The following is a 92712-nucleotide window of genomic DNA, read 5'->3' on the forward strand; positions in this document are numbered from 1 at the left end:
GAGAACTCTATGAGATTTTGACCTTTAAAAATTTCCATTATTTCTATGTTTTTCAATACTTTAAAGATATGAATTTAACTGCTTACCTCAAAAAAGTTATTTTCATTTCAATTTGAATTACAATTGGTTATTAATACATTACGAATGTACACGCAACCATACTTATTAAAATAAGAAATCTGATTACAAAAACTTAACAACAAGTAATTTTAACTTAAAAAAATATTAACTTACTATTATTTAAAAAATAAGAAACAAAATAACTAAAATACTACATATCAAATACTTAACAAATAAAAATAATAATAAATTATTATTTTTATTATTATTGTTTTTTTGTTATTAGTAATATTAATAAACCTTACATGCCTTAATGCACAGCAATTTAAAAGTTATACAGCAGAAGGATTAGTTAGTTATCAATCGAATCCAAAAAAAGCAATTAATTTACTAAAAAAGAAACATAAGGAGGCACTAGCAAAAAAAGATACCGCTCAAATTATCAAAGTATTAATTTCTTTGAGTGCAGCTGATCGTGCTGCACTCGCCTACAGAGATTCTTTTGTCAATTCTGGTGAAGCATTGTTTATAGCCCAGGAATTTAAAAATCCTTTATTAATTGCAAAAGCACATGAAGAATTTGGAACCCTCCACTTTCTTTTTAAACAAGATGATGAGGCTGGTGAACACTTTAAACAAGCACATGCTTATTATTCTAAAGTTAGCTTGCAAGGTGCTGCTAGTTACGCTCAATTGTATCGATCTCATTACAACTTAGCGATGTATTATCAGCGAATAAAAAATGTATCGCAACTAAATGAACAGGTAGCTTTTTGTGAATCTCTTGCTGAAAAATTTAAAATTGATCCTATTTACAAATTATACTTAGATGAAAAAGTAGTTTCTGAACATGAATTTGATTCACAATTTAAAGAAGCGCTGGATTTATTATTGAATCTCTGCAACCGCATGGAAAATTTGGAAGCCAACGGAAACCTAAGTGTTACAGACAATAGCTTTTTTATGATTTTGTATTGTAGAACGGCTAATTAATTATGAGCGCCAAAACAACTATTCGGCAGCAAAAAGTTATTTCGAAAAAGCATTACACATTAAAGACAGCAATGGTGAGAATACCTTTTACCGCTCTTTTGTTTTTTTACGTTATGCTGATTTGTTATCTAAAATCAACGATTATAAAAATGCTTATCTTAATTTACACGAATCCAAATTGATTAATGACACTTATCTTAATCCTCGAAATGAAGACACCCAAGGTTTTTTGACTATTAAAAACAGGTATAAAGATCAGTTACAAAATAAAAATAACCAACTGCGCGACCAAAGTTTAAAAATTGAAAAACAAAATCAGGCTTTGTTTCGTTTCCGATTTTTCTTTTTTGGAATTGTTTTGATTGCTATCATTTTAGGATTGATCTTTCGTAGCAAAATGAAAACTATAAAACATGAAAAAGAGGAGGAAATCACCAAAAAGCAAATAGAGCTAAAAAACAAGGAACTGACTGCTAACATGCTTAAATTAATTGAAAAGGAAGAAATCATTCAGACCTTAAAATCGCACCTTGAAAATGCAAACACTGACCACAACACAAAAAAAGTAATTCAGCAGCTCGAAAAAAAATCGGTGAGTTTGTGGGATTCTTTCAATAATCAGTTCATGGAACTAAACGAACATTTCTACGATCGGCTTCAAGAAAAATCTCCAGATTTAAGCGCTGCAGACTTAAAAGTATGCGCTTTGATTAAACTAAACTTTTCAGGCAAAGAGATGGCACATTTATTAGGAATTTCTCTAGGTAGTGTACATGTTGCTCGCCACCGATTACGCAAAAAAATGAACTTGGAGCGGGATATTAATTTGACTAATTTCATTAATTCCATTTAGAACTTTTCACCGCAAAGATGCTAAGGCGCAAGGTTTTAAAATAGTAAGTTTCCTAGCAGGCTTTTTGGAACACGGATTAGAGAAATTGTAGCAATTTTAATCCAAATAAAATTTACTATTAAAACTATACTCAAAACACTTTTTGGCACACGTCAATGGTAGTGGTTTTGTCTTCTAATGCGATAGCTTTTGGAGATAAAGGTATATCAAGAACTTTAGTGAAATAATACGACTTCTCGATACATTTTTATTCCGTTTAACTACATAAAAAGACTACCATTGACTTTTTACATTAAATAATTAATTTACAAATACTTAAAAACACACACCCCAAACCACTCTCAATAAAGGAACTAGAAGTACAAAAATTCAAATAACTTCATTTTATATTACGTTTTTTTAAAAAAAATTATACCTCGAAGTGACGAACTCGTTATTCATAATTTCAATTTATAAGCTAATCTTTAGTTCCTTTGAATGCGGTACACTATCTTTTTTCGTGAGGGATAGAAATGAAAAGCCCGCAAACAAGTGTAGCGATAGCGGAACTTGTTGAGGACTTGCAATGTATAGCCCGAGCCGTAGTTTTTACGGAGGGTCACGCCCAAAATAGTATAAGCCTATGCAAAAAAAACGTTGACAGTATTGCTACTATCAACGTTTTAAAAGTTAAACCAACTTTAAAAAATTTTATTTCCAAATAATTGGTAAGAAAACTGTCATTTCAGAATCACCTCTGTTTGACCATGCGTAATACGGTACAAGTTGTACTTTGGCAGATTCCAAAACTGGTTTTGCAACGGCTTGATACATTGCATCTGTTTTTTTGTCTTTACGAATCATCATATCTGTAGAAATTGCTGTAACACCACCTAAGAAATCAGGACGGTATTTTACGTCAAATTTAGAATCACCAGAAAGGTAAACATCAAGAATACTAGCTCCTTTTGGTAAATCTGAAGATTCAGCACAGTATACAACTGGACCTCTTTTTACAGCTACTTGGTTGCGTACTTCTTCGATACGTCCGTTTCCTTCCATGTATTTTACTTCCATTGGCATTTCAAGAGTTACGATATCTCCTTTTTTCCATTTTCTGTTAACCACCGCAAACTCACCTGCCACAATAGTAACTCCAGCATCAGCTCCGTTTACCATTAATGTACTTCCTTTGGCCCAGTTTGGAATTCTGAACATCATATCGAATGCCTCTTTTTTACATTCGTTAATAGTTACTTTTACGTTTCCATCCCAAGGGTAATTTGATACTTGCTCTAGTTTTAATTTAGAACCATCTACCAATTTAGTATCCAAAATGTTTCCACCATATAGATTCACAGAAACACCGTTATTAGACAAGCTATACGCCCATCCAGAAACTGATGCAATGGTACGCACTAAGTTTGGAGGACAACAGAAACACTCTAAGTACGATTGACGAGTTGGGTATTCTGTATTCATTTTCGAATAATCTCTAGATCCGTGAATCTTACGTAATGGATTCGAATAATAGTATTTATCTCCTTCTAAGTTGATTCCAGAAAGTGCACTATTGAACAATACATTTTCGATAACATCTGCATACTTTGATTTTCCGTTCAATCCCATCATGCGGTAGCTGAACATTGAGTTACAAATATTAGCACAAGTTTCGTTGTATGCCGTCATGTTTGGCATCATGTATTCATCGATAAATCCTTCTTCAATCATTTGTCTGTTTGTAGAAGCTCCGTAGTGTGTTTGCCCTACAGCTCCAGTAACATACATTTTCTTCTCGGTTACATTTTCCCAAAGTCTGTCTAATGCATCAACAAGTGCTTTCTCTCCTGTTTCGGCAGCTACATCAGCAGCACCAGCATAGTAGTACAAAGCCAAAACAGCATGTCCTACAGCCTCATTAGACTCGCGCAAAGGTGTAAACTCTTGCACCATATCTCCTACTGGATATCCTTTGGTAGTTGAATTTTCTTCGATACCATTATGTCCTCTGCGGTCAATGAATTTCTCTGCTAATTCTAAGTACTTTTTATCTTTTGTAGTTCGGTACAATTCTACTAAACCCATAATTTGAGTTTGGTTGAATCCAAAACGAGCGTATTGCTTTGTGTCTTGAAAAAATACCGAATACAAGTTATCTGCATGTTTGATAGCGATATCCAAAAAGTTTCTTTTTCCTGTAACGCGGTTATGAATACAAGCACTCGTATACAAGTGACCACTATTGTACATCTCGTGATACTTTCTGTTTTCGAAAGGATCAATTTTGTTATCGCTTAACTGAATTGTAGTTTGCAAATAACCGTTTGGCAATTGTGCTTTTGCAATAATAGCGATGATGTCATCTAATTGTTTTAAGATTTTTGGATCTTTATTTTGTGCATACACATAAGAAGATGCCTCCATCCACTTGTAAAAATCTCCATCATGCCATGCAAAACCTTTGTGCTTTCCTTTTTCAAGACCTGCAGTATATTTGAAGTTATTCAAACCATGACCTACATCTCCCATTAAAACCTCGCCCATATAAGGCAACATTTTTTCTTCACAGATTTTAAATTTATCTGCCCAAAATCCATGAGTCCAATGACAATCACCAATATTTATGCTCTTTAATTTTACGTTTGGACTATTTGTATTATCAACGATTCCTTTGTTTTGAGCAAAAGAAATCGATGTCAACAAAATCGCACCAAATGCTATAGCTGTTTTTTTCATTTTCATATTGATTATTTTCTACCAAACAATTGGCATAAATACGGTCATTTCTGCCTGTCCTCTGTTGCTCCACGCATAATAAGGCACTAACTGTGTTTTAAACGATTCAAATTGTGGTTTAGTAATCGCTTGATACATATCGTCATTTTTACCAGATCTCAATAAAAGTTCTGCTTCAACAACGGTAACACCTCCTAAAAAGTCAGCTTTATGTACGGCTTGAAGTGGTGTATTTCCATTCAAATATACATCCAAGATAGACACTTCTTTTGGTAAATCTGGAGTTTCTATGCAATAAACAATAGGTCCTCTTTTTACAGCTACTTGATTTCTTACTTCCTCAATTCTATTATGACCTTCCATTAAAGTTACCTCCATTGGCATATCCAAAACAATGGTATCCCCTGCTTTCCAAGTTCTGTTTATAACAGCAAAATTACCTGGGTTTACTTCAACATTGGCAGACTCTCCATTTACTTTCAAAGTACTTCCAACAGCCCATTTTGGAATTCTAACTTTAATCTCGAAAGCAGCATCCTTACACTCGTCAACTGTGATTTTCACCAGACCTTTCCAAGGATAATCAGTATCTTGAGATAATTTCAAAGGTGAACCGTCTAACATATTTGTGATTAGATTATTTCCTCCAAATAAAACCACTGCAACTCCATTTTCAGACAAGTTATACGCCCATCCTGAACTTTTACAAATAGTTCTTACCAAGTTGGGAGGACAACAAAAACATTCTAAATAAGGTTGTCTTACAGGACTTTCAGTAACATCGGAATGAGAATCATAATTTCTTGAATTGTTCACCATTCGCAAAGGATTCGAATAAAAATAGTCTTTTCCTTCGATGCTAATTCCTGATAAACCACTGTTATATAAAACCAATTCAATAATATCTGCATATCTTGATTCGTCCTTGATGGCCATCATTCTGCTGCTAAACATAGCGTTACACAAGTTGGCACAAGTTTCATTGTAGGCTGTCATGTTTGGCATCATGTACGCATCTATGAACCCTTCTTCAATCATGTCCAAATTAGTCGAAGCTCCATAATGCGCTTGACCAACAGCACCTGTTACATACATTTTTTTACCAGTAACATTTTCCCAAAGTGCATCTAATGCATCAAGTAGTGCTTTTTCACCTGTTTCGGCATATACATCTGCAGCTCCTGCGTAATAGTATAATGCTAAAACGGCATGACCAACTGCTTCTTTAGATTCTCTAAAAGGAGTTCTTTCTTGAACCATATCTCCAATTGGATAACCTAACGTAGTCGAATCGTGTTTAATTTCGTAAGTCCCTCTACGGTTGATAAACTTTTCGGCAAGCTTTAAGTACTTTTCATTTCTGGTAGTTCTGTACAATTCAACCAATCCCATGATTTGTGTTTGATTGAAACCGAAACGTTGATAATGCTTGGTGTCTGGCATAAAATAAGCACATAGTAAATCGGCCATTTTTACGGCAATATCCAAGAAATTTTTTTGTCCTGTAATTCTATAGTGAACAGAACCCGCTATAAAAAGGTGACCGAAATTATACATTTCATGGTACTTTCTATTTTCAAAACGATCTACACCTTCTGTAATTTGAACATGGGTATGAATGTATCCGTCTTCTTCTTGAGCGCGTCCGATAACACCAATATACTCATCTAATTCTTTTAATAAAGACTCATTTTTAGTTAGGCCATAAACGTACATTTTGGCTTCCATAAACTTATAGAAATCTCCATCATGCCAGTAAAAACCTTTGTGCACACCTTCTTTTTCTCCGGCAGCAATTTTAAAGTTGTTAAGTCCATGACCAATATCTCCACACAATAAATCTCCCATGTAAGGAAGCATTTTTTCCTCGGCATTTTTTACTTTGTCAGCCCAAAATCCGGTATTCCATTTACAGTCTCCAAAATTGATGCTTTTTAACTTTACAAAAGGACTCTCGGAAGTGTTCGTTATTGCTTTGCTATGAATGTTTGAAATAGTACTCATAATATATATTTTATAGTGTAATCTGATTTATTTTTTTACTTTTTTGTTTTTTTTATCGTGATGTCATCAATAAAAATCCTAGGTGCTTTATCTTTAGGAAGATCTTCTTTTCTTAATTCAATTTTAAGTTGATCATTTTTTGCTGATGCAGTTGGTTTCGAAATAGTAGCTTCAACAGTAACCCACTGACGACGGGCTAATTTTGCCAAATCTTTGAATTCAATTTCTAACTTAGGATTTTGAAAACTCACATGAATTTTATCTGCAATTTTACCTTGATCTAACCATACTTTCATCGAAAAAGTATAATCACCTGCTGGCAAATTGATGGATCCCTCAGGAGTTATCGCTGACACCTTTGGCACTTCTAGTTTTTCGTTTTTACCATATCCTGCAAATCGAAGACTGTTTACACCTGAAGCATAATCACCTTCTACAATTTCTAAATATTTAGCAGAAGCTTCATCAATTAACCAAAATTTTTGATAGTCATTTGGTGTGGAATCTTCAGGAACCATGGTTAAAGGTCTTGGGATTTCTTCGAATAAAATAGGGCCTTCAAAACCGTAAAAAGCTTTGTCTTTTGCCAATAAATTATCCGATGGTTTTTGCCAAACACGCATGTATTCAATTTCGAAATCTACTGGAAGTTCCTCTTTATGTGGCATTCCTAACCAAAAGAATATTTCCGAATCCAACCAGATTTCCATTGGGTTATTCAGTACCCAATCCAAACCAACATCGTTTTGGGTAAAGTGATGTACTAATTTTCCGTCGATGAATAAGTTTAGAAAATCTTCACCCCATTCTGCTCCGAAAACATGAAAGTCATCTGCCGTTCTATACGGTAAATTTTCGGTATGTTGGAATACATTTGTAGGTCTTTTTGCTGGTGGACTCCAATCGTGCGCTGTTGCCAAATAAGAGTTTTCCTTAATGTTTCCTGTTTTTACTTTAGGATTTCCCATCAGTTCATAAACATCCAACTCTTGTTCGTAACCAATTCCCCAGAAAGCTGCTGTTATAGCTGCATTACCAACTTTAGATTTCACTTCCATATACCCGTTCAAAAAACGTTTTTTGGAAATTACACCTGCTGTAGTTATAGGCATTGGTTTTCCTTCATACTCTCCATATTTTGATGTTCCCATGTTGCCATCGGTGTAACTTTCTTTAAAAAATGGATAATCTGGTTCCCAAGCTGTTCTCAATTTTAATTTTCCGTTTTCTACTCTCACATTGTGTGGCACAAATTGAGAAGGAGCACGACCTTTCCAGATATAATAATCTTCATTTTGACCTTCTACAAACCACTTAGTAGTATCTATAGTAGTCCCTTCAAATTCATCACTTATTTCTTTATTAAGAACCCAACCGCCTACATTTTTTTGATCAGAAAATGGAAGTACCGTTGCAGCTTTAGATGAATTTTGGACAGCTGATTTATTTTGCTTCGTTTGCGCACAGCCTACGTTCAAAAAACCTACCACACTTAAAGAAGCAAGTGCATAAATTCGAATATATTTCATAATTTTTATTTTTTATTGGCAATAGAATGAAATTTTCAATCTAATGTGTAGCCTAAAATTATTTGCTTTGAAGCTTTAGTTGAATTTCTTCAATAGTCATATTTTTTGTTTCTACTAAATAACGGTAAAGTATCACCAAACCTATTGCAACAGTGATGGCATAAAAAAGTAACGTATAACTTATTCCCATTGTAGCCAACTGTTTGGGGAAAAATACTTGAACTAACATACTGACTACACTGGTAATCAAAGTAAAAAATGGAATTGCTATCCCTCGAATAGAATTTGGAAAAATTTCCGAAAACAAAACCCACATTACCGGACCAACCGAAAAATGGAAAGCTGCAATAAAACTAAGAATCCCCACTAAAATTAAAATAGAATTAATAGCAGCGGCTTTTTGTATCAAAACACTTTCGTAGTTTCTCGCATCTACCTCTCCTAAATTATCTTCCAGCGCTTTTTTGAAGGCAATATCACTACCATATTCTACACCAGCAATAGGTGTTAATCGTTCTACATTTTTAATAGTTGACAACTCTGTAATTGCTTTTTCAGTTAATGTATATCTAGCTGTTTGAAAGCCGTAAAAACAAATACCTAAACTAATAATAATCCAGGCCATTCCCCAAATAATTAAGGGTCTACGTCCTAATCTATCTACTAATACTAAACCTAAAATAGTAAACACAACACTGGTCAAACCCACCCAAATTGATTGCATAAATGCCGCATCAGAACCACCTCCTAATTGTTCGAAAACAGTTGGAGCATAAAATAAAATTGCATTGATTCCTGTTGATTGTTGCGCTATTGCAATGGTAGTGGCAATAATTAAAATCACACGCATTTTTTTACTGAAAATTTCTTTCAATTGAGCAACTAGTGAACGATCTTGCGTTTCTGAACTCATACTAGTTTGCATTTCATCATAAATAACACCAACTTCTTCCTTAGGGTATATTTTACTAAGCGTTCTTTTAGCTTCTTCCGTTTTTCCATTATATAACAACCATGCTGGACTTCTTGGAATAAAGAAAAGAGCAACTAACCATGCTACAGCAGGTACAATCTCAGAACCCAACATCCATCTCCATACATTTTGTTTTAAACCTAAATCATTTACCCAAGCAGCATCTGAATTCGCATACGAAAGAATTAGATAATTTACAAAATAAGCAGCAGATAAACCCAGTACAATATTTATTTGAGTCATAGAAACTAGTTTTCCTCTCCATTTGGGCGGTGCAATTTCTCCAATATACATCGAAGCTACAGAGATAGAACTAAAGGCTAAACCTCCTAAAAATCGTGTAGCGACTAAGGACCAATATGATGGTGAAAAGGTTGCCCCTACTGCTGAAATAACATAAAGAAATGCAATAATTTTCAATGTTTGTCTTCGTCCAAATTTATCACAAGCACTACCAGCAAAAAACAAAGCCAACAATACACCAATACTTGGAGATCCTACTACAATACCTAATTGCATTGGGTTTAGAGAAAATTCTTCGGTTATAAATTTTACAGTACCTGAAATTACAGCAGCATCCAAGCCGAAAACAAAACCACCAAAGGCTACAATTGTGGCATAGGTAAATGCATTTCTTTTATATGAATTCATGGTTAATAGTGTATTAAATTGTATTTATTGGTTAGTTTTTGGTTCCTATTAAAATGTAACTTTTTTATAAATTTAAAATATTGCTCAGTTGATTCATAACTGATTTTTTACCACTGTTGTAAAAATGCAACCCTATTAAAATCTACTAAATAATTTAACGATAAAGAATCACCCAGTTGGATGAAATTACTAAGATTAACTAAAAAAAGCGTTGATTTTCTAAACTAAAAGTCATTTATAACTAAAATGTCAGTCTGAATGTAGATTGTCCTGAGCTTTTGCCGAAATATAAGATATATTTCGACAAGCTCAATGTGACAATAGGCATAAAACTAATTATTCTTTTAATTTCACCCAAAAGGTGTAAAGAACTTTATATATATTAGACTATTAAAATTTTCCAGGTACTCTAAAAGCAGTTGCTCTCTTAATTACAAAACATCTACTTAAATTAAATAGTAATTCTTTTTGAAATTTCTGCTAAATAATGACTGGATAATTTATTTTAAGGAAAGCTCTTTTAAAATTTTATCCATTCAATGTTCCAGAATACCCTGTAATGATTACAGCGATGATCAATACAAATACCCCAAATAATAGGATTTTGAAAGGTTTCTTAGCACCTTCCCATTCTTTGTTGGTATACGCCCAAACGTTACCCACAATAAGTGATAACCCCAACATGATAGGCCAAGCAATAATTTTACCTATATCTCCCATCAAAGTGGCTCCTTGACCATATATTCCAAGTGCACCGAACCAAAGTACTGCAGCTCCAATTGACCATAAATAGGCTTTTCCAGCATTAGGTGTTGAATAAGAACTCCATGTATTGTTCTTAGCTAATAAAAATAAAGAATACCCTGCATTAACTACAAAACCACCCCATAAAACTACTACCCAGATAGCCAAACTACCATTTCGAGCAATAGCACCAGATGCTTCAGCCAATTTACCAATTGATTCTCCTTTACCAAAACCAATAGCCAATGCAGCAGATAATAAACCACTTAAAACTGCGATTACCAAACCTGCTGTAAGATTTACTTTCTCCGTACTTTCGTCTGCATGTGTCAATTTATCTTTTTGAATCCCGGCATAAGCGGTAATAGCAATTGCTACCAACATAATTAGTACTCCCACCATGATATATGGAAAAGAAGGCTTGTCAGTTTCACCAGCATTCATAAACAAAGGAATTAAAGCTCCGGCTGCAGAACAAACACCCATCACAATCCCATAAGTCAAAGAAATACCAATATATGGCACACTTTTACCAAAAAGGATTCCACCAATTCCCCATAATCCGCCATAAATCATAGCTTCAATAATTACGTCTGAAGGTGCGCTTGTCACCACTTCGAACAAATCTGGCACTACTAAGTAGGCCCATGCAGTTGGTAGAATAATTAAAGCAAAAGTAGAGTGTACAAGCCACCAAGCTTCCCATTTAAGGGGAGCCATAAACTTCATTCCTAGTCCAAAAGAACCTTGAAAGATACTTGCAAAAATGACAAGTAAAAAAGATAACGTTAATGTATCCATTATATTTTGGTTAGTTAAAACTTAAATTTAATTAAAGTGCGGTTGACACTCTCTTTTTTACTAAATAGTCATCCAAGGCTAAGTGCGAACAATCATGACCAATTCCACTATTTTTTATTCCACCGTGAGGCAAGTAGATTGCATATTTTACCCCATTGATTTGAATTTCTCCGAAATCTAAATCCTCTGTAAAACGTTGAATTCTTTTATGGTTATTTGTAAAAATGTAAGATGCTAATCCATACTCGGTGTCATTTGCCATTTCTAGTACTTCGTCATCCGATTCAAAACTCATTATTCCAGCTACTGGTCCAAAAGTTTCTTCTTTAAACAAACGAGAATCGGTTGTGATTCCTGACACTACAGTTGGTTCCATCCAGTTTCCATTTTCTGGGAAGCCCTCAGGAATTTTTCCACCATACTCTAATTTCGCTCCTTTACTTACAGCATCGGCAACTAAATCAAACATTCTGTTTCTAGCTCTTCTATCTACTACAGGACCCATATCAACGGTTTCATTAGGATCAATACTAAACCCTAATTTAATTTTAGATGCTCTTTCGATATAAGCCGTTAAGAATTTATCATAAATATTTTTGTGAACAAAAATTCTGTTGGCAGCCACACATATTTGCCCTGAGTTACCAAACTTCAATCCAATCGCTAAGTTTAGCGCAGTATCGAAATCAGCATCTTCAAAAACAATAAAAGGCGCATTTCCACCCAATTCCATTCCTAATTTTTTGATTGATGTAGTACTATCTGCAATGATTTTCTTCCCAGTTGCTGTAGAACCAATCATGGTCAAAACAGCAGGAATTGTACTCGTTGTCATAGTAGTAGCTACCTCGGCAGATGGACCCGCCAAAATATTTACAACACCAGCAGGGAAATCTATACTATGTAATATTTCACCAATAATATAACTTGATAATGGTGACATTTCAGATGGTTTGATAATCAAAGAACATCCGGCTGCCAATGCGGGTCCAATTTTGAAACCAACATTCAATAATGGAAAATTCCAAGCCAAGTAAGCCACGGCTACACCTGCCGCCTGCTCGACCATCTTATGTGTATGCGTGTGCTCGTAATCCGGTATTTGCTCTTCTCTGCGGTTTTTCATTGCTGCAGGATACCACTCTAATGCGTTGGTAATTGCCTCAATATCTTCTGCAGATCCAGCATAGGTTTTCCCCATTTCGTGAACCATAGCCGAACGCAATTCTGCTTCTCTTTCGAAAATAGCCGTTCTTAATTTGGTCATCCAAGCCGTTCTTTCAGCCAAAGATAATTTCGACCAAAATTTAAATCCTTTTTGAGCGGCGATCAATGCTTTTTCAGCATCTGCTTTTCCAGCCAATGCAATTTCTGCTATAGATTCACCAGTTGCAGGACAAATAACATCTGTTTTTAGACCGCTTTCAGCATCAACCAATTGACCGTCTATATATAATTTTTTATATCCGAAATTTTGTGTATTCATGGTATTTCAATTTGGTAATTATACCGTTAATTTAACTCTATCTTTTGTAATTGCGTATTCTCTTAAAACATCCTCGTTCACATCAATCCCTAAACCTGGACGATTAGGAACCTCAATATAACCATCTTTCATGACTATTGAAGGAAAAGTCAACTTTTCTCTAAGTCCATTTTCTGTTTGATCATATTCCATCAAGAAATTAGGTCGGTACATTCTACCTGGTATACATTCTAAATTAGCTATAAAATGCATAGCAACGTGAATACCTATTGCTGTCCCCCAAGTATGTGGAACAATATCCACTCCGTTGGCACTAGCCAAGGCCGAGATACGTTTCGCCTCAGTAAGTCCCCCACTAGAACAAATATCCGGCTGTAAAATATCAACCGATTTATTTTGTATCAATTGTTGGAAACCAAAACGCAAATATTCACATTCTCCTCCTGAAATTGGAATAGAAGTTTTTTGTCTCAATTCATTGTATTGACTGTAGAATTCTGGTGAAATAGGTTCTTCAAACCAGGCAATATCATACGGCTCAATCAAACGACATAATTCTATTGCTTCTCTTAAAGTATAAGCATGATTAGAATCGACCATCAGTTGAATATCTGGACCAATGATTTCACGCATCTTTTTAACGTTAGCAACATCTGCTTTGATACCAAGACCTACCTTCATTTTCATAGCCTTAAAACCTTGAGACATATACAACCTAGCTTCCTCTTCAAAATCCTTAGAGGGATCTTCATGACAGGTAAAATACAAACCTGTTGCGTACGGTTGAATTTTAGTTCTGTGTGCTCCACCCAATAAAGTAGAAACAGATTGTCCTAAAATTTTACCTTTTAAATCCCAGATCGCAATATCAATAGCGCTCATCGAGGCTACTAGTATACCTCTTCGAGCATAATCTAATGTTCTACGGTACATCCCATTCCAAATCACTTCATTTTCCAAAGGATTTTGACCAATAACCATTGGCTTCAAAAACTCAATCCCAGCTTCCAAAATAGTTGCAGGACCGTAACCTTCTCCCCAACCATAAGTTCCATCAGAACAAGTTATTTTTACTACACAAATACTCCTTTCAGAATATTCCCATTGTGAGAAGAAAAAGCTTTGCGAAAGCACATCTTTCAATACATACGTTTCAATTTTTTCAATTACCATTTTATATCTTTAATTTAGAAAAAGTAGTGAAAAACTACTTTTATATCATTATTTTATTTGTATATTCTCTGTCTAATAGGTAAAATTAAATTAATACTTCTTATTTATTAGTCCTAATTTACCCAATCACAGACAATTGTTATCTAATTGCAATAACTTTATCACAAATCGCCTTAAAGTGCTCATATAAAGCATCATAATTCTTAGCTTCGATAAGTTTTTTATCAAAAAGTGATCCACCCATACCCACTCCTATTGCTCCTGCTTGGAAAAAAGATTGAATATTATGAACATCAACTCCACCAGTAGGCAATAATTTAATCGTATTTAATGGCCCTAAAATATCTTTTACATATCCTGGTCCCAATTGTGTTGCTGGAAAAATCTTCACAGCCGTAGCTCCCAATTTATTTGCATTAAATATTTCCAAAGGTGTAAATGCACCCGGAAAAATTGGAATATTGCGTTCTTCACAATAATTCATTACTTCAACATCCATAATTGGAGTTACAATGAATGTTGCTCCTGCATCCAAAGCCATCATTAAGTCGGCCATAGTACACACTGTACCTGCTCCTACGTTTATCTCAGGATGATTGGCAGCAACAGCCTTGATAATCTCACAAGCATTGTCTGAGTTCATCGTAATTTCAAGTGTCGTTAATCCTGCTTTTTTATAATGCGGCAATATTTCTTCGATCACTTCCAATGAAATATTTCTTATTATACAAACAATTGGCATTTTATCAAACAATTCTTCTTTATAATTTGTTCCCATAATTTAGTTTTTTTATAGTTGATTTTTTATAATATTCCATTGTCCTTTTACCACTGATAAATCCACAACACTACTATTAATGATTTTAGTTTTAGACTCTAACCCTATAATCGTAATTGCTTTGTGGTACAATTCAAAAAGTTTACCACCAGCACATAATTTAATGTAATCACAATCCAAATGGCGCAATGTTTGTAATTCTTCTCCAATCATAAGTCCACTCAAATAGTAATAATTTTCTATGTTAGTTTTCTCTTTGAATAAGTTATTGGTTCTCACTTTAAAAAGTGTATTAAGCAACGATTTTCCCTCCATAGCTTTTTGAACCCCTTCTTCAAAAGCATTCAAAACAGTTTCGTCAAATTCGGTTTTTTCAATCGAAGCTTTCAAAATAGTATACTCAGAGATTACGCTAAAAACTTCCCCAGTCATGTAAGTAAAGAAATTGGTAATTACTCCTTTTTCGCACAACACATGTTTACTATGCGTTCCCGGAGTAATAAAAACAATGGACTGATTCTCATCTTCTTTATTTACCAAACCAATAATCTCAACTTCCTCACCGCGAATCACATCAGAATCTGATTTTACACCAGAGATTAACTGAATTGAATTCGGAATAATATCAGATTTAATTTTTTCAATGTACAATGATTTACCGTCCGTTTTAAAAGGTAAACCAGCATAAGGAAGCTCTCTCATTCCAATACTAGAGGACGCCATTCCCGAAATTACAATGGTAACATCACAACCAATAGTGGTTGTAAAAAGTGCCAATTGTTGTTTTAAAAAATTTAAAAAATAGGCTTCTTTATCTCCTCCAACTTCCAACCATTCATTATAAATAGTTTTTATCCCCTTTGGCGATACCACTTCCTCAACAATACTAAGGCCTGGAACCATTACTAGTCTCAAACGTAGATTCGTAGTTCCCCAATCCACACTCACAAAAGTTTTAATACTTGTCATTTTTAATCCGATTAATAGATTCTTACAAAGTTAAATCGAGTTGTTGTTTTTTTGTATTCAAAATTTACCGATTACTAAATCATTCTTACCCCAAACAAACATATTGAACTAAATCTAAGATAAAATAAACTTGAAAATTTAAATTTAAAACACAAAAAAACTTTTTTTTTAGGGCGTGCCCCGCAAAAAAAAGCGGGTCAGGCTGTTCGTTCCCGCTTTTTTTAACTTGCAAAAAAAAGCAAGATAAAAAAGAGCTTCACTGCCATCCTTCACGCATTACACCAGTAAGTTACAACATTACACAATACAAAAAAAAATCCACCCCAATTAAGGAGTGGATTTTGACAATCTCAAAACTAAAAACAATAATCTCTAACAACTATTTTCTTACTGAACTCAAAAAGAATTCAAAATTATACTTACCTGATTTCAAATCATACTCTGGTAATCTATTCGATAAAGTACCCCCTAAAGACATTTGAATCAAATCCAAATTCAAAGTATAAAATCCTTGTGGTTTCAAATCATAAGGATGCTTTGCTTTGTCTATATTATCTGCCGCATACTTCCAAATAGAGAAACCAAACAATGGACTACCTGTTATTTGTAATCCTGATTTTCCTTTATTATCAGACAACTTTAACCATCTTGTATCTGTATGATTTCCATTTTCCTGAGGAAAAATGTAATTATAAAAAACAGTATCTGTTTTCAAACTAAACTCATCTACCTCTGCAGAACGTTTGCGATCGCTATAATTTTCCCAAGGTCCATTTCCATAGTAATTGGTGTTTTTATAAGTATCTGAAACCCCCATTGTTACTCCAAAACGAATTAAATTTGGCAAAGACTCATCCGCATCCATCTCTACATTTATAGCAATGGTACCATCATTATTCACAGAATAAATCTTATTTAAATTCAACTTTTTATCCATAGCCATTTTAACAACTACTTTTACAGACTGAGATTCATTGCTTACTACAACTGATGTAACTTTCAACCCATTATTTACAGTAGACCAAAATGCTTTAGATTTCGCAAATGATTTTGAATTCGCACCTCTAATATCATTATCAATTACTGGTCTAGTAAAATTCAGTCGCAAAGGTGCTGCTAATTGTTCTTCCCCTTTTATCTTGAAAGAAATCAAATTACCTGTTTCTTTTGCTACAATTACAACTACATCTTTCCCTGTAACTACAACTTCGGAAGCTGTTTCAATAAAAGAAACTTTATCTTTTGAAGCTGCAACAAAAGTCGATGATGATTTCTTAGCTTGTAATTCAATTTGGTTTTTCGCCAATTCAAAACCTTTATCAGCCCACAAACGTTTTGTTTTTTCATGCAAACTCATGCGAATCCAATATTCAGAATGTTCATCAAACCTAATGCTTTTAACTGGCAACTTAACTGTTGTTGAAGCTCCAGCTTCCAACTCTAAAGTTGGTAAAACCCCAGATTGAAGTACTTTTCCGTCTTCTGAAACTTCCCAACGAATTTCATACTGATCTAAATTAGAAAATGAAAAACGATTAGTAATACGCATTTCAGAATTTTTTGCATCGACGGCTTCAAAAACTACAGGTTGAAAAACATATCTAGCTTCAAAAGCATGAGGATTCGGACTTAAATCTGGTGCAAAAACACCATTGATACAGAAATTCCCATCATTAGGTATATCACCAAAATCACCACCGTATGCATAAAACTCGACTCCTTTATCATCTTTCTTTAAGATCCCTTGATCCTTCATATCCCAAACAAAACCACCAATTAAGTTGGGTCTTTTTCGTATTTGATCCCACATATCTGCAATTCCCCCCATAGAGTTCCCCATAGCATGCATGTACTCACACATAATTATTGGACGAGTGATATGAGCATTCTCAGACATATTAACCAATTGCGACAAATCTGGATACATTCTACTCAATACGTCAACATAATTTTTATCATCTGGGTTAGCATAGGTATCCCATTTGTTAATTTCATTCGCTACTCCTTCTACGTACTGTGGGTCTTCAGGGTCCCCTTGTGCTCCTTCATAATGTATAAAACGAGAGGGGTCAAAATCTTTCACCCAACCTGCGGCTGCAGCAAAAGCTGGTCCTGTACCACTTTCATTCCCTAATGACCATGAAATTATCGAAGGATTATTTTTATCTCTTTCGACCATACGTATTATTCTTGTCAAAATGGGAGCAGCCCAAGTAGGTTGCTGCGGAATATAGCTTCCTAGATGGTGTGCTTCGATATTGGCTTCATCCATTACATACAAACCGTATTCATTGCACAATTCATAAAAATATGGATCGTTTGGATAATGTGATGTGCGCACAGCATTAAAGTTAAAACGTTTTAAGGTTTCAATATCTTTACGCAAATCTTCATGACTTAAGGCTTTCCCTTTTATTGGATCATGGTCGTGACGATTCACTCCCATAATTTTTACGACTTTACCATTGATTAGTAATTCATTATTTTTACTGAATTCTACTTTTCTAAAACCTATTTTCTGGCTACGAGATTCTACTACCTCACCATTGGCATTAATTACATTAAAAACCAAAATGTACAAATAAGGATCTTCCGCAGACCATTTTCGTGGTGATTTAATAGTTGCTTCCATAAAAGCAAATTTGGTAATATCTCTAGCAGGCCATCTTTCTTTATATATTTTTTCCACATCAACAGAGAGTGGTTTTGGCAATACTTTTTTATTATCAGCATCAAATAATTCAGCAGATATTTTATACCCTTTTAATTTTGCTTCATCTTCTTGCATCCATAATAATGGACGGATTTCTAATTTTGCATCTTGATAATTTACGTCCAATTTAGTTTTTACAAAAAAATCATTCAATGCTATTTTAGGCTGTGCCATTATGTATACTTCACGATGAATACCACTCAGACGCCACATATCTTGGTCTTCTAAATAACTCCCATCACTGTAACGAAAAACCTGAACTGCAACACGATTCTTCCCTGCTTTTAAATACTTAGTAATATCAAACTCTGCCGCCAAACAACTTCCTTGACTATACCCTACCTCTTGACCATTGATCCATACATAAAAAGCCGAAGTCACTCCGCCAAAATGCAAAATAACGGATTCTTCTTTCCAATCTGCTGGAACTTCAAAATCTCTATAATAGCTCCCTACTGGATTATCTCTATATATTTTGGGTGGTAAAGGAGGTTGCGGCCCTCTCCAATCATATTTTAAACTAGGATCCAAAATATTTGGTGTAAATGGGTACACAATATTAGTATAAATAGCCTGACCAAACCCTTTCATTTCCCAATTAGAAGGCACATCAATCTCCTTCCAATTAGAATCCCCATTGTAATCGGCTCCCATAAAATCTAGTGGACGCTTTTCTGATTTATCTACAAAATTGAATTTCCAAGTACCGTTTAAAAACTTTAAACGCGACTTATCCCTGTTACCTTCCAAAGCATCTTTTTCATTTTTATATGAATATGATGGGACTCGAGACTGCATTTTGTTTTTTTCAAAAACTATTTCGTTCTCCCAATCATTTTGCGAAACAACTGATTGTGAAAGCAACATTAAAAAACTGAGAAAAAGAAAACTTCTTTTCATATCAACAAAATTAAATAAAAATTAAAAAAACAATACTAACCATTTTTTATCAAAAACCAATGTAATCCATCTAGAAAAAAACTGTACAAAACTGCTAGCAGAAGTATAAAACAGCCTATTTACATTATTTAAACAGATTTTAATAATAAACCCTCAAAATTCCAACACTACTAATTATATAAAAAACAATCTTTAACAAAATAACTAAGGGTAGCTAACAAAAATATAGCAAATAAAAATAAACCTTGTTTTATTTATTATCCAGCACATACACTATATTACCCTCAACGTACTGTTTTCTAAATTAATTTTTAAATATCTAATACTATCAAAACACAAAAAAATTCAACAATAAGAATTCTAGAGATTGAAAAATTACTACTACTCTTTTTTTATAAATAAGAATGCAAAGAACTCGTTTAAAAAGTAAAGATCATTATTAACTAAAATGATACTAAAAGCATCTTTGGATTTAAAATAAAATCACTCTATTTCTTACTTATGAGACATTTACTTCTACCCCATAAAAAAAACCAGTATCATCATAACAACGATACTGGTTTTTAACAAATAAAATAAAAATCTCTAAATAGAAACCTTATTAAATACTACTTAATTCATTACGCATCTTTTCAAAAAACGGTTTTAGTTCAGCTCCAGATTTTCCAGTAATTTTAGAAAACTCAGCATTAAAAGCACTATTCACTTCATTCATTTTTTCTTTCTTATCATCTTTAGAAATTTCTCCGCTTTTAGCTTTACTAAATACTTCCATGTAATTTGTAACGTAAGTATTTCTCGCTTTCAAAAGTTCTTTGGATTTTGCATCATCCAATTTAAATTCAGTTGTTGCTGAATCTACAAAATATTTTATCTTCTTTTCTTGTGACTTGTTTTGAGCAATAGCTCCTACAAACGAAATCATCATTACGAATACTAATACAATTTTTTTCATCTTTTTTAATTTTAAAGTTAGTTATTATAGTTAATTATTTATTCTTCCTAATTATTTAAAGTTCTTTCATTTCTTCACGAACTCTATCATTAAACTGTTTCAATTCATCCCAAGTTTTACCTGTTAACTCATTGAAGTATTTATTAAACTTATTATTTACTTCGTTTACTTGTGTCTTTTTTTCACTTTGAGAAATTTCACCATTTTTTGCAGCACTAAAAACTTTTTGATAATCATTGAAATAAGCGGTACGATTATCCAAAAGTTCTTTAGTCTGGTTTTTATTCAAATTAAATTCTTTTTGAGCTGCATCAACAAAATAGTTGATTTTTTTCATTTGATATTTATCCTGAGCAAATGCCATTGACATTGTAAAGAATACTAATAAAGTTATAGTAATCTGTTTCATAATTTATCTTTTTTATAGTTACTAATTCTTTCTCGTTTACTTATTTTTTTTTTGCCAAACACGAACATATTCAATCTCAAAATCTACTACGCCATCGTCTTTTTTACCTTCGGGACTATTTAACTCTAAATCTTCTTTAGAATCCGGAACTCCATGCCATGGAAAAGTTTCTTGGTCTAACCAAATTGAGAGTGGTTTTGTAGCTACATATCCTTTTTCGAATCCTTTTTCCTTTGCCCATGCATCAATTTTTTCTTTTGAAGCTTCTGTAAAAAGTTTTCCGTCAATAAAATATTTAATACCGTTTTCATCCCATTCGACACCATATGTATGGAAAGCATCTGCTACTCTAAAATCTAAAATATGATGCTCTGTGTATACACTATTATTCCCTTTTAAAGTCCAATCATGAATAGACCACCACAATTCTTTATCTAACTTTAACTTATTAGGTTGTCTATGGTCACCAAAATGCTCAAACATATCTAACTCCAAACCTTTACCCATTGCCCAAAAAGCACTTGTAATTTCAGCATCAGCAGCTTTACTCTTAATTTCCATATAACCATATTGGAAAAATTTACGTCCAATCAAGCAAGCTGTCGTCAAATTTTCAAATTTACTTCTTGTATTGTCCTTTCCCCAAGGCTTATCTGGCACATCACTAAACGGAAACTCAGGTTCCCATTTTGTTTCCAAAATTAGTTTACCATCCTCCAATCTGTAATTATTTCCTGAAAATTGAGAAGGCGCACGACCAATCCATACTTTTTTGTTAGGAAAATCTGGATGTTTATAAACTGGTTTTCCGTTCTCAAATTTCCCTACGACATACCATCTATCTTCATTTAAAGTTGGTGCATCAAATTCATCACTTACTTCTGTATTCAAAACCCAGTTACCTGCATTTGTTGGATCAGAAAGTGGCATCACAGCCGTTGACGATATTCCTTTTTTATCATTCTTACTACTAGCAGTATTCGTTTGTGCTTCCAGAGAAACAAAAGATAGTAATGCTAAACTTATACCTATATATTTTTTTTTCATATTTATTCTTTTACTTCCATAAATTCAACTGGAGAACCATTATGCACAATAAACGCAACACGAACTCCTTCAGCAGGAGAAAAAATCTCTACTAACATTTCTTTACCTTCAAGTGCTTCCTCCATATTATCTACCGAATAAGCTACGTGCGGTACCGTACGCATCATTTCTGGCATTGGACTATCAGCGTCAAACTTAACCCATTCTACTCCGTATTCATCTTTAGAAAAATCAGTAAAATGAATTTTCCCTGGTTCATAAAAACCATCCCAATTTTTTTCTTCTGTTGTTGGAATTCCGATGTGACTAAATGCGTATTTCATATTTTTTTAGTTTAGTTTGGTTAATTAATTGTCTAATTTAAAAGCTTTGTCATAATTTGGCATGTTAGTATCTTTCCACATTTCTTCCACTTTTTTATTATCATACCAAAGCGGAGTTATATGAGACTCACTCCATTTTTGAGTACGATGTACCATATCTTTCAAAACATCCGGGTATTGTGAGCTCAAATCTTTAGTTTCTGAAGGGTCTTTACGAACATCGAATAACTTCCATTTGTTTTGACCCGCTTTTACAATTTTGAAATCTTCATTTCGAGCACCAACATCTGAGAAGCCACTTCTGTAACGTACTGCATAAATTAAATCATCTTTATGAGTATCCTTACCCGCTAAGAAATTCGACCAAATATCTTTACCATCCAGACTTTTTCCTTTTGGAATTACACCACCTGCTAGATTAGCAAAAGTGGGGTAAAAATCAAGTGCCGACACTACATAATCAAATCGTTTTCCAGCTGGTACAACTTTAGGCCAATGAAAAAACATTGGTACTCTATAACCACCTTCATACGTATCGCCTTTAGTACCTCTTAATGGGAAGTTGTTGGCCCCATGTTGAATATTTCCACCATTATCACTTAAGAAAATGATTAAGGTATTCTCAAACTGCTTGTTTTCTTTCAGTGTTTTCACAATTTCTCCAACTCCTCTATCAACAGCGTAGACCATGGCAGCATAAGTCCTTCTGTCTTTGTCTTTAATATTTGGGAAAATTTTCAAGTCTTCTTCTTTAGCCTCAAGAGGTACATGAGGTGCATTGTATGCAAGGTACATAAAGAAAGGTTTTTGCTTTTCTTTTGCTTCTTTTACCACACGAACTGCTTCTCTTGAAAGCGCATCAGTCATGTATTCTGTTTCCTCAACTTCTGTATTATTATGTAACAAAGGAGTTAAATAAGCATGAATATGTTTATTCCCATTTTTAACTTGCATTTCATATTGAGCTTTATAATCTTCAGGGAAATATTTATGACCTCCACCAAGAAAACCATAAAAATCATCAAACCCTCTATTATTAGGCTGAAATTCTGAACCATAACCCAAATGCCATTTTCCTATTGCACTTGTGTAATATCCTGCATCGTGCATTACATTACTGATAAATGTTTCTTTGACCGGAATACCATCTTGCAAATTCATTCCTACATCAGGTAAATTATAAGGGGCACCTATTTCATGCGGATATCGACCAGTCATTAATGCAGTTCTAGAAGGCCCACAAAAAGGATGTGCAACATATGCAGAAGAAAATATAGTTCCTGCTTTGGCTAATTTATCCAATTCGGGAGTGATAATATCTTTCGATCCATTAAAACCTACGTCTGCATATCCTAAATCGTCAGCAAGTATCACCAAAATATTAGGTTTGTTAATTTGAGCGATTGTTGGTAAAGCCGAAAGTAACAATAGTCCAGCCATTGCTATTTTTGAACAAATAATTCCTTTTTTCATTTTTTTATCTTGTTTAATAATTGGTTTCTTCTGTATTTTAACACTAAAAATTAATTTATCACAAACCTCTAGTACAAACTAAATAAAATACCAAAGATATAAGTAGTTCAATTTTACCTCAAGCAAACGTTATTTTAACCTTAACAAATCATCAATAAGGTAAAATATGTTTACTTTACTTATTCCTTTTTCTGCCATAATCTAAAATATTCTATTTCGAAATCGACTTTTCCCGTAACACCAACTTCTTCTTTGGAATCAGGAACACCATGCCAGGGAAAAGTTTCTTGATCAAACCATATCCTGATTGGTTTTGTTACCACAAAATTTTCGTTGACACCATTTCCTCCATTATGCTTCAATATATCATCATAGGCATTGATTGTAGTTCGAGAAATTTCTCTGAATAATTTACCGTCAATATAAATGGTAAGACCATCTTTACTCCATTCGAATCCATACACATGAAAAGAAGCTGCAACTCTAAATCCTAAATCATGGCTCTCTGTATAGGTAGTATTTCCTTTTCCGGCAGAAGTCCAGTCGTGAATAGACCACCACAATTCTCTTTCTTTACCTGCCGCCTCTTTGTTTGGTTGTTTATGATCTCCAAACATTTCAAAAAAATCAAATTCAGTATTGCCACCAATTGCCCAAAATGAACTAGTGACTTCGCAATCTGCTGCTTTAGACTTTACTTCCATATAACCATAAGTAAACTCTTTTTTGGAGATAACAGCAGCTGTAGTAATATTTTCAAATTTCGTGCCATTATCTACTTTTGACGAAAAAACAAACGAAGTATCCCATCGTGTTTCGAGTTTCAACTTACCCTCTTCTAGTCGAACATTCTTGGTGGAAAACTGAGAAGGAGCACGACCAATAAAATTAGATTGGTAAACACCTCCTGTTCCTTGAATAAACCATTTGTCTTGATTTAAAGTAGAAGCTTCAAACTCATCACTTAAATCTTCATTCAAAACCCATTTACCTACATTGGATTGATCAGACAAAGGCAATTGTGGATTAACAACGTCTGGAACAGATGTTACAGGTGGAATAACTACTGATTGCGCATCCTCTTTTGAAGGACTACATCCCAGGGTATTTACTATGATTACACACGGTAACAATAAGGAAATTGACTTTCTTATAATATATAACATATTTGGTATAATTAAAATTAAACAAAAATTATCTCAAGCACCATTTATTATTAGTAATACTACACTAATAAAGTATATAAAATAGTGAGCTATTTCAAAAATTAACATCTGAATACTTTAACAAAAAACCCCTATAACCAAAAAAGTGAATTGATTTTAGGAGTTTTGGTATTTTAGATAATAATATTACACTTTTATTACCTTCTCAAATGATGTCTTTCCATCTGCTTTTATTCTCAAAATATAGTTTCCAATCGGTAAACTTGAGACATCGATACGAGGTTTATTAGTACTAGTTCCTTTAATTTTTTTCACTACACTACCAGTCATCGTCAAGATTTCAAGTTCTAAAGTAGTAATCGTTTGATTGAAATTTAAATTCAGGTAATCCATTGTAGGATTAGGATATAATTTGTAATTCGTTTTCTGAATACTATTTAAACCTAATTTTAAATCTTCACTTTCAAACAATGTATCATACCCTGGTAACGTACCATCATCCCACAAAGCTTGATGAGGATGTCCAACGGGTCCATTAGGTCCATCTTCACCGTCATTATCATACCAAGCAGGTTTTACATTTTTAAATTCCTTCAACCAAGCCACTGCTTGATCCAATAATTTTTGAATTACAATTTCTGCAGTAGGCTCTATTCTTCTCACATCATTTGTCTCTCCAGGATCATTTACAATATTGAATAATTTCCATTTTCCTTTACCTCCAGTTTTAACAATTTTCCAAGGGTAAGACATTACTGCACCATTATGAAATCCATTTTGTGGTCGCATAATGTAGAGAGCCTGTCCTTCTGGCCTTACATCTTGACCAGCTATTAACTGGTTCATAATGTCTTTTCCGTCAATTATTTTTGTATTTGGAACCGTACCTCCTGCCAAATTCACAATAGTTGGATATAAATCCAACGAACTTACTTGATAATTATACACTGAGGGAGTAGTAATTTTATTTGGCCAGTGTACAAACATGGGAACTTTATGACCTCCTTCAAGGACACTACCTTTTAATGCATCAAGCGGAAAGTTAACAGCTCCTTTGCTATAGGTATAACCACCATTATCGCTCAAAAATATTATGACAGTATTATTATACACATTCATATCTTTCTTCAACTCTGCTACTAATTTACCTATATTAGTATCCAAATTACTTACCATTGTTGCATAGGTAATACGATCTTGTACAAACTCTTCAATCTTTGCTTCACGAGCAGTAGGATCTGATATTCTCTTTATTGGATTGGACTCTGATATGTAGGTACTATTTCGTACTAAGTTTTCAAAATCAGGATTATTTTGTTTAAACAAAGTAATTTCATCCGCAGGTGCCTCAAGTGGTGTATGTGGAGCATTATATGCTAAATACATAAAAAAGGGATCTTGTTTATGAGCATTTGTACCAATATAATTAATTGCATCATTGGTCAGTACATCGGTCAAATAATCTTCATTTTCTGCATTGCTAAATTCATTTCTATCAACGTAACTTCTATTTCTTTGCAAGGGGTCTTGGTATTCATTTGTAGTCGGGTTATTCCCTCCAAGCCTTCTATAAAAAAGATCTTCATAACCATTTTCGAAATATCCTTTTCCACCTCCCAAAAATCCAAAGAAATAATCAAAACCTCTATCCAATGGCTGGTAAGATCCCTCGGAAAATCCTAAGTGCCATTTACCAAAAGCAGCTGTATTGTAATTTTCATCTTTCACTAACTTAGAAAAAAAAGTTTCATTGGTTGGGATTCCTAGCGTTGATGTTATATCATTTGGTAAATTGTACTGTGCTCCTATTCTATGAGGATACATACCTGTTAATAATGCCGCTCTACTAGGACCACAAAATGGATGTGCAACGTGCGCATTTTTACAAATAATACCACTATTTGCCAAAGCATCAATATTAGGTGTTGGTATAATCCCCCTATCTGCAGGAAATGGCTCACTATTGGTCGCACGATTAAAACCTACATCTCCATATCCCAAATCATCTGCAAGAATCAAAATAATATTAGGTTTCGTAGTATTAGTCAGTTTTTTTTGGACTGTTTGAGCCTCACTAGTATAACTAATTAAGAGTATTAGTAGTACTTTAAAAATGTTTTGTAAATTTTGGTTCATTATTTTAGTTTTGGTTAATAGTATATAGTTAAATAAGAATTTCTATTGAAATAAAAAATCTATAAATTATAAAAAGTGAAGTTGTAATCTATATTAAAACTGAATCAAAATTTGGTTCAATTAAAACAAATATATTCATCAAAAAAAAGGAATAGTTTTAAAGTGAATCCCTAATGAATAAACCACAAATTTTTAAAAAATATTGTTAAAAAAAACAAAGTGAAATTCATAAACCTCATTTAATTAATCTTACTTGTTTTACAAATTAAAACAAAAAAAACAAAAAACCAACTATCAATATTACCCTTAACTAACACAATTATAACCAACTGACCTAAAATTTGCTTAATCTAAACGAATTGTTAAATTTCATGTATTATAAACAAAAAAAAAGAGGCTAGTGAATAGCCTCAAAAACTGTTAAAGAATTACAAATAATTTTACAAACTATATTTATAATTTTTTGGAGTACTACCCATAATGTGTTTGAATTGCTTATTAAAGTTGGTAATCGATTTATAACCTACCATATGGCTTACCTCTGAAACAGGCAAATTTTCTTGCACTAATAATCGGGAGGCATTTCGAATACGAACTTCATTTAAAAATTCAGTAAATGATTTATTTGTCATTTTTTTAAAAAAACGACAGAAAGAGTTTGTTGTCATACAAGCGATATCCGCAACATGAGCCAAGCTAATATAATCGGCATAATTATCTGAAATAAATTTTATAACAGTATCCAATCTTCCTGAATCATCTGTAGCCAACTGACTCATGTCTGAAGATGAAAGTACTAGTCTCTCTGAAGAAAGTGACAATCTACGCAATAAATCTAATAATTTAATAGACTGTTCTGCTGGTGATAATTCAACAATTTCAATCAACTCTGAATGTAATAAATCACTCACGTTTTTACTAAAGGAAACTCCATATTTTGATTGCTCTAATAAGTGATTAATACTAGAAAATTCTGGGTTACTAAAAGTTCCCTCTCCTAAAAAATTTTTGGTAAACTTTAATATTATTGTCTTTACATGAGCATCTTCGTCAGCATCAGAATAGGAAGGATCATTTCTCCAAAGATGTGGCAAGAAGGGACCAACTAATACTAAATCACCTGGAAGAAAATGAGATACATTGTCACCCACAAAACGAACTCCACTACTCTCTGATATATAAATTAGTTCGTACTGTGAATGATAGTGCCAAAACGAATCTTTACACGCTATCAATGCTGCTCTGATATTTAATCGAGCATTCACAAAACTTTCTGTATTTTTTAAAACTAATTTCATACAAGCAGGCTAATATCTATTATTTAACTAATAATCCTAATCTAAAATTCTTACCACAAAAGCACGGTCAATAAATAAGTTGAAGCACGTTCCTTAATGTAAAGCCAGAAATTCAAAGTTAAGCAATTAAGTTCTTTAATACATTATAAAATATTTTTTTTGATTGCAGTTTTACTTTATATATATGTTAAAAAAAACATATATCATAATTATAAACAAAAATAAGAAAGATTTAGACAATTCTAAAATTATTTTTTACTATAAAATGACTATAAAAAATTAAGGCTACCCCAAATAAATGGAATAGCCTTAAAAAACTAACTACAAAAAATCTTTATTTAAATACTAAGGTACAATAGTAGTAACCACTTGTATTTGGAATACTTGCTCAAAAACCCAAACACCATCTATCAAAACTGCATCAACCGGTACAGAACCATTATAAGTTACTTTTTCTTTAAATGTATCTCTTAAAGTTACAGTATAATTTCCAACAGTAGGAAATAAAATAAAAACAGTATTATCTGTAGTTGATAAACCTTTTGAAGGATCAATAAAAGGAGTTAAATCATTTACAGTTCCTACAGGACTAGCATTTTTAAATCCTGGCAACAAAAAACTTGCACCATCACTAATTTTCCACTCATGAGTTAAAGCACCTTGTGAAAGATCATAAATCGATAATGCCTTACCTGCTGCGATTTGAGTTGGTGGCGGTGTAAATGTTGGCGTAGTAACTTTTAATCCGGTACTAGCATACCAAGTAACATCAGAATACGTTGGAGACCCTGTGATTGATTCTTTCTCACAACTTGTGAAAAAGAAACCAATTACTCCTATTACTATTATTATTAATTTTTTCATCTTAATTTAATTTATATTATTTAAGTATATTCGGATTTCTATTCAATTCACTATTCGGTATTGGCAAGTAATCATTTTTACCATTTGCAATATTATAATTACGTGAAGGAAAATCAAATTCATTCGGGATTAAAGTAGCACCAGTTGCTGGAGCATTCAAAACTGATGCGTTATTTTTTGTTGCTGTTCCACCTGTAGATTTTGTATAGGTGAAGTTTTTAACATAATAATTAGTAGCAGCAAGTTCTTCAAAACGAGATTTCAATTTACCCCATCTTCTTAAATCTGAAAAACGTGAAGAACAACCTTCTGCAGAGAGCTCTAATGGCTTATCAACATACATCAATTGATCCATCAAAACATTCGCATTCAAGTAATCTTTTGAAGTATCATATGTTTTTCCAGCAAACTCTCCCGAACCTGCAGGCCCTAACAATACCAACCCCCAACGCTCACGGATTTTATTCATTAATTTTAATGCTCCTGGAACATCTCCTGTTTTAATTAAACATTCAGCTTGCATCAAATAAACTTCCGATAATCTATTAACAACAACATTTTTAGAAGATTTCTGACTTCCTAATGGTAAAGAATTCTCTCCATTAAAACCAGTTTGATCTGTATTTAAATATTTTTTGTACAAACTTATATTTCCAAAGAAACCACCTGTCGCTGTTGTATTAAATCCAAGATTTAAACCTGGTGAGGCTGTATTTGGAGCTGCCGCTTCAATTCCATTTGCAAATTTATAAACTGGCGTTTGTAAATCTTCAGGAAGAATAACCATTGCCGACGCTCTTAAAGAAACACCACGTAGGTTTGCAGGAAGAATCACACCACCTTTGTAATTTCTACTATCAAGCGGATCCATTTTCTCTGTTTTATAAGCATAAGCTACCCAAGCAGGAGGAGAAAACATATTATTAGTACTTATTGACAAGAATGCTAACCTGTTCGTAGTTGATTCTTCATCAAATAAGCCTAAATCAGGTCTAATACTGATATCATAAATCACTTCAAAAAGAGATTCTTTGTTAAACTCGCCCGCTGTTGTAAACATTTTAGACATATCTCTCTCTAAACTGTAGTTTGGATTTGAGATAACTTTATTAAATTGAATTTTAGCATTAGGAAAATCACCTTCATACAAATAACTAGTTCCCAAAATTGTAGCAGCAGTCGCTTGATTTACATGTCCTTTTTCTGCATTGATATCTGGCAATAAATTATCAACTGCAAATTGTAAATCTTTTCTAAAGAATTCAATAACCTTTGCAGATGGTGATACAGATCCAAATAAATCTTCTTTGGTAACCGGAGTATGATCTACAATAAGAACATTTCCATTGTTAAAAGCATTGTGTAAATAAAAATGAAATAAACCTCTAAAGAAACGTGCTTCACCCATTTGTTGCTTCCAACGAACAGGATCAGATTTAGATTGAATCCTTGTCAGTGCTTCAATTACTTGATTTGCTCTGTAAATACCTTTGTAACATCCATCCCATTTTTGAAATACCGCTTTTACATCTCCATTAAACGTTTGTGTAAAAAAGGTAACCGATTGATCTCCTACAGAAGCATTTGCATACGGGCGAGTTGCTGCATAATACCCCATATCAGATCGTACCGTCTCTTCTCTAACATTAAAGATTGTTGTATTCAACAAGGTTGTATACAATGCTGTAATTCCTTGATTGGTTTCATCTAGATTATTCCAATAAGAAGCTGTTGTGGAATAATTAGGATTTATCTCTGTCAAGTCTGGATTACATGAACTTAAGGAAAGTCCAGCAACTAAGACTAATGATATATATTTATAAAAATTTTTTTTCATCACTAAATAATTTAAAAATTAAAATTCAAACCTAATAAATACGATTTTACAAAAGGGTAATTCCCTTTATCCAAACCTCTTCTACTAACATTACCACCTACCTCAGGATCATAACCTGTATACTTTGTAAATGTGAATAAATTTTGTCCTGTTAAATAGATTCTAAATTTATCAACTCCAATTGATTTGAGTGTTTTCTTAGACAAACTATACCCTAAAGTAATATTTCTAATTCTTAAGTAAGAACCGTCTTCAATGAACAAATCAGATATTGGTAAGTAATTATCATGTGTCAAGAATGTACCTCTATAAGCTGGCAATTTCCCAGTTGGATTTGCATCAGAATAAGAATTCAATATCTCTTCACTTCTTCCTAGAGCTATAGCAGTTGCTCTAGAACCATTAACAATCTCCTGACCAACTGCAGCATAAGCATTAACATAAAGATCGAAATTATTATAATCTAAACTCAAATTATAACCAATTTCAAATTTAGGCAAACCACTACCACCATAAACCCTGTCTTGATCATCAATTTTCTTATCGTTATTTTGATCGATATAAATCAAATCACCCATTTTAGCTCCTGGTACAATAAGTTGGTAAGCAGCTAATTTTTCTGGAGTATCTACAAGTCCATTTGTTTTTCTGATAAAGAAAGCACCAGCTTCATACCCTTTTGCAATTGCAGTAATACTTGTTAGAGTTGAATTTGCACCTGCTCCAGGAACAATTCCTGAATCTGTTGTCAAGCTATAAGGTGTATCCGTTGCAGTGTTTGTAACGACATTTTTATTAGTTGTAAATGTACCGTTCATTCTGTATTTCAATTTTCCGATTTTATCACGGAAACCTACTGCTAACTCAAAACCTTTGTTTGTCATATTACCAACATTCAAAACAACTTGGTTATTATTTGAAAGTGGTCTTACTGAAAAACCAGCACCGTTTGAAGTATCATTCAACCCTGTTGAACCAGGTAGAGACAATTGAAACAACATATCATTTTTGTTCGTTTCATAGTACTCTGCACTAATTGTCAATTTATTTTTAAAAAGACCTAAATCAATACCGAAGTTTTTTTGTACAGAAGTCTCCCATTTTACATCTGGATTTCCTAATGAGTTTTGAATAGAAGCTGTCGAATTGGTAGCAAAAGGATACACAAGATCTCTATAAATTGTATTTGTATATGAGTAATCATCAAAAGATTGATTCCCTACAGTACCATTACTCAACCTAATTTTGAAGTTGTTGATTACATTGCTCAAAGGTTTGAAAAATGGTTCATCAGATACATTCCAAGCAGCAGAAACAGATGGAAATAAACCCCAACGGTTTTGAGCAGCAAAACGAGATGATCCATCTCTACGAATACTTGAACTAATCAAATATTTCCCCTTGTAATCGTATTGCATTCTACCAATATAACCAGCCAATCTAGTAACATAATCGGGTCCTGAAGTAATATTTGCAACTCCTGTAGCACCATTAAAAACCTGAATATCATTATCAACAACTGTTCTTTTGTTTGCTGTAAATTGATTGTTTTGGTAATGTTCTCTTGAAGTAGCCGCTGTCAATGTCAAATGGTGATCTTTATTAAATCTAGTTTCATAATTTAAAGAGGCATCCCAATTGATTGAAGTACGTCTTTGATCTTGGTTTTCAACATAACTTGAAATAGGATTATTTACCGCAACCCCTGTTTGTGCATTAACAAAACTTTGAAATGGAATGAACCTTGAACGATTAGAGTAAAAATCATTAAATCCCGCTCTAGTAGTGAAATGTAAACCTTTCAACAACTCATAACCTAAACTAATATTTCCAAAAGATCGTGTAGATTTTGTTATATCACTAATATTCAAACTGTTTACAATACTTGTATTTGTGTTTTGATCAGCACCTCCAAAAGTATCTACTTGATCTGCATTTGGATCTAATAAAGGCTGAGTTGGTTGGTAACGGATTAATTGCTGAATTGTATTAGCAGCTCCTCTATTATTAGATTCTTTAGTAATACCAATCCCTAAATCAATTGTCAATTTATTTTTTTTATAATTTACATTCGATCTTGTATTAAAACGATTAAAATTAGACTTTAGAATAACTCCATTTCTATCATAAAAACCAGCTACCATCGAATATTTAAGATCTTTAGATCCTCCGCTAACATTTACATTATAATTTTGAGTAGATGCATTATCAACAAATAGTAATCTCGACACATTATTATCATATTGAAATCTATCTGGACTGTTTACAAAATTAGAAATACCAATAGCATCATCTTTTGTTCCGTCATTTCTTTGAAGCAACACGTCGGTATATGTTTGATTCCTAGCATTAAGTAATGGTATCGCAGAACCTAAACGATCAAAACTACGACTAGCGTCAACTCTTACACTCATAGAACCAGCTTTACCTTTTTTGGTAGTAATCAAAATTACCCCTGCAGCTCCACGTGTACCATAGATTGCTGCAGATGCCGCATCTTTTAATACATCAATAGTTTCTACTTCACTAGGTGCAATCCCTGGGTCACCTTCTTGAGGAATACCATCTACAACATACAAAGGGGTATTTCCTCCAATGATTGAAGTCACACCTCTAATTAAAATTTCAGAAGGCGTTCCAGGTTCTCCAGAACTTACTACGTTTACCCCTGAAATCTGTCCTTGTAAAGCGTTTCCTAAATCAGAAGTTACGATATTTGAAATATCCTCTGCTTTAATACTTGCTACCGCTCCAGTAATTTCTTTCTTTTTTTGAGTACCATAACCAATTACCACAACCTCTGAAAGATCCTGCGCTACTGATTTCATTTTTACAGTCATCCCTTTAACGGCCTTCACATTGACAGTTCGTAATCCAATGTAAGTGAAGGTTAGCAAATCACCATCATTAGCTTTAATGGTAAATTTACCATCAAAATCAGTTGCGGTTCCCTTAGCAGAACCTTTTACAACGATTGAAACCCCTGGAATAGGAAAACCGTCTTCGTCTCCAACTACTTTTCCTTGAACAACACCTACTTGGGCATGTGCTGCAACATTAAAGAATAATGCTAGTAGGGTAAGAAACAAAAAACGACCTAATGCATTTTTTTGTTTAATAATTTCTCTAATTTTCATTTGGTTAATTTTAGTTTATTTTTTATTCTTCCTTCATATTCGAGTCCAATACTGCTTTTAATACATTACCCTATTTTTTTCTCATAAAAATCGTTACTCTTTATTATAAAAAAACGTATTAGATTAAAACTAGCATTAGGCTTTTGCTTTTACCAAACAGTCCTTCGTACTGTTGAGTGATTTTTGTTAGTCTGATTTGTTTTCATTCTTTCGCTTATTAATGAGTTAATAATTATCCATATTAATAAAAAATTATTTAGTTAAAATACTGTCAAAATTAATCTCCATCTCCCTTTCTTTAATAACACTAATATACTACAATAAACATTGAATAACTCAAGTAAAGACCAGTTTTAGTATCAATATAAAAAAAAATATAAACATTTTTTACGATGTACACAATTATACAAAAGTAGGTTGTACAAATTAAGCCAAATAACTAAGATAATATTTTGTTAAAATTACCCTGTATTAACACTTTCTTACCTTTTAATTACCAAATCATTACCATTTAAGTCTAAAACAAAAAAAAAGCTATAACTCTGATTAGAGTTATAGCTTTTAAAGCTTATCTGTTATTGTTATTTAGTTCTTGTAACTAATTTGAAAACTACCTTTTGAAACTTTTCCATCTTTATATTTTACTTGATACCCAAAAGCAGGAATTTCAAGACCTTCTTTAGTTTTTTGTTTTACAGGTCCTAAATTAGCTATCACTTCTGTTCCTGATGAAAATTTTGATTTTTGAAGATTAAAATCAGGGCTTAAATATTCGTGTGATACTAACTCAGCAAAAAATGTCTCTTTATTTACTGGACTTACCACTTCGTTAGCCATTTTTATCATCACTTTCATTCCATCAAACTCATAAGGCGAAAAGAAAATCGTACTTCCTATTCCAAATAACATGTTACGTAATGATTTCACTGCAAAATCACCATTTTCTGAGATTTGATTGTCTGGATCTTGAATTTTACCAAAAACACCAATTGCATCATGAAACACTAAGTTAAACAAGGGTGCTCTATGAGTAAAAAGTGCCAAATTAGAGTTCAAATAGGTCATTCCTTCAAACATATCAAAATAAGGTATATATTGCTGCTGACCGTGCTCTGTACCATTTACTAAATTTTTGGAATCCAGGTATTTTGCTAAATTAAAATATCCTGTATTGTCTTCGTCTGCAAAATAAGAAAATGAAATATCTGTAATATCTGCTTCAAGACCTAAAGCTGCAATTTCTTTGTCAAGACTTTTTTGAGCTAAACCTAATTGTTTGTTTTGGTCAATATTCGCCCAGCGGCTTCCCGTATTTTTCAAAGATCCTTTGTCATTCTTAGCAAACAAACCAGTATCAAACTTTGGATCATTCTCCAAGGTTGCTGAATAAGCATGATAAGATGAATACAAATAACCGTACTTTTTGGTTAAATCAACCGCTTCTTTTAAACCAGAAACACCTCCTAAATTTTCATTAATAGGCCAACAATTTGGAACAAAATTTGAGAATACTCCCCAAGCATGAAAAAAAGCATTATCTACCTTGAGCTCATCATGAGTTGTTTTGATCATCTCTGACAATTCTTTGAATGTAAAAGTCATTCCCGGCATCTCTACATAATGTGGGTATGCACCATACACTCCCATATACACAGCTCCTGCCAATTTCTTTACATCGGGATCTCTTTTAGCTTTTTCTTCCAAGGACACAAAATAACCCCTTTTAATCGCTTCCTTACGATACACTTTACACATGTCTACATAGTTTCCTTTTGGAATAAATTGGTAGCTAATTATTTTCGGCTGGTTTTCTTTCTTTAAGTTCCAAATAGGATCCAAATAAACAATACGTTTGTTTGGAGACATTTTACCTTCAGGATTAAATAAATATTGTCCATTGTTATTAAGATTATAAAACATTTTAGGCCTAGAAGCTTCATCAACTATACCTATAACTGCAGATTTCTCATTGTAAGTTCCCCACCATGGCATAGTTAATCCTGATGCATTAAATAAATCTAATGTCCCTATTGTTTTAGCAGTATAAGTTGCATCATCCCACATACAAAAAGAACCTCCATTCATAGGGAATATATACGACGGACAAATTACGCCTTGTTTTTGAGGGATTACTGCTGCTCCTCTATCAACATCTGTCTCTAAACTAAATGCTCTTGTCGGGTAATTTAAATCAGTCAACTTATATTTACCTCCTTTATAAGAAAGAACTTCAATGTCTAATTTTGCTGTTACAGGATCAAGGCGTAATTCTGTCTCAATACTTATTCCTTCAAGAGTTTCATCATCCAAAATTGGATTCATAAATGAAATAGAAATAACATTTTTTGATTTTATTGAGACGGTAATACTCTTACTTTTCGAAATATTTACCGTTTGTGATTTCCCATTTACCATCACAGACAAGGTTCCTGCTGCTTGGTCCCAGGGGTCAGAATTCCATAATTGTCCTGATGTTTTCTCTAACACAGAAAAACAACCATTTTTTTCGTCTACTGAAACTTTAACTAACTTGTTTTCGATAACTACATCTTTATCTTTTTCATTTGGATTTTTTTCTATTGATGTAAAACTACTCAATAGTAGAAAACTCAATACTACTTGTAATCCAATAAAAAACTTTGTCCTACTAACTTTCTTTTTTATTTTTTTCATTTTAATGTATAATTTTAATTTTTCAGTTAAAAACATTTAGGTTGACTAACAAAAATAATATATATCATCACAAATTATAGCCTTAATTTTACCTATATAAGACACAAAATTACCCGTTAAAGCAAGAGGTTTATAAATCTATGCTTTACATATTTTAGTTCAATAATAAAAAATACTACGTACTTTCGCTATATGAATTCAAAAAATACTCAACTACTCATTTTAGCTTTCTCTAAAAATATGGGGGCCCTTTTTCTATTATTGATCGTTACGTTGTTTTTTGACAGTAATTACATGGCTAACAAAATCATCTCTACACAGCATATAGCTACTGCAGTTATGCTAGTTGCATTTGCCATCATATTTTTCAAGGCAACCTTACGAATACGAAAACTAATGTTATATGCAGTAATCATTGGTATTGTGGGCGAGCATTTGTTTTCTATAGGTCTTAACATGTACACTTATAGGTTGAAAAACGTACCTCTATATGTACCTCCTGGACATGCAATTGTATATATTACTGCTGTCTATTTCTGTAAAGAGCCCATTGTAAGAAAGTATAGAAAGTCACTCGAAAAGTATTTTACAATTTTCATCCTGATCTATTCCACTCTTTTTCTACTATTGACACAAGATATTTTCGGCTTCATAATGTCCATTTTAGTACTAGTACTATTGAGAAAGCACCCTAGAGAACGTCTCTTCTTTTATAGTATGTATATTATAGTAGCTTTTCTAGAAATTATAGGAACTAATTATGGCTGTTGGTCATGGCCACCTACTGCTTATGACTTTTTTCCATTTTTAAAGAGCGCAAATCCTCCTAGTGGTATTAGCTTATTTTATTTTACATTAGACTTAGGTTGCTTATTATTTTATAAATATCAAAATATAAAAGCTTGGAAACGAATGAAACATATTCGATTACTAAATAAAGAAGTTATTTAAGTACTTATTTCTAGTTTCTTAATGTCTAACAAAAAAAGCAGCAGCAAATAAATATTTGCTGCTGCTTTTTTTGTTGGAAAAAATAAATTTAAATCTTATTTTTTAGTTTTGATACACTGCTTTCCTTTTAAGTTTTCGCTAACTGCTTTAAAAGTAATTTTCCCATTTTTAGAACCAATTCTCACTAGAGCTGTGGCTATTCCTGCTTCGGCTTTTATATCTCCCACATTCATTACTTCTGCATCACCATTAATGGAAAAAATAACATTTTTATCGAAAGTTGGGATAACAGTTCCATTATTATCTACTGCTGCGATGTATACAAAAACAACATCATTGACATTAGACTGTGGTTTCTTTCCGCTTTCGTCTACCCAAATTTTTAATTTTTGAGCAGTTTGTGGAGTTTCTACTGAAGTTTTTGCTACTTGTTTGTTATTAATATAACCAACGGCTTTCAATTCTCCTGCTTCAAAAGAGGGTATCTTGAAAGTAAAAGGAGCATGAGTAATTTTGGTGGTATTTTTATCTACATCGGGTTTTTGCAAACCGATACTTTTACCGTTTAAGAATAATTCCACTTGATCGCAATTGCTAAATACTTTTACATTCAAATCGGAATCAGAATTCCAATAGCTAGCTATTTTTAACTCAATTCCTTGGTTTGTATTTTTTTGACTGGCATAAAAATCATATCCAAATTTTGGCAATCTGAAGATATCCATAATTCCTGAAGCCTCAATTTCGTCATGGTATCCACGGTTATAATCATACATTACCCAATATCCATCACCCATCACTCCTTTTTCTAAATTGTCATTATGAGATTCTTGAAGGTTATAAGCTTGTTGTAATAATGCTTTCTCTCCTTCTGCTCTTAAGTGACGGCTAGATTTCTCAAGACGCAATCCTTTTGGCATCTTATCTTGATTCAATCCACCATTAGAAGAATAATATTCCCAATCACCATATTCAGACACAAAGTAAGGCTTATCAGCATGGTTTTCGTTTCCATGAATTATTCTATGTTGTCTTGATTGAAAGTAAATATCATAAACTTCTGGCATCCAACCACATGAAAACGCTTGGCTTCCAGGATATTCTTCATGTACTCTTCTGTCCAATTCTTTCATGAAAAAAATTGGCATTTTAGTTTCGTTTAATGAAACTTCCCAAGATACAACCGATGGATGATTACGATCTCTACGAATTAAATCTGTAGCTGAAGTATAACAGAAATTTCTAAAAGCATCTGTATCCGCATAATATTGCCATCCTAGAATAGCATCAACAACAAAAATCCCTAACTCATCACAAGCCGCTAAGAAGGCAGGTGACTGTGGGTAATGTGACAAACGGATGGAATTGAAACCAGCATCTTTAATTTTTTTTGCATCACGATATTGTGCATTGTCTGACAAAGCATAACCTATAAAAGGATATTCTTGATGACGATTGACACCTCTTAAAAAAGTTTTCACACCATTTACATAAAGCAAGTTATCCTTAAATTCTATAGAACGAATTCCGAAAGTAGTAGTTTCTATATCTTTCAATTGACCATTTACCATAACTTTTGTTTCTAATTGATATAGATTAGGCTCTGATGGCGACCATAATTTCGGGTTATTAATACGAATTAAAGCATTCGTTTCAACTGATTTATTTGAAGCTACCGAATTAATTATTTTATTTTCTGCAACTTTTTTTCCTTTATAAATAATAGTTTGAATACATTCGATATTTTGTGAAGTACTAGTTTCATTTACCAAATCAGTTTTTATAGCTACATCACTTATAGCATCTGACACTTTTGGAAAAGTAATAAATATACCACCTCCAGCAATTTTATTAGCTAATAAAGGATGTGAGATGTATACTTTTTCTTTATAAGTGATCCAAGTATCACGGTACAAACCACCATACATATTAAAGTCTAATATTTTTAATGGTTTGGGTCCTGAAACAACATTATCTGTATTGTCCAGTTTAACTGCAATTGTATTATTTTGACCCACTTTTACAAATGAAGTTGCATCAATAACCACTGGCATATATCCACCTAAATGATCTGCTGCCAATTTTCCATTAATCCAAACTTCAGCATGATTCATAGCCCCTTCCAACTCAATAATTACTTTTTTATCATTGTATTGTGCAGGAACTTCAAATTGTTTTCGATACCAACAAATGCCTTGCCATTGGTTGTTTACTACCAAAGGTTCAATATTTGCTGTATGTGGTAAACTCACGTTCGCCCATTGAGTATCATTAAAATCTACTTTGCTTAAAGCTTCATCGGAATTTGTAGTTGTATTGATCTTTGAAAATTTCCAATCGTGATTGAAATTTAATTTTACAATTGGAGATTTTTGGGCAAAAGCAATACTACTTATAAATAGGAAAGCAATCAAAACCGAATGTTTAATCATATTTTTAATAAACTTACTCATCTGACTTATTGGTTTTTTTTGTTTGTTTATTGGCAGCTCTATATTCTTTTGTTATCGTTTTTAAACCTATTTCTACCCCATTTTGCATTTGTTGGTATAACTCTGGTTTATCTTTTTTAACCCATTCTAAGACTTCAACAGCATCTGCTTCTACTGGTTCGTAAACATTACTTACTGGCTTCATTTTTTTATCATACCAAAGTGTTTTTTTACGTAACTTTTTAAGAATCTTAGTATATTTAGCATCAGTTGCAAGATTATGAATTTCTTCAGGATCCTTTTCTAAATCATATAATTCCTCAACAGGTTTTGTAGGAGCAAAGAATTGTTTTTGAACTTCATTCAATTTTCCTTCTTCGTTTAACTTACGCATGATATGAACTGCAGGTCTATAAAACTCCAGGTATGCTTGATGTGCATCATAAGGAATCTCTGGTTTATCATTACGTATGTACTTCCATTTATCAGAAGTTATCGCTCTTGATTTCTCTAGAATTTCGTCCCATAAATCACGGGCAGCATAAACATAATCATTTTTAAATCCTTTTTTCAAAATAGATTTACCCGTCATAAATGAGGGTACTTTTACACCTGCTAAATCTAAAATTGTTGCCGTAATATCTACAGATGAAACAATCTCTTTGTTCACATGCTCGCCTGTATAATTTTGAGGATAGTGAATAATAAAAGGAATACGCAAACCTGGATCTTCAAGATACCCTTTTCCTTTAATATTACATCTTCCATTATCACCAATAAAAATAACAATGGTATTCTCTGCCAATCCTTTCTCTTCCAGTTCTTTGAATATCATTCCAACTTCATTATCAAGAAATTCGATTTGATCCAAATATTTAGCCCAATCCAAACGTATTGTTGGATCATCTGCTAAATAGGACGGTAGTTTTACTTTGGCCGGATCTACTGGATGTTTTGATTTAGCACGTACATCATTCCACCAATCACCTCTATGACTAGCAAGCAACTGGATTTGAGCAAAAAAAGGTTTTCCATCATTCTCAAAGTTGTCATATTTATCAAATAAGCCAAACTGTGTTTTTCCGTCCCAAGGTCCTATTGGTTCCGATTTAAAATTCATGTCTGTTTTACGACCTAATCCCATTACTGCATGATTCCCTAAAACTGTCGTATATCCAGCCTCACGCAATAAAGCAGTGAAGGGCTTAAATCTTGAATCCAAAGGCACTTCCCTATTACTACGGTGGTGTTGCGCATTGATTTTGAGTTGGTGTGTACCTATCATCATCGAGGATCGACTTGGAGAACAAATAGGATTGGTTACAAAACAATTATCATAACGCACCCCTTCGGCTGCCATTTTATTTAAGTTTGGAGTTTTTACAGCTTCCATTCCGTAACATTCCAAATCTATACTCATGTCCTCGGCCATTAGCCAAATAATGTTTGGTCTTTTAATTTCTTTTTGAGCTATTGCCGAAACTGTCAATAATGACACTACAGCAAGAGTAACTTTTTTTTTAAAATTCATCATTTTTTGATTTATTTTTTATTGTAAGCAGGAACCGCTTTTTTCTCCCATTTTGCTATATCTTTTTTCAATCTAGCTGCTTGTTTTAATTCAAGATCAATCAAGTCATGTTGTTCTGCTTGATCTTTTTTGATATTAAATAAATGAAACAACCCACTATGGTATTTAATTAATTTCCAATCTCCTGCAATAACGGCAGCGTATTGATCCTCATAACTACGGAAAAAATATAAACTTCTATCTTCTTTAAATTTTTCTCCTTTAACAATTGGCAATAAACTTTTACCATTAACTTGTTTGTCTTTACACGCTTTTCCTCCTGCAATATCAACTAAAGTAGGAAATACATCTATTGTTTGAATTGGAATAGCAGTACTCGTATTTGCTTTTGTTACACCTGGATAATACATTAAAAATGGTACTCTTGCTCCACCTTCACCTAAAGTATTTCCACCAGTTTTTCCACCGCTCAAAGGAGCATTACTAAAAAAACCTCCTTGATCTGATGTAAAAATAATTACTGTATTGTCTGCAATACCTTTTTCAACTAATGCCTTTCTAACTCTTCCTACCGATTCATCAACTGCAGAAATCATCGCAGCATATTCTGCATCTTTTCCTTTTAAACCTTCTTTTTTGTACTGTTCTACCCAGTCTTTTCTACCAATTTGTGGACCGTGTACGTCATAGTGAAAGTAAGATAACATAAATGGTTTCTCTTGTTTATAGTTCGAAATAAAATCTACTGCTTTGTCTGCCAAAACAGTTTCTAAATATATATCACTTTTATCAAAACTAGCCAAAGGGTTCACATCTTTGAAAAATGGTGGGTAATACCCTTTGGGATGTCCATAATTACAAACTCCATAATCCTCATCAAATCCTTGTTTAGATGGATAATAACGTTCGTCACCTAAATGCCATTTCCCTAAGAAAAAGTTATAGTATCCTAACTCTTTCAATCGTTCAGCATAGGTAATTTCATCTAATGGTAACATATTTATCGATGGCATCTGTACAGGATCATTTGGCCATAAACTAAATTTATTTATTGAATTACCTTTATCATCAAAATCAATTCCGTTACCATCATCAATATGTCTCACCATTTGGAAACGAACAGGCTCTCTACCTGTTAAAATTGAAGCTCTACTAGGACTACAAGTTGGCGTAGCAATATAAGCACGGCTAAACTCCATTCCATCTTTACGCAATTGATCAATATTTGGTGTGTGGAATTTTTCATTGCGATATCCCAAATCTGCCCATCCTAAATCATCTACAAAAAAGAGGACTACATTAGGTTTCTTTTGTCCAAAACTGGTTTGTAGTGTCATCAAAAACACTAAAGCTAAGATTGATTTTTTCATTATATTATGTCTTAATTTAAACTATTTGATATTATTGTAATTTTAGTAATGCTTCACCAAAAGCAGTTCCTAATCGATATTGTCCTTCTGCATTATAATGCACATTATCAGAATGTTTAGGAAAATCATTAAAAGGTTTATCAGCTGTTGTTTTGATGACAATAACCTTTTTCAGAAGATTCGTACTATTCACTTCTGCAGCACGTACCGTTGCAGGCCCTGCAGGAAAGTCTCCGTAATGTGAATTAATTTGTCCTAAAACAAAAGGCATATCCATTACTTTTAAGTCTGAACGAACACGGTTAATCAAATTAACCAAATTAGCCTCGTAACTCATAGCTGAAACTTCTTTAGCCGCATCATTCTCGCCTTGCATCCACCCCATCCCAATAATTTTATAGGTATTGCCTTGACTTTCGATTCTCTTTATATTTTTATTAACATCATCAATAAAATTAGAGTACAACTTCAAATTTCTTTTAAATCCTTCCGCTTCAACTTGAGTTGTTTTTTCGGCAGTCCAATCAGGATTCCAAGCTCCGTACAAAGCAGTTCCTCCTTGAGCAGTTTTGATTAGTAAAAACTTCTCTTTTGGAAATTTTTCTGCTAAAACAATTCCAATCAATAATTCTGGTCCAAAAGCCTCTTCAAAACCATATTTCTTTTTATGCCCTTTAGACAAATAAAAAGACAATGGTATTGGTTCCTTTCCAGAATTACTTATTTGAACCCTATCTACAACTTTGGCCAAACGTTCTTTTACCGATGCATCCAAGGCAGTAAAATCTCCAGCACCAGCCATATTTGATTGTCCCGCTAGCAATACTACATTTATATTCTCTTTATTTGTTTGCGCAATAGCACTTCCAAAACTGAAAATAAAAATAAGGATTACAACCAATTTGTATGAACTCTTCATTTTCTTATTTTTTATCCATCATATCTAAGTCAATATCTGCCTTATTAATTCTGGCTTTTTTATACGGCTTACCACTCATGTAATTGTTATATAAATTTTGCACACCTTCTCCAAAATAAGGATAATGATCAAAAACATCTCCATTACCAAGAATTCTTGGATCATTTTCTTTGATTAATTTTTTAGTTAATTCTTTATTCATAGTCGCCATTAACTTAGAATAATGTGTATCCGAAGCTAAATTAGTAACGCAATAAGGATCTTTCTTTATGTTATATAATTCATTTTCTCCACGCTTACCGAAGTTCAATTCCCAATATTTCATGATTCCTTCTTTTCTTCTAGAATCTAAAACTGCTGTTTTTGTTGGACTCGAATCACAGTTTAAATATCCTAATTCAGGATTCCCAACTGGCCATCTATCAATTTTAAAATTGTGTAAGTATAAAAATCCGTCTTTGATAATTCCACGCACAGGATACCCTTCATCATTTGGTCTTCCTACATCATGACGCTCTTTCCCTACCAATTGGTAATCACGATCTTTACAAACAATACCTGATTTTTTCGAATACAAAATATCTGTTAAACTTCTTCCCGATAGTTTTTCCATACCAGACTTTTTTTCTGAGATCCCAGCTAACTCTAAATAAGTTGGAGCGAAATCAATAAAACTTACTAGATCATCAACTACACGACCTGGATTTTTAATTCCGTTTGGCCACATAATCGCTAGCGGCATGTGATTTGAATATTCATAAACTTGTCCTTTTACACGTGGAAAAGGCATTCCGTTATCAGAAGTCACAATTACAATCGTATTTTCTAATTCCCCAATTTCAGCCAATTTATTCAACATGTTTTGAAGGTGTTTATCAAAATATTCCACTTCAAAAGCATAATCCAACATGTCATTACGCACATCTTCATTATCAGGCCAAAAAGTTGGCACTTCGTTTATTTCGTCAATAGTTTTCCCTCCTACTTTTGCACCAGAGCGAAATTCATATCCACGGTGTGGTTCTTTACCTCCATACCAAAAACAGAATGGTTCCCCTTTTGGTCTAGCTTCCAAGAAAGCATCAAAGTTTTTAGTATAATCAATATTTGAAATACCTGTAGTAGGTGGATTTAATTTGAATTCGTTAAATTCAGGCCCAACCAATTCACGTTCTTTCCCATTAATTTCTCCAGGATTTCCTGGGCCCCAACCTTTTCCTGTAAATCCTACAAAAAAACCATTTTCACCTAAAACTTCGGCATATGTTTTAAATTTAGTAGGGAAATCTGGAGAATGGTTTGCTGCTGCTTCCAACTGCCAGCTGTTACGTCCCGTGATAATACAAGCACGAGAAGGTGCACATTTACCATTAGGGGTATAGGCATTATTGAATAAAACTCCATTTTTGGCTACTTGATCAAATGCTGGAGTTTTCACCCATTTACATCCGTAAGCGCTAAAATGTTTCCAACCTGCATCATCTGCAATAGCAAATAAAATATTAGGCTTTTTTGTGCTCTTTTTTTGTGCTGTAGAAACTTGTCCAAAAGTAAGAAATGAACCGATTGCAATTAATAATAATTTTTTCATTGTATAGTAAGTATAGTTGTCAATAATCAATTAACAAATTTTAAAAAAATTTCAGTTTTTAATGTCTCTACCCGTTTTTGAATAGTCTCTCTGAGTAAATTTTGAAACAATAGAGCCTATTTTTATAAAAATTAGTAGTTCTAAGACGTTAAAATCTTAGCCAATCCATTTCAAAAATGCTATGTTTTTTTCTAGTGCGAATGAAAATTAAACACATTCTGATATCTTAGATCTTAATTTATTGCTATTAGAATTAAATTACAATATAAATTCGCCCCTATTATTTAGTAGTTTTTCAACTGTACCAAGTTTAATTACAGTTCAATCCATCCCTATAATTGGACAATAGTATACTAATGTAATCAAAACATGACAATGATTTCTTTTTAAACCCTAAAATTTTAAATTTACATTTTCCTATGGAATCATTTTATTAGACTCCAACCAGGAGACCATTGTGTCAAACCAAGAAGATTTTGTTGTTTTATTTACTAATCCGAAACCATGACCTCCGGCTTGGTAGATATGCAGCTCCCCCTTTACCCCTTCCTCAATTAATTTCGAATAAAAAAACATACTATTTTGATAAGGTACCGCTTTGTCATCTGCTGCGTGTACAAGAAAAGTGATTGGTGTTTCTTTTGTTATTTGCAATTCATTTGAATACAATTCTGTTAACTCTTTTGAGGGATTTTCACCAATTAAATTCGTTCGGGTTCCTTTGTGCTGAAACTCTCCAAATGAAATTACCGGATAAACCAAGACCATAAAATCTGGGCGCAAATTAATGTTTTTAGGATTATCTATTACTACTTGATTAAAATGTGTTCCTGCTGTAGAAGCCAGATGTCCTCCTGCAGAGAAGCCCATAATCCCCACTTTGTTAGCATCTATATGATGTGTTGTAGCATTTTCACGAATTAATTTTATTGCCTGCTGTGCATCTTGTAAGGGGCCTATTGTTTTATCAATCATGATTTCATCTGATGGTAAACGGTATTTTAGTATAAAAGCAGTAATTCCACTTTCATTTAACTTTTTTGCGATAGAATATCCTTCATTCATCATTGACAAAAACTTATAACCCCCACCAGGACAAATCAAAACAGCTGTACCGTTAGCCTTATTTTTTTCAGGATAAAACACATGCATTTCAGGATCTGTAACTGTTCTTATCCAAATAGAACCGTCTGGTTTTTTTTCTGGAAACTCTTTATAATCAGGAGTAACTATGCTATTTGGGATTTTGTTTGAATATAGTTTAATCACTTTGTCTTGTGCAGTTGTACAAAAGGATGTAAGCAAAACTATAAAAGTTAAGAAAATATTTTTCATTTAATTGGAGTTCGATTATCAAAGAAACTACTTTCTTCAATAGATTAATAAACAGTTTTTATCTTTTATACCTATAATATTACCCACTACTAATTTAATTTGTTTTATCAGAATACTTATTAACCATTTCAGAAGCGTATTTCCCTGGTGTGACTTCGTATTTTTCTTTAAACAATTTACTGAAGTGCGTTCTACTCTTAAATCCAGTCATCATATAGACTTCATTGACTGATAATTTTCCTTCGACCAAAAATTCGGCAGCTTTTTTTAATCGGTAAATTTTCAAAAGTTCGAAAGGTGTGTAATTAGTCAGGGTTTTTACCTTTTGATAAAAATGTGTTCGATTTAAATACAAATCCTTAGCGAAATGATCTAAATCAAGTTCTTGGTTATCTAAATTTTCAGCCATCAAACTATATAGCTTTTCCAGAAATACATTATCATTGCTATTGTCTTTAGTAGTTAAAGTTAAAGGCAGCTCAATTTGAAAACGTTCCCGCAATTGTTTTCTATTACGTAAAATAGATTCGATGGTCGAAATCAAATATTGCATATTAAATGGTTTCTGAATATAAGCATCAGCTCCGTCAATCAACCCCTTAACTTGCTCATCGATAGTCGTGCAGGCTGTTAATAAAACTACAGGAATATGACTTGTCTTAATATCCGATTTGATACGTTTACACAAATCAAACCCGTTCAGTTCTGGCATCAATACATCACTTAATATCAAATCTGGCCAATTGTTATCTAATGCATCCAAACATTCTTTCCCATTGACAAAAACTTCAATATCCATAAAATTAGACAAAGTAGTGGATATATAATTTCTTAGATCTGAATTATCTTCAGCTATAAATATTTTAGATTCAGAGAAATTGGGATCAAATTTCAATGATTTATTATCAATATTACTAAAAGAGAAACTATGTTTTACCAATTTCTCTGCAGACAACACCTCATTTTCAATTTCTTCCTGGTCCTCTGTGTATTCGGTATGAATAATAGGTAACCTCACATGTATCGTAGTACCCTCGCCTACTTCACTCTCTGCACCAATGTATCCGTAATGCATTTCGACCAATTGTTTTGAAAATGCCAACCCAATACCTGAACCACCATGATAGATATTTTCTTTTTTCTTGGATTGATAAAATCGATCAAAAACATAAGGTAAATCTTCTTGATCGATTCCTTTTCCTTTATCTTTTACCAATATTATCAAATCATTTTCATCAGCATGATATTCAATTCTTATAGTATCATTTTGCTTGGTATATTTAAATGCATTTGTCAACAAATTATTGAAAATTTTCTCCAATTTATCTTTATCCGCATAGACATAAATATTGTCTCCTGCTCCTGAAGCTTCTAATATTTTGTAATCCATTTTCGCTAAAAATTGATATTCAGAAATCAATTCAGTAATGAAATCATCAAAGCTAAAATAAGAGTAATTCATCTTCAATAGGTTAGCATCTGCTTTTTGAAAGTCATGAACTTGATCAATTAATTTTGCGATTTTTCGAGATTGTTTCTGAACAATTTTAAGCATATTACCTACTTCATCATTACCTTTTAGTGTCTCATACAAGGTGTCAATGGGGCCAGATATTAATGTTAGAGGCGTTTTTATTTCATGCGAAATATTACTAAAAAACCTCAATTTAGCTGCATTAATTTCTTTTATATTATTTTTTTCCAATTCTTCAATTTGAATATTATGATTCAAACGTTGCATTCTCAAAATAAAATGTAAGAAAAAATATCCACCAACAATAATCAGCAAATAATAGAAAATATAAGCCCAAGATGTTTTCCAGAATGGAGGATTAATGGTTATTTTTATTTCTTTAGTTTTAGTCCAACGATTGAGAGTATTTGAGGCTTTGACTTTCAAAACATAATCTCCTGGAGGTAATCCGTTGAAATAAATGTTGCGCTGATCGGATGGAATTTCGATCCATTCTTTATTAATTGGTGATAATTGATATTTTATAAAATGATTACTTTGTGTAGAAAAATGCAATGAGGTTACCCCTATTGAAAATACATTTTCATTATAATCCAATTCTAATTCATTCAAATCACTTAAACGCTTATTCATTACTATCCTATCATTGAGTGTATCACCGGCTTTAATACTGCTATTAAAAACCTTTAATTCTCCAAATTCGAGTCGAGGTAATTTTTCTGTACTTGGTAAATCTTTGGGGTCAAAATAGCAAAAACCATCAAAGCCTCCCATAACAATTAAACCATTTCTTAACTTGGCAACACCATAATTAAAATCTTCAAAAGGTAAACCATCAGATACAGTAAATTTCAGAAACCTGTGTTCGTTAATATTAAACTTATTTAAACCAATATTCGTTGTAATCCATAATGAATTATTACCATCATAAATAATACTTTTTACCACATTATTTGAAAGTCCTTGTTTCTCAGAAAAAGAGACAAAGCTAGGTTCAGTAGTACTATTTATAACTTTACATATTCCCCCACGTTCTGTTCCTAACCATAGTTCTTTATTTGGCAGTCTTAAAATAGAAGTTATAAAACTGCTTGAAATGGATTTTTTATCACTTTTATCATTTGTATAACGGTCAATTTTAGCTTTCGTCAATAATTTGTTTTTCGAAAAGTCAATACGGAATAAGCCATCAGCATTAGTCCCTATCCAAAGAAGATTTTTATAGATTGGATCTGGATAAATATACCTGACTAAAGATATTTTATTTTCTTTAAAAAAAGGGTTATCATTGATTTTTTCGACACTGATTACATTCTGACTATTATCTAAATTAAACTTATAAAGATCATCTGTCCCACCAACTAGAATATTACCATTAGCATCCTCTACAATTAATTTAATTGCATCATTATTGAAAATATGATCCTTTGAATGATAGACTAGTTCGTATGTAGTAGCATTATGTCGCACACGAAATAACCCTTTTCCATCAATTTTAAACCATAAATTTTTTCTTGAATCTACATAAGATGCACCAATCAAATTTAAATCAGAAGTTGTGATTTTAAATGGCAGAGATTCAAATTGATTTGTTTTTGTATTAAATAAACTCAGTCCCCCTTGAATTGTGGATACATAAACCCTATTGTCATCAATGGGACTTATACTAAAAACCTCATTTGAGGTTAGGCCATGAGCTTGATTTTTACTTTTATTGTAGTGCTTAAAAGGATTTTCATTTAATTCAAACTTATAGATTCCTTTGTTAAAACTCCCAACCCAACAACTATTTTTCAAAGGAACAAAGCAACTCATTCTAAGCAGACTAGGTGATATATTAAAATCGGCAATTGTATATTTACTTTTATTAATGACTAAACTAGCATTATTAACACGAATAAAACCTTCTTTGGCCGTTCCTAACCATAGGTTATTGAAACGATCAAGCGCAGATGTTACAAACTCATAATTTTTTAAATCGAAATGCGAAATAGTAAATATGGAAGATTTTTTGCTCGTTTTATAATTCAGAATTGCAATCCCTTTGTTTAGTGTTACTAAAATTTTATTAGGTGTCAATTTTAGAATCGACTTACTGAAAGTAATCGAAGCCGGTACTACTTTTTTATACGTTTTTGTCGAAAGGTTAAAAGATATTAGTCCCACCGATGTCGAGAAAATATAATTATCTGTATCTAATGCAATACCATCAAAGAAGGAAACATTAGCATTCAATTCTTTAAATTTCGGAAAGTATTGATGATTGAAACTATAGTCTTCATTAAAAATTAAAATACCTTTGCGTTCCGTAATACAAAGGACAATTTTTTTGGCATCATTAAAAAGTACTTTTCTAATAATAGGTCCTGTTATTCCTTTTTTTAATAAACTATTAGAAAATAGGGTTGTAAACTTTTCTTTAGTATAATTATAAATAGAAATACCTTCATCAGTTCCTACCCAAAGATTTCCTTTTTTATCTTCTGCCAGTGTTCTAATTCTATTATTTATTAAAACCTCTTTGTCTACAGAATTTTTAAAAACAGAAAAATCATACCCATCGTAACGGTTCAATCCATCATAAGTTCCAAACCAAATATACCCTTTTGAATCTTCTATTATTGAGGTTACTCCGTTGTGAGCTAGTCCATTTGAAATAGAAATTTTCTTAGAATAGGTTAATTTATCATTTTGCGCCATTACGTTGGTCGCAAAAAAGAGTAGAAATAGAAATTTTATAATTTTATAAAACATATGATCTAATAGTGTGGTTAGTCTAATGGTAACGGTAAATATAATCAAAACCTACAGAACATTCTTCCTTCTATAGAAATACATTAATCAAGAAAAAAGTAAATTTTAGTATATAAAAAAACAACTCTCCTAAAGTTGACTACTTTTAGAGAGTTGTTTTGTATTCAATCTTTATTTTTAACTATTGTAATTTAAGTTCCTTCACATTTTGATAATCAGTACCTCTTAATTTCTCAAAAGTTTCTTTCATTTCTTTCAATTTATCTGGAAATTGTTTTGCAACATTATTTTGTTGACCAATATCTTTTTTGGTATTGTACAATTGATAATCATCATCCGGACCCATTTCGATATTTACTTCGGTATTCATTTTTGAAGCTCCTTTGTAAGGAGGAATCATAATCCAATCGCCTTTACGTAAAAGTGTTTTCGCATTAGCTTCTAAAACTAATGATTTGCGACCTACCGTACTTTTACCCAAGAATTCATTCATTAAGTTTTGACTATCGCTAAATTTAGTTTCTTTGCTTCCAACCATTGAAGCAAGAGAAGCTAGTAAATCCATTTGACAAACAACAGCATCAGAAACCCCAGGTTTAATATGATCTTTCCAATAAGTTACAAAAGGAACTCTTGTTCCACCATCCAACAAACTATATTTACCTCCTCTTAGCGGTCCTGCAGGTTTATGGTTCCCTAATTTCTCAACTGCATCATCATAATAACCATCATTCAAAACGGGACCATTATCGCTAGAGAATATTATTAATGTGTTATCTAATATTCCTTCTGACTCTAATTTTTTCATTAATTCTCCAACACACCAATCAGCTTCAATAATTACATCACCTCTTGGTCCTAAGCCCGAAGCACCAACAAATCTTGGACTTGGTGTACGTGGTACATGTGGCTGTTGAATGGCATAATACATAAAGAAAGGCTTGTTTTTGTGTGTTCCAACATAATTCTTAGCTTCTTCTAGAAAAGTATCTGCCATATCTTCATCATGCCATTTTGCAGTAGCTCCACCTTTCATGTATCCAATTCTAGGAATACCATTAACAATACTTTGATTGTGTCCATGATGCCATTTCATTTTTAGCATTTCAGGATGATCTATTGCAGTTGGTTCACCAGGGAAATTCTTTTTGTAACTTACTTCAATAGGATCTTTTGGATCTAATCCTACAACATTTCCATTACGAATAAAAACTGTAGGTACTCTATCTTGAGTAGCTGCCATGATAAAACTGTAGTCAAAACCAACTTCATTTGGACCTGGACTGATGTGCTTGTTCCAATCTACATCTCCTGACCCTAAACCTAAATGCCATTTCCCTACAATACCAGTATCATACCCCTCTTCTCTTAACATTTTGGGGATAGTCATTTGTTCTGTACCTATTAATAATGGAGCTGTTCCAGGAAGAATTTTAGCATCCGAATTACGCCAAGGATAAGTACCTGTTAATAATCCATATCTACTAGGAGTACAAGTTGCAGAAGTGGCATACCCATTGGTAAACATAAGTCCTCCCTTTGTTAATTTATCAATATTTGGGGTTTTAAGATCAATTCCTCCATATACTGACAAATCACCATATCCTAAATCATCGGCATAAATAATAATTATATTCGGTTTTGATTTCACAACACTTTCTGTGTGTTTTTTTTGGGCACTTCCGCATCCAATTAATGCAAGCATTGCTATACAAGCAACCGGAAACTTCATAGTGCTAATTTTATTAATCATCATTTTTCAATATTTAAATTTAGTTATCTAGTTTATTTAATAGTTTATAATATGATAGCAACATTTCAGATAAAGGTTTTACAAAAATGCTTTATTAGTCACATTTTATAAAATCCTGAATTTATTAAGTATCACATATGTTTCTTAATCAAAGTAATTTATAAAATCATCTTACAAAGCCCCTTCTAGGACTATATTTTATGTAGATGGTTTAATATAAAATTCTTATTTAAAATTATTTATTTTTTATTAGCTTAAAATTTATCTCTTCATCACCTCTTTTGGCTTTCAGAAAGTAAATCCCCGCAGGATATTTCTCTAAAGAAGCAGCAACATTTGAGGATGATTCAAAAACTTTTTCGAAAATCTTTTTTCCTGAAATCGTAAAGATTTCAAGTTCTAATTTATCAGTTACATCATCTTTAAAAGTGATGGTAAAGGGACCAGATGTTGGATTGGGATAAATTTCGACATTTGAATTTTCAATAGCAAATGTTTCTGATTCTAAATCACTTTCTTTAACCAATTTTAACAATCGAGTTTCTTCCGATTGTAATACAAATGTTTTAGAAGTTAACCTTTCTCCTGAAATCATATCAAAAACTGCTATGTCTGAAGTAACTCCACTAATCCCTAATGTAACTGTAGCATCTGTCTTACCAATATTTGACAAGGAAGCATATTTTTCCACTCCATCAGTATCTGAATATCCTCTCCAAGCAACCCCTTTTTTATCAGCTCCTAAACCGTTTACTTCTGAAACAGTTACAGGACAAAGTTTATTTTTAACACTTAAAATATTTAAACCTTTGTTTGTTATGTCTGCTAAACTAGAAGCTAAAATCAACGAACCCGAACCAGCGCTCAGAGAATTTTCTAAACTTTGAGAATATTCGTTTTGTTGTAAACTAAGATTGTCGATAATAACAGTTCCCCCATTATTTAAATAACCTTGCAATGCATTAAATTCAGCTATCGTAACTTGTTTTGTATTATACACCAAAATGACATCCCAGTTGGAACTAGGTTGAGATTGAATAATCTTTTGAGTAGCAAAACCCAATGGAATACCATTAAAATATAAAGATTCATAAAGACTGAAAACGTTGTCCATATAATTCACGTCATTTATTGCAGATGTTTCAGAATAAAAAATACGCAAGGACTTTCTAAGGTGTTGTAAAGCATCTATGATTTCCGAATGAGTATTCAAATCCATTACTGTAGCCGTTACTTCATTCAATACCTTTGGTAATTGCGTAGTAGACCCCGAATAACCGTTAGCTTTGCTCGCATTCACACTATCAAAAATACCTGTTGTTGGATTTTGATTTAATAAACGACTTTGATAAGAACCATCTTCGTTTCTAAACCATACCCAGTTTTGAGCCGCATTCATCCCATGTAATGTTGCTAACCAATGAGTAGTCCGAGTATAGTTTTGTGACAAATTCATATCTCTAAAATTAGTTCTAGATTGAAAATGAGATTCCGTATCATAAACAAGCTTATCCGGACTTACGGAGGTCATAAAATCCAATGGCATAGCAAAATCTCTCCAGTTAAAACCGTAACGATCTACCCAAGTTTGATTAGCTATATTACCAAAAACAATTGAACTCACACTTCCTGCATCGTTCCCTATAATCCCACTTAGATTTGTTAACGATTCAAAATCTAGGCCATGATCATGATTACCCGTACTCCATTCTGATGGAATTAATTTTAGATGATTTTTGGCTGTTGGATCTTGTTTTTTTACCTCAGTATCCAAAAATGTAAACCAATCTGTAACTCTGAATTGATTAAATGTCATCCAGTCATACCATTTGGCCGAACCTTGTAAATTTAAGGGTACCAGAAATGGAAAATCACTAACCGCTGCATCAATTGAAGTGTATGAAGAACCCCAAACTGAATTTAGAGTCGCAATGGTTTGGTGTTTATTTTGTAACCAATTGACAAATTTAGCTTTGGTATATTGGCTAATGGGCACCACATCAAAACTTCCTTCGGCGGTGAACCAGTGAGGTTCATTTGTCAACATTACACCTAACTTACTGTAATTTTTACCTACCATATACGGGATAGTTTTTGACAGTAATAAAGAATTCAAAGGTCTAGCCTGCGGATGATCAATGTCAAATTTTGTAAATAAGGGTCCAGTAGTTACCATTCCATAATAAGGAGAATTGCTATCTTTTGAAGCAGTTATTAACCAAGAAGGGTTTGCTGCTTGTGACAAGAATACGTGTCCAATATTACCCGTAGGCTGTGAACTTAATGAACTTATTAAACTAGGTTGAATATCTAAAACACCTGAAGAATTCGTAATACTAGATAAACTAATAAAAGCCCCACCTAGGTCACCATAAAATTCCGTGAGCTCATCAGCATCTGGTTTAAAACTATGATCTAATAGGAAAACAGGCTTGCCATTATTCATTAATTTATTACCAGAAATACTCACGTTGGCCCAATCCACAACTGGCGTTGCTGATGGGATAATAGCATCGGGCAGTAGCAATTTATTCATTTTATCAATGGATTCATCTAGAATAGTTATTACATCATTACGTATGATAGTCGGTAAATCATTGGCTAATTGAGTCGTAGTAGGTCGAATAGCGGGTGCATTTGGTGTTCCTGCTTCTGGAAAAGGGTACCGAGCATCAAAAAAGTCTTTGTTCATACTCACATGATTTTCATCGTAAGTGGCATATTTCGAAAAAATTTCAGCCGTTCGAACTGTCATTTTTTCCTTATAAGTATCAATTCCTTTTGACTCAGCTTGAGACATTAAATTTTGTAATTCGACTATTTTATCTTGTGCTGTTTGTGCCAAAACTGTAGTTGAAAAACCAATTAACAATAGTAAACGAGGTAAAATTTTATATTTCATATCCCTTATTTTAAATTGGTTAAAGTTAATTCAAATTCAGTTCTAAAATTCAACACAATCATTTTATTTTTTATCCCTCGTAATATTTTTCTATTTTATTAAACACCTCAAAAGCATGACTATTCCTGATATAAAGTGGTTTCCTTTTGCAAGAAATGAATATTTCATTTATTCAAAGATAAAATCATATTCTCCAATCACTTATAGAATAATCAATAGTATTTTTTCTTTTTATTTTTATTTATTGGATCATAAATCATTAATTCTGATTTGGTTGATTCTTCCAAACAGTCCTTTTGTACAATGGATATTCTTATCCAAATATCAACCTTAATTCAACTGATTAATGTGATAGTATTTAATTAAATGCTTTTTTTAAAATCACCTCATATATACCTAAATTACCATCAAGATACTTTTACCAAATAGACTTTTAAATATGGCTTCTTTCCATAATTCTTTTTACAAACATATCATTTTGACTGGTAGATACTATTTTGCCCATAAATATCATCAATAATCATTAAAGGATTTTATTTTCTTAAGGAAAACCAATATTATTATATATCAATAAGATAAAAGCTATAACTATCATCATCCTTTTGGTTAAATTTTTATGTTAGTTTCAAACTTCCAAAGTACTGAATAACTAAAAGAATGTTTGTCTTTATCCATTCAGCAATTGTCTTTATAGATAAATAAAATTCAACTTCTATCATACTTTTGAGAAATAGAACATGAACTACAACCCCATTTAAAAGTTTGTACACAAAATGGTTGATACAAAATAGTACTGCATCATTGAAGAATAAAAAAATACTAAGAAGACAAACCTATTTGGTGCCCTACTATTAAAATAGCCAAATTACATTACCAATAAAATACCGCTTATAAAATTTACTACTATCGCGAATTAATTAAAAGTATTAATTCTGCAGCAATGATTAACTTCACTATTTTAGCGCTACTTATTAGTTTTTATTATGCGAATGCCATTTCCTTCGATAGAAATTTTTTCACTATTTCAAAAACGATTTCTAGGCCATTTTTTTTAAAACATTTCACTAGTGATAATTCGTTAATTATAAGTGTTAAGTCATTATAAATGATTTTAAAATAGTAGACCAAAGTAATAGTAAAAGTAATTTCAATGGTCTATTTATAATAAGGAACCTTCAAATACAAAGTCTAAGTTCAATTTAAATAAATCCAAATTTACCCCATTGCATGCACCCTTTTAAAATATGAATTCGAGTCATTTATAAAATTAATAAGGCATTCAGAATCATTTTTAAAATTTTGAAATACTATTTTTATTAGAGACAATAAACCAAACTGATAATAGCACCGCAACTACAATTCCAGTGCAATATGACAAAGTGTAACCCAATTTGAATCCTTCGGGAGCTACCAAAATATAGGTTACCACAACTGCAGTCATAAAAGCTGCTGGAGCTAACACAAACCAAGCGGTCTTTCCTTCTTTTTTAATATAAACTGCGGCTGCCCAAAGTACGACCGTTGCCAGCACCTGATTGGACCAACCAAAATACCTCCAAATAATCGCAAAATCTATTTCGGTCAATGCAATAGCAATGGCAAAAATCGGAATCGAAACCATCAATCGTTGGCTTAATTTTTTTTGATCTAATTTTAATGAATCAGCAATGGTTAACCGAGCGCTTCTAAAAGCAGTATCACCCGATGTTATAGGTGCTGCCACTACACCAAAAATGGCTAGAATACCACCCACTTTTCCTAGCATGGTATTGCAAATAATATTCACTACCCAAGCAGCATTATGACCTTCCTCAGCCATAGTAGTTCCCAATTCTTTTACACCTCCAAAAAAAGCCATCGCCACAGCAGCCCAAATTAAGGCTACAATTCCCTCGGTAATCATGGCGCCGAAAAATACTTTTTTCCCGTGTGCCTCATTGGTGATGCAACGTGCCATCATAGGCGACTGCGTTGCATGAAAACCAGAAATCGCACCACATGCTATCGTAATAAACAATAATGGAAACAAGGGATAATCAACAGGGTTGTTATGCATGTTTCTGAAAGTATCAACTGTTATTTCGGGAATTGTGTAACCTTCGAATAATAAAGCACCAAACAAACCCACCGCCATGATTAATAATGATAAGCCAAACAAGGGATAAATTTTCCCGATTAATTTGTCGATTGGTAAGATGGTCGCAAGCAAATAATAAATAAAGATAATGACAATAAGAATTGAAGTATCTGTACCTGTTAACTCTTGTAAAATTGTGGCGGGTCCAACAACAAAAACAACTCCTACTAAAATCAATAAAAGTACTGCAAACACACGCATAAATTGCTTAACCGTCTTCCCTAAATACACGCCTACTATCTCGGGAATCGAATCGCCACCATGACGTACCGATAACATTCCAGACAAATAATCATGAACAGATCCCGCAAAAATGCAACCAAAAACGATCCATAAAAATGCAACAGGTCCCCATAATGCTCCTGCTATGGCTCCAAAAATAGGCCCCAATCCCGCAATATTCAAAAACTGAATCAAAAAGATTTTTCCCAACTGTAACGGAACAAAATCTACGCCGTCTTCCTTACTAATCGCTGGAGTTTCTCGACTAGAGTCAGCACCAAACTTTCTTTCGACATAATTGCCGTAGATAAAGTAGCCCGCCACCAAAATCAGAATACTAATTAGAAAACTTATCATATTATTATGTTATTAGAACTATTTTGATTTGCGACTACAAGTACGTATTTTTTTCTTTATTAGCATTAAGAATAACAACGAATCTCAAACATCTTCACGTTTTCAGCTCCATGGGTATCTGCTAATTTCAAACGAACTGCAGTCGTAGCAACCTCTGGGAAACTAGTTTTCACCAAACGGGTTTTGTTATTAGTTACTTTCGCTACTTCTACCCATTTTCCGCTCACACGAGCTTCAACGGAAAAGTTTTTAATTAACTCTGGCGGAACACCTGAAACCTGACCTAATTCTGTCGCTTTATCTGGATTTTTATGCATCATAATACGACGCTGCAAATTGGTATCAAACTTCATTTCGACTTTTGTTAATTTAATCGGATTATCCCATTCTAATTGCAATTCGGCATTCAATCCGTCAGACTGCCAATGGTGAATTTTTTCCACTTCGTCTCTACCCACACCGTCTAACAACAATTTGGCATCACCAGAAGTCGTCGAAGAGGCAAAAATCAAACTTGCTTTCTTTGCCCAATCGTTCAAATCATTCGCAGGACGATTTGGGAAATAAGAATCATCACGTAACAATTGTTCTTGTAATTCGTTAATATGATTGGTTGCTAATTTCCGAGGGGTTATTTCTTTATTGATACAAAGTACAGAAGCCGTTCCTACCGCCTGCCCCATCATAGCACAGGTACTAATGATACGAGTGGATGACAACGCCATATGACTGACACTTACATTACGACCTGCAAACAACAAATTGGAAATGTTTTTCGAATACAAACTTCTAAAAGGTACTTCATATATTTGTTTAAAATTCGAATGAAAGAAACTCGCTGGTTCATCCAAATTCTCAATTCCACCCGGACAATGTTCGTCCAAAGACCAACCTCCAAAAGCGACTGCGTCCAGAAAATGTTTGTACTCCTCCAAATCTTTTTGATTTAAGATATAGTCACCCATAAAACGACGTGATTCTCTACGCCCCGGTAAAGAACCTACCCAATCCAAAGCAATATTTTTGGATTCTGGAAAATCTCCCGAATTCTTGATATGATCCCAAACTCCATAAAAATACCCCATCAATTTATGACGATTATCTTCGCGAGTATCTATAATATCAATATTGCTACCAACCTCAATCCACCAATAGCCTTCTTTGACATTCTTTATTTTTCGATGTTTATCTTTGAAAGCCTTTTTGGAATCAAATGGCAACACATAAGATGGCGGATAAAAAGGCACTGGTTTTCCCATATCTTTTGTACTCATCATAATACAATCTCCCATCACCCAATTGTCTGGTTGGTCTGGTGCGAAAGATTCACCAAACTCCGCTTTTCCTTCGCGTCCCGTACGGAATTCTGCTCCAGCCATTGCCGCCATCAATCCGTCACCAGAGCAATCGCAAAACATTTTGCCTTCCAAGGTATATTCGGTTTCACTGGTTAATTGCCAACAAATTACTTTTTTTATTTCGTCACCACCCATTTCCACGTCTACCGCTTGGGTATTCAACATCAAAGTCAAATTGGGCTGACGCACTACAAAATCATACAAAACATGATCCCATACATGATAGGATTCTTGTGAGTTGTAATATAAATTTTCGATCATGATCTCCTCAATGATTCCCGTTTCTCGGTCTACTTTAAACTTATCTTGTAAGCCTTGAACCCCATTTACAGTCACACGAACTTCACTCGACGCATTTCCGCCCAAAACAGGTCTATCTTGTACCAATACTGTTTTCGCACCCGTTCTTGCAGCTGCCACCGCTGCCGATATTCCTGCCATTCCTGCACCAACCACCACGACATCGTAGCTCATGGCTTTTTTCTTTTTGTTAGGGCGTTTTATTTTTTTATTAGATTCATCCAAATCAAATAAATGTATGTCTTCTTCTTTAATAGGAGTCGCACTGACATCGCCAAATAATGGCAAAAAACTTGCTGCTATGGCTCCCTTAACTCCGGTTTGAAAAAACTTTCTGCGTTCCATAATTTCGTAATAGTTTTGGTTTTCGTACTCGTAAAGTTAATCGCTCACTCACCCATTTTTATAGTGAGGAGTAAATCAATTGTATTTAGAGGTTCGTATTTACTGCAATTTTCTTAAAAAATCACCGAAATACCAATAATACGACCTTACAAAAACATTACATTCAAAATAATTACGTTTTTCAGGGGTTTTTGGAGCTATTATTACAAATTGTTGGCAGGAGAATAATACTTTGGGCGTGTCCCTTCGTTATCCCGAAGTTTCGGGACTACGAGCCGGGCTTTTCGCTATATCTTTTTGGCCCCGAAAAAAATCGGGCCCAAAAAGGATTCCGCTACAATCCCTCACGCGAACTGTGGTGGGATTTATGATTTGATTTTTGAGATAAAAAGTATAATCACTATAATATTTAAAAAGAAATTGTATCTTTGTATGGAAACAAAAGGCATTATGAATGACTAAATTTAATGTGGTATTCTTAACTGAAGCAAGAGAGTTTTTGCTCGAAATAGATGAAAAAAGTCGAGACAAAATAATTTTCAACATTGACAAATCGAAAATTAAAAATGATAATGAACTTTTCAAAAAGCTAAAAGGAGAAATTTGGGAGTTTCGAACATTATACAATAAAACATATTACAGGATTTTTGCATTTTGGGATAAAACCGAAAAAGTAAAAACATTAGTTTTAGCAACTCACGGAATCGTAAAGAAAACAGGCAAAACACCTGACAAGGAAATTGAAAAAGCAGAAAACATAAGAATAAGGTACTTTGAACTTAAAAATGAGAGAGATGGAAAATAAAGTAAAAGAATTAGAAATGTTCTCTTTTGACAAAATAAAAGATGAATTTATAGGTGAGACAGGAACGGTAAAAAGAACTTTATACGAACAAGAACTCCAAATGGAAATACTTGGAGATTTAATTAAAAAAGTGCGTTTAGAAAGAAATATGACCCAAGAAGAATTAGGAAAATTAATTGGTGTGCAAAGAGCACAAATTTCCAAACTTGAAAATAATACTACCAATGTAACCGTCGAAACTATTTTAAGAGTTTTCAGCGCATTAAAAGCTAAAGTAAACTTTAACGTTGAACTTTTGAATAGTACTATAAAAATTGTTGAGTAAAAATTATTATTCAAATTTTATAAACAAATCATAATTTTGTCTATGAAATTTGAATAATAGTTTTTTGAATAATTTTCCTTAAATATTGTAGTTTATCTATTAAAAAAAAAGAACTCCAACCCCAAAATAATCAGGGTTGAAGTTCTTTTTTCTTTTATAAATTAATCAAAACTATTACTTAATCACAATCTCATCAATGGCGAAAGTCGAGCCATCAGCAGGTTCGATTTTGTAGTTGTTAGCACCACGACCCAATTTGATTTTGACTTTTACGATATTCCAATCAGAGCCTAGGTTTTTGGTGTTGGGTAATTCAAGTTTCTCGTTCAGTACTTTTCCGTTTACGGTGAGTTTTATAGCACTTCCTGTTTTACCCTCCACTTTGGCACTGTAGCGAATCCAAATTTCGGCTTTGGCTTCTCCTCCATCATTTTCTTGGTACCATTCTACCGAACCAGATTGCTTTTTATCAAAAAGTAAATAACCTGTTCCGTTGAAATCGGCTCCTTTTGTGACAATTGATACGCCCGTAAATTTCGCTTGTTCCGCTTGATCACCAATCACTTTGGTGTTGGTCGGATTGTCGTTCCATACAAAACCTTCGTCTTCTGCAAAACGCTCACTTAAAATTTCGCTTGGTTTTCCATCAATCAATACCAGTGCTTTGACTGTTGTTCCTAATGTCACTGTAAACGGTGCGCTGTATTTTTGCGACTGTACGGTTGGCGTTGTTCCATCTGTAGTATAATAGGTTACTATCGCTAGTTTTGGAGCTGCTCCACGCAATGCCAAAACTTGGGTATCAATTGAAACCAAATTGGAGGTAATCAATTTCTTTTCGCCCAAAATTGCCGAGGCTACAAGCGTAACAGCTCCTGTCTCCTTAGTTGTTTCTACATATGCACGTGTGAGCCCGTAAAAAGCGATGCGATTAGAAGCTTCAAAATGTTTTTCAACATCTACTGGACTTCCATTGTCTAAGGCTCTTATTTTTCCTGGTCCTAGTACCGTAAAATAAGTTCTATTTTCACCATACGGATACATTTCGCCCTTCGCATCTGTTACCGTAATACGTACTTGCACGATGTCGTTTCCTGATTTCGATAATGGCTCTCCATCAATTGACAATCTATTTTCGGAAGGTGTATCCGCGGTGCGAATAGTTTCTTGACTTACGATTCGTCCGTTTTTGTAGCCCACTGCTTTTAGTGCTCCTGGTTGGTAAGGCACCATCCACTGGCATTGCATTTTGTCCCACTCGGTTCCTGGATTGATTTTCCCTAACGAAACTCCGTCAAAAAACAATTCGACTGTATCACAATTAGAGTACACCCAAACCGGAATCTCCGTTCCTAATTTCATTTTTGGATGTGTCCAATGTGGTAAAATATGAACCATTGGTTTAGTTGTCCACTGGCTTTGGTACAAATAAAATAAATCTTTTTCGAAATTAGCCATATCAATTGCACCACCCATAAATGCTTTAAAAGGCCATCCACCATGTACATAACCCGCTTCGCCAAGGTAGTCATGACCTGTCCAACGGAAAGAGCCTGCGTAATTGGGAATGTCCCGTATCTGTGCAATATTGTGACGCGACGTCAATCGAACCGTAGCATTATCATAACTTGAATTGAATATTTGTTTTCTAAACTTACGATTCGCTTCTTCGATCCAATCGTGGGTAAAAACCTCTTTCTCGGTCAAATCCGGAATTTCATACGGTTGTTGTTTGGCACTTGGATAACCATCACGATACCAAGTTTTCGTTCGATAATACCCTCTTACTTGCCACGTATGCGTATTTTCGGTGGCGATAAAAACACGGTCTTTGGGTAAAGTATCAAACCATCCCATTTTTTCACTGCTTCCATTTACCCCAAAAACATCCATAAACTCAGAACCCGAATGGCCAGAAGTTACTGGTCTTGTAGGATCATTTACATGACATTCTGCTACCAAATCCTTTCCAACATCACCATGCGTTTCGTTACCAACACTATAAATCACAATTGAAGGATGATTGCGATCACGACGAAGCCAGTCTGTCAAATCTTTTTTCCACCATTTTGCAAAAGCTTGCTCCCCATAATCATGAGTTGCTTTTTGCTCCCAGCCGTCAAAAATTTCGTCCATGACCATCATTCCTATCTCATCGCACATAGCATAGAACTGCGGCGTTTGCGGATTGTGAGCCGTTCGGATGGTATTTACCCCCATATCTTTCAATTGCTGAATTCGGAAACGCAAAATTTTATCTGGAACGGCAGCTCCCAAAGCTCCAGCATCTTGATGGTTGCAAACCCCTTGAATTTTTACGTTTTTTCCGTTAATCCACATTCCTGTTTCGGGAATCCATTTTATATCTCGAATTCCAAAACGGGTTTCGAAACGATCTACTAGTTTTTCACCCTCATAAATTTCGCTAACTGCTTTGTACAAAGTCGGCGTTTCAATTGACCACAATGACGGATTATCTATATGTGTTTGTTGCGCTACTTTTTGTGTCCCATTCGACTCTAACTTTAATTTGGTTTCAATAGTTTGTACCGATTTACCATTGGCATCCAAGAAAGTCGTTTTTAATATCACTTTTGACCTCTTAGTAGTCGTATTTTTAATTTCTGTATCGATTTTTATTGTATTTCCTTCTGTTCGAACAAAAACACCATCGTTTACTACATGAATATTGTCGCGAATATCAATCCAAGTATTTGCGTAGATTCCGCTACCGGTATACCAACGTGCAGATGGTTGCTGGTCATTGTCCACGCGCACAGCAAAAGTGATGGTATTGGAAGTACGAACTTGTTCACTTATATCATAACCAAAAGTTATCCAACCAAACGGTCGAACACCTAGTTTCACACCATTGGCATAGACCGTACTGTTCATAAAAACACCATCAAAAATAATTTCGATCTGCTTTCCTTTCCATTCTTTGGGAACCGAAATAGTTTTGCGGTACCAACCAATTCCTGCTGGCAAGTACCCACATTTATCTCCCATCGGATTTTTTTCGTCGTACTCCCCCTCTATACTCCAGTCGTGCGGAAGGTTTAGTTTTCGCCATGATTGGTCGTTATAGCTTGAAACTTCACTACCAACAATGTCTTTCTGGATGAAACTCCACTGGTCGTTGAAATTTATTTTTTGTGTCTGTCCCACTATCCAGAACAAACAACTAGCAATAAGTATGATTCCTTTTTTCATTATAAGCTTTTTATTTTTTTCGATAAAAATTATTCCGCGTTGCTATGAGCGTCTTTTTTAGATTTCGGTACATATTTTAAACCACTTGCCTCCATTGCTGCTTTCAAATTGAAAAAAGGTTTGGTCGTAACATCCCAAAACGGACTAGGAGTATGTGCTTCCAACATTATTTTTCGAATTTGTTCTACTACTTTAGGATAGTCTTTTGCTTCGTCTTTTTGCTCCCTAAAATCTTTGGTAAGGTCGTACAATTCGATATTCATTCCTTTGGTTCTATCAGCGACAACGCCTTTCCATTTCCCAAAACGAACCCCTTGATTGGGCGTTTTCCCTGGATACAATTCCCAGTACAAATACTCGTGCTCTTTTTGTTCTTTGGCTTTCCCTAATAAAGTAGGTAGTATCGAAATCCCATCTGTTTTACCAACAACAGGCTCACCTGTCAATTCTGACAAAGTAGGCAACATATCCCAAAAAGCCGAAATATGGTTGCTCACTGAACCCGCTTTAATTTTCCCAGGCCAATAAGCGATCATAGGCGAACGCACACCGCCCTCGTACATATCTCGCTTTAACCCACGTAAGTCGGCTGTAAGATTGAAAAAATCAGCCGAACCAAACATCCCGTGAGCACCATTATCACTATTAAACATGATTATGGTGTTTTGCGAAATCCCCATCGTTTCCAATAATCGTTTAATTTTTCCGATATCGCCATCCATGCGAGAGGTCATAGCCGCATGAATCTTCATGTTTTCTGGCCAATCTTTGTCCTTGTATTGTGCCAAATCTGGAACTTGATAATCCACGTGTGGAATCGTATAAGCCAAATACAAGAAAAATGGTTTTTTCTTGTTGTCTTTTATAAACTTCAAAGCATCAATGGTCAATAAATCATGACTGTAATCGTTATGCTCCGTTTCTGAATTGTTCAATTTTACTTTTTTATCCTGACTCCATAAATACTCTGGATAATAATTGTGTGCCAATACTTGATCGGTAAATCCATAAAAATGGTCAAAACCTTGCGTCAACGGACTACCCGAATCATTGATAGAACCTAAACCCCATTTCCCGATTAAACCAGTTGTATATCCAGCACGTTGCATTAATTTTGGAATCGTTTCGGTTCCTTTTGGCAATGGAGTTTGTCCTTCAGGATAACCGGGACTATTGTCACGGATATAGGCGTGGCCAGGATGTAATCCTGTCATCAATGCGGCTCTCGAAGCAGCGCATACAGCATTCCCACAATAATGGTCTGTAAAACGCATTCCGTTTTTGGCTAAAAGGTCAAGCTCTGGGGTTTGAATCATTTTTTGACCAGTGTACCCCACTTCACCATAGCCCAAATCATCGGCCAAAATGTAGATTACATTTGGTTTTGCTGCTACGGATGCAGTTGACTTTTTACTACCATTACACGAAAAACTGAATAGTGCTGCAGCTATAATTACTCCTATTCTTTTACTTGGTGCTATTAACATTGTATCTATTTTGTTATTTACTATAATCTTGAAAAAGTAAATTTCACATTTAATTAGCTGAAAAATAATGTTATCCATAAATAAATTGTATCTGACAGTCCATTTGACTAAAATTATAGTCATAAAACTATAGAAGCCCGATTATACATCGAGCTCCTATAGTTTTTATACTTTTTTTTTACGGCTTTTAATACGCACGTTTTTCACCAACCTTAGCTGGATCATAATTGGGGTTTATCGTAGGCATTTGCGCATCTACTGATTTTCGCCAAGCTTGCAATTCTTTAAGCAATTGCTTCGCCTTTGACTTTTCTTTAGTGGCTAAATTTGTTATTTCTTTAGGATCAGTTTTTAAATTATATAATTCTAAAGTGCCGTCTTCATAAAATTCGATTAGTTTCCAATCGCCATGGCGAACAGCACCATAAGGGTTTGTTCTGTGGTAATGTGGATAATGCCAAAACAAAACATCACGCCCCAACTTCTTAGTCTTCCCCGTCAAAACTGACAAAATACTAATACCGTCTTGATGTGATTCTGGTCGCAACGGAAGTCCAACCATATCTAATATCGTGGGATAAATATCGGTTCCAATAACTAGTTCGTCTGACCTAGTTCCTGCTTTGATTTTATTATTCCATTTGACCATAAAGGGTTCTCTTACGCCCCCTTCATACGACAAACCTTTGTATCCCTTTAATCCTCCTGTAGTTTTTGGATTGTCTCCGCCATTGTCTCCTGTCAGGATGATAATGGTATTGTCTTCGATTCGCAATTCTTTTAGTTTGTCCATAATTCGACCTACACTTTTATCCAAGCTTTCGACCATTCCAGCTCTGGCAAAATTTAAAAATTCATCATTAGGATTCTTGAAATTCGCTACTTTTTTCTTGTACTTTTCTACTAATTCTGGCGGAGCCATCAAAGGACCGTGCAAGGTGTAATACGAGAAATACAATAAAAACGGTTTGTCCTTTTTGGTTTTATCCAAAAAGTCCACGGCAGCATCTGTCAGTCTATTGGTCAAATAATCACCGGGTTTACCGTCTGATAAATTAGGCATATCAAAAGGTGAAAAATATTTTCCTGGACCTTTAGGCTGTCCCCAATCTCTTCCTCCTACATTGGTATCAAAACCGTGATTGGTTGGATAGTGTTGGTCAAAATCGGCTTGTCCTTCTGGCATTAAATGCCATTTTCCAAAAAAAGCAGTTGTATACCCCCCTTCTTTCATTGCTTCTGGAAGGACAATTCTTTCATGATCAATTTTCATTTTCCAATCTGGAACCGATAATTTATCATACGGTCTTTTGTGTCCTGCAATCCAATCAGTCAAGTGCAATCTAGCGGGATAACAGCCTGTTAAAATAGCAGCGCGACTTGGAGAACAAACCGTACAAGCCGCATAAGCATTGTTAAAGAGCATACCTTGACTGGCCAATTTGTCGATGTTTGGTGTTTCGTAAAACTGAGAACCGTAACAACCAAAGTCTCCCCAACCCAAATCATCTACCAATAAAAAAACAACATTGGGTTTTGAATTTTGAGCATTGAAAACTACAGGAAAGCAAAACAGGAATAAGAATCTGAATAATTTCATTTAATGGTCGATTTTGAATGCTCCAATTTACATAAAATACCCTGATTTAGAACCTATATTTTGCACTTTATAATCGAACTTTTTTCCATAAAAAAAACCATTACCAATTTAAATAGCATTTGTTTTCTATGCTATTTAAATTGGTAATGGTTTATAAAAGGGAATTCTATAATTTAAAACCCTTTATTTCTTTTTACTTTTAGATTTTTCTTAGAAGTTTCATCAGCTTTCAAGATGTTTTTATTATCTCCTTTATAGGTGTTTTTTGAAATGTCTACATTATTGCAATTAATCAAATCAAACATAGGAGAGTTTGGATACAAATCTACCGCTTCCTTCGTTTGAATAATTGTGTTTCCGGTGATTTTCAATCCATCTACACGATCCGCCCAAATAATGCGACTACCAAAAGTTTCTATAGTATTATTTTCGAAAGTTATATTACGATCAAAAAAAGCTTTATCATCAAAGTCTTTCCCCAACCTTGGAGTTACGTATAAAATAGCTGATTCTGCACCACCGTAAGCACAATGAACGAAATGATTGTTTCGAATGGTAACATCTTCTACAGCACCAGATTCAAACCAATAATAGTTATCACCACGCAATTGAATAGCTGACATCATCGAAGAGAAGTTATTGTTTTCGATGATAATTTTCAATGGCGTTTTGATAATCACATTACGTGCACGATGATCATTTATTGTACAACCACGCATGGTAAATACAGGATTCCATGTTTTATTTTCTATATTATCTCCTTGTTTTAAATTTGAAGGCAGATTATTTTCGAAAGTAATCTGAATGAAACGATCGTTAATCGTAAGCACTTTTGCGACTTTGTTTACAGCAACTCTTTCAGGACTTGGCTGTTGAATGAACCACATTTCGTCCCCTATACCAGCAAATTCAAATCCTAATTGCTCAAAATGTTTCAACTCGACCACGACAGTTTTTGAATCAACAATTTTATTAACTTCAACATATGTACCATGAACGTTTGTACCGTCGTCTAGCATGTGTTGAAATTTACAGTTTTCGATTAAAATATTTCCTTTACAGTTGCTGAAATGTGTTGCATCTGCTATCGTAGAAACGACTCTATCCGAACCTGGACGAACAAAAATACCACATTTTGAAATTACAATTTCTTCAGATCTTTCGAATAAAAAACCCATTCCTAAGGCATGGTGAATCGTGATTCCTTCAAATAGAATATTTTGAGAATTCATCGTTTGAAACGCTGGCGCATAACGATTTTGTTCACTTTCTCCTTTCGAATTCATTACGTTTCCAATCTCTGGATATTTTCTTAATTTTTCATATAGTCTCAAAACTCCATTAGCTTTTTTCTCTACATAACGAGGACGAACTGACATATCCAAAGCACCAAGAGCCACTCTTTTTATCTTTGGATCAAACTCCAATGTGCTTCCTAATTCGAAAAACGAGAAGCCATCAACATCTGGAAATGATATTTGGTCTCTATTTACTTTCCAAGAATAGCCTTTGGTGAAAGGTTTGATTTCATACCAACCTTCTTTTGGGTTAACCGCAGTTACTTCGCCTTGAAACAAAAACGGAATATCCCAATCAATAGTAAAGTTCTTAGCGGTTACTTTCTTACAGTTTTTAATTTGAAAAGGAGCTACTTGACCATGAAAAATGAATTCAGCCCCGTTACCTTCAATGGCAACCGAATCATATCCTTCTAGTAAAAAAATGATCTTTTTGAGTCCGTTACCGTGATTGGTAATGTAACTGTATTTATCTACTGCAAAATCAGGTAGAAAAAGATATTTTCCTTTTTCAAATACAATTGTAAGGTCTTTATCAATATTGTCTTCAATAGCTTTTCGAACTATTGGTGTCATATCACCCTCTTGATGTTTGATTTCGATAACTGTTTTTGCAGACGATTGAAAAGATACGAACAGTGCTAAGACTGTTGTCATTTTTAAAAAGAATTGATTCATAGTATTGGTTTAGTGTGGTTTTTAAAGATGTACTCCTGTCCCCTGAAAACTATTATCGTGGTCACCCCACATAATTATCCATGGATCTTGTGTGTTTTTTTGAAATTCTCTTAATCTTGTTTTCATATCGTTCAAAAGAGGAAGGAATTTTTTATCCGTAGCTAAATTAACGATTTCATTTGGATCCTTTTTCAAGTCAAATAATTCAAATTGAGGGTGGTGTAGAAAATCTTGAATTTTACGTTTACCATAAAACTGTGCTTTATTTCTATACACTGCTTGCCAAGTAGACGAATCCCATAAATCTGAAGCAAACGGGTATTCTAATGGATATGCGATATTCCAAATTAATTTGTAATCTCCTTTACGTACTACACGCATTGGGTAATACATGGTAATCTCATGAAAGGTATGCGAAGCGTTAATTTCATCCCAACCTTTTGGATTTTCTTCGCCAATAACTTTTTCAAAAGAATGACCGTGGAATTTATTTTTACCAGCATCTACTCCCGCCATTTGTAGGATGGTAGGCGTCAAATCTACCCATGAAATCATTGCATTGTTCACAGAACCTTTTTTAGATTCGAATGGATCTTTGATAATGCAAGGTAATTTAATACCGGGTTCATACACTGTTGTTTTAGCCCCTGGAAATGCCATTCCATTGTCTGAAATATAGATTACAATTGTATTTTTATCTTTTCCAGTTTCTTTTAACATAGCCATTAATTTTCCAAAACCTTGATCGATTCTAGAAATACTTTGGTAGTACTGTGCTATTTCCTCTCTACTTTGTTGGGTATCGGGCATGAAATCGGGTACTAAAACGTCCTTAGGATCGTAAACTATTGTTTTTACACCTGGATAACCATCGGCTTTGTTTCCAAAACTGTTTGGTGTTTTCCAGTCTACAGGTCTAAAAGGTCCACCACGGTGTGGATCATCTGTACAGAAATACAAGAAAAAGGGTTTATCTGAGTTTAAAACGTCCTTACATTTTTCTGCCATTTCGAAAGTACTTCTTGGATCGGCTTCTAATACCGTTTGAAAATGATAAACCGACTCAGGAGCTACATGGTATTTACCTATTCTAGCCGTTGCATAACCTGCTTTTTCTAATAAAACGGGTAATGATTTTATCGTATCATAGGTACTAAAGTGATGGTAATCGTGCACATGACCGTAAGATCCTGTTGCATGACCAAATTTCCCCGTAAGGATCACCGAACGACTTGCAGCACAACTTGCACTTGTACAATAGGCATTGGTAAAACGAGTTCCCTCAGCAGCCAATTGGTCTAAGTTTGGAGTTTTGATTACAGGATTCCCGTAACAACCAAGTGCATCTATACCGTGATCATCCGCCACGAAAAGGATAATATTGGGTTTATCTGAGGATGCTACCTTTTTATTTTTTTCCTTATCTGAACAACTAGATAATAGTAGTAACAAGAATGTCAGTGGAATAGCGAAATGGACTAAGTGGAATTGTTTTTTCATTTTTTATAACTTTTAAATTTTTATAACTAAAAATAAAAAGCGAATCAAGTTGCAAGTTAACTTCAAATCACCTTTTAATTCGCTTCATATTTACCCAAAATCGGGCTTTATTTAACCTCTATTTATTGATCAATATATTTACTGAATACTGCGGCATTGTAATTACATATTTCATTACAAATATAAAGTAATACCTATCTAAACTTTTATTTGTGAGTATATCGACTGTCTCTGTGAGTAAAAAATGTATTTATTTTGAATCATTTTATAGATTTTTATAGATAGCTCGTATTTTATTCTCACTTTTTTGATATTTTAAACAAACATCAAACTAATCCGTGATCTTGATTTCTGCTTAAAATAATAGATTGGTATTTACGATTTTGAAATAGTTCAAAATGCACTTATACTATTACATTCTTTTATATTTTTAATGTTTACCATTTGACTAACTCGAAATCTTATAAATAAGCCACAAATGATTAACTGACACTTGTTTTGTAATTGTAGTTATATTCCACACAGACAATAGAGGGATTACTAAAACTTCCTCCTTTAGATTTTATAGTTGTTGGCGAAGGCAAGCTTCACCTATCAAAAAGTAAAAAAGTATTGTGTTTGTGACCTACCTGTGCTTTGGTTCCCGAATAGTTAACTTTTATAACTTTAATTATAGGCTTCACAACATGATTAACTTTTGGACTCCCTTTTTTGGGGTGAGAGGTAGCAATGAAAAGCCCACAAAAATATGCAGATAGCGGAAATTGTTGAGAACTTATAATGGATGACCCGACCCGTCCCCGATAGCTATCGGGTTTATGGAGGGGCACACTCAAATACTAAAGGTTACAAATCGATGGAAAATATGATCCTGAGATTTCACTTATTTATGAGGACTACTTTCTTTTAATTTTTACACCTTATTATAATTTGCTAACAAGACTTTAGGCTACTGCATGTATTACTTTTTTATTGAAAGTATAAAGATTTGTAAAAATAAAGTTAAGAGAAACGGAACTAACAGCTGAGCAATTCATCCGATAAAAAAAGATACATTATGAGCTACTGTCTCAGTTTGGTATTTCTAAAAGAACTTGCTCTCCTTATACTATTGATACGGCATTATACAATGGCTCAAAGTATCTCCTACGATTCTAAAGTAATATTCGTTGTAATGATCTTTATGAAGTTAAGTCAGGATTTTTCCATTACCTCTTGGTAAAGAAATAGCTGTTACTAATAAAACAATTTTAAAAAATTTGTATTATTAGCAACAGCTATGGTTTTTTATTAATTTATATATTTTATGGAAGCTTACTCTATAATTAATTTTTTCACAGTTCTTGATCCATTTAACGAAATTTCGACAAAGTAAATTCCAGAGCTTAAATCAGAAACGTTTATAGTAGATTTCAATTCACTATTTTGTATCTTCTTCAACAAAGAACCAAGGGTATTGTAAATATGTATCTCACTATTAATTGGTGCTGATACTATAACCGATGTTGATGCAGGATTTGGAATGACAGTGATAGTATCATTAGAATTAAAATCTTCTGTTCCTAAATTGGAACAGTCATAGTTAAAACCAAAACTCCAATCATCTCCAAAAAGCACAAATGGATACCCTTCTACACGATGCAAATCAGTACTACATTTTGAAATGGGATCTGTAAATCCGATTCCGTTTATATTACTCATTTTTAAATAAAATTTCCCTCCCATAGTATCTTCTCTGGTACCAGTTGAAACAATACTACCGTTTTCAAATTGTTTTTGCTGCGCTACATTGCTAACCGAACGAAGGCCTATAACTGCAATTGATGGCCCAATTTTCAAAGAATTATCTCCATTAAAAACAGGTAAATTATTCAACGGGCTTTGGTTTCTATATGCTTGTGAATAAAACTGATAATCACTTTCTAATTGCGCTGTATTGCTGCCGTATGTAGCAACAACATCATCTATAGTAATATCTTTGTAATACCCTTCTATATAATTGGGATCAGCGTCTAATAAATTTTTACCTATATCACCATCCAAAAATCCAGTTGGTGCATATACCGCAAAAGCAGAACCTATTGAACGAATATTTTTGGCCACCACTCTACCATTTATTCTTGAATGTGGCTGAAATAACATTGCATTTCGCCCATTTACAGAAGTTATTCCTTCTGCATAAATATCATTTACAACCCCTAAATCGGCATCAATATTGGATGGTAAAAGTGCAATTGTAGCGCCTGTTTCTAATCGTAAAGTCGAACCTCCTTGGGCTTTACAGTTCTTGAATGAAATATTTCTACAAGACTGTGCTTGGACTAATCCATAACCTGGATGTGCATTTTGGATTTCCAAGTTATTCATTTCGCCATTAAGTGGTGACCAACTTACACCTGTAGGTACTTGTTGTACAACCTGAACACCTTTGGAATCTAATACTGGATTTCCTTTATTATCTTGCTTGTTAGAACTATAAAAGCCTTTAAAACTTGGAGTGAAATTTATTCCTGCAATTTTGGTTGCATTGTCTAAAATCAAAAAGTTCGAAATTGAAAAATCTTGTACTTGTGCTATTCCAAATGCTTTGAAATTCCCCAAAGCACCATCAGCGTCAATGGTCACTTTATCATCTGTACCACAATTAGTACAGCCTACTTTTACATTAGAAATAATAACTGGATTAAGACCAACATCATTACTACCAAGATTAAAGATTGTCATTGATTGGGTTTTAGCTCCCGAGTAATAAGGTTTTATAATCGCACCTTTATCAATTGACAAAAATACATTCGATTTTAGGTAAAGATTATTAAATCTATAAACCCCTGGATTAACATAAACCGTACCACCCCCAACATTTGACGAAACTTGGTCGATTAATGCTTGTAAATTGGCTGTTTGATTACTATTTGGATCGCTATTGGCTGGTAGTGTACTTGTAAAAACAGGATTAAAGACGCCGGTAAACACATAGGGTACCAATGGATTCTGTGCTAAAGCTACAGCACAATTCCCTAATATAACTAGCAACAAAAGTGCTGTTTTCGATTTTAATAATTTTATTTTCATAATCAACTATTTTATATTTTAAGAAGCCTGAATAGGCTATTTAAAGCGTTTTATTGTTCTTTTTTCCTTTTTTTACTTCTTTATTATTCTCTTTTGCTTTAGTTTCTCCATGTTTCTTACCTTTCCCTTTGGATGGATTTTTCAAACAGTCTGCATTTCTTTCTACTTTAGTTTTATCACATCCATTTATACCCATATTTTTATAGGTATAGTTACTAGACATTAAAAAATCTGAATTGGTTTTTGTAATTTTTCCAATATTAATTTCATAACAACCACCGTCACTCCCGTTTTTACAACCACTTGCTAGGGTTGCATTGGTTCTAATTACTCCAATGGAACGTCCAGGCGTACTTTCAAAATCAGGATTCTGACATTTAGTTTCCATTTCTTTACGTTCTATACAATCAAAATAGATGAAATCCTTAGACTTTACTTGTGCCCCTTTTCCACCTGTAACTGTGATATCTCCAATATAGGAACGGCTATCAAAAGTTCCTATATTATCGACTCCTGTTTCCTTTTTATCTTTGAAACCACCTGCTATTTGCACTGCAAAAGAAGAATTTACTGCTATAATCCCTTCTACATCTACACGCCCTTGATCTACTCTGTGAGGAGAAACATTTACTGCAGCATCCCCATCTTTTATTTTAATATTTCTACCTACGATATCGTCTACGGTTAATACATTTTCTTTTCCAGTTTCACCACTACCTGTTTCTACACGCATGGTTACTCCACCAACACCTTCTAAATTTTTACATAAGATAGACTTACCTGCTTGGATCTGAATCACGCCATAACCTACATGGCTATTGATCAACAAAATGTTTTTTACAATTCCTTGAAACGCTACTTCGTTACGATCTCCACTATCTGGTAAATTCAAAGCAATACATGAAAAAGGAGTATAAGAATCGGTAATTTTAAAGCCAGAAAATTTAAAATTACGCACGTTACAACCCGTGATGATTTTCATGCGGTAATCTCCTTTTGGGAAATTGGCAGAAAACCAAGTCGCTTGGTTTTCGTTGTCCTCATCAGCATTGGTAATGGCTACATTTTCAACCAAAAATTCTTTTCCTACTTCGAAGATGTTATTCCCTACTTTTTTAGCATTTTTATCGAAATAAGGCTCAATCATCACGTCTTTATCAATTTTGATATGAATGTTAGAGTGTAATACCACATCAATTAAATAATAATTTCCTTTTTTTATGTGAATGATTCCACCACCTGATTTTGACAAAGAGGCAATTTTAGCGTTCAATAAGTCACTATCTCCACCGTCATTTTTTCCAGATAATTTAATTTCAATTTCTTTATTTGGAATTTTATTGGTGTAAAATCGACTTTCATTGGCTGTTAATCGGTCCTGTGCCATTGCTACGATAGTGCTTAAAAATAATACTATCAGTGTTGTTGTTTTCATATTTTTTGTTAGTTTTTTTTATTGTTGTTTTTATTGTTGTTTTTTTTTTAGCGTCAGTTAAAATGCGGATTCTAATTCTACATCCAAGAAACGGAAACTACCCAGTTCCACTTTTAAATCTAAAGTGCCATTTTTAGCTTCCCATTTTTCGCCACTCAATATATCGGTGATTTTCACTGGTTTTATTCCGTTGAACGTTAAACTTGCTAAACGCTCTTGTGGATTAATGTACCCACTGTCGATTATTGTAAGTCTCAAATGTTTCGGTGCCGTTTGTGCAACTACCCATGCCACTTCTCCTGAAACCGTTATTGGTAATAATTTGGCACTGTCTTGAATGTCTTTCTCAACTATTTTAAAATACTCATTGGCAGCCATTTTTTGTTTTCCATCCGATGAAATATAATTTTTCCCATCCGTAATGTATTCTTTCAAAATGTTTTTATAGAACGGATGCATGTGATCGGTCATTTTTCCTCTTGGCGCATTTTTTTGTGCAAGCACTCCTTCTTGAGGAGGCACAATCAAAACCATGCCATTTTTATAAGGTGCTAAAAAGTTTAAATGTCTGTCGGTTACCCCAGCGGCATATCTAGAGAAATCCCATGGCGTAACTTGTGCACCAAGCCAGCTCCCATTCATTCGACTAAAAACGGCAGGATTTTTTTCTTCGAAAGCCTTATCAAAATACGTGGTGTATTTTACACTACTACCTTCTTGTAAAAAGTGTTCGTCTGGCTGCGTCATTCCTAAATGTACTGCCGAAAAACTCAAAATCTCATTGCTTTTTGGCACATACAAAGCGCCTTTGGCAACCATATCCCAAAGCACACTCATATAATCTTGATCAATAGGGAAATTATCCAAATAGGTCGTTCCGTAAGACAAATGATAAATCAGCATTCGCAAATAATGGTTGGGAATGGTTTGAAACGAATGCTCTCTTTGACGGTCAAAACTGGTATTGTCTCTTACCGCACGTGCTCCCCAACTGTTGGTTGCACCGCTAGTCCACATTCCTAATCGTCCCGAAATACTCAATTCCATGGTTTTATCTGTGGTTTCTTCCATTGCTGGTACAAAAACATCTGCGAATTCTCCCGAAAGCAAAGGAGCCCATTCTTTTTGATAAATTGTTCCTAACCAATAGACATTTTTGGAACGAATGAACAAATTCGTGTTTTTTCCTTGCGCATATTTTGCCAAAGGATAAATCAAATTATTTAGTGCATACTGGAAATTTTCGCTGTGGTCTTCTAATTCAGGATAGATGAGCACGGTTTTTTTACCTTTTGCTAAATCAATTAGTTTTTTAGTAGTTTCTGGAGCAAAAAAGTAAGGATCATTTCCGTGACCGCCCCAAGTAGCAAGACCTGGGCTATTTTCATATTCTTTGGCAAAAATAGATAGTACTTCGTCTTGAGTTAAGGTATATTTTTTGCGTCGATCTCTTTTGTCTCTGTAACTTGCGTTTGAAATCGTATCTCTTTTCCAGCTTTCAGGCGATTGCACGTTGGTCATGTGTTTCGACGATAAAAAGACCGGGCTTGAATAATTGGATTTAATATTATCTGAAACCGATTTAGCAATTGGTGTTTTAAACGATTCAGACATAAAATAAACGGGTTCTGGTTTACGTTCCCAAGCCAGCGGTTTGAACTTTTTTACTTGTTCGCCAAGTAGTTCCCTGTTTTTTAGAATAGTTGCAATTTTGCCTGTCGGATTTAATTTTTCGTATTCTTTTTTCCAGCTGGGTTCATCGGTATTGATGATGTGAATGCAACTCCCACCACTTTGACTACTTGCCAAAATGATTTTACCTGTGGTCGGGTCTTTCCACATATCATTGAAAGAATGTTTGGACACCAACATTTCTGCTTTTTTTATATCTAAATTTTGATTCACAAGAAAAATTCTATCAGCAGCCAAAATAAAATATTGAGCATTTTTCCCCATTCCTATTTTTTCACCTTGAACCACCAAATAACCTGTTGGAATACCTTTAATTTTTATCGAATTGGTTTTTCCTGTTTCAGGATTGTAAATTCCGAAACTAGCATCGTTAGTATGCGCTGAATTCCCTAACAAGATTTCTTTTTTTCCATCTTCATTCATGTCAATTATACGACATTCTCCTACTGGTCTTGGAATTGTTATTTTATCTTTTCGAAAAGGCAAATCTTCCAATGCTCTGAATAAGTACATCGAACCAGATGAACTCATACTGTTATTAGTTCCAATAATCGCCAGAACTTCTGTTCCATCGGCTTGCGGAATCACACGTATAAAATTGGGTGTATGTGTTCCGTTTGGCGGCGGCGTTCCTTCTGATTTTCCGAAATTCTTTTCTTGTGAGTAGGTACTCGATTTGAGTTCTTTGATTTGTTTTCCAGCCGCATTGAGGTAATAAATACTTTTATCAAATCCGCCACAAACTACATAAGGCTGATTGTCTTTTTTGATGACGCAAACCGCATACATAGGTGTATCGTCTTTTTTGAATTGCCAGAGTATTTTTCCATCACTGTTTAAGCAATACAATGTTCCATCGGCATTGGCAACCAGGATTTCATCTTTGCCATCGGCAGTCAAATCTTGACACCAGATGTCTTGATTCATAAAACCCGACAAAGCGTTTTTCCATAAAATTTTACCATCATAGGATATCCCCATTACCGTTCCTTCGTAACTACTAGCGACAATAAAAGAATCTTTTTTACTTACCGCTGTTCGTACTTTTGTGATGGTATAGCCCGTTTCTATACTCATTACCCCTTTGTGAAGACTGGTAGAAGCTTCTTTTGCATTAAGAAGATTACCTTGTAATAACCCCACTAAAAGAAGAAAAATCATAGAGTAATTGATTTTCATAAATTCAAAAATTTTGGTTTAAAAAAAATAGTTACACTAAAGAAAGTGTTTTTCTTTGGGATAAACACACCTATTTAATAAAATACTTAAAAACAAATTTATTCTATTTAAGATAGTATGATGTAGTTAATAGTTTTTTTAATGTCTTTGTTGGTAATTTGTAGAAACATATAGATTAATGCTTTACAGCTCTTGTATTTATCTGCTTACTAATTGATATTGAGTCTTTTGTGTGAATGGTAGAAATGGAAAGCCCACAAACAAGTACAGCGATAGCGAAACTTATTGAGGAGAGTAATGGATGACCCGACCCGTAGTTTTTACGGAGGGCCACGCCCAAAGGATTAGTTTATAATTATCCTCTAAAACTACAACCCCAAATAAACGTAGCAAATAAATCGAAAATCAGAAAGTGTCAATGCTGTAATACGGGCAATTTACACACCATTCTACTGTTCGAATAGCGAGGTCCGCCTGTTTGGTATCTTGGCAGTAGCCAAAAATCACCTGCCTGCAAAAACTAGTTTTATGGATAGGTCAACGTATGCGCTGCTATGAAGGAAAGCACAATGAAACCAGCCTATTTACGGCTTAAAAAAAAAGAGGACGTTTTGTCCTCTATAATTACCTAAACTTGTTTATCTATATCCCCATAGTGGCGGAATTAGATCGGTGAGCATGTCCTGAGCGATAGCCGAAGGGTTCAACCGCGGTTTCATTGTTGGCTTTTCAAGCCCAACGAAACCTTTGCTGTTATGCGAAGCGATAATTTTCTATTTAAAAAGGTCATTCAAATTAATGTCAACTTTGACAGAAATAATATTTGCCAATCTTTTAAATATGCTTTCTCTAGGACTAAATTTAACAAGCATTCTTTTGTCTATTCCATTTTCGGTAATTCCGAGACTAAATTCCCCTTCAACTACTAAACCTTTCTCTTTCAAAGCGTCTACTACATGATTTAATTGTTTAATTTCTGTAAGCTCATTTTCTCCAAACGGATGACCATAACTAGGAATTTTATCTATTTGTGTTAGTAAATCTTTTGAATCATATGAATTGTTATCAATTAAACCTAAAGCTAGAGAATCAATTGGAGGATAAAAGAATTGGTATATACCATGCTTTTTTAAAATCATTTTATTGAACTCAATATTTTTTATTTTAAAGAAAGATTCAGCTTCATCTATTGAAAATAAATATAATGGAATAGGGCAGATGCCTAAATTATTGTCATAAACAACAGGATTAAAAGTTAGAATTTCATGAAAATCCAATGAGAAATTAGTGTTTTCTTCAATATTTTGTAAAAATTTTAAATGTGATAATTGATGTACAATTTCTTGGAATACTGAAACTAAATTAGGTTTTGTTTTTTGTATTATTTCAATTTGAGGCGAAACTGTATTAATAATTTTTTCCAATTTTTCTTTACCTAATTGGCCAATATTATTTTCATCATCTTTTTGAGAGAAATCTGCAAGATCTTCATTTGTGAATTTATTGGTTCCAAGCAAAAGTCCAACACTACTAAATGCTATTCCTAAATTTATTGAGACTGGCCTAACCATTAAAACGTTATAATTTTTGATGTTAGCTTGTACATCAGCTTGAACCATTGATAATATTCTTGCGTCATGTTCATCTTGAACAATTACCAATCTTTTTTTACTTTCATCTACACCAGCACACAAAATTTTATGTCTTATTCCAGATGCACCTTGTAATTCTTCAACGTTTTTAACATCAAAATCTAAAGCATTAAAGAATCCTGTCCAAAAATCTGATTTCATATTTACGTCTTTTTTTTAATCGTTTCGCATAACTAGTATATAGGTATGATAAGAACCATACTTTATTTATAATTCAAATATATTATTTTTTTTCTTACAAATCATCAAAAGGACTTTTAATATATAACAAGCATTTTATGATAAAATGAAAGTCTGTTTTGAGTGGTTTGCGTGAGGGGTAGTCCCGAAACTTCGGGATAACGGAGGGACACTCCCAAAGGATTCTATTTATAAAAACCTGCTTTTGTTAAAATCAAAAAAGCCGATAGTTTGTGATAAACTATCGGCTTCAAATTATTTAGAAAGTATTCCTTTGGCAAAACCACTACCGTGGCAAGAACTCCAAAAAGTATTTTCATCGTAGGGGTCAAATTCAAAACCGGTCATTTTATCAACCTGTCCTAAGCCATAATTATATTTTGTCCAATTTTGTCCGTTGTCATTTGAAATATAGATTCCACTATTTATTTCTTTGATCACCTTGGATGGTGCAACTACAACTGCTATAGTTTTTGAATCTAATGGCGAGACTTTGAGCATTTTAAAATGTGGCATATCAAAAATTATTCTGCATTTTGCATAAAAATTAGCTCTTTCTGGTATTCGCTTTCGAAAAATGGTTGGTATTTATATTGGATACCAGGAGTTTTTGAATTGCGATTCATATATTCAAGGTTAAAAAATTTAAGGTCTTTTACATGGGCAATATAATTTTCTAAAACTTCCACAATGCGATACGTTAAGGCTGTTTCATCCCAACGGTACCAATCTTTAAATTTACCCGAACCATTTTGTTCTATCCTCTTTTCAATTTCTACGGCTTTTTTGGCATGCTCCAAAGCGGCATAAGTAGCTAATTGACTTTGGTGATAATCTTTGTTCGCATAGTAGTTTAATGACTTTGAAAAATCAGCTGCCATTGCTGTTAAATTGTACATTTTTTCTGTTGGAAGCGCCATGTCAATCGTATAAAAATTCAGTTTACTTCCTTTTAATTCTCCTTTAGCATCCAGCGTACGTTGCACCGAAACAGCCCATTTATCTTCCGTAGCTTCGTAAAGGTTTGCATAAGCATCCATAGCAAAATTCATTTTCGATTTAAAATCTTTCAACTTTAAATACTCCTTTTTGCCATCGCCAGGAAACTCTTTATCAAAAAATTTATCGTCCATTTCTTTTTGATATGCCATGTTTAATAATCGTTCAACATAATAAAAATACCACTCATCACCTGGATTACGTTCTGGATCTCCCAAATCAAACTGATTCGAAAAAAAGTCTTTGTAGGTTTGACTGATTGAAGCGGAGTTTGTATTGTACATTTTCTTTGCATACCAATCAAAGTAATAATCGCCTGTTGCCTGATTTTTATACGAATCAAAATCATTCATATAATTGACCATCTGTTGCACACCAAATATTTTTTCTTTAAAATTCCCAACATTCAGCACAATCATATCGGTTAAATTATGGCTGACGGCTTTCGCCATTTCGCGATGTAACACATTAGGATGAATGGTATTGATACGCAAATGTGTTCTGCGGTTATGATAAGATACGTGTTGATACACCCCTTTCAATAGCGTACATGCATCAGCTGCTTCCCATGTGCCATCAGGAAAAGTTCCATAGCCTTGGTCTGCAAAAAGTATCATGGTATTTTTTGGATATTTAATCAGTCCTTGACGAAACATGCCTCCAAGTTCGCCCCATAAATATCCACAAACCAATGGTTCTTGATTTCCTGTAATTTCACGAATGAGGTCGTACTGCGTTTGAATCACTTCGTTTACAATTTTAGCTTTATCGTTTATAGAGCTTTTATTGGACATACTTGGGTCATCATCCCAAAAAGCACGGTCGAGTAAACCTCTAAAATTTAAAGTCCAAATTACGTTTTTACCTTTTTGTCGCTCAATAGCATCTCTCCAAAATTTAACAAAATGCTCCTTTTGAGTAGACCAAGAATAAGGAATGCCTTTGGGCCAAAAAAGTGGAATACTTCCAACAGGTTCTGCATGATGTTGTGCAATATACAAACCCATGTCTGAAGCTAGTTTAAGATGTGGTTCATCTGACAATATCAAAGTAGATGGAATTACTCCTGTCATTTTAAGTCGTAACATGGTTTCGTAAAACTTCTCCATGAATTCTAAATTGAAACCATATTCTAGTTTTTCCATTTGAAAACCGACAATTAAATCTTCATCGTTGATAAAAAAGATACGATGTTTAAAAGTATACGGTTTTGAACCAATTTTCCCCGTTTTAATTTGAATTGAGTTAGCGATCTCTGGCACTAAATCTGTAAAATAAACATAAGGATCAATTCCTAAATAATCTTCGGAAAAAGTATAGATGCCGTGTATCAATCCAAGTTCATCTGAACCATTAAATATGATTTTATTCTCTAAAATTTCAATCTGATACTTATCAAAACCCACAATATCCTTATTGATATTCAATTCAATATTGATGAGTTTTTTCGATGATTTTGTAGTGCCAAATTTCAAATTAAAATCACTTTGCAAAGCCTTTGCAGCATAGCTCACCGCTTTTGAATTGCTATTATCATGTACATAAATATTATTATAAATCGCTATATTTTTGGCCATTATCCCATTCGCCCAAAAGAGAATTGTAAGGAAGACAATAATTTTCGGCTTTTTATCTTGTGCAAAAGCAGAATGCCCTATAAAAGTAAGGCATCCAACTATGGTTTTGAATATAAGATTTGATTTTTTCACGTATCTATTATCTTTCATTTTTACTAGAACTGATATGACTTTTGCCGAAAGGCATTTGGTCGTAATTGTAAAACTATTTAACAGTTTTCAGTTGCTCATAATAAGCCTTATCCCAAGTAATTGGTGTTGCCATATCTTTGTACCAAAAAGCAAAATCTTTGGACATTTTTTTGGCAATAGCGTTATTTTGACTTATAACGTTTTTAGTTTCTGCTGGATCTTCTTCCAAATTGTATAACATTGGTTCTCCTTCTGCCATCATCTGCACTAGTTTCCATTTGCCACTACAAACAGCCCATGAAGGTGGTGCATTGTCTTTTTCGAAATCTTCATCCATCTTCGCACCTTCCTCACGGGGTACGTGTGAACCTGCCCAAAACAGTGATTCGTGTACCACTTGTTTTTTAGGTTGATTGAAAACGGGTAATAAGTTGGCACCGTCTAACTTATACGATTTTGAATTTTCGATTCCGGCTGCAGCCATACTGGTAGTCAATACATCCAAAGACGAAGTCAACTCTTGACGTACTTGGCCTGCTTTTATTTTTGCTGGCCAGCGCATCATAAATTGTACGTGGCAACCACCTTCCCATTGTTCTCTTTTGAAACCTCGCCAAGGTGCATTACTACCTTTCCACCAAGTTGGCAAACCTCCGTTATCACTCAAAAAGAAGATTAAGGTGTTTTCTTCCAAACCTTTATTTTTCAATTCGTCCAAAAGTTTTCCAACGCTATCATCCAAAGCGGCAACCATAGCTGCTTTTACTTGATCTGATTTTGGCAAATGCTTAAATTTAGCCATATAATCATCCGGAGCTTGATTAGGACCATGCACTGCATTGTAGGCCAGGTACATGAAGAATGGTTTTTTCTTAGCTGAATCTATAAAACTAATCGCTTCATTGGTAAATTGAAAAGTCAAATAGTCGTGTTTTTTTACTTTTTCATTTCCATCGAATAAAATAGGAGAATTGAAATAGTCCGTTTGCGCACTATTAAAACCATAATATTTATCAAAACCACGATCCAACGGATGTTGTCCAGGTAATTTGACACCTACGTGCCATTTCCCAATCGCAGCTGTTGTATATCCTGCCTTTTTGAAATAATAACCCATCACTTTTTCTGAAGCTGGAACGGCAGATCCTTTCTGCGTATCGGTATTAGCATACACTCCAAAGCGTTCTTGGTACCTGCCCGTAAGCAAGCCCGAACGTGAAGGTCCACATACAGATGCGGTCACGTAGGCATTGGTAAACTTAGCTCCACCGCTAGCAATTTTATCAATGTTCGGCGTTTTTACGTGTGTTCCATCACTTCCAAAAGCTCCTGTTGTTGCGTAGCCTAAATCATCGGCAACGATGACAATGATATTTGGCCTTTTGTCCTGTGCCATCAATGACTGTCCGATTAAAAGACAGCCAAAGATTGCAACTTGTATTTTGGTCCTTATTTTCATTAGAGAATTACTTAGTTTCAATAGTTACTTCCGCACTTTTTAATGATTTTGAAGTCGCCTTCAATGTAATTTTACCGCTTGATTTTGAAGATTTCAAAATAGCTAAACACATACCGCTAAATGCTTTACGTTTTGGTTCAATAAACGATTCTAAACTAATTTGATTTCCGTTATCCACACCAACTAAGGTTCCAACTCCATTTACAGAGAAGTTTACTAAGTTATCAGCATCAGGCACTAGATTTCCGTCTTTATCTTGGATTTTAACCGTTACATAAGCCAAATCTTGACCATCAGCAGTTATTTTTGAACGATCAACAGACAAACTGATTTTAGCTGGTTTTCCTGCTGTTCTAATCACTTCTTCGTTTACTGCTTTTCCGTTTTTATAACCAACTACTTTAATTGTTCCTGGCTCGTAAGGTACATTCCATGACAAACGGTATTTCGATTGAAAAGTTTTTGGTTCGTATCGAATAAAATTCACTTTAATCTCGGTCAAATCTTTTCCTTTAACTTTTCGACCCATTGATTTACCGTTTACAAAAAGTTCGGCTTCGTCAACATTGGTATAGCAATACACCGGAATTTCTTTTCCTTCCATTCCTTTCCAATTCCAATGTGGCAATAAGTGAATCATCGGTTTTGTTGACCAATGACTTTGGTACAAAAAGAACCTGTCTTTTGGGAAACCCGCTAAATCTACTGCTCCAAAATAAGAACTGTGTGAAGGCCAATCACCATTCCAATGTCCGTTGGTGGAATTATCTCTTCCTCCATAAGGTGTTGGTTCGCCTAAATAATCAAAACCTGTCCAAATAAATTCTCCCATAACAAATGGGTTTTCTTCTTGAAAATGAAATTCAATATCTGGTGGATAGGCCCATGAAGGTCCAATGATATCGTAACTAGTTACATGTTTTGAGGCATGTTTTTCATATTTTTCAATTGGCAAATGGTAAATACCTCTACTACTTGTACAGCTTGAAGTTTCAGAACCATAAAACGGTAATTCAGGATAATTAGCTCGAATTTCAGAATACTTACTTGGCTTGTAATTTACACCAGCAATATCTACTTGCTGTGCAAAGTTATTGTCATATGGATTAGAATAATTATTCATACCCATCGTCGTTGGACGTGAAGGATCAACCTCTTTACAGTAATCGTTTAACATTTTAGCGACTTTCCAACCGTTCTTTTTATCACCTTGTTCTAATATTTCATTTCCTGTACTCCACATAACAATTGAAGGATGATTTCTATCTCTTCTAATCATATCTTTCAAATCACGCTCTGCCCATTCATCAAAAAACATACTATATCCGTTTTCCACTTTTGGCATTTTCCACATATCAAATGATTCGTCAAGAACTAATAATCCTAACTCATCACACACCTCTAAAAACTCTGTTGAAGGTGGATTATGACTTGTACGGATAGCATTAGTACCCATATCTTTCATCATTTGTAACTTGCGCTGATCGGCTCTTTTATACACTGCAGATCCTAATGAACCATTGTCGTGGTGCAAACACACGCCATTAAAACGCACTTTTTTATTATTTAAGAAAAACCCATCTTTTGTAAAAGCGATAGATCGTAGTCCAATTTTAGTTTCATAGGTATCTACTACTTTTCCATTTTGAGTAAGGGTTGTAACGGTTTTATACAAATTTGGAGTTTCTGTATCCCAACGTTCCGGCTTTAGAATAAAACTATACAAAGCGGAAACTTTTGAAGAATTAGGTGCAATTTCAATCATTTCATCAACTGTTGAAACTGATTTTCCAGCTGGTGAAAAATATTCGTGCTTTACAATTACCGAAACTTTTTTATTTTCTTTATTTACCACCGTCGTTTCATTTTGAACCACCGCTTTTTCTGCAGTAACTGTTGGCGTAGTAATATAACTTCCCCAATGACCAACATGTACCGTTTCATCAATCTTCATCCAAACAGAACGGTACAATCCTGCTCCTGGATACCAACGTGAAGCTAAATCTTGCGGACGTAAACGAACAGCAATTGTATTATCTGATCCATCATATTTTAGGTATTTCGAAATATCAAATTCAAAACCGATATAACCGTTTGGTCTATTTCCTATAAATTGACCGTTTACCCAAACGTGCGCATCGTACATAGCGCCTTCAAATTCAATTCGCACTACTTTTCCTTTTGCGTCTTGTGGCATTTTGAAGTTTTTACGGTACCATCCTGTTCCTGTAACAGGTAATCCACCGGTACGGGCGTTGTGTTTGTAATCGAATGGACCTTCGATTGCCCAATCGTGTGGCAAACTTAAATTACGCCATTTGGAATCATTAAAATTTGCTTGCTCGGCGCCATCGGCCTCAGCATTAAAAAATTTCCATGAATCATTAAAATTGATTTCTTGTGCTTGTACTTTGGTCAGGCCACAACAAACAACTGTCATAAAGCAGACCGCTAAAAATAGTTTTTTCATCTTGAATTCCTTCAAATTTTGGTTGTATAGTAAAATACAAATCTAATCGCTTAGTTTAGAAATAGGTCAAACATATGTTTTTTATACTAACATAAATGGGCAATTAGTTATAAAAGATAGTTTAACAAAAAAGGAGTATCAATCTATGATACTCCTTTTTAATTTAATGTAAGTCACCTGACTAATATCCCGTATTCTGAGTTATTACCCCTTGAGAAAGGGACACTTCAGTGTAAGGAATAGGCATTACTTCATTTTTACCTACTACAAAACCTAACGGAGCCAATACTGTACCAGCTCTACCTGTTCTAATTAAATCTTGATACCTATAGCCTTCACCTGCTAATTCTACACGACGTTCATGGTAAATAGCATCTAATAATGGTTTGCCGCTCATAGTATCAGCCAAATCTGGGACGACAGTTATTGGTTGTGTTCCTCGAGCTCTAGTACGCACTTTGTTTACATACTTAACTGCTGTTGCTGGATCCTTATCATAAATAGCTTCGGCGTACATCAAATAAGCATCAGAAAGACGAAGTACTCTAATATTATTTGCACTATTATTAACACCACCGACTGTAGGAAAAGAATAGTCACTATTTGGTGCCCATGAATATTTTTTATTGTACCAATTGGTACCATAATTCCCTGTTACATTATAAAAAGAAGCCATATATCTAGGGTCATTATCTTCAAATTCTTTCCTTAATTCATCTTTAACTTGCATGAAGCCGTATCCTTTCTGATTCCTCGGTGAAATAAAACGTGTTACAGTTGTTCCCAAATTACTGGTATTGGATGAACAAACTATTTCAAATATTGACCCTGAATTCCATTCTCCTACAGAGTTAAAAATTGAAGCATAATTAGCAGCTAATGTATAAGGCAAAGTAAATAATTGGTCTCCGTATTCTTTTACTTGATCCATTTTATTTTGGTATAACGAAACACGCATCATGTAACCTAATGCAGCTCCTTTGTCTGCATGCCCTAAATAAGATGCAGGACTATTAAATCTTGATGGTAGGTCAGCAATGGCTATTTTGAGATCAGCCTCGATAAAAGCATATGTTTCTTGGGTACTCGCACGAGGAATTGTATATTCCCCAAGCTTTAATAATTTATCAATTAATGGAACTCCTCCAAAGCTGTTCACTAAATCAAAATAATAATAGGCTCTTAAAAAATGAGCTTCGGCTAGAATTTGTTTTTTCCTGTTAGTATCTGAAAATTCGATATCTGGTATTTTATTTATAACTAAATTAGCAAATAATATACCTTGATAATTTAAATCCCAAATATGCTGTAATGATATATTTGTTGTTGTAATTTCGTACGTTTCTTTTTCGTACAATGGAATATTATCTGAAATATTCGCTCCTGCCTTTAAAAAATCATCTGATCCCACGTCACCCATTAAAATATCTGATCCCATTCCTGCCCAAAAATCGCCTGGTCCATACATGGTATTCATAGGAGCGTAAGCCGCAATTAAGGCTTGTTCTGCATCTACTGGTGTTTTATAAAAATTTTCAGTAACAGGAGTTCCGTAGACTCCAACTTCTAGATAATCTTTACTGCATGAAATCATGCTTACAAAAAGAATAAGCGAACAGTATTTAACTTTTTTCGTGAATTTATTATATAATTTCATCTTCAATATTTTTTAAAAATTAACATCTAATCCTAAAGAAATTGTTCGTACCGATGGATATCTACCTCTATCGATACCTATATCCAAAGGACTATTTTGTGTATTATCAACTCCTACTTCTGGATCCAAACCATCATATTTAGTAAAGGTTAGTAGATTTTGTCCCGATACATATAAACGAAGCTTACTTATTGCTATTTTATCTAAAATACTATTTGGTAAAGTATATCCAATTTGGACATTTTTCAGTCTCAAATAAGAGCCATCTTTTACAAAACGACTCGAAATTTGAGCGTTATTCCCAGAGTTATCAAACGTTGCTCTTGGTACAGAGTTAGATGTCCCTTCGCCAGTCCATCTGTTTAAAGCATTAGTATTTGAATTTGATGCTAAATCAGCTTCCAACCAACGATCTGTAGAGTTAAAAATTTTGTTACCTTGACTTCCTTGAAAAAAGGCTGTGAAATCAAATTGCTTGTACGTCATATCTAGATTAATACCGTACGTATATTTTGGAAATGCAGAACCTATAAATGTTTTATCATTATCATTAATCACTCCATCTCCATTTAAGTCCTTATATTTTACATCCCCCGGCTTGGTATTTGGTAAAATTGCACTTGAATTTACTTCACTTTGGTTTTGAAAAATGCCTTCCATTTGATAACCATAGAATGATGCCAAAGGCTGTCCTGCAACAGTTCTACTGATATTATATAATGCATTTGCACTTCCTGTTTGGATAAGACTTCCTTCACCATTAAGACTTAGTACTTTATTTTGAATGAACGAGATATTACCTCCTAAACTAAACGAAAAGTCCTTGATTACTTTTTTATAATTTGCTGTAAACTCTACTCCTTTATTTCGAATATTTCCGGCATTTGTATATGGATTTTGTGAATAACCCGAAATACCAAGTATGGGAGTTGGCATTAACATATCAGAAGTATTTTTAATAAAATAATCTGCAGAAAATGTCACCGAATTATGAAGAAAAGCCAAATCAAGTCCTATATTTGACGTTTTGGTAGTTTCCCATTTCAAGTTTTGATTTCCTGGTTGTAATGGTGCAACACCTAACCCAGTATTTTTAGAATCACCAAAGGGGTAATTATTACCTATGTTTAATGTATTAAATGTAGATGAATTAGGAATGTTTTGATTACCTGTTTCCCCCCAACCTACACGAAACTTAAATTGATTAATAGCATTCGCATGAAAGAATTTTTCATTATGGATGTTCCATGCCAAAGCTAAAGATGGAAATTGTGCCCATCTATTATTTGAACCAAAACGAGATGAGCCATCTAATCTATAGGTACCCGTTAATAAGTAGCGATCATCATAATTATAGTTAATTCGACCAAAGAAAGATAATAACTTCGAATTTGAAATTCCGCCTCCATTTGTTGATGTAGATACTGCTCCCGATCCCAACGTAGGATTAGCAACACTTTCAGGTATTTGATTACGTTGTGCTGTTACATTGTTTGAACTTAAATCTTGAATTTCTTGTCCTAATAGTGCCGTAAAATTATGTTTTTTTGAAAAAGTAGTATTATAATTTAAAGTGTTAGACATAATTAAAACTCTGTCTTCATTTCTTTGCAAATAGTAAGTACTTACAGGTGAATTATAAGATGGAGAAACATTATATGCTGGTTTAAAGTTGTCTACTTTAGAATCATTTATTTGTAAACCATAATTAGATTTAAAAGTTAACCCCTTAATAATTTCGATCTCTAAAAACACATTACCCAAAAAGCTTTCTTTAGTATTAGGTGATTGTCCGAATTGAACTAATCCTAATGGATTGACAGCTAAAGAAGAAACATATTTTGGCTGCCCATAAGAACCATCTGCATTGTATATAGGGGATACAGGATCAATCATATAGCCTACAAATGCACTTTTTGTAAACGAATTTGGACCAAAAGATGGTACCGAATTGGTATTTGAATTTGAGTATTGAATATTATGACCAACTTTAATTTTTGGCATTATTTGGTAGGTATTATTTACCCTGAAATTTGTTCTTTTATAAGAAGAATTTTGAAGAATCCCAGTCTGATTGATATAACCGAATGAAGCGTAATAAGTTGTTTTATCTGTACCTCCAGAAACAGCCAGTTGATGACTTTGCATCTGACCAGATTTATATATAGCATCTTTCCAATTATAATTTGGTAGTGCCGAAGGATTAGCTAAAGCTGGATCTGCTGGTTTACCATCATTTGCATTTCCTTCATTATATAAGGTAGCCCATTGTTGTGAATTTAAAACATCTAAATTATCAATTCTATTTTCAACGCCTACATATGTTTTGTAAGTTATAACTGTTTTGCCTTTTGTCCCACCATTTGTAGTAATCAAAACAACTCCATTTGCTCCTCTAGAGCCATATATTGCAGTTGCAGAAGCGTCTTTTAAAACTTCGACTGACTTTGCATCTGCCATATTAATACTAGAAATATCATTAATGGGAACTCCATCAACTACATACAATGGATCTGCGCCATTTACAGTACCTATACCTCTAATTCGCACTGTTGGTGTAGAACCTGGTCCTCCAGAACCTTTAGTTACTGATACTCCGGCCATTCTACCTTGAATTGCTTGGGCTAAATTTGTATTTTGTGTTTTATTTAATTCTTTTGTATCAGCAGAAGATATTGATCCCGTTAAATCTGATTTTCTTACTGTTCCATAACCAACTACGACTACTTCTTCTAATACTGCGGCATCATTTGTTAAAATAGCATTAACAACCATTTTTCCGTTAATTTTAATTTCTAGTGATTTTAAACCTAGATAAGAAAAAACCAATGTTTGTCCTACTCCTTGAACTGCTAAAATATAGTTACCATCAATATCTGTTGTAGTTCCAGTGGTAGTCCCCTTAACCATTACATTGGCTCCTGGAATAGGCATTCCATCAGTATCCCTTACAGTTCCTTTTACTTGAAGCTGTTCTATTTGTTGAATATTTAATACCTCTAATTTATTGTTTGCTTTTTTGTTGTCTGCTCTCATTGAATTAATAGTGATTCCAAAAATGATCACAATTAATTTTAATGCTAAATTAAACCGGTAGTCATAAAGACTCATTTGTTCTTTTCGATTAATCTTTTTCATAAAATAATTTTGTTTTATTTCTTAATTTTTTTTCGATACTAAAGTCAATTTTACAATAGCTTTTACATAGACTTTTATTTTTTAGGTTAATTAATAGATTAGTTCTTAATAGTTTTCGAGTACAAACATTAATCAACAAAGTTTCATATGTTAATTAAGTTTCTTATTTGAACAAAAATACAATATTGATTAAAGCGTATATTGCTAAAAAGGTTAAAAAAAGCATAAAAAAAACATATTCTCTTATCTGTTTAAATTTAACATTACGATAAAAATATAATGGTATTTATAACATAAAAATCTTGTTTTTGATTACAATTTAAATAAGTGGTCATTAACAAATACACTATATTTAATCAACATGCATAGCATCATAAAAAATTAGCTTAAATTATGTTAAAAAATAATAAAATAATATAAAAACATAAAGAGTCAGTATTTTATATTATAAAAAAGGACATAAAAAAAGGCAACAACAAAATATGATTTTGTTGTTGCCTTAAATAATTAGTTATTAAAATTCAAGCATCTTATTACCTATAGTTCTTTACATTATCATGTTTTTTATTAAATTCATTTCTACTCATTATTTACACCAAATAAAACCTGTAATGAAATTAATTACCTGCCAAATCACAACTAAGTAATGGTTGAAATTTAATGTCGTATTTTGTTCCAAAATTAGTCAGGACAAAATTTAATTTTTCTTTGAGGTTTTCGAATGATTTATAAGCATCAAAATCTAACCATTGATATTTTATTCTCCGCCATAG

At 33.6% G+C, this 92712-nt stretch carries 53 protein-coding genes; 5 read left to right on the forward strand and 48 right to left on the reverse strand.

The window, feature by feature from the left end; all coding sequences use genetic code 11:
• Nucleotides 1–336 precede the first annotated feature (336 nt).
• Entirely contained in the window at nucleotides 337–1053 is a 717-nt protein-coding gene (locus tag M2326_RS06385) for a hypothetical protein (RefSeq protein ID WP_264618724.1), read from the forward strand.
• 121 nt (nucleotides 1054–1174) lie between these two features.
• Complete coding sequence (locus M2326_RS06390; RefSeq protein WP_264618725.1) at nucleotides 1175–1906, forward strand: helix-turn-helix transcriptional regulator; 732 nt, start codon at nucleotides 1175–1177, stop codon at nucleotides 1904–1906.
• 690 nt (nucleotides 1907–2596) lie between these two features.
• Here M2326_RS06390 and M2326_RS06395 read toward each other — a convergent pair.
• From M2326_RS06395 to M2326_RS06500, 22 genes are all read right to left on the reverse strand, one after another.
• Nucleotides 2597–4621 (reverse strand): glycoside hydrolase family 127 protein, encoded by a 2025-nt coding sequence (locus M2326_RS06395; protein WP_264618726.1) that lies wholly within the window; start codon nucleotides 4619–4621, stop codon nucleotides 2597–2599.
• 18 nt (nucleotides 4622–4639) lie between these two features.
• On the reverse strand, nucleotides 4640–6625 hold the full coding sequence (locus M2326_RS06400; RefSeq protein WP_264618727.1) for a glycoside hydrolase family 127 protein: 1986 nt from the start codon (nucleotides 6623–6625) through the stop codon (nucleotides 4640–4642).
• 35 nt (nucleotides 6626–6660) lie between these two features.
• Complete coding sequence (locus M2326_RS06405; protein ID WP_264618728.1) at nucleotides 6661–8154, reverse strand: family 16 glycosylhydrolase; 1494 nt, start codon at nucleotides 8152–8154, stop codon at nucleotides 6661–6663.
• A 58-nt stretch (nucleotides 8155–8212) separates the two neighbouring features.
• Complete coding sequence (locus M2326_RS06410) at nucleotides 8213–9778, reverse strand: sugar porter family MFS transporter (RefSeq protein ID WP_264618729.1); 1566 nt, start codon at nucleotides 9776–9778, stop codon at nucleotides 8213–8215.
• A gap of 528 nt (nucleotides 9779–10306) precedes the next feature.
• On the reverse strand, nucleotides 10307–11323 hold the full coding sequence (locus tag M2326_RS06415; RefSeq protein WP_264618730.1) for an L-rhamnose/proton symporter RhaT: 1017 nt from the start codon (nucleotides 11321–11323) through the stop codon (nucleotides 10307–10309).
• Nucleotides 11324–11354: 31 nt separating this feature from the next.
• The gene (locus M2326_RS06420) at nucleotides 11355–12809 is read right to left on the reverse strand and encodes an NAD-dependent succinate-semialdehyde dehydrogenase (RefSeq protein ID WP_264618731.1); all 1455 of its coding nucleotides are present in this window, start codon (nucleotides 12807–12809) and stop codon (nucleotides 11355–11357) included.
• Nucleotides 12810–12827: 18 nt separating this feature from the next.
• Nucleotides 12828–13982, reverse strand: coding sequence for a mandelate racemase/muconate lactonizing enzyme family protein (locus M2326_RS06425; protein WP_264618732.1), 1155 nt, complete (start codon nucleotides 13980–13982; stop codon nucleotides 12828–12830).
• Nucleotides 13983–14121: 139 nt separating this feature from the next.
• Nucleotides 14122–14760, reverse strand: a complete 639-nt coding sequence (locus M2326_RS06430) for a bifunctional 4-hydroxy-2-oxoglutarate aldolase/2-dehydro-3-deoxy-phosphogluconate aldolase (RefSeq protein ID WP_264618733.1) — start codon at nucleotides 14758–14760, stop codon at nucleotides 14122–14124.
• A gap of 12 nt (nucleotides 14761–14772) precedes the next feature.
• On the reverse strand, nucleotides 14773–15729 hold the full coding sequence (locus M2326_RS06435; RefSeq protein ID WP_264618734.1) for a 2-dehydro-3-deoxygalactonokinase: 957 nt from the start codon (nucleotides 15727–15729) through the stop codon (nucleotides 14773–14775).
• Nucleotides 15730–16108: 379 nt separating this feature from the next.
• Nucleotides 16109–19342, reverse strand: a complete 3234-nt coding sequence (locus M2326_RS06440; RefSeq protein WP_264618735.1) for a glycoside hydrolase family 2 TIM barrel-domain containing protein — start codon at nucleotides 19340–19342, stop codon at nucleotides 16109–16111.
• A gap of 601 nt (nucleotides 19343–19943) precedes the next feature.
• Complete coding sequence (locus M2326_RS06445; RefSeq protein ID WP_264618736.1) at nucleotides 19944–20297, reverse strand: hypothetical protein; 354 nt, start codon at nucleotides 20295–20297, stop codon at nucleotides 19944–19946.
• 55 nt (nucleotides 20298–20352) lie between these two features.
• Nucleotides 20353–20706, reverse strand: a complete 354-nt coding sequence (locus tag M2326_RS06450; protein WP_264618737.1) for a hypothetical protein — start codon at nucleotides 20704–20706, stop codon at nucleotides 20353–20355.
• A gap of 36 nt (nucleotides 20707–20742) precedes the next feature.
• The gene (locus M2326_RS06455) at nucleotides 20743–21753 is read right to left on the reverse strand and encodes a family 16 glycosylhydrolase (protein ID WP_264618738.1); all 1011 of its coding nucleotides are present in this window, start codon (nucleotides 21751–21753) and stop codon (nucleotides 20743–20745) included.
• A gap of 2 nt (nucleotides 21754–21755) precedes the next feature.
• Nucleotides 21756–22076, reverse strand: coding sequence for a hypothetical protein (locus tag M2326_RS06460; RefSeq protein WP_264618739.1), 321 nt, complete (start codon nucleotides 22074–22076; stop codon nucleotides 21756–21758).
• A 24-nt stretch (nucleotides 22077–22100) separates the two neighbouring features.
• Nucleotides 22101–23549, reverse strand: a complete 1449-nt coding sequence (locus M2326_RS06465) for an arylsulfatase B (RefSeq protein WP_264618740.1) — start codon at nucleotides 23547–23549, stop codon at nucleotides 22101–22103.
• Nucleotides 23550–23728: 179 nt separating this feature from the next.
• Nucleotides 23729–24715, reverse strand: coding sequence for a family 16 glycosylhydrolase (locus M2326_RS06470; RefSeq protein ID WP_264618741.1), 987 nt, complete (start codon nucleotides 24713–24715; stop codon nucleotides 23729–23731).
• 186 nt (nucleotides 24716–24901) lie between these two features.
• Nucleotides 24902–26851 carry a sulfatase-like hydrolase/transferase gene (locus M2326_RS06475; RefSeq protein ID WP_264618742.1) on the reverse strand — a complete coding sequence of 650 codons (1950 nt, stop codon included), beginning with the start codon at nucleotides 26849–26851 and terminating at the stop codon, nucleotides 24902–24904.
• Between the two features lie 440 nt (nucleotides 26852–27291).
• Entirely contained in the window at nucleotides 27292–28149 is an 858-nt protein-coding gene (locus tag M2326_RS06480) for an AraC family transcriptional regulator (protein ID WP_264618743.1), read from the reverse strand.
• Between the two features lie 345 nt (nucleotides 28150–28494).
• Complete coding sequence (locus M2326_RS06485) at nucleotides 28495–29013, reverse strand: hypothetical protein (protein ID WP_264618744.1); 519 nt, start codon at nucleotides 29011–29013, stop codon at nucleotides 28495–28497.
• A gap of 16 nt (nucleotides 29014–29029) precedes the next feature.
• A complete protein-coding gene (locus M2326_RS06490) occupies nucleotides 29030–30850 on the reverse strand; it encodes a RagB/SusD family nutrient uptake outer membrane protein (RefSeq protein WP_264618745.1) in 1821 nt (606 codons plus the stop codon).
• An 11-nt stretch (nucleotides 30851–30861) separates the two neighbouring features.
• Nucleotides 30862–33987 carry a SusC/RagA family TonB-linked outer membrane protein gene (locus M2326_RS06495; RefSeq protein ID WP_264618746.1) on the reverse strand — a complete coding sequence of 1042 codons (3126 nt, stop codon included), beginning with the start codon at nucleotides 33985–33987 and terminating at the stop codon, nucleotides 30862–30864.
• A 585-nt stretch (nucleotides 33988–34572) separates the two neighbouring features.
• Entirely contained in the window at nucleotides 34573–36660 is a 2088-nt protein-coding gene (locus M2326_RS06500; protein WP_264618747.1) for a hypothetical protein, read from the reverse strand.
• A 240-nt stretch (nucleotides 36661–36900) separates the two neighbouring features.
• Here M2326_RS06500 and M2326_RS06505 point away from each other — a divergent pair, with 240 nt between their 5' ends.
• Nucleotides 36901–37611: a hypothetical protein gene (locus M2326_RS06505; protein ID WP_264618748.1), complete on the forward strand. Its 711-nt coding sequence runs from the start codon at nucleotides 36901–36903 to the stop codon at nucleotides 37609–37611.
• A gap of 95 nt (nucleotides 37612–37706) precedes the next feature.
• Here M2326_RS06505 and M2326_RS06510 read toward each other — a convergent pair whose 3' ends face one another.
• The 11 genes from M2326_RS06510 to M2326_RS06560 all read right to left on the reverse strand — a co-directional run bounded on the left by M2326_RS06510 (nucleotide 37707) and on the right by M2326_RS06560 (nucleotide 60391).
• On the reverse strand, nucleotides 37707–40064 hold the full coding sequence (locus M2326_RS06510; protein ID WP_264618749.1) for a glycoside hydrolase family 2 protein: 2358 nt from the start codon (nucleotides 40062–40064) through the stop codon (nucleotides 37707–37709).
• Complete coding sequence (locus M2326_RS06515) at nucleotides 40057–41577, reverse strand: sulfatase family protein (RefSeq protein ID WP_264618750.1); 1521 nt, start codon at nucleotides 41575–41577, stop codon at nucleotides 40057–40059. Before M2326_RS06515 ends, M2326_RS06510 begins: the two co-directional genes overlap by 8 nt.
• A gap of 8 nt (nucleotides 41578–41585) precedes the next feature.
• On the reverse strand, nucleotides 41586–42944 hold the full coding sequence (locus tag M2326_RS06520) for a sulfatase (protein ID WP_264618751.1): 1359 nt from the start codon (nucleotides 42942–42944) through the stop codon (nucleotides 41586–41588).
• 31 nt (nucleotides 42945–42975) lie between these two features.
• Nucleotides 42976–43863, reverse strand: coding sequence for a sialate O-acetylesterase (locus tag M2326_RS06525; RefSeq protein WP_264618752.1), 888 nt, complete (start codon nucleotides 43861–43863; stop codon nucleotides 42976–42978).
• 4 nt (nucleotides 43864–43867) lie between these two features.
• Nucleotides 43868–45454: a sulfatase family protein gene (locus M2326_RS06530; RefSeq protein ID WP_264618753.1), complete on the reverse strand. Its 1587-nt coding sequence runs from the start codon at nucleotides 45452–45454 to the stop codon at nucleotides 43868–43870.
• A 417-nt stretch (nucleotides 45455–45871) separates the two neighbouring features.
• Entirely contained in the window at nucleotides 45872–46789 is a 918-nt protein-coding gene (locus tag M2326_RS06535; protein WP_264618754.1) for an alpha/beta hydrolase, read from the reverse strand.
• A gap of 94 nt (nucleotides 46790–46883) precedes the next feature.
• Nucleotides 46884–51017: a hybrid sensor histidine kinase/response regulator transcription factor gene (locus tag M2326_RS06540; RefSeq protein WP_264618755.1), complete on the reverse strand. Its 4134-nt coding sequence runs from the start codon at nucleotides 51015–51017 to the stop codon at nucleotides 46884–46886.
• Nucleotides 51018–51198: 181 nt separating this feature from the next.
• Nucleotides 51199–52773 (reverse strand): sulfatase family protein, encoded by a 1575-nt coding sequence (locus M2326_RS06545; RefSeq protein WP_413603263.1) that lies wholly within the window; start codon nucleotides 52771–52773, stop codon nucleotides 51199–51201.
• 232 nt (nucleotides 52774–53005) lie between these two features.
• Complete coding sequence (locus tag M2326_RS06550) at nucleotides 53006–55672, reverse strand: T9SS type A sorting domain-containing protein (RefSeq protein WP_264618756.1); 2667 nt, start codon at nucleotides 55670–55672, stop codon at nucleotides 53006–53008.
• Between the two features lie 1291 nt (nucleotides 55673–56963).
• Nucleotides 56964–58388: a carbon starvation CstA family protein gene (locus tag M2326_RS06555; RefSeq protein ID WP_264618757.1), complete on the reverse strand. Its 1425-nt coding sequence runs from the start codon at nucleotides 58386–58388 to the stop codon at nucleotides 56964–56966.
• Nucleotides 58389–58453: 65 nt separating this feature from the next.
• A complete protein-coding gene (locus M2326_RS06560) occupies nucleotides 58454–60391 on the reverse strand; it encodes an FAD-dependent oxidoreductase (RefSeq protein ID WP_264618758.1) in 1938 nt (645 codons plus the stop codon).
• A gap of 454 nt (nucleotides 60392–60845) precedes the next feature.
• Here M2326_RS06560 and M2326_RS06565 point away from each other — a divergent pair, with 454 nt between their 5' ends.
• The gene (locus M2326_RS06565; protein WP_264618759.1) at nucleotides 60846–61196 is read left to right on the forward strand and encodes a type II toxin-antitoxin system RelE/ParE family toxin; all 351 of its coding nucleotides are present in this window, start codon (nucleotides 60846–60848) and stop codon (nucleotides 61194–61196) included.
• Nucleotides 61186–61521, forward strand: coding sequence for a helix-turn-helix domain-containing protein (locus M2326_RS06570; protein WP_264618760.1), 336 nt, complete (start codon nucleotides 61186–61188; stop codon nucleotides 61519–61521). Before M2326_RS06565 ends, M2326_RS06570 begins: the two co-directional genes overlap by 11 nt.
• Before the next feature lie 174 nt (nucleotides 61522–61695).
• Here the strand turns inward: M2326_RS06570 and M2326_RS06575 are convergent, their stop codons facing one another.
• The 15 genes from M2326_RS06575 to M2326_RS06645 form a co-directional block, all read right to left on the reverse strand.
• Entirely contained in the window at nucleotides 61696–64734 is a 3039-nt protein-coding gene (locus M2326_RS06575; RefSeq protein ID WP_264618761.1) for a glycoside hydrolase family 2 TIM barrel-domain containing protein, read from the reverse strand.
• 29 nt (nucleotides 64735–64763) lie between these two features.
• The gene (locus M2326_RS06580) at nucleotides 64764–66221 is read right to left on the reverse strand and encodes an arylsulfatase (protein ID WP_264618762.1); all 1458 of its coding nucleotides are present in this window, start codon (nucleotides 66219–66221) and stop codon (nucleotides 64764–64766) included.
• Between the two features lie 187 nt (nucleotides 66222–66408).
• A complete protein-coding gene (locus M2326_RS06585; protein WP_264618763.1) occupies nucleotides 66409–67821 on the reverse strand; it encodes a sulfatase in 1413 nt (470 codons plus the stop codon).
• A 173-nt stretch (nucleotides 67822–67994) separates the two neighbouring features.
• Nucleotides 67995–69797 carry an alpha-1,3-galactosidase-related protein gene (locus tag M2326_RS06590; protein ID WP_264618764.1) on the reverse strand — a complete coding sequence of 601 codons (1803 nt, stop codon included), beginning with the start codon at nucleotides 69795–69797 and terminating at the stop codon, nucleotides 67995–67997.
• A gap of 21 nt (nucleotides 69798–69818) precedes the next feature.
• Nucleotides 69819–71297, reverse strand: a complete 1479-nt coding sequence (locus M2326_RS06595; RefSeq protein WP_264618765.1) for a sulfatase family protein — start codon at nucleotides 71295–71297, stop codon at nucleotides 69819–69821.
• Between the two features lie 1314 nt (nucleotides 71298–72611).
• Complete coding sequence (locus tag M2326_RS06600; protein ID WP_264618766.1) at nucleotides 72612–74369, reverse strand: T9SS type A sorting domain-containing protein; 1758 nt, start codon at nucleotides 74367–74369, stop codon at nucleotides 72612–72614.
• Nucleotides 74370–74409: 40 nt separating this feature from the next.
• Nucleotides 74410–75804, reverse strand: a complete 1395-nt coding sequence (locus M2326_RS06605) for a glycoside hydrolase family protein (RefSeq protein ID WP_264618767.1) — start codon at nucleotides 75802–75804, stop codon at nucleotides 74410–74412.
• 57 nt (nucleotides 75805–75861) lie between these two features.
• Nucleotides 75862–78675, reverse strand: coding sequence for an outer membrane protein assembly factor BamB family protein (locus M2326_RS06610; protein ID WP_264618768.1), 2814 nt, complete (start codon nucleotides 78673–78675; stop codon nucleotides 75862–75864).
• Nucleotides 78676–79448: 773 nt separating this feature from the next.
• Nucleotides 79449–80468, reverse strand: a complete 1020-nt coding sequence (locus tag M2326_RS06615; protein WP_264618769.1) for a hypothetical protein — start codon at nucleotides 80466–80468, stop codon at nucleotides 79449–79451.
• A gap of 294 nt (nucleotides 80469–80762) precedes the next feature.
• A complete protein-coding gene (locus M2326_RS06620; protein WP_264618770.1) occupies nucleotides 80763–81023 on the reverse strand; it encodes a beta propeller repeat protein in 261 nt (86 codons plus the stop codon).
• Between the two features lie 8 nt (nucleotides 81024–81031).
• The gene (locus tag M2326_RS06625) at nucleotides 81032–83233 is read right to left on the reverse strand and encodes a glycosyl hydrolase 115 family protein (RefSeq protein ID WP_264618771.1); all 2202 of its coding nucleotides are present in this window, start codon (nucleotides 83231–83233) and stop codon (nucleotides 81032–81034) included.
• Between the two features lie 55 nt (nucleotides 83234–83288).
• A complete protein-coding gene (locus M2326_RS06630) occupies nucleotides 83289–84674 on the reverse strand; it encodes a sulfatase-like hydrolase/transferase (RefSeq protein WP_264618772.1) in 1386 nt (461 codons plus the stop codon).
• 7 nt (nucleotides 84675–84681) lie between these two features.
• Complete coding sequence (locus M2326_RS06635; RefSeq protein WP_264618773.1) at nucleotides 84682–87144, reverse strand: glycoside hydrolase family 2 TIM barrel-domain containing protein; 2463 nt, start codon at nucleotides 87142–87144, stop codon at nucleotides 84682–84684.
• A 181-nt stretch (nucleotides 87145–87325) separates the two neighbouring features.
• Entirely contained in the window at nucleotides 87326–88801 is a 1476-nt protein-coding gene (locus tag M2326_RS06640; RefSeq protein ID WP_264618774.1) for a RagB/SusD family nutrient uptake outer membrane protein, read from the reverse strand.
• 12 nt (nucleotides 88802–88813) lie between these two features.
• Nucleotides 88814–91939, reverse strand: a complete 3126-nt coding sequence (locus M2326_RS06645; protein ID WP_264618775.1) for a SusC/RagA family TonB-linked outer membrane protein — start codon at nucleotides 91937–91939, stop codon at nucleotides 88814–88816.
• Nucleotides 91940–92712 lie beyond the last annotated feature (773 nt).

Source organism: Flavobacterium psychraerolatum (assembly GCF_025960985.1).
In the GTDB taxonomy this organism is placed as follows: Bacteria; Bacteroidota; Bacteroidia; order Flavobacteriales; family Flavobacteriaceae; genus Flavobacterium.

What these genes read in the sequence shown, in the direction of transcription:
- M2326_RS06395 (WP_264618726.1), bottom strand. Translation starts at nt 4,621, where the DNA reads ATGAAAAAAACAGCTATAGCATTTGGTGCGATTTTGTTGACATCGATT.
- M2326_RS06400 (WP_264618727.1), bottom strand. Translation starts at nt 6,625, where the DNA reads ATGAGTACTATTTCAAACATTCATAGCAAAGCAATAACGAACACTTCC.
- M2326_RS06405 (WP_264618728.1), bottom strand. Translation starts at nt 8,154, where the DNA reads ATGAAATATATTCGAATTTATGCACTTGCTTCTTTAAGTGTGGTAGGT.
- M2326_RS06410 (WP_264618729.1), bottom strand. Translation starts at nt 9,778, where the DNA reads ATGAATTCATATAAAAGAAATGCATTTACCTATGCCACAATTGTAGCC.
- M2326_RS06415 (WP_264618730.1), bottom strand. Translation starts at nt 11,323, where the DNA reads ATGGATACATTAACGTTATCTTTTTTACTTGTCATTTTTGCAAGTATC.
- M2326_RS06420 (WP_264618731.1), bottom strand. Translation starts at nt 12,809, where the DNA reads ATGAATACACAAAATTTCGGATATAAAAAATTATATATAGACGGTCAA.
- M2326_RS06425 (WP_264618732.1), bottom strand. Translation starts at nt 13,982, where the DNA reads ATGGTAATTGAAAAAATTGAAACGTATGTATTGAAAGATGTGCTTTCG.
- M2326_RS06430 (WP_264618733.1), bottom strand. Translation starts at nt 14,760, where the DNA reads ATGGGAACAAATTATAAAGAAGAATTGTTTGATAAAATGCCAATTGTT.
- M2326_RS06435 (WP_264618734.1), bottom strand. Translation starts at nt 15,729, where the DNA reads ATGACAAGTATTAAAACTTTTGTGAGTGTGGATTGGGGAACTACGAAT.
- M2326_RS06440 (WP_264618735.1), bottom strand. Translation starts at nt 19,342, where the DNA reads ATGAAAAGAAGTTTTCTTTTTCTCAGTTTTTTAATGTTGCTTTCACAA.
- M2326_RS06445 (WP_264618736.1), bottom strand. Translation starts at nt 20,297, where the DNA reads ATGAAAAAAATTGTATTAGTATTCGTAATGATGATTTCGTTTGTAGGA.
- M2326_RS06450 (WP_264618737.1), bottom strand. Translation starts at nt 20,706, where the DNA reads ATGAAACAGATTACTATAACTTTATTAGTATTCTTTACAATGTCAATG.
- M2326_RS06455 (WP_264618738.1), bottom strand. Translation starts at nt 21,753, where the DNA reads ATGAAAAAAAAATATATAGGTATAAGTTTAGCATTACTATCTTTTGTT.
- M2326_RS06460 (WP_264618739.1), bottom strand. Translation starts at nt 22,076, where the DNA reads ATGAAATACGCATTTAGTCACATCGGAATTCCAACAACAGAAGAAAAA.
- M2326_RS06465 (WP_264618740.1), bottom strand. Translation starts at nt 23,549, where the DNA reads ATGAAAAAAGGAATTATTTGTTCAAAAATAGCAATGGCTGGACTATTG.
- M2326_RS06470 (WP_264618741.1), bottom strand. Translation starts at nt 24,715, where the DNA reads ATGTTATATATTATAAGAAAGTCAATTTCCTTATTGTTACCGTGTGTA.
- M2326_RS06475 (WP_264618742.1), bottom strand. Translation starts at nt 26,851, where the DNA reads ATGAACCAAAATTTACAAAACATTTTTAAAGTACTACTAATACTCTTA.
- M2326_RS06480 (WP_264618743.1), bottom strand. Translation starts at nt 28,149, where the DNA reads ATGAAATTAGTTTTAAAAAATACAGAAAGTTTTGTGAATGCTCGATTA.
- M2326_RS06485 (WP_264618744.1), bottom strand. Translation starts at nt 29,013, where the DNA reads ATGAAAAAATTAATAATAATAGTAATAGGAGTAATTGGTTTCTTTTTC.
- M2326_RS06490 (WP_264618745.1), bottom strand. Translation starts at nt 30,850, where the DNA reads ATGAAAAAAAATTTTTATAAATATATATCATTAGTCTTAGTTGCTGGA.
- M2326_RS06495 (WP_264618746.1), bottom strand. Translation starts at nt 33,987, where the DNA reads ATGAAAATTAGAGAAATTATTAAACAAAAAAATGCATTAGGTCGTTTT.
- M2326_RS06500 (WP_264618747.1), bottom strand. Translation starts at nt 36,660, where the DNA reads ATGAAAAAAATAAAAAAGAAAGTTAGTAGGACAAAGTTTTTTATTGGA.
- M2326_RS06505 (WP_264618748.1), top strand. Translation starts at nt 36,901, where the DNA reads ATGGGGGCCCTTTTTCTATTATTGATCGTTACGTTGTTTTTTGACAGT.
- M2326_RS06510 (WP_264618749.1), bottom strand. Translation starts at nt 40,064, where the DNA reads ATGAGTAAGTTTATTAAAAATATGATTAAACATTCGGTTTTGATTGCT.
- M2326_RS06515 (WP_264618750.1), bottom strand. Translation starts at nt 41,577, where the DNA reads ATGATGAATTTTAAAAAAAAAGTTACTCTTGCTGTAGTGTCATTATTG.
- M2326_RS06520 (WP_264618751.1), bottom strand. Translation starts at nt 42,944, where the DNA reads ATGAAAAAATCAATCTTAGCTTTAGTGTTTTTGATGACACTACAAACC.
- M2326_RS06525 (WP_264618752.1), bottom strand. Translation starts at nt 43,863, where the DNA reads ATGAAGAGTTCATACAAATTGGTTGTAATCCTTATTTTTATTTTCAGT.
- M2326_RS06530 (WP_264618753.1), bottom strand. Translation starts at nt 45,454, where the DNA reads ATGAAAAAATTATTATTAATTGCAATCGGTTCATTTCTTACTTTTGGA.
- M2326_RS06535 (WP_264618754.1), bottom strand. Translation starts at nt 46,789, where the DNA reads ATGAAAAATATTTTCTTAACTTTTATAGTTTTGCTTACATCCTTTTGT.
- M2326_RS06540 (WP_264618755.1), bottom strand. Translation starts at nt 51,017, where the DNA reads ATGTTTTATAAAATTATAAAATTTCTATTTCTACTCTTTTTTGCGACC.
- M2326_RS06545 (WP_413603263.1), bottom strand. Translation starts at nt 52,773, where the DNA reads ATGATGATTAATAAAATTAGCACTATGAAGTTTCCGGTTGCTTGTATA.
- M2326_RS06550 (WP_264618756.1), bottom strand. Translation starts at nt 55,672, where the DNA reads ATGAAATATAAAATTTTACCTCGTTTACTATTGTTAATTGGTTTTTCA.
- M2326_RS06555 (WP_264618757.1), bottom strand. Translation starts at nt 58,388, where the DNA reads ATGATAAGTTTTCTAATTAGTATTCTGATTTTGGTGGCGGGCTACTTT.
- M2326_RS06560 (WP_264618758.1), bottom strand. Translation starts at nt 60,391, where the DNA reads ATGGAACGCAGAAAGTTTTTTCAAACCGGAGTTAAGGGAGCCATAGCA.
- M2326_RS06565 (WP_264618759.1), top strand. Translation starts at nt 60,846, where the DNA reads ATGACTAAATTTAATGTGGTATTCTTAACTGAAGCAAGAGAGTTTTTG.
- M2326_RS06570 (WP_264618760.1), top strand. Translation starts at nt 61,186, where the DNA reads ATGGAAAATAAAGTAAAAGAATTAGAAATGTTCTCTTTTGACAAAATA.
- M2326_RS06575 (WP_264618761.1), bottom strand. Translation starts at nt 64,734, where the DNA reads ATGAAAAAAGGAATCATACTTATTGCTAGTTGTTTGTTCTGGATAGTG.
- M2326_RS06580 (WP_264618762.1), bottom strand. Translation starts at nt 66,221, where the DNA reads ATGTTAATAGCACCAAGTAAAAGAATAGGAGTAATTATAGCTGCAGCA.
- M2326_RS06585 (WP_264618763.1), bottom strand. Translation starts at nt 67,821, where the DNA reads ATGAAATTATTCAGATTCTTATTCCTGTTTTGCTTTCCTGTAGTTTTC.
- M2326_RS06590 (WP_264618764.1), bottom strand. Translation starts at nt 69,797, where the DNA reads ATGAATCAATTCTTTTTAAAAATGACAACAGTCTTAGCACTGTTCGTA.
- M2326_RS06595 (WP_264618765.1), bottom strand. Translation starts at nt 71,297, where the DNA reads ATGAAAAAACAATTCCACTTAGTCCATTTCGCTATTCCACTGACATTC.
- M2326_RS06600 (WP_264618766.1), bottom strand. Translation starts at nt 74,369, where the DNA reads ATGAAAATAAAATTATTAAAATCGAAAACAGCACTTTTGTTGCTAGTT.
- M2326_RS06605 (WP_264618767.1), bottom strand. Translation starts at nt 75,804, where the DNA reads ATGAAAACAACAACACTGATAGTATTATTTTTAAGCACTATCGTAGCA.
- M2326_RS06610 (WP_264618768.1), bottom strand. Translation starts at nt 78,675, where the DNA reads ATGAAAATCAATTACTCTATGATTTTTCTTCTTTTAGTGGGGTTATTA.
- M2326_RS06615 (WP_264618769.1), bottom strand. Translation starts at nt 80,468, where the DNA reads ATGAAATCAGATTTTTGGACAGGATTCTTTAATGCTTTAGATTTTGAT.
- M2326_RS06620 (WP_264618770.1), bottom strand. Translation starts at nt 81,023, where the DNA reads ATGCCACATTTTAAAATGCTCAAAGTCTCGCCATTAGATTCAAAAACT.
- M2326_RS06625 (WP_264618771.1), bottom strand. Translation starts at nt 83,233, where the DNA reads ATGAAAGATAATAGATACGTGAAAAAATCAAATCTTATATTCAAAACC.
- M2326_RS06630 (WP_264618772.1), bottom strand. Translation starts at nt 84,674, where the DNA reads ATGAAAATAAGGACCAAAATACAAGTTGCAATCTTTGGCTGTCTTTTA.
- M2326_RS06635 (WP_264618773.1), bottom strand. Translation starts at nt 87,144, where the DNA reads ATGAAAAAACTATTTTTAGCGGTCTGCTTTATGACAGTTGTTTGTTGT.
- M2326_RS06640 (WP_264618774.1), bottom strand. Translation starts at nt 88,801, where the DNA reads ATGAAATTATATAATAAATTCACGAAAAAAGTTAAATACTGTTCGCTT.
- M2326_RS06645 (WP_264618775.1), bottom strand. Translation starts at nt 91,939, where the DNA reads ATGAAAAAGATTAATCGAAAAGAACAAATGAGTCTTTATGACTACCGG.